The sequence below is a fragment of the Streptosporangium sp. NPDC000396 genome (assembly GCF_042898655.1).
GTDB lineage: Bacteria > Actinomycetota > Actinomycetes > Streptosporangiales > Streptosporangiaceae > Streptosporangium.
Window position 1 is genome coordinate 1 of the sequence record NZ_JBIAZA010000025.1, and the last position, 112,842, is coordinate 112,842.

At 69.7% G+C, this 112,842-nt stretch carries 106 protein-coding genes and 1 pseudogene (1 of these 107 only partly in view); 62 read left to right on the forward strand and 45 right to left on the reverse strand.

What is annotated here, in order from left to right; genetic code table 11:
- The first annotated feature begins 253 nt into the window (after positions 1–253).
- Positions 254–1,102 (forward strand): MBL fold metallo-hydrolase, encoded by an 849-nt coding sequence (locus ACFY2X_RS33140; RefSeq protein ID WP_389946321.1) that lies wholly within the window; start codon positions 254–256, stop codon positions 1,100–1,102.
- Between the two features lie 142 nt (positions 1,103–1,244).
- Here ACFY2X_RS33140 and ACFY2X_RS33145 read toward each other — a convergent pair whose 3' ends face one another.
- On the reverse strand, positions 1,245–3,092 hold the full coding sequence (locus ACFY2X_RS33145; RefSeq protein WP_389946324.1) for an ABC transporter ATP-binding protein: 1,848 nt from the start codon (positions 3,090–3,092) through the stop codon (positions 1,245–1,247).
- Entirely contained in the window at positions 3,089–4,936 is a 1,848-nt protein-coding gene (locus ACFY2X_RS33150; protein WP_389946327.1) for an ABC transporter ATP-binding protein, read from the reverse strand. Before ACFY2X_RS33150 ends, ACFY2X_RS33145 begins: the two co-directional genes overlap by 4 nt.
- A 686-nt stretch (positions 4,937–5,622) precedes the next feature.
- On the opposite strand from ACFY2X_RS33150, the gene ACFY2X_RS33155 reads away from it, so the two are divergent.
- Together ACFY2X_RS33155 and ACFY2X_RS33160 are read left to right on the forward strand one after the other, a co-directional pair.
- Positions 5,623–8,163, forward strand: a complete 2,541-nt coding sequence (locus tag ACFY2X_RS33155; protein ID WP_389946330.1) for a DUF4118 domain-containing protein — start codon at positions 5,623–5,625, stop codon at positions 8,161–8,163.
- Entirely contained in the window at positions 8,160–8,306 is a 147-nt protein-coding gene (locus ACFY2X_RS33160) for a hypothetical protein (RefSeq protein ID WP_389946333.1), read from the forward strand. Before ACFY2X_RS33155 ends, ACFY2X_RS33160 begins: the two co-directional genes overlap by 4 nt.
- On the opposite strand, the gene ACFY2X_RS33165 is transcribed toward ACFY2X_RS33160, so the two are convergent.
- From ACFY2X_RS33165 to hypF, 4 genes are all read right to left on the reverse strand, one after another.
- Positions 8,287–8,928, reverse strand: coding sequence for a 4'-phosphopantetheinyl transferase (locus ACFY2X_RS33165; RefSeq protein WP_389946335.1), 642 nt, complete (start codon positions 8,926–8,928; stop codon positions 8,287–8,289). The two genes, ACFY2X_RS33160 and ACFY2X_RS33165, sit on opposite strands and share 20 nt — an antisense overlap.
- Positions 8,925–9,752 (reverse strand): metallophosphoesterase family protein, encoded by an 828-nt coding sequence (locus ACFY2X_RS33170; protein ID WP_389946338.1) that lies wholly within the window; start codon positions 9,750–9,752, stop codon positions 8,925–8,927. The genes ACFY2X_RS33165 and ACFY2X_RS33170 overlap by 4 nt, the downstream gene beginning before the upstream one ends.
- Positions 9,749–10,489 (reverse strand): thioesterase II family protein, encoded by a 741-nt coding sequence (locus ACFY2X_RS33175; RefSeq protein ID WP_389946341.1) that lies wholly within the window; start codon positions 10,487–10,489, stop codon positions 9,749–9,751. Before ACFY2X_RS33175 ends, ACFY2X_RS33170 begins: the two co-directional genes overlap by 4 nt.
- 159 nt (positions 10,490–10,648) lie before the next feature.
- Entirely contained in the window at positions 10,649–12,988 is a 2,340-nt protein-coding gene (gene hypF, locus ACFY2X_RS33180; protein ID WP_389946344.1) for a carbamoyltransferase HypF, read from the reverse strand.
- Positions 12,989–13,157: 169 nt separating this feature from the next.
- On the opposite strand from hypF, the gene ACFY2X_RS33185 reads away from it, so the two are divergent.
- From ACFY2X_RS33185 to ACFY2X_RS33260, 16 genes are all read left to right on the forward strand, one after another.
- A complete protein-coding gene (locus ACFY2X_RS33185; RefSeq protein WP_389946347.1) occupies positions 13,158–13,778 on the forward strand; it encodes an SIS domain-containing protein in 621 nt (206 codons plus the stop codon).
- Entirely contained in the window at positions 13,775–14,008 is a 234-nt protein-coding gene (locus ACFY2X_RS33190) for a HypC/HybG/HupF family hydrogenase formation chaperone (protein WP_389946350.1), read from the forward strand. The genes ACFY2X_RS33185 and ACFY2X_RS33190 overlap by 4 nt, the downstream gene beginning before the upstream one ends.
- Entirely contained in the window at positions 14,001–14,690 is a 690-nt protein-coding gene (locus tag ACFY2X_RS33195) for an SIS domain-containing protein (protein WP_389946353.1), read from the forward strand. Before ACFY2X_RS33190 ends, ACFY2X_RS33195 begins: the two co-directional genes overlap by 8 nt.
- A gap of 105 nt (positions 14,691–14,795) precedes the next feature.
- Positions 14,796–15,869, forward strand: a complete 1,074-nt coding sequence (locus tag ACFY2X_RS33200) for a hydrogenase expression protein HypE (protein ID WP_389946356.1) — start codon at positions 14,796–14,798, stop codon at positions 15,867–15,869.
- Positions 15,870–15,972: 103 nt separating this feature from the next.
- Entirely contained in the window at positions 15,973–17,778 is a 1,806-nt protein-coding gene (locus tag ACFY2X_RS33205; protein ID WP_389946359.1) for a nickel-dependent hydrogenase large subunit, read from the forward strand.
- 15 nt (positions 17,779–17,793) lie between these two features.
- Positions 17,794–18,354, forward strand: coding sequence for a NifU family protein (locus ACFY2X_RS33210; RefSeq protein WP_389946362.1), 561 nt, complete (start codon positions 17,794–17,796; stop codon positions 18,352–18,354).
- The gene (locus ACFY2X_RS33215) at positions 18,351–19,022 is read left to right on the forward strand and encodes a DUF5947 family protein (protein WP_389946365.1); all 672 of its coding nucleotides are present in this window, start codon (positions 18,351–18,353) and stop codon (positions 19,020–19,022) included. The genes ACFY2X_RS33210 and ACFY2X_RS33215 overlap by 4 nt, the downstream gene beginning before the upstream one ends.
- Entirely contained in the window at positions 19,012–19,647 is a 636-nt protein-coding gene (locus ACFY2X_RS33220) for a DUF6084 family protein (protein WP_389946368.1), read from the forward strand. The genes ACFY2X_RS33215 and ACFY2X_RS33220 overlap by 11 nt, the downstream gene beginning before the upstream one ends.
- Entirely contained in the window at positions 19,644–20,999 is a 1,356-nt protein-coding gene (locus ACFY2X_RS33225) for a hypothetical protein (RefSeq protein WP_389946371.1), read from the forward strand. The genes ACFY2X_RS33220 and ACFY2X_RS33225 overlap by 4 nt, the downstream gene beginning before the upstream one ends.
- Positions 20,996–21,499: a hydrogenase maturation protease gene (locus ACFY2X_RS33230; RefSeq protein WP_389946374.1), complete on the forward strand. Its 504-nt coding sequence runs from the start codon at positions 20,996–20,998 to the stop codon at positions 21,497–21,499. The genes ACFY2X_RS33225 and ACFY2X_RS33230 overlap by 4 nt, the downstream gene beginning before the upstream one ends.
- Positions 21,493–21,597, forward strand: a complete 105-nt coding sequence (locus ACFY2X_RS33235; protein ID WP_389946377.1) for a DUF6893 family small protein — start codon at positions 21,493–21,495, stop codon at positions 21,595–21,597. The genes ACFY2X_RS33230 and ACFY2X_RS33235 overlap by 7 nt, the downstream gene beginning before the upstream one ends.
- An 80-nt stretch (positions 21,598–21,677) precedes the next feature.
- On the forward strand, positions 21,678–22,061 hold the full coding sequence (locus tag ACFY2X_RS33240; protein ID WP_389946379.1) for a hydrogenase maturation nickel metallochaperone HypA: 384 nt from the start codon (positions 21,678–21,680) through the stop codon (positions 22,059–22,061).
- Positions 22,045–22,296 (forward strand): HypC/HybG/HupF family hydrogenase formation chaperone, encoded by a 252-nt coding sequence (locus tag ACFY2X_RS33245; RefSeq protein ID WP_389946382.1) that lies wholly within the window; start codon positions 22,045–22,047, stop codon positions 22,294–22,296. The genes ACFY2X_RS33240 and ACFY2X_RS33245 overlap by 17 nt, the downstream gene beginning before the upstream one ends.
- A 6-nt stretch (positions 22,297–22,302) precedes the next feature.
- Positions 22,303–23,430, forward strand: coding sequence for a hydrogenase formation protein HypD (gene hypD / locus ACFY2X_RS33250; RefSeq protein WP_389946385.1), 1,128 nt, complete (start codon positions 22,303–22,305; stop codon positions 23,428–23,430).
- Complete coding sequence (gene hypE, locus ACFY2X_RS33255; protein ID WP_389946388.1) at positions 23,427–24,641, forward strand: hydrogenase expression/formation protein HypE; 1,215 nt, start codon at positions 23,427–23,429, stop codon at positions 24,639–24,641. Before hypD ends, hypE begins: the two co-directional genes overlap by 4 nt.
- A 29-nt stretch (positions 24,642–24,670) precedes the next feature.
- On the forward strand, positions 24,671–25,042 hold the full coding sequence (locus tag ACFY2X_RS33260) for a hypothetical protein (RefSeq protein ID WP_389946391.1): 372 nt from the start codon (positions 24,671–24,673) through the stop codon (positions 25,040–25,042).
- A gap of 166 nt (positions 25,043–25,208) precedes the next feature.
- Here the strand turns inward: ACFY2X_RS33260 and ACFY2X_RS33265 are convergent, their stop codons facing one another.
- On the reverse strand, positions 25,209–25,775 hold the full coding sequence (locus tag ACFY2X_RS33265; RefSeq protein WP_389946394.1) for a nucleoside deaminase: 567 nt from the start codon (positions 25,773–25,775) through the stop codon (positions 25,209–25,211).
- A gap of 121 nt (positions 25,776–25,896) precedes the next feature.
- Here ACFY2X_RS33265 and ACFY2X_RS33270 point away from each other — a divergent pair, with 121 nt between their 5' ends.
- Entirely contained in the window at positions 25,897–26,865 is a 969-nt protein-coding gene (locus ACFY2X_RS33270; RefSeq protein ID WP_389946397.1) for an antibiotic biosynthesis monooxygenase, read from the forward strand.
- 100 nt (positions 26,866–26,965) lie between these two features.
- A complete protein-coding gene (locus tag ACFY2X_RS33275) occupies positions 26,966–28,345 on the forward strand; it encodes an FAD-binding oxidoreductase (RefSeq protein ID WP_389946400.1) in 1,380 nt (459 codons plus the stop codon).
- 4 nt (positions 28,346–28,349) lie between these two features.
- On the opposite strand, the gene ACFY2X_RS33280 is transcribed toward ACFY2X_RS33275, so the two are convergent.
- Together ACFY2X_RS33280 and ACFY2X_RS33285 are read right to left on the reverse strand one after the other, a co-directional pair.
- Positions 28,350–28,871 (reverse strand): shikimate kinase, encoded by a 522-nt coding sequence (locus tag ACFY2X_RS33280; RefSeq protein ID WP_389946403.1) that lies wholly within the window; start codon positions 28,869–28,871, stop codon positions 28,350–28,352.
- Positions 28,872–29,063: 192 nt separating this feature from the next.
- Positions 29,064–29,915: a MerR family transcriptional regulator gene (locus ACFY2X_RS33285; RefSeq protein WP_389946406.1), complete on the reverse strand. Its 852-nt coding sequence runs from the start codon at positions 29,913–29,915 to the stop codon at positions 29,064–29,066.
- 195 nt (positions 29,916–30,110) lie between these two features.
- On the opposite strand from ACFY2X_RS33285, the gene ACFY2X_RS33290 reads away from it, so the two are divergent.
- A complete protein-coding gene (locus ACFY2X_RS33290; protein WP_389946409.1) occupies positions 30,111–31,070 on the forward strand; it encodes a S41 family peptidase in 960 nt (319 codons plus the stop codon).
- A 63-nt stretch (positions 31,071–31,133) separates the two neighbouring features.
- Here ACFY2X_RS33290 and ACFY2X_RS33295 read toward each other — a convergent pair whose 3' ends face one another.
- The 3 genes from ACFY2X_RS33295 to ACFY2X_RS33305 form a co-directional block, all read right to left on the reverse strand.
- On the reverse strand, positions 31,134–33,872 hold the full coding sequence (locus ACFY2X_RS33295) for a molybdopterin-dependent oxidoreductase (RefSeq protein WP_389946649.1): 2,739 nt from the start codon (positions 33,870–33,872) through the stop codon (positions 31,134–31,136).
- Between the two features lie 5 nt (positions 33,873–33,877).
- Positions 33,878–34,708, reverse strand: a complete 831-nt coding sequence (locus ACFY2X_RS33300; RefSeq protein WP_389946412.1) for an FAD binding domain-containing protein — start codon at positions 34,706–34,708, stop codon at positions 33,878–33,880.
- Positions 34,709–35,517: 809 nt separating this feature from the next.
- Positions 35,518–35,709, reverse strand: a complete 192-nt coding sequence (locus tag ACFY2X_RS33305) for a DUF5302 domain-containing protein (protein WP_389946415.1) — start codon at positions 35,707–35,709, stop codon at positions 35,518–35,520.
- Positions 35,710–35,867: 158 nt separating this feature from the next.
- Between ACFY2X_RS33305 and ACFY2X_RS33310 the strand changes: the two genes are divergently transcribed.
- On the forward strand, positions 35,868–36,998 hold the full coding sequence (locus ACFY2X_RS33310; protein ID WP_389946418.1) for an ROK family transcriptional regulator: 1,131 nt from the start codon (positions 35,868–35,870) through the stop codon (positions 36,996–36,998).
- Between the two features lie 106 nt (positions 36,999–37,104).
- On the opposite strand, the gene ACFY2X_RS33315 is transcribed toward ACFY2X_RS33310, so the two are convergent.
- Positions 37,105–38,277, reverse strand: a complete 1,173-nt coding sequence (locus tag ACFY2X_RS33315; protein WP_389946421.1) for a Gfo/Idh/MocA family protein — start codon at positions 38,275–38,277, stop codon at positions 37,105–37,107.
- A gap of 114 nt (positions 38,278–38,391) precedes the next feature.
- Between ACFY2X_RS33315 and ACFY2X_RS33320 the strand changes: the two genes are divergently transcribed.
- From ACFY2X_RS33320 to ACFY2X_RS33330, 3 genes are read left to right on the forward strand one after another with little or no spacing between them, the layout of a single operon-like run.
- The gene (locus tag ACFY2X_RS33320) at positions 38,392–39,654 is read left to right on the forward strand and encodes an ABC transporter substrate-binding protein (protein WP_389946424.1); all 1,263 of its coding nucleotides are present in this window, start codon (positions 38,392–38,394) and stop codon (positions 39,652–39,654) included.
- On the forward strand, positions 39,651–40,589 hold the full coding sequence (locus tag ACFY2X_RS33325) for a carbohydrate ABC transporter permease (RefSeq protein ID WP_389946427.1): 939 nt from the start codon (positions 39,651–39,653) through the stop codon (positions 40,587–40,589). Before ACFY2X_RS33320 ends, ACFY2X_RS33325 begins: the two co-directional genes overlap by 4 nt.
- Positions 40,582–41,394, forward strand: a complete 813-nt coding sequence (locus ACFY2X_RS33330) for a carbohydrate ABC transporter permease (protein ID WP_389946430.1) — start codon at positions 40,582–40,584, stop codon at positions 41,392–41,394. The genes ACFY2X_RS33325 and ACFY2X_RS33330 overlap by 8 nt, the downstream gene beginning before the upstream one ends.
- Before the next feature lie 17 nt (positions 41,395–41,411).
- On the opposite strand, the gene ACFY2X_RS33335 is transcribed toward ACFY2X_RS33330, so the two are convergent.
- Positions 41,412–41,594, reverse strand: a complete 183-nt coding sequence (locus ACFY2X_RS33335) for a hypothetical protein (protein ID WP_389946433.1) — start codon at positions 41,592–41,594, stop codon at positions 41,412–41,414.
- Positions 41,595–41,699: 105 nt separating this feature from the next.
- Between ACFY2X_RS33335 and ACFY2X_RS33340 the strand changes: the two genes are divergently transcribed.
- On the forward strand, positions 41,700–42,146 hold the full coding sequence (locus ACFY2X_RS33340; protein WP_389946436.1) for a MarR family winged helix-turn-helix transcriptional regulator: 447 nt from the start codon (positions 41,700–41,702) through the stop codon (positions 42,144–42,146).
- Positions 42,147–42,171: 25 nt separating this feature from the next.
- A complete protein-coding gene (locus ACFY2X_RS33345; RefSeq protein WP_389946439.1) occupies positions 42,172–42,399 on the forward strand; it encodes an HGxxPAAW family protein in 228 nt (75 codons plus the stop codon).
- Between the two features lie 12 nt (positions 42,400–42,411).
- Here the strand turns inward: ACFY2X_RS33345 and ACFY2X_RS33350 are convergent, their stop codons facing one another.
- Both ACFY2X_RS33350 and ACFY2X_RS33355 read right to left on the reverse strand, forming a co-directional pair.
- Positions 42,412–43,083, reverse strand: a complete 672-nt coding sequence (locus ACFY2X_RS33350; protein WP_389946442.1) for a response regulator — start codon at positions 43,081–43,083, stop codon at positions 42,412–42,414.
- Positions 43,080–44,669: an ATP-binding protein gene (locus tag ACFY2X_RS33355; protein ID WP_389946445.1), complete on the reverse strand. Its 1,590-nt coding sequence runs from the start codon at positions 44,667–44,669 to the stop codon at positions 43,080–43,082. Before ACFY2X_RS33355 ends, ACFY2X_RS33350 begins: the two co-directional genes overlap by 4 nt.
- Positions 44,670–44,756: 87 nt before the next feature.
- Between ACFY2X_RS33355 and ACFY2X_RS33360 the strand changes: the two genes are divergently transcribed.
- Positions 44,757–46,103 (forward strand): cation:dicarboxylate symporter family transporter, encoded by a 1,347-nt coding sequence (locus tag ACFY2X_RS33360; RefSeq protein WP_389946448.1) that lies wholly within the window; start codon positions 44,757–44,759, stop codon positions 46,101–46,103.
- Positions 46,104–46,208: 105 nt separating this feature from the next.
- On the opposite strand, the gene ACFY2X_RS33365 is transcribed toward ACFY2X_RS33360, so the two are convergent.
- Together ACFY2X_RS33365 and ACFY2X_RS33370 are read right to left on the reverse strand one after the other, a co-directional pair.
- Complete coding sequence (locus ACFY2X_RS33365; RefSeq protein ID WP_389946451.1) at positions 46,209–47,942, reverse strand: PQQ-binding-like beta-propeller repeat protein; 1,734 nt, start codon at positions 47,940–47,942, stop codon at positions 46,209–46,211.
- 3 nt (positions 47,943–47,945) lie between these two features.
- Entirely contained in the window at positions 47,946–48,827 is an 882-nt protein-coding gene (locus ACFY2X_RS33370; RefSeq protein WP_389946454.1) for a hypothetical protein, read from the reverse strand.
- A 309-nt stretch (positions 48,828–49,136) separates the two neighbouring features.
- Here ACFY2X_RS33370 and ACFY2X_RS33375 point away from each other — a divergent pair, with 309 nt between their 5' ends.
- On the forward strand, positions 49,137–49,505 hold the full coding sequence (locus ACFY2X_RS33375) for a DUF2203 domain-containing protein (RefSeq protein ID WP_389946457.1): 369 nt from the start codon (positions 49,137–49,139) through the stop codon (positions 49,503–49,505).
- 87 nt (positions 49,506–49,592) lie between these two features.
- Here ACFY2X_RS33375 and tnpA read toward each other — a convergent pair.
- A pseudogene (gene tnpA / locus ACFY2X_RS33380) lies at positions 49,593–50,020 on the reverse strand (IS200/IS605 family transposase).
- Between the two features lie 22 nt (positions 50,021–50,042).
- On the opposite strand from tnpA, the gene ACFY2X_RS33385 reads away from it, so the two are divergent.
- Positions 50,043–51,239 carry an RNA-guided endonuclease InsQ/TnpB family protein gene (locus ACFY2X_RS33385; protein WP_389946459.1) on the forward strand — a complete coding sequence of 399 codons (1,197 nt, stop codon included), beginning with the start codon at positions 50,043–50,045 and terminating at the stop codon, positions 51,237–51,239.
- 49 nt (positions 51,240–51,288) lie between these two features.
- On the opposite strand, the gene ACFY2X_RS33390 is transcribed toward ACFY2X_RS33385, so the two are convergent.
- Positions 51,289–51,699 carry an organic hydroperoxide resistance protein gene (locus ACFY2X_RS33390; RefSeq protein ID WP_389946461.1) on the reverse strand — a complete coding sequence of 137 codons (411 nt, stop codon included), beginning with the start codon at positions 51,697–51,699 and terminating at the stop codon, positions 51,289–51,291.
- An 85-nt stretch (positions 51,700–51,784) separates the two neighbouring features.
- Here ACFY2X_RS33390 and ACFY2X_RS33395 point away from each other — a divergent pair, with 85 nt between their 5' ends.
- Complete coding sequence (locus ACFY2X_RS33395; RefSeq protein WP_389946650.1) at positions 51,785–52,210, forward strand: MarR family winged helix-turn-helix transcriptional regulator; 426 nt, start codon at positions 51,785–51,787, stop codon at positions 52,208–52,210.
- Entirely contained in the window at positions 52,207–52,578 is a 372-nt protein-coding gene (locus ACFY2X_RS33400) for an MmcQ/YjbR family DNA-binding protein (RefSeq protein ID WP_389946464.1), read from the forward strand. Before ACFY2X_RS33395 ends, ACFY2X_RS33400 begins: the two co-directional genes overlap by 4 nt.
- On the opposite strand, the gene ACFY2X_RS33405 is transcribed toward ACFY2X_RS33400, so the two are convergent.
- Both ACFY2X_RS33405 and ACFY2X_RS33410 read right to left on the reverse strand, forming a co-directional pair.
- Positions 52,562–53,488, reverse strand: a complete 927-nt coding sequence (locus ACFY2X_RS33405) for a hypothetical protein (protein ID WP_389946652.1) — start codon at positions 53,486–53,488, stop codon at positions 52,562–52,564. The two genes, ACFY2X_RS33400 and ACFY2X_RS33405, sit on opposite strands and share 17 nt — an antisense overlap.
- Before the next feature lie 132 nt (positions 53,489–53,620).
- A complete protein-coding gene (locus ACFY2X_RS33410; RefSeq protein ID WP_389946467.1) occupies positions 53,621–54,178 on the reverse strand; it encodes a carboxymuconolactone decarboxylase family protein in 558 nt (185 codons plus the stop codon).
- A gap of 208 nt (positions 54,179–54,386) precedes the next feature.
- On the opposite strand from ACFY2X_RS33410, the gene ACFY2X_RS33415 reads away from it, so the two are divergent.
- Positions 54,387–55,547, forward strand: a complete 1,161-nt coding sequence (locus ACFY2X_RS33415; protein WP_389946469.1) for a saccharopine dehydrogenase family protein — start codon at positions 54,387–54,389, stop codon at positions 55,545–55,547.
- Positions 55,548–55,757: 210 nt separating this feature from the next.
- On the forward strand, positions 55,758–56,561 hold the full coding sequence (locus ACFY2X_RS33420) for an SAM-dependent methyltransferase (RefSeq protein ID WP_389946472.1): 804 nt from the start codon (positions 55,758–55,760) through the stop codon (positions 56,559–56,561).
- Positions 56,562–56,665: 104 nt separating this feature from the next.
- On the opposite strand, the gene ACFY2X_RS33425 is transcribed toward ACFY2X_RS33420, so the two are convergent.
- The 4 genes from ACFY2X_RS33425 to ACFY2X_RS33440 form a co-directional block, all read right to left on the reverse strand.
- Positions 56,666–58,132, reverse strand: a complete 1,467-nt coding sequence (locus ACFY2X_RS33425; protein ID WP_389946475.1) for an MFS transporter — start codon at positions 58,130–58,132, stop codon at positions 56,666–56,668.
- Positions 58,133–58,540: 408 nt separating this feature from the next.
- A complete protein-coding gene (locus ACFY2X_RS33430) occupies positions 58,541–59,089 on the reverse strand; it encodes a hypothetical protein (protein ID WP_389946478.1) in 549 nt (182 codons plus the stop codon).
- Positions 59,090–59,100: 11 nt separating this feature from the next.
- The gene (locus tag ACFY2X_RS33435) at positions 59,101–60,084 is read right to left on the reverse strand and encodes an ankyrin repeat domain-containing protein (protein WP_389946481.1); all 984 of its coding nucleotides are present in this window, start codon (positions 60,082–60,084) and stop codon (positions 59,101–59,103) included.
- Between the two features lie 33 nt (positions 60,085–60,117).
- Entirely contained in the window at positions 60,118–60,789 is a 672-nt protein-coding gene (locus ACFY2X_RS33440) for an endonuclease V (protein WP_389946484.1), read from the reverse strand.
- A gap of 26 nt (positions 60,790–60,815) precedes the next feature.
- On the opposite strand from ACFY2X_RS33440, the gene ACFY2X_RS33445 reads away from it, so the two are divergent.
- From ACFY2X_RS33445 to ACFY2X_RS33455, 3 genes are all read left to right on the forward strand, one after another.
- Positions 60,816–61,544 (forward strand): MOSC domain-containing protein, encoded by a 729-nt coding sequence (locus tag ACFY2X_RS33445; RefSeq protein ID WP_389946487.1) that lies wholly within the window; start codon positions 60,816–60,818, stop codon positions 61,542–61,544.
- Positions 61,545–61,618: 74 nt separating this feature from the next.
- Positions 61,619–61,912 (forward strand): MTH1187 family thiamine-binding protein, encoded by a 294-nt coding sequence (locus ACFY2X_RS33450; RefSeq protein WP_389946654.1) that lies wholly within the window; start codon positions 61,619–61,621, stop codon positions 61,910–61,912.
- Between the two features lie 209 nt (positions 61,913–62,121).
- Positions 62,122–63,222, forward strand: coding sequence for an MBL fold metallo-hydrolase (locus tag ACFY2X_RS33455; RefSeq protein WP_389946490.1), 1,101 nt, complete (start codon positions 62,122–62,124; stop codon positions 63,220–63,222).
- A 17-nt stretch (positions 63,223–63,239) separates the two neighbouring features.
- Here the strand turns inward: ACFY2X_RS33455 and ACFY2X_RS33460 are convergent, their stop codons facing one another.
- Together ACFY2X_RS33460 and ACFY2X_RS33465 are read right to left on the reverse strand one after the other, a co-directional pair.
- On the reverse strand, positions 63,240–64,016 hold the full coding sequence (locus ACFY2X_RS33460; RefSeq protein WP_389946493.1) for a DNA polymerase beta superfamily protein: 777 nt from the start codon (positions 64,014–64,016) through the stop codon (positions 63,240–63,242).
- Positions 64,013–64,663 (reverse strand): DNA polymerase beta superfamily protein, encoded by a 651-nt coding sequence (locus tag ACFY2X_RS33465; RefSeq protein WP_389946496.1) that lies wholly within the window; start codon positions 64,661–64,663, stop codon positions 64,013–64,015. Before ACFY2X_RS33465 ends, ACFY2X_RS33460 begins: the two co-directional genes overlap by 4 nt.
- A 335-nt stretch (positions 64,664–64,998) precedes the next feature.
- On the opposite strand from ACFY2X_RS33465, the gene ACFY2X_RS33470 reads away from it, so the two are divergent.
- From ACFY2X_RS33470 to ACFY2X_RS33485, 4 genes are all read left to right on the forward strand, one after another.
- Positions 64,999–66,711 carry a glycosyltransferase family 2 protein gene (locus tag ACFY2X_RS33470; RefSeq protein WP_389946500.1) on the forward strand — a complete coding sequence of 571 codons (1,713 nt, stop codon included), beginning with the start codon at positions 64,999–65,001 and terminating at the stop codon, positions 66,709–66,711.
- Positions 66,708–68,723 (forward strand): galactose oxidase-like domain-containing protein, encoded by a 2,016-nt coding sequence (locus ACFY2X_RS33475; protein WP_389946503.1) that lies wholly within the window; start codon positions 66,708–66,710, stop codon positions 68,721–68,723. The genes ACFY2X_RS33470 and ACFY2X_RS33475 overlap by 4 nt, the downstream gene beginning before the upstream one ends.
- On the forward strand, positions 68,720–69,691 hold the full coding sequence (locus ACFY2X_RS33480; RefSeq protein WP_389946506.1) for a glycoside hydrolase family 6 protein: 972 nt from the start codon (positions 68,720–68,722) through the stop codon (positions 69,689–69,691). The genes ACFY2X_RS33475 and ACFY2X_RS33480 overlap by 4 nt, the downstream gene beginning before the upstream one ends.
- A gap of 127 nt (positions 69,692–69,818) precedes the next feature.
- Entirely contained in the window at positions 69,819–71,774 is a 1,956-nt protein-coding gene (locus ACFY2X_RS33485) for a Xaa-Pro dipeptidyl-peptidase (RefSeq protein WP_389946509.1), read from the forward strand.
- Positions 71,775–71,919: 145 nt separating this feature from the next.
- Here the strand turns inward: ACFY2X_RS33485 and ACFY2X_RS33490 are convergent, their stop codons facing one another.
- The gene (locus tag ACFY2X_RS33490) at positions 71,920–73,194 is read right to left on the reverse strand and encodes a serine hydrolase domain-containing protein (RefSeq protein WP_389946512.1); all 1,275 of its coding nucleotides are present in this window, start codon (positions 73,192–73,194) and stop codon (positions 71,920–71,922) included.
- Between the two features lie 225 nt (positions 73,195–73,419).
- Between ACFY2X_RS33490 and ACFY2X_RS33495 the strand changes: the two genes are divergently transcribed.
- Positions 73,420–73,593: a hypothetical protein gene (locus tag ACFY2X_RS33495; RefSeq protein ID WP_389946515.1), complete on the forward strand. Its 174-nt coding sequence runs from the start codon at positions 73,420–73,422 to the stop codon at positions 73,591–73,593.
- Positions 73,594–73,754: 161 nt separating this feature from the next.
- Positions 73,755–74,156, forward strand: a complete 402-nt coding sequence (locus ACFY2X_RS33500) for a hypothetical protein (RefSeq protein ID WP_389946518.1) — start codon at positions 73,755–73,757, stop codon at positions 74,154–74,156.
- Between the two features lie 244 nt (positions 74,157–74,400).
- On the opposite strand, the gene ACFY2X_RS33505 is transcribed toward ACFY2X_RS33500, so the two are convergent.
- Positions 74,401–74,817: a DUF2795 domain-containing protein gene (locus ACFY2X_RS33505; protein WP_389946521.1), complete on the reverse strand. Its 417-nt coding sequence runs from the start codon at positions 74,815–74,817 to the stop codon at positions 74,401–74,403.
- 334 nt (positions 74,818–75,151) lie between these two features.
- Here ACFY2X_RS33505 and ACFY2X_RS33510 point away from each other — a divergent pair, with 334 nt between their 5' ends.
- Positions 75,152–76,525, forward strand: a complete 1,374-nt coding sequence (locus ACFY2X_RS33510) for an NADP-dependent succinic semialdehyde dehydrogenase (protein ID WP_389946523.1) — start codon at positions 75,152–75,154, stop codon at positions 76,523–76,525.
- Between the two features lie 117 nt (positions 76,526–76,642).
- Here the strand turns inward: ACFY2X_RS33510 and glyA are convergent, their stop codons facing one another.
- Complete coding sequence (gene glyA, locus ACFY2X_RS33515; RefSeq protein WP_389946526.1) at positions 76,643–77,950, reverse strand: serine hydroxymethyltransferase; 1,308 nt, start codon at positions 77,948–77,950, stop codon at positions 76,643–76,645.
- Between the two features lie 103 nt (positions 77,951–78,053).
- Here glyA and ACFY2X_RS33520 point away from each other — a divergent pair, with 103 nt between their 5' ends.
- From ACFY2X_RS33520 to ACFY2X_RS33530, 3 genes are read left to right on the forward strand one after another with little or no spacing between them, the layout of a single operon-like run.
- Positions 78,054–79,103, forward strand: coding sequence for a PucR family transcriptional regulator (locus tag ACFY2X_RS33520; RefSeq protein WP_389946529.1), 1,050 nt, complete (start codon positions 78,054–78,056; stop codon positions 79,101–79,103).
- 28 nt (positions 79,104–79,131) lie between these two features.
- Entirely contained in the window at positions 79,132–79,290 is a 159-nt protein-coding gene (locus ACFY2X_RS33525) for a hypothetical protein (RefSeq protein WP_389946532.1), read from the forward strand.
- Between the two features lie 3 nt (positions 79,291–79,293).
- Positions 79,294–80,739: a wax ester/triacylglycerol synthase family O-acyltransferase gene (locus ACFY2X_RS33530; protein WP_389946535.1), complete on the forward strand. Its 1,446-nt coding sequence runs from the start codon at positions 79,294–79,296 to the stop codon at positions 80,737–80,739.
- On the opposite strand, the gene ACFY2X_RS33535 is transcribed toward ACFY2X_RS33530, so the two are convergent.
- Both ACFY2X_RS33535 and ACFY2X_RS33540 read right to left on the reverse strand, forming a co-directional pair.
- On the reverse strand, positions 80,626–81,153 hold the full coding sequence (locus ACFY2X_RS33535; RefSeq protein WP_389946538.1) for an ATP-binding protein: 528 nt from the start codon (positions 81,151–81,153) through the stop codon (positions 80,626–80,628). The two genes, ACFY2X_RS33530 and ACFY2X_RS33535, sit on opposite strands and share 114 nt — an antisense overlap.
- Before the next feature lie 220 nt (positions 81,154–81,373).
- A complete protein-coding gene (locus ACFY2X_RS33540) occupies positions 81,374–82,750 on the reverse strand; it encodes a M1 family metallopeptidase (protein WP_389946541.1) in 1,377 nt (458 codons plus the stop codon).
- Between the two features lie 177 nt (positions 82,751–82,927).
- Here ACFY2X_RS33540 and ACFY2X_RS33545 point away from each other — a divergent pair, with 177 nt between their 5' ends.
- Positions 82,928–83,110 carry a hypothetical protein gene (locus tag ACFY2X_RS33545; protein ID WP_389946544.1) on the forward strand — a complete coding sequence of 61 codons (183 nt, stop codon included), beginning with the start codon at positions 82,928–82,930 and terminating at the stop codon, positions 83,108–83,110.
- Between the two features lie 97 nt (positions 83,111–83,207).
- On the opposite strand, the gene ACFY2X_RS33550 is transcribed toward ACFY2X_RS33545, so the two are convergent.
- The 3 genes from ACFY2X_RS33550 to ACFY2X_RS33560 form a co-directional block, all read right to left on the reverse strand.
- The gene (locus ACFY2X_RS33550; RefSeq protein ID WP_389946547.1) at positions 83,208–83,753 is read right to left on the reverse strand and encodes a type 1 glutamine amidotransferase domain-containing protein; all 546 of its coding nucleotides are present in this window, start codon (positions 83,751–83,753) and stop codon (positions 83,208–83,210) included.
- 77 nt (positions 83,754–83,830) lie between these two features.
- Complete coding sequence (locus tag ACFY2X_RS33555) at positions 83,831–84,097, reverse strand: DUF4031 domain-containing protein (protein WP_389946550.1); 267 nt, start codon at positions 84,095–84,097, stop codon at positions 83,831–83,833.
- Entirely contained in the window at positions 84,094–84,645 is a 552-nt protein-coding gene (locus ACFY2X_RS33560; protein ID WP_389946552.1) for a TetR/AcrR family transcriptional regulator, read from the reverse strand. The genes ACFY2X_RS33555 and ACFY2X_RS33560 overlap by 4 nt, the downstream gene beginning before the upstream one ends.
- Positions 84,646–84,763: 118 nt before the next feature.
- Here ACFY2X_RS33560 and ACFY2X_RS33565 point away from each other — a divergent pair, with 118 nt between their 5' ends.
- Together ACFY2X_RS33565 and ACFY2X_RS33570 are read left to right on the forward strand one after the other, a co-directional pair.
- Complete coding sequence (locus ACFY2X_RS33565) at positions 84,764–86,347, forward strand: MDR family MFS transporter (RefSeq protein ID WP_389946556.1); 1,584 nt, start codon at positions 84,764–84,766, stop codon at positions 86,345–86,347.
- 51 nt (positions 86,348–86,398) lie between these two features.
- A complete protein-coding gene (locus ACFY2X_RS33570) occupies positions 86,399–87,352 on the forward strand; it encodes a GNAT family N-acetyltransferase (RefSeq protein WP_389946559.1) in 954 nt (317 codons plus the stop codon).
- 165 nt (positions 87,353–87,517) lie between these two features.
- Here the strand turns inward: ACFY2X_RS33570 and ACFY2X_RS33575 are convergent, their stop codons facing one another.
- The gene (locus tag ACFY2X_RS33575; RefSeq protein WP_389946562.1) at positions 87,518–88,879 is read right to left on the reverse strand and encodes an MFS transporter; all 1,362 of its coding nucleotides are present in this window, start codon (positions 88,877–88,879) and stop codon (positions 87,518–87,520) included.
- A gap of 102 nt (positions 88,880–88,981) precedes the next feature.
- On the opposite strand from ACFY2X_RS33575, the gene ACFY2X_RS33580 reads away from it, so the two are divergent.
- Positions 88,982–89,848 (forward strand): helix-turn-helix transcriptional regulator, encoded by an 867-nt coding sequence (locus ACFY2X_RS33580; protein WP_389946564.1) that lies wholly within the window; start codon positions 88,982–88,984, stop codon positions 89,846–89,848.
- Positions 89,849–90,414: 566 nt separating this feature from the next.
- Here ACFY2X_RS33580 and ACFY2X_RS33585 read toward each other — a convergent pair.
- Entirely contained in the window at positions 90,415–90,900 is a 486-nt protein-coding gene (locus tag ACFY2X_RS33585; protein ID WP_389946567.1) for a hypothetical protein, read from the reverse strand.
- Between the two features lie 22 nt (positions 90,901–90,922).
- On the opposite strand from ACFY2X_RS33585, the gene ACFY2X_RS33590 reads away from it, so the two are divergent.
- Positions 90,923–91,525 carry a TetR/AcrR family transcriptional regulator gene (locus tag ACFY2X_RS33590; protein WP_389946570.1) on the forward strand — a complete coding sequence of 201 codons (603 nt, stop codon included), beginning with the start codon at positions 90,923–90,925 and terminating at the stop codon, positions 91,523–91,525.
- 69 nt (positions 91,526–91,594) lie between these two features.
- On the opposite strand, the gene ACFY2X_RS33595 is transcribed toward ACFY2X_RS33590, so the two are convergent.
- Positions 91,595–92,551, reverse strand: a complete 957-nt coding sequence (locus ACFY2X_RS33595) for a DMT family transporter (protein ID WP_389946571.1) — start codon at positions 92,549–92,551, stop codon at positions 91,595–91,597.
- Between the two features lie 149 nt (positions 92,552–92,700).
- Between ACFY2X_RS33595 and ACFY2X_RS33600 the strand changes: the two genes are divergently transcribed.
- Complete coding sequence (locus tag ACFY2X_RS33600; RefSeq protein ID WP_389946573.1) at positions 92,701–93,549, forward strand: AraC family transcriptional regulator; 849 nt, start codon at positions 92,701–92,703, stop codon at positions 93,547–93,549.
- A 161-nt stretch (positions 93,550–93,710) separates the two neighbouring features.
- Here ACFY2X_RS33600 and ACFY2X_RS33605 read toward each other — a convergent pair whose 3' ends face one another.
- From ACFY2X_RS33605 to ACFY2X_RS33615, 3 genes are all read right to left on the reverse strand, one after another.
- Positions 93,711–94,697 carry a serine hydrolase domain-containing protein gene (locus ACFY2X_RS33605; RefSeq protein WP_389946575.1) on the reverse strand — a complete coding sequence of 329 codons (987 nt, stop codon included), beginning with the start codon at positions 94,695–94,697 and terminating at the stop codon, positions 93,711–93,713.
- A 439-nt stretch (positions 94,698–95,136) separates the two neighbouring features.
- Positions 95,137–96,027 carry an alpha/beta fold hydrolase gene (locus ACFY2X_RS33610; protein ID WP_389946577.1) on the reverse strand — a complete coding sequence of 297 codons (891 nt, stop codon included), beginning with the start codon at positions 96,025–96,027 and terminating at the stop codon, positions 95,137–95,139.
- 67 nt (positions 96,028–96,094) lie between these two features.
- Complete coding sequence (locus ACFY2X_RS33615; protein ID WP_389946579.1) at positions 96,095–96,706, reverse strand: GNAT family N-acetyltransferase; 612 nt, start codon at positions 96,704–96,706, stop codon at positions 96,095–96,097.
- 137 nt (positions 96,707–96,843) lie between these two features.
- Here ACFY2X_RS33615 and ACFY2X_RS33620 point away from each other — a divergent pair, with 137 nt between their 5' ends.
- From ACFY2X_RS33620 to narI, 8 genes are all read left to right on the forward strand, one after another.
- Positions 96,844–97,809 (forward strand): GntR family transcriptional regulator, encoded by a 966-nt coding sequence (locus ACFY2X_RS33620; protein ID WP_389946581.1) that lies wholly within the window; start codon positions 96,844–96,846, stop codon positions 97,807–97,809.
- A gap of 665 nt (positions 97,810–98,474) precedes the next feature.
- Positions 98,475–99,722, forward strand: coding sequence for an MFS transporter (locus tag ACFY2X_RS33625; protein ID WP_389946583.1), 1,248 nt, complete (start codon positions 98,475–98,477; stop codon positions 99,720–99,722).
- A gap of 116 nt (positions 99,723–99,838) precedes the next feature.
- Positions 99,839–99,979, forward strand: coding sequence for a hypothetical protein (locus ACFY2X_RS33630; RefSeq protein WP_389946585.1), 141 nt, complete (start codon positions 99,839–99,841; stop codon positions 99,977–99,979).
- Positions 99,976–100,413 (forward strand): hypothetical protein, encoded by a 438-nt coding sequence (locus ACFY2X_RS33635; RefSeq protein ID WP_389946587.1) that lies wholly within the window; start codon positions 99,976–99,978, stop codon positions 100,411–100,413. The genes ACFY2X_RS33630 and ACFY2X_RS33635 overlap by 4 nt, the downstream gene beginning before the upstream one ends.
- A gap of 246 nt (positions 100,414–100,659) precedes the next feature.
- The gene (locus tag ACFY2X_RS33640) at positions 100,660–104,316 is read left to right on the forward strand and encodes a nitrate reductase subunit alpha (RefSeq protein ID WP_389946589.1); all 3,657 of its coding nucleotides are present in this window, start codon (positions 100,660–100,662) and stop codon (positions 104,314–104,316) included.
- Complete coding sequence (narH, locus tag ACFY2X_RS33645; RefSeq protein ID WP_389946591.1) at positions 104,316–105,974, forward strand: nitrate reductase subunit beta; 1,659 nt, start codon at positions 104,316–104,318, stop codon at positions 105,972–105,974. Before ACFY2X_RS33640 ends, narH begins: the two co-directional genes overlap by 1 nt.
- Before the next feature lie 139 nt (positions 105,975–106,113).
- Entirely contained in the window at positions 106,114–106,740 is a 627-nt protein-coding gene (gene narJ, locus ACFY2X_RS33650) for a nitrate reductase molybdenum cofactor assembly chaperone (RefSeq protein ID WP_389946593.1), read from the forward strand.
- Positions 106,737–107,468: a respiratory nitrate reductase subunit gamma gene (narI, locus tag ACFY2X_RS33655; RefSeq protein WP_389946595.1), complete on the forward strand. Its 732-nt coding sequence runs from the start codon at positions 106,737–106,739 to the stop codon at positions 107,466–107,468. Before narJ ends, narI begins: the two co-directional genes overlap by 4 nt.
- A gap of 45 nt (positions 107,469–107,513) precedes the next feature.
- Here the strand turns inward: narI and manA are convergent, their stop codons facing one another.
- The 3 genes in view from manA to ACFY2X_RS33670 are tightly spaced (at most 22 nt apart) and all read right to left on the reverse strand, a layout consistent with a single transcriptional unit that may run on beyond the window.
- A complete protein-coding gene (gene manA, locus ACFY2X_RS33660; RefSeq protein ID WP_389946597.1) occupies positions 107,514–108,761 on the reverse strand; it encodes a mannose-6-phosphate isomerase, class I in 1,248 nt (415 codons plus the stop codon).
- 22 nt (positions 108,762–108,783) lie between these two features.
- Positions 108,784–109,626 (reverse strand): hypothetical protein, encoded by an 843-nt coding sequence (locus tag ACFY2X_RS33665; RefSeq protein WP_389946599.1) that lies wholly within the window; start codon positions 109,624–109,626, stop codon positions 108,784–108,786.
- A protein-coding gene (locus ACFY2X_RS33670; protein WP_389946601.1) for an NEW3 domain-containing protein crosses the window boundary here: on the reverse strand, positions 109,623–112,842 show its 3' portion. 1,037 nt of this gene lie beyond the right edge of the window; only the last 3,220 of its 4,257 coding nucleotides appear in the window; the start codon falls outside the window, past its right edge; its stop codon occupies positions 109,623–109,625. The genes ACFY2X_RS33665 and ACFY2X_RS33670 overlap by 4 nt, the downstream gene beginning before the upstream one ends.

The window sequence follows — 112,842 nt, forward strand, 5'->3', positions numbered from 1 at the left end:
CAGCCAGACCCGACCGGGCCGGTGACCGACCGGCCGTCTACCCGGACCGGCCACCCGAACCAGCCACTCGGACCGGCCACCCGGACCGGACGCCGACCCTCATGGGAGCCGTCCGGCCGGGTGGACCGGGTAAAGCGGTCACCACAACGACCGGTCCGGCGGGAGCCGATCTCGCGCGCATGAAACGCTGTAGTCGAGTGAGCGTCCGGAGGCGGCCGGGGGCCAGACGGGATGCCGCACCAGGTGGAGGCCCATGATGGTCGATTTCGGCGACTACGGCGTGTTCTTTGTCGGCAACGCCACCACGCTGATCCGTTATAACGGGTTCGCGGTGCTCACCGATCCCAACTTCCTCCATCGTGGACAGCACGCCTACCTCGGGTACGGCCTGACCACCCGGCGCCGCACCGAGCCGGCGATCGGTGTCGACGAGCTCCCGACCCTCGACGTCGTGGTGCTGTCGCACATGCACGGAGACCACTGGGACCGTACGGCCCGCCGGGGCCTGGACAGGGCCGTGCCGATCGTGACGACGCGCCACGCGGCGCGCCGGCTGAGGCGCCAGGGCTTCGGCAGGGCCATGGGGCTGAGCACGTGGCAGGACCGGTTGTTCCACCGCGACGGCCGTACCCTGCGGATCACGTCCCTGCCCGCCCGCCACGCCCCAGGGGCGGCTCAGGTGCTGCTGCCCCCGGTGATGGGCAGCATGCTGGAGTTCGGCCATCAGGACGGCCGGGTCGACCTGCGCCTGTACATAAGCGGCGACACCCTGATGGATGGCTGCCTGGCCCCGATCCCGGAGCGTTTCCCCGACATCGACGTCGGCATCGTCCATCTGGGCGGCACCATGATCCTCGGCCTGATGATGGTGACCATGGACGGCAGGCAGGGCGCCGAATGGCTGGCCTTCACCGGTCCTCGGTATGCCATACCGGTGCACTACGACGACTACGAGGCCTTCACCTCGCCGCTGGCGGACTTCCGCGGCGAGGTCGAGCGCCGCGGCCTGTCCGACCGCGTGCGCTACATCGAACGGGGCGAGAGCTGCCCCCTGCCCATACGGTCCGCGGTGAAGGAAACACCGGCACCGCAACGCCCCTAACCCATGAGAGCTTCCGTTCTGGTGGCCGTCGCAACACCCCACCTCAGGGGATGCGACGCACTTCGAGATCCGGGCGGGACCTTCCCGCGGCCGCCGGTGCGGATTCGCCCGCGCGTCCGGTCCGCCCGGAACTCCTGATCCTCTACTCGCGCACGCCCGGGTGGTCCGAGATGCTGTCCAGCCATGCCCGATGCAGGCCGGCGAAGCGGCCCGCCTGCGCGATGAGCCGATCCGGCGGGCCGTCCTCGACGACCCTGCCGCTGTCCATCACGAGCACCCGGTCGGCGATCTCGATGGTCGACAGCCGATGAGCGATGATCAGAGCGGTCCGGTCCGCGAGGATCGTCCGCATCGCCCGCTGCACCAGCCGCTCGCCGGGGACGTCAAGGCTGGAGGTCGCCTCGTCGAGGATCAACACCGCCGGATCGGCCAGGAAGGCTCGTGCGAACGCCACGAGCTGCCGCTGCCCCGCCGACAGCCGGCCACCGTGCTTGCCGACCTGGGTGTCGTACCCTTCGGGGAGTGCCGAGATGAAGCCGTGGGCGCCGATGGACCGGGAGGCCTCGACGATCTCGGCCATGGTCGCGCCGGGCCGGCCGAATCTGATGTTGTCGGCGACCGAGCCGGTGAACAGGAAGTTCTCCTGCGTCACCATGACCACCGCGGCACGCAGCGCGTCCTCACCGAGATCGCGCAGGTCGACCCCGTCCAGCAGCACGCGACCGGCCACGGGGTCGTAGAACCTGGACACCAGCTTCGCCAGCGTGGTCTTCCCGGCCCCGGTGGTGCCGACCAGCGCCACGCTCTGTCCCGCCGGGATCGTCAGATCCATCCGGGACAGCACCGGGGTGCCGTCCAGGTAGGAGAACTCCACCTCTTCGAACCGCACCTGCCCGCGGGGGTGCTCCAGCCGTACGGGATCGCGAGGCTCGGCCACCGCCGGCCTCTCCTCCAGCACGCCGGAGAGCTTCTCCAGTGCGGCTCCCGCGGACTGGAAGGTGTTATAAAATTGGCTGATCTCCTGCATGGGCTCGTAGAACTGGCGCAGGTAGAGCAGGAACGCGGCGAGCACGCCCACCGTGACGTCGCCGTCTATGGCCAGCCAGCCGCCGTAGAGCAGGACGAGGGCGATCGTGACGTTCCCGATCAGCTTGATGCCCGGCATGAAGACCGCGACCAGGCGCATGCCCCGTACGTTCGCGGCCCGGTAGTCGTCGTTGAGCCGGGAGAAGATCTCCTGGTTGCGAGGCTCCCTGCGGAACGCCTGGACCGCCCGTATGCCGGTCATCGACTCCACGAAATGGACGATCACCAGTGCCACGGTCTCTCGGGTCCTGCGGTAGGTCAGGCTCGACTGCCGCCGGAACCAGCGGGTGAAAAGCAGCAGGACCGGTATCGGCAGCAGAGCCACCAGGCCGAGGTGGACGTCCATGACGAGGAGCAGGACCGCGGTGCCGGTCAGCGTCAGCACCGCCGTGACGAGGCCGTCGAATCCCGACTCCAGCATCTCGGAGATGGCCTCGATGTCGGAGGTGAGGCGGGCGACGACCCGGCCCGAGGTGTAGCCGTCGTGGAACGACAGCGACAACCTCTGGAAGTGGGTGAAGACCCGCCGCCGCAGTTCCAGCAGGATGCTCTGACCGATCCGGCCCGCCATCCTGAGGAAGACCTGCCGGGTCGCCGCCTGGACGGCCGCCGCCACCAGCACCGCCCCGACGATCGTCACCAGTGTGGCCGACCCCTCACCGGCGACCATCGGAGGGATGCCGGTGTCGATGCCCACCTTGATCAGATAAGGGATGGCGAGGGAGGCGGCGTTGCAGATCACGATGATCGCGACGAGCAGGAAGATCTCCTTGCGGTACGGCCGCAGCAACTCGCCGAGCAGTCGCCTGGACCGGGTGCGGAGCAGGAACGACACCTGCTCCGAAAGCTCGTCCTGATCTTCGGCGGCGACGCCGCGCCAGTCTTGCGTCGTGGTCTGGCTCATCGCAGTGCCCCCTCGCTCCCCAGATCGGAGCCGCCCAGATCCGTGCTGTCAAGATCAGTGCTGTCAAGATCGGAGTCGTCAAGGCCGGCGCTGTCAAGATCGATGCCGTCGGGGCCGAGGCCTTCGAGACCGGTGCCTTCGAGGTCGGTGCCGTCGAGGTCGGCGGAGAGCAGCGCGCGATACTCCGGCACGGTCGCCATCAGCTCCTGATGACGGCCGACGTGCGCGATCGTGCCGTCGACCAGCAGGGCGACCTTGTCGGCGAGCAGGACGGTGGAGGCCCGGTGCGCCACGACGATCCCCGTGGCGTCCCGCAACACGTGCCGGAGAGCCTCCTCCACCAGGGCCTCGGTCTCGACGTCCAGGGCTGAGAGGGTGTCGTCCAGCACGAGGATCTTCGGCCTGCTGAGAACCGCGCGTGCCAGGGCCAGGCGCTGGCGCTGACCGCCGGACAGGGACATCCCCTGCTCGCCGATCCTGGTCTCGAGCCCCCATGGCAGCTGATGGACGAACCCGGCCTGAGCGACCTGGATCGCGGCCTCGATCTCCTCCTCGGTGGCGTCGTGCCGCCCGAGCGTGAGGTTCTCCCTGACGCTCATCGAGAACAGGGTCGGATCCTCGAAGGCCGTGGCGACCATCGAGCGGAGCGCCGGCAACGACAGGTCGCGCACGTCGTGCCCGTCGATCGTGATCCGGCCCGCGCTGACGTCGTACAGCCGGGGGACGAGGGCCGTCAGCGTGGTCTTGCCCGAACCCGTGGCGCCCACGACCGCGACCGTCTCTCCCGGCCGCACCTCCAGCCAGACATCGTGGAGCACCGGTTCGGCGGCGCCGGGGAAGCGGAACCCGACGCCCTCGAATCGCAGGTGCCCGCGCGGCCGCTCGATCACGGCGGTGCCCCCGGTGATCTCCGGCTCGGTGTCGAGCACCTCCATCACCCGGTCCGCGGCGGTCATCGCCTCCTGGCCGGTCACGAGGATGAAGCCGAGGGCCGAGATGGGCCACACCAGCTGCAGCATCAGCGTGGTGAAGGCCACCAGCGTGCCCAGTGTCAGGGAGCCCGAGCCGACCGCGAGCGCGCCGAGCAGCAGGACGACGGCGAGGGTGATGTTCGGGATCACCTCAAGGAAGGTGAAGAACCTGGCTGACAGCCGTACCTTCTCCATCGAGGTCCGGTAGACCTTGAGGGCCCCTTCGTCGAAGTTGTCGAAGACGTGCCGGGCGCGGCCGAAGGCCTTGATCGTGCGGATGCCGACCGCGGACTCCTCGATCACGGTGGCGAGGTCGCCCTGCTCGTCCTGGACCTGGCGGGAGACGGCGATGTAGCCCCGCTCGAAGCGCAGCGAGGTGATCATGATCGGCACCACCGACAGGGCGACCAGCAGGCCGAGCGGCCAGTACATCCGCAGCAGCAACGCGGTCACCGTCACGATCTGGACGGTCGTCAGAACGAGGAAGAACATGCCGAAGCCGAGGAACCTCCGGATCGCCGAGAGGTCGGTCGTCGCCCGGGACAACAACTGGCCGGACTGCCAGGCGCCGTGGAATCCCATCGGCAGTCGCTGCAGGTGCCCGTAGAGATCGTCGCGGATCGTGGCTTCCATGCCGAGGACGGCGTCACCCCAGAACCATCGGCGCAGGAAGGTGAGCAGTGCCTCGATCACGCCCAGCGCCAGGGCGAGCAGCGCGAGGGGAAGGATGGCCGCGGCGTCGCCTCGGGCGACGGGGCCGTCGATGATCTCCTTGCTGATCAACGGGATGACGATGCCGATCGCGATCCCGCCGAAGGCGGGTATCCAGATCAGGATCAGGCGTGTGACATAGGGGCGCAGGTAGGACCTCATTCGCCACAGCGAATTCATCCTGCCGGCGCGGGGCGGGTGTGGAATCGAGGACTGACGGGTGTCGGCATCTCGCCCGGAGGCGGTGGTATCAGGGGGCATCAGCAGGCAGCACACTCCTCACTGGATTTAGTCGATTTATTTTACTATCGGTGCGGGACACGATAAGAATAAAGCTCTCGTCAACCGGTTTTCCGTGCCGCGAGCCCCGTGGGCGCTGGATTGTCGCCTTCTGGTCGGTGTGGGGTGACGTTCGGGTCTTCGTGTCCTGTATGGGCTGACAACTGCTTGGCAGTGGCCCTCTTGAGACTCCTGTCGCCATTTCCCCATTTGTGTATGTAGTTTATCAAAAAAACAAAAAGAAAGACACTTGTTTTGTCGATTTGATGAAATGAAAAAGCGAGCCGGCCGATCGCGTTGAATTCGGGTGAGCGGTCCCGGCGGAGGGCGTCGCCTGATACGGGCGTTTCGGAATGAGGCCCGGAGTCGTCGGAGCCGGGCGGCGCCGCATGCCGGGCCGGGCAGGCCCCGTCTCCCTCCGGCGCGTGTGCTCCGAGCGGGTCGGGCACCCCTTATGCCCGCCTCGGCGGCTCGCTCCCTCCCCGGACAGGAGATGATCGGAGTTGAGAGGGGCCGAGCGCGACGAGCGGAACGGCCCGCGGAGCAGGATGGAAAGTGGTGAGCGGCCGATGGGCGGGGGACGCGGGCAACTGCGCGTCTACCTGGGCGCGGCTCCCGGCGTCGGCAAGACCTTCGCGATGCTCGAAGAGGGGCACCGGAGGCTGTCGCGGGGCACCGACGTGGTCGTGGGCTTCGTCGAGACTCATGGCCGTGCCCGCACCGCCGCGCTGCTGGAGGGTCTGGAGACCGTCCCACGCAAGACCATGCCCTACCGCGGGACGAGCTTCACGGAACTCGACGTGGACGCGGTCATCGCGCGCAAGCCGAAGGTGGCGCTGATCGACGAGCTGGCGCACACCAACGTGCCCGGTTCGCGCAATCCCAAGCGGTGGCAGGACATCGAGGAGATCCTCGACGCCGGGATCGACGTCATCTCCACCGTCAACATCCAGCACCTGGAGTCACTCAACGACGTCGTCCAGCAGATCACCGGGGTGCCGCAGCGCGAGACCGTGCCCGACGAGGTGGTACGGCGCGCGGACGCGGTGCAGCTGGTGGACATGCCGCCGGACGGGTTGCGCCGCCGGATGGCCCACGGCAACATCTACGCCCCGGAAAAGATCGACGCGGCCCTGTCGAACTACTTCCGTGTGGGCAACCTGACGGCCCTGCGGGAGCTGGCCCTGCTCTGGCTCGCGGAGAAGGTCGACGAGCAGCTCGACCAGTACCGCGCCGACCACGGCATCGAGGGCACCTGGGAGGCGCGCGAGCGCGTGGTGGTGGCGCTGACGGGCGGCCCCGAGGGAGACACGCTGATACGGCGGGCGGCCAGGATCGCGGCCAGGACCAAGGGCGCCGACCTGCTGGCGGTGCACGTGACCCGTTCCGACGGCCTGGCCGAGGCCGACCCGGCCAACCTGGCGCGCCAGCGAACGCTGGTGGAGAGCCTGGGCGGCACCTACCACCAGGTGGTGGGAGAGAACGTGCCGCGCGCGCTGCTCGACTTCGCCGGCGGGGTGAACGCCACCCAGCTGGTGCTGGGCGCGTCCCGGCGCGGCCGGCTCGCGCAGCTGTTCTCCCCGGGCGTCGGCGTGACCACCACCGCGCTGTCCGGGTCGATCGACGTCCACATGATCACCCATGCCGAGGTCAGCAAGGGCACGCGGCGCGTCCGGCCGGGGGCCGCGCTCACCCGCACGAGACGGCTCGCGGGGTGGGCGATGGCGCTGCTCGGCCTCCCCGTGCTCACCGCCGTGCTGGTCCCGTTCAGGAACGGCCTGGCACTGCCCGGCGGGATCCTGCTGTTCCTCCTCATGGTCGTCGGCGTCGCGCTGGTGGGCGGCATGTGGCCCGCGGTCACCGCGGCCGTGCTCGGCTTCCTTCTGCTCAACTACTTCTTCACCCCGCCGGTCGAGCGGTTCACGATCTCCGACCCGCAGAACCTGCTCGCGCTGAGCGTCTACGTGCTGGTGGCCGTCCTGGTGAGCGCCGTCGTGGACCTGGCGGCACGGCGCACGAGGGAGGCGGCTCGCGCCGGCGCCGACGCCGAGGTGCTGTCCACGCTGGCCGGGCACGTGCTGCGCGGGGAGCACGCGTTGCCCTCGCTGCTGGCCAGGCTGCGGGAGACCTTCGGCCTGACCTCGGTCACGCTGCTGGAGCGGATCGGTGAACCCGCGCCGGACGACCAGTCGGATCCCGGGGCGTGGCGGATCGTCGCCATCGCCGGTGGTCCCCCCTGCACCTGTCCGGGAGCCGCCGACACCGACGTGGTGATCGACGGCGATCTGGTGCTCGCCGCACGCGGGCGGCTGCTCGACGCGGCGGACCGCCGGGTTCTGGAGGCGTTCGCCGCGGAGGCGGCCGTGGCCCTGCGGCAGGATCGGCTGGAGGAGGAGGCCGAGCAGGCCAGGCCGCTGGCCGAGGCCGACAAGATGCGTACGGCGTTGCTCGCCGCGGTGAGCCATGACCTGCGCACCCCGCTCGCCTCGGCCAGGCTCGCCGTCGACAGCCTGCGCAGCACCGATATCGAGTGGAGCGCGGAGGACAGGGAGGAGCTGCTGGCCACGGCGGCCGAGTCGCTGACCAAACTCGACCGGCTGGTCGCCAACCTGCTCGACATGAGCCGCCTGCAGGCCGGCGTGCTCGGCCTCACCCCGCAGCCGGTCGCGCTCGAAGAGATCATCCCGCGCTCGATCGACGAGCTCGGCCCGCTCCGGGACCGCATCGAGGGCGACATATCGCCGGACCTGCCCGAGGTCCTCGCCGACCCGGCGCTGACCGAGCGGATTCTGGTCAACGTGATGTCCAACGCCGTGCGCTACAGCCCGGCCGGGGAGAAGGTCCTCATCACCGCGAGCTGGTACGGCGACCATGTCGAGACCCGCGTCATCGACCGCGGCCCGGGTATTCCACGCGAGGCGTACGACCGCGTCTTCTTGCCGTTCCAGCGGCTGGGCGATCGTGACAACCACTCGGGCGTCGGACTGGGCCTCGCGCTCTCCCGGGGGCTCGCGGAGGCGATGGGAGGCACACTGCTGCCGGAGGAGACGCCAGGGGGAGGCCTCACCATGACTCTCACACTGCCCATCTCCTCAAGAGTGCGGACATGACGAGCGTCCTTGTCGTCGACGACGAACCCCAGATCCTGCGTGCCCTGCGCATCAACCTGGTCGCCCGGAACTTCGAGGTGGCGGCGGCCGTCGCGGACTCCGCGCCGTGCGCGGTGAGCAGGGCTATCTGTCCGGGAGCGTGATGGCGGTCACCACCAGGCCGTCGGCGACGAGCCAGCGTCCGGCGAATCCGGTCAGCCGCTGCCCCGCGACGTGAGGACCGGGGACGAGGAGGCGGGCGGTGAAGGTCCCGGAAGGGTCGAGGGTGATGAGGGCCTCCTCGAAGTCGAGCCAGCGGCGGGCCAGGGGGAACCACGCCTTGTAGACGCTTTCCTTGGCGCTGAACAGCAGCCGGTCCCAGTGGATCCGCCCGCCGAGTCTCGCCAGTGCGGCCTGCTCCTGGTCGAGGGCGATGGCCGACAGGATGCCTTCGGGGAGCGGTTCGTGAGGCTCGGCGTCGATGCCGACGGTGAGGGCCTTCAGGGAGACGGCGGCGGCCCGGTATCCGGCGCAGTGGGTGATGGCACCCGTCACCCCGTCGGGCCATACGGGGGCGCCGCGCTCGCCGGGCAGGATCGGCACCGGCGGCAGCCCGAGCCGGGCCAGAGCCTGGCGGGCGCAGTGGCGGGCGGTGGTGAACTCGTTTCTCCGCTTGTCCACCGCCTGGGCGACGACGATCTCCTCTTCCGGCAGCAGCACGGCATCGGGTGGGTCGTAGAACGCCTCCACGCTCGCGACCCAGGAGGGAAGGATCTTCTCGATCATGGCGCGGGAAGGATCTGACGAGGACGGCCCGGCGGCGTGGGGCGGGACCGCCACTCGCGGGGATAGCCCACGGAGACCTCCTCGAAGCGCACGCCGTCGTGCCAGGTCGTCCGGGGAATGTGCAGGTGGCCGTAGACGACCGCGCGGGCGTCGAAACGCACGTGCCAGTCGGCGGTCCGCTCGGTGCCGCACCAGATCGCGAACTCCGGGTGGCGGAGAACCAGGGTCGGCTCGCGGACCAGCGGATAGTGGTTGACGAGCACGGTGGGGATGTCCCGGGGACGGGCCGCCAGCCGGAGTTCGGTCTCGGCGATCCTGGCCCGGCACCAGGCGGCGCGGGAGGGGTGGGGGTCGGGATGGAGGAACATCTCGTCGGTGCAGACCACCCCCTTCTCGTAGGCCAGGGCGAGGGCCTCCTCCTCCGTCGCGACGCCGGGCACGCGGAAGGTGTAGTCGTACAGCACGAACAACGGGGCGACGGTGACCGGCCCGCCCGGCCCGTCCCACACCGGGTAGGGATCCTCGGGGGTGACCACTCCGAGGTCGCCGCAGATCTTCACCAGATGCCGATAGCGTTCTTCGCCGCGGAGCTGGACCGGGTCGCTGGGGTGGGTCCACAGCTCGTGGTTGCCCGGCGCCCACACCACCTTCTCGAAGCGCTCGCTGAGCAGGCGCAACGCCCACTCGACGTCGGCGACCTTCTCGGAGACGTCTCCGGCGACCAGCAGCCAGTCGGAGCCGGAGACGGGCCGCAGCTCCTCGACGATCCGCCGGTTCTCCCGGTATCCGATGTGCAGGTCACTGATGGCCAGCAGCGACGTCATGCGTGAACCTTCCTCAGCGCTTCGAGTATCGCCTGGGCCACGGCCGCCTGGTCGTCGCCGACGAAGAAGTGGCCACCCGGGAAGACACGGAGCTCGAAGCCCGCCCTGGTGTGCTCACTCCACGCCCGTGCCTCCTCAAGGCTCGTCATCGGGTCGGCGTCGCCGGTGAACGCGACGATCGGGCAGTCGAGTGGCGGGCCGCCGGTATACCGGTAGGTCTCGATCGCCCGGTAGTCGCTGCGCACCACCGGGAGCACCAGCTCCCGGAGATCTTTGTCCTCCAGCACCGCGGCATCCGTCCCGCTCAGTTCGTCGAGCACGGTTACCAGCTCGTCGTCGCCGAGCAGGTGCCTGGTCTCATGGCGGTTCGAGGAGGGCGCGCGCCGTCCCGACGCGAACAGCACGATCGGCGCCCCGGAGGTGAGGCGCCTGGCGACCTCGAAGGCCACGGTGGCTCCCATGCTGTGCCCGAAGAACGCCCGTGGCCGATCGCCCGGCCGCCCCAGCACGTCCGCGATCTGGTCGGCGAGGAGGTGGATGTCGGTGACCGGCGGCTCGTTGTAGCGGTCCTGCCTGCCGGGGTACTGCACGGCGAGCATCTCCGCCGACGGTGACAGGGCCCCGGACAGCGGACGATAGTAACTCGCGGACCCTCCCGCGTGAGGGAAGCAGACCACCTGGACGTCGCTCCGTGGCGACGGGTGGAAGCAGCGGATCCAGAGGTCGGCTGCCGTCAAGGTCTTTCTCCTTCGATCGGGGCGCAAGGGAATGTTGCCGTGCTGTCCACGGGCTGAAGATAACCGGAAGATCACCGGGAGCGGAAGCCCGCAGACGTCGCGGGTCCGCGCGAAACGCATGGCGCGTGGACGCCCCGTCCTTCAGGGGACGGCGGAACCTCAGGGGGCGTTGGTCCGGAAGGAGGAGAGGAGGTCGCGTGCGGCGGCCACGGCGGCCTGGCCGAGACTGATGCCGCCGTCGTTGGGCGGAACGCGGTGGTGGGTCAGGACCCGGAAGCCGTGACGCTGAAGCGCCTGGACGAGGCCGTCGGTCAGCAGCCGGTTCTGGAAGACGCCACCGGACAGGGCGACCGTGCCGATGCCGGTGTCCGCGCGCAGCCGTACGCAGCTCGCGGCGGTGACGGCGGCGAGCCCGTTGTGGAAGCGGGCGGCGATGGTCGCCGGATCGGTCCGGCCGCGCAGGTCGTCGACGACGGCTCTGACGAGGTCACCGGTCTGGATCAGCAGCAGTCCGGCCTCGTCGAGGAAACCGGCCGAGTAGGCGGATCTCTCGGCGGGATCGGCCCGCTGCTCCAGCGCGATCGCGGCCTGCCCCTCGTAGTTGACGGTGTCATGGAGCCCGATGAGCGCCGCGACGGCGTCGAACAGCCGGCCGGCGCTGGAGGTGAGGGGGGAGTTCACCCCGGACCTGGCCACGGCCACCACGTCGTCCCAGAGCCGGTGCTGACGGGACCTCACCGGCAGATCGTCCGGGGGCGCCCCGTCGTAGGCGGCGTCCAGGTGCGCGGCGGCCATCCGCCAGGGCTGCCTGATCGCCGCCGTGCCGCCGGGCAGCGGCACCGGAGCCAGGCAACCGGCGCGGGTGAACCCGTTGAGGTCGGCCACGAGCAACTCGCCGCCCCAGAAGGTGCCGTCGGTGCCGTAACCGAGGCCGTCGAAGGCCACTCCGATGACGGGCCCGGCCTCGTCGTTGTCGGCCAGACAGGAGGCGATGTGCGCGTGGTGGTGCTGGACCCCGACCAGATCCACCCCGTCGGTCTCTCGGGCGTACTTGGTGGACAGGTACTCAGGATGGAGATCGTGCGCGACGACCTGCGGCGTGATGTCGAACAGGCGCCGGAAATGGTCGATCCCCTCGGTGAAGGAGCGCAGCGTCTCGTAGTTCTCAAGATCGCCGATGTGGTGGGAGACGAAGGCGTGGTGCCCCTTCGCCAGGCAGAAGGTGCTCTTCAGCTCCGCACCGCACGCGAGTACGGCTCGCCGTACGGGACGGGAGAGCCGCAGGGGCTCGGGGGCGTATCCCCGCGATCTCCGCAGGGGGAGCTCGCGCCCTCCCATCGGGATGATCACCGAGTCGTCGGTGCGGATGTGGATCGGACGGTCATGGGTGAGGAAACAGTCCGCGATATCGGAAAGCCGGGCGAACGCATCGTGATCCTGGTAGGCGATGGGCTCATCGGAACGGTTCCCGCTGGTGAGCACGTACGGCCGGGCGAACTGCCTGGAGAGCAGATGATGCACGGGCGTGTACGGCAGCATGATGCCCAGGCGCCGGTCGCCCGGGGCCACGGCCTCGGCTATCGGGGCGCCGGGGCGGCGGGGCAGCAGCACGATCGGCCGGCGGGGGGAGGTGAGCAGCCGCTCGGCGTCGCGGCCCAGCTCGCAGAGCGCTCGCGCGGCGTCGAGATCGGCGACCATGACGGCGAACGGCTTGTCCTCGCGGTGCTTGCGTGATCGCAGAGTCCGTGCGGCGTCCTCGTCGCCCGCGTCGACCGCCAGGTGGTAGCCCCCGAGGCCTTTGACGGCCAGAACGCCGCCCGATCCCAGCAGTTCGGCCGCGAGCCCGATCGGATCGCCGCCGGCACGACTGCCGGCACCGCCGCAGGCGTCGCCGTGGGCGCCGAGCAGTCGCAGGGCCGGGCCGCAGGCCGGGCAGGAGATCGGCTGGGCGTGGAACCTCCGGTCCTGCGGATCGAGATATTCCTCCGCGCATCTCTCGCACATGGCGAACGCGGCCATCGTCGTGGCCGGTCGGTCATAGGGAACGTCCCGGACGACGGTGAACCTCGGCCCGCAGTTGGTGCAGTTGATGAAGGCGTGGCGGTATCGCCGGTCGGCCGGGTCGAACAGCTCGGCCAGGCAGTCGGCGCACGTCGCGACATCGGGGGAGATCAGCGTCACCCGCTCGCTTCCCGCACGGCTGCCGGCGATGTGGAACCCCTGATCGCCGCGCGCCGGTATCGCGCTGGCGGTGATCCGGTGGATCACCGCCAGCGGTGGCGCGTGATCCCGCAGGTCCTCCTGGAAACGCGCGACGCCCTCGGCGGTGCCTTCGGCTTCGATGAACACGCCCTGGCCGTCGTTGCCCACCCATCCCGACAGGGCCAGTCGCCGGGCCAGGGAATGGACGTGAGGACGGAAACCCACCCCCTGCACGATCCCTTCGACTCGGATCCTGATCCGGGTCCGGGTCTCAGCCCGCGTAGGTCCGGTGCTCATGAGGTCATCTTCGCCGCGCCTTACGGGCTGCCGGTCGCGAGCACGCATGATCTGGAAGAGAAGGTTACGTCAATGATCATACCTTTACTCCGGTTTGTGGCGGCGAAGGTGTAGATTCCACGAACACTCACCGTAACCTAATGACTACCGTAAATAACGGAGCGTCCACATGCCAGTCACATCGCCCATGCAACTAGCCGTCAGCGAGGCCCTCACCAGACGAGATTCCGCTGGCCGTGCTCTCGCGGGGGACTCCGCGCGGATCGCGCGGGCGTGCCAGGCCATGGCCGCCCGGTTCCACCGGGGCGGAAAGCTGATCGTCTTCGGTAACGGCGGCTGCGGCACGGACGCGGCGCACATAGCGGTCGAATTCATGCACCCGGTCATCGTGGGCAAAAGGGCGTTGCCCGCGGTGGCGCTGAGCAACGACGCGGCGACGGTCAGCGGGGTGGGCAACCGCGAAGGACTCGCCGAGACCTTCGCCCACCAGCTTCGCCAATGGGCGGATCCACCGGACATGGCGCTCGGGATTTCCCGCGACGGCGGGTGCGTCAATGTCCTGCACGGTCTGGAGACGGCCAAGAACCTGGGCCTGTTCACCCTCGCCCTGGTCGGCGGCGACGGAGGTGCCGTCGCGCGGAACCAGGCGGCCGACCATGTCCTGATCGCCGCCTCGGACGACCCCGCCGTGGTGAAGGAGATCCACGTCACCGCCTACCACATCCTGTGGGAGCTGGTGCACGTGTTCATCGACCAGCCCGGCCTGCTTGGCAAGGAGACAATCGGATGACCGAGCCCACGGGCTGTAACGCCGACACATGCGTCACCTGTTCCGACGAGGCCGTGCCGGTGACCGTGATCCGGCTGGTTTACCGGGACCTGGCCCTCGTCGACGCCGACGGCGTCACCGAAGAGGTGAGCGTGGCACTGGTCGACGCGGAGGCGGGCGACACCGTCCTGGTGCACGCCAAGGAGGCCCTCGCCGTGATCACAAAGAAGAACGGCGACAGGCATGGTTGACGAACCGCGGCCCGGGGACATGAGCGAGCTGTATCCCTTCCTCTACGAGGGCCAGGCCGACCTCGACTCGGTCCTGAAGGAGGCCTGCCGGTCCACCGAGGAAAAAGCCGCCGAGATCGTACGGCTGCGCCGGCAGGTGGCCGAGGCGTCGGCGGACGCGCTCGCGGAGTGCGCCGAGGAGATGGCCATCCGGTTCGCCTCCGGTGGCCGGCTGTTCGCCTTCGGCAACGGGGGCAGCTCCACCGACGCGCAGGAGGTGGCCACCACCTTCCTGCATCCGGCCTACGGCCTGTCCCTGCCCGCGCTCTCCTTGACCAGCGACGTCGCCGTGGTGACCGCGCTCTCCAACGACGTGGGCTTCGAGGTCGTCTTCGCCCGCCAGCTCGCGGCGCTGGGACGGCGTGGCGACATGGCCATCGGCCTGTCCACGAGCGGAGGATCCGCCAACGTCATCCAGGCGTTCGAGGAGGCGGCGCGCCGGGGCATGCTCACCATCGGCCTGGCCGGAGACCAGGGAGGACGGCTGGCCGAGCTCGACCTGCTCGACTACCTGTTCGTCATCCCGTCGTCGTCGGTGCACCGGATCCAGGAAGCCCAGACGACGCTCTACCACGTGCTGTGGGAACTCACCCAGCACGCGCTCGGAGCGATCCCCTCCTCACAGCCCCATCACGCCGGATGACCGGCCGTCGCTTTCGCAGGAGAAGGGACACGTTATGACGCGCACCACGCGGGAGGCCCTCTACACCGATCACGATCCGTCGACGTCGAGGACCGGGGAGGCGGCATGAAAACTCCGGCAGGGCCGGCCGGTGGCGCGCCGGAAGCGCGGGAGGAGCCGGTCGTTCACATTCTGTGGATCAACGCGGGGCTGAGCTGTGACGGGGACTCGGTCGCGCTGACCGCGGCGACACAGCCGAGTATCGAGGAGATCGTGCTGGGCGCGCTGCCCGGGCTGCCGCGGGTGGCGGTGCACTGGCCGCTGATCGATTTCGAGTCGGGGCCGATGCAGGGCGCGGATGTGTTCATCGAGTGGTTCTTCAAGGCCGATCGGGGGGAGCTGGACCCGTTCGTGCTGGTGGTGGAGGGGTCGATCCCGAACGAGGCGATCAAGCAGGAGGGGTATTGGTGCGGATTCGGCAATGACCCGGCCACCGGGCAGCCGATGACGACCAGTGAGTGGCTGGATCGGCTGGCGCCGAAGGCAACTGCGGTGATCGCGGCGGGGACGTGCGCGACCTATGGCGGGATTCACGCGATGGCGGGCAATCCGACCGGGGCGATGGGGGTGGCCGATTACCTGGGGTGGGACTGGCGGTCGAAGGCGGGGCTGCCGATCGTGAACGTGCCGGGGTGTCCGATCCAGCCGGACAACCTGTCGGAGACGATCTTGTATGTGTTGTACCAGGTGGCCGGGCAGGCGCCGATGATTCCGCTGGATGAGGCGTTGCGGCCGACGTGGCTGTTCGGGCAGACGGTGCATGAGGGCTGCGACCGGGCGGGGTATTACGAGCAGGGGCAGTTCGCGACCGAGTACGGGTCGCCGACGTGTCTGGTGAAGATCGGCTGCTGGGGGCCGGTGGTGAAGTGCAACGTGCCCAAGCGGGGGTGGATCAACGGGGTCGGAGGGTGCCCGAACGTGGGCGGGATCTGTATCGCGTGCACGATGCCGGGGTTTCCGGACAAGTTCATGCCGTTCATGGACGAGCCGCCGGGGGCGCGGGTGTCGGCGACGGCCAGTGGCGCGTATGGGGCGCTGGTGCGGGCGTTGCGGGGGATCACGCTCAAGACGGTGGATCGGGAGCCGAAGTGGCGGGCGCGGGGCCGGGAGTTGCTGACCGGTTACCGGGCCCCCTGGTGACCTTCAGGAACATCGGCCGGGGGCACGGCGCAGGCACGGAAACGGCAGGGGCAAGGGCGGGCGGGACAGTGGCAGGGCAAGCGGGGGAAATGGTGAGGGTGCGATGACGAGCACGTCGCGGTCGGGGGCCGCTGGGGCCGCCGGCGGGGATCTGGTGGAGATGGCCTGGGATCCGATCACCCGGATCGTGGGCAGCCTGGGCATCTACTGCAAGATCGATTTCAAGGGTCGGCGGGTGGCGGAGTGTTACAGCACCTCGTCGATCTTCCGCGGGTACAGCATCTTCATGAAGGGCAAGGACCCGCGGGATGCGCATTTCATCACCAGCCGGATCTGCGGGATCTGCGGGGACAACCACGCCACCTGCTCGGTGTACACGCAGAACATGGCCTACGGGGTGCGGCCGCCCGCGCTGGGCGAGTGGATCATCAATCTGGGTGAGGCCGCCGAGTACATGTTCGACCACAACATCTACCAGGAGAACCTGGTCGGGGTGGACTACTGCGAGAAGATGGTGCGCGCCACCAACCCGGGGGTGTGGGAGCAGGCCACCCGCACCGCGGCGCCGCACGCCGACGCGCACGGGTACGCCACGATCGGCGACATCATGCGCTCGCTGAACCCGCTGGAGGGCGACTTCTACCGGGAGGCGCTGCAGATGTCCCGGCTGACCCGGGAGATGTTCTGCCTGATGGAGGGCCGGCATGTGCACCCGTCCACGCTGTATCCGGGCGGGGTGGGCACGGTGGCCACGGTGCAGCTGTTCACCGACTACCTGTCTCGGCTGATGCGGTATGTGGAGTTCCTCAAGCGGGTCGTGCCGATGCACGATGACCTGTTCGACTTCTTCTATGAGGCGCTGCCGGGCTATGAGCAGGTAGGCCGGCGCCGGGTGCTGCTGGGCTGCTGGGGCAGCTTCAACGACCCGGCGCACTGCGACTTCCGCTACGACACGATGAGCCAGTGGGGTCGGCAGATGTTCGTCTCCCCCGGAGTGGTGGTGGACGGCCGGCTGGTGACCGATGACCTGGTGGACATCAACCTGGGCATCCGGATCCTGCTGGGCAGCTCCTACTACGACGACTGGGTGACCGCCGGGGCCGAGCCGTTCGTCACCCATGATCCGCTGGGTAATCCGGTGGATGCGCGCCACCCGTGGAACCAGCACACCATTCCGCGGCCGCAGAAGCGGGACTTCGCCGGGAACTACAGCTGGGTGATGTCGCCGCGCTGGCACGACGGGCAGCAGCTGCTGGCGTTGGACACCGGGGGCGGGCCGATCGCCCGGCTGTGGTCGACGGCGCTGTCGGGGCGGGTGGACATCGGGTATGTCCGGGCCACCGGGCACAGCGTGCAGATCAATCTGCCCAAGACCGCCACGAAGCCGGAGACCACTCTGGAGTGGAAGATCCCCGAACGCGATGGGGAACTGCTGTCCAACGCGCTGGAGCGTAACCGGGCCCGGTCGTATTTCCAGGCCTACGCCGCGGCGTGCGCGGTGTATTTCGTCGAGCAGGCGCTGGGGGAGGTGCGGGCCGGGCGGACGCAGACCTGGGCGCCGTTCACCGTGCCGGAGGAGGCGATCGGGTGTGGGTTCACCGAGGCGGTGCGAGGGGTGTTGTCGCATCACATGGTGATCCGGGACGGGAAGATCGCGAATTATCACCCGTATCCGCCGACGCCGTGGAACGCCAGTGTGCGGGATGTGCATGGCACTCCGGGCCCGTATGAGGACGCGGTGCAGAACACGCCGATTTTCGAGGAGAACCCGCCGGAGGCGTTCAAGGGGATCGACATCATGCGCACGGTGCGGAGTTTCGATCCGTGTCTGCCGTGCGGGGTGCACATGTATCTGGGTGGCGGTAAGGAACTCCGCACGCTGCACACCCCCCACGCGTTCGGCGCTTGACGGGGGTGGAGTCAGATGGCAGGAACCACCGACGTTCAGGTGACCGGTGATCGGGTCGAGGCGCTGATCGATGAACTGGCCGGGCTCGGCGGCCCGGTGGCGCGGGGCGCGGCCGAGGAGCTGGTGCGCGTCCTGGTCGAGTTGTACGGCGCGGGCCTGGAGCGGGTCATGGAGATCGTCACCGAGGCCGAGGCGGCCGAGGTGCTGCACCGCATGGCCGCCGATGACCTGGTCGCGGCGCTGCTGGTGCTGCACGACCTGCACCCGCTGAGCACCGAGGAGCGGGTGCGCGCGGCGCTGGAGGACATCCGGCCCTATCTCGGCGCCCACGAAGGGGATGTGGAGCTGCTCGATGTGGACGAGGGCGGGGTCGCGCGGCTACGCCTGCGGGGCACCTGCCACGGATGCCCCTCCTCACAGCTCACCGTCACCGACGCCATCGAACGTGCCGTCGTCCAGGCCGCGCCCGAGGTGTCCCGGGTGGACGTGGAAGGCGTGACGGGCGATCAGACGTCGCTGTTGCAGATCCAGCACCGCCCGCCCGGCCCGTGTCCCGTGCCGGAGGGGGTCTCGTGACGGCTACCGGGCTACGCCGGTTCCGCGAGTCCCGGAAGGCGGGCATCGGGCTGCGCCGCTTTCGCGAACCGCGCAGGGCGGATGTGGAACGGTGCGGGATGTGCGCGGAGCCGATCGGCGAAGACCACGGCCACGTGGTCGACCTCGAAAGCCGGGCGCTTCTGTGCGCCTGCCGTGCCTGCCATCCGCTGTTCGCTCAGGATGAGACCGTTCGAGGGCGCTATCGGGCGGTTCCGAAGCGTCACCTGTACGATCCGTCGTTCCGGCTGAACGCGGCCGACTGGGACGAGCTGCAGATCCCGGTGCGCATGGCGTTCTTCTTCCGCAACTCCGCGCTCGGCCGTACGGTCGCCTTCTACCCGAGCCCCGGCGGGGCCACCCAGTCCGAGCTCCCGCTGGAGACCTGGGAGCGGGTCCTGGCGGCCAACCCGGCGCTGGCCGGCGCCCTGCCCGACGTCGAGGCGCTGCTCATCGACCGCCGCGGAGACGGGTGCGCCTGCCATCTCGTCCCGGTCGACGCCTGCTACCGGCTCGTCGGCCTGGTCCGGACGCACTGGAAGGGCTTCGACGGCGGCCAGGAGGCATGGCAGGCCATCGACGGCTTCTTCGCCGACCTGCGTGAGCGCGGGCATGCCGTACCGCTCCGAGAGGAGCATGATGGCCGGTGAGCTTGGCTTCGACTGTGTGGGCGCGCGGGCGGAGCCGCATGCGGCCTTCCCGACGATGGTCTTCCGGTTGCGCGTCACCGAACCGTCCCCGAACGGGGTGCACGCCATCGCGCTACGGTGCCAGATCCGGGTGGAACCGCATCTCAGGCGGTACGGCCCCGAAGAGGCGGACCTGCTCGGTGACCTGTTCGGCGACCCCTCCCGGTGGGGCGACACGCTGAAACCCCTGCAGTTCGCCAACGTCTCGATCATGGTTCCCGCCTTCGAGGGAAGCACCGAGGTCGACCTGCCCGTGCCGTGCAGCTACGACCTTGAGGTGGCCGCGGGCAAATACTTCGCCGCGCTCGACGACGGCGAGATCCCCCTGCTCATGCTCTTCAGCGGCACCGTGTTCGCCAGGACGGAGGGCGGCTTCGCGGTGGGGCAGGTGCCCTGGCACTGCGAAGCCCGCCACAGGTTGCCGGTGGCCGTGTGGCGGGAGCTGATGGACCGTTACTTCCCGCAGACCGGATGGCTTCGGCTGAGCCGGGACACGCTGCGGTCCCTGCACCGGTTCAAGTCCGGGCGCGCCCTGGCGACGTGGGACGAAGCCGTGGAACTACTCCTCAAGGAGGCGCTCGGATGACCGTGCCGATGGAGATCGCCCGGAGGGTGGCCGACGCGGTGCTGTACGAGGGTTACCTGCTCTACCCCTACCGGGCCTCGGCCGCCAAGAACCGGGTGCGCTGGCAGTTCGGAGTGCTCGTGCCGCCGGGGTTCGCCGCCACGGCCGAACCCTCCGCAAGCGTGACCGAATGCCTTCTCGAACGGGCCGACGCCGCCGTGGTGCACGTGTGCCTGCGCTTCCTGCACGTCAGGGCCAGAAGCGTCGAACGGGCCGAGGACGGCGGCTACCGGCAGGTCGAGGAGCTGACGAGCGGCGGGCGGAGCCACCTCACCTTCGACGAGGCGACCGAGCGCGAGGCGAAGGCCGTCCTTCCCATCGCCGCCCTGCTCGACGCCGCCCAGACGGTCGAGGTGCACATCCCCGGAGACCGGTCGGAGGAGCCGATCCTGGCGCCGACCGGTGAGCGGCAGGGGCGCGTCGTCTCCGAGCATCTGCCGTTGCGCGCGGTCATGAAGGTGGAGGCCGAGCGGACGGCGGGGCCGTACGGTCTCATCCGGCTGCGTGTCCAGGTGGAGAACGTCACCGGCTGGGACGAGCCGGACGCACCGCGCGAGCGGGCACTACGGCGATCGCTGATCTCGGCGCACCTGCTCATCGGAGTCACCGGAGGAGCCTTCGTCTCCCTCACCGATCCACCGGAGTGGGCGCGGCCGATCGCGGAGACCTGCCGGAACCAGCACACCTGGCCCGTCCTCGTCGGCGAGCCCGGCCACCGCGACGTGGTGCTGTCGTCACCGATCATCCTGTACGACTACCCGGACATCGCGCCGGAGAGCCCGGGTGACCTGTTCGACGCCACCGAGATCGACGAGATACTCCACCTGCGCACGCTCACCCTCACCGAGGAGGAGACGCGGCAGGCACGGGCGACCGACCCGCGGGCGGCCCAGCTCATCGACATGGTCGGCGACATGCCGCCCGAGATGATAGAGCGGCTCCACGGTGTGATCCGCTACATAGACGCGCCCGCGGGGGAGACCACCACGCCGTGGTGGGATCCGGGGGCCGATCCCGGGGTGTCACCGGAAACCGACAGCGTGATCATCTCCGGGGTGACGGTCGCGAAGGGCAGCCGGGTCCGGCTGGCTCCCGGAGGACGGCGCGCCGACGCCCACGACATGTTCCTGACCGGCAGGACCGCCCAGGTGGAGGCCGTGCTCCTCGACGTCGACGGGGTACGGCACCTGGCCGTCACCCTGGAGGACGACCCGGGGGCCGACCTGCACCGATCCCACGGGCGCTTCCTCTACTTCGCCCCGGACGAGGTCGAGCCGCTGGACGGATCCGGAGCAGAGGGGACTCTCGCATGAGGATCCTCGTCGCGGGGGTCGGGAACGTCTTTCTCGGCGACGACGGCTTCGGGGTCGCGGTGGCCAGGCGTCTGGCGGGAACGGACCTTCCGGGAGAGGTCGTGGTGACCGACTTCGGCATCCGTGGCGTCCACCTCGCCTACGAGCTGACCGGCGGTGGTTACGACCTGGCGATTCTCCTCGACGCCACGTCGCGTGGTGAGCCGCCCGGCACCCTCTACGTGCTGGAGCCGTCACCGGAGGAGTGCCCGGTGACCTTCCTCGACGCTCACGCCATGACGCCCGAGGCCGTGCTGTCACTGGCGGGCACGCTCGGCGGTGAAACCTGCCGGGTCCTGCTCGTCGGCTGCGAACCCGCCGACATGTCGCCCGGCATGGAGCTGAGCGTGCCGGTCGCCGACGCCGTCGGCAGGGCGGCGGACCTGGTCCTCGAACTGATCGAGGAACAAATCACGACGGTGCCTGCCACCGCGGGCCATGAGGAGGAACGAACATGCTGAGAAACCTGGTCGTCGGGGCCGTCCTGATAGGGGTCGCGGTGATGGTCTACCAGTCGATTCCCGACATCAAGCGTTACCTGAAGATCAGAAGAATGTGACGTCCCGGCGTTCCCGATCCCCCCGCGCGGGCCGCGGCGCGCGGTCCGAGGAAACCAAGTGAAACGAGGTGAAATCAGTCGTGCACGAGTTCGGAATCGCCGAGGCGATCCTCGCCGCCGTGGAACAGCGGGCGGACGGCCGGCGAGTACGGCGAGCGCGGGTTCATGCGGGCGCCCTGCTCCGCATCACGGAACCGGCGATAAACCACGCGTTCGCCACGGTCGCGGACGGGTCGGTGGCCGAGGGTGCCCAGGTGGACCTGGTCATCGTCCCCGTACGGCTCAGCTGCCGGTCCTGCGGCCGGACGGCCGAGTCCGCCGACCCCTTCGCCACCTGCCCCGAGTGCGGCGGCATCGATATCGACACCGAGGGCGGCGACGATCTCGTCCTCGAATCCATCCAGATGGCGGAGGCCGCTCATGTGCCTGGGGATCCCCGGCGAGATCGTGGAAATCCTTTCTGACCGTCCCGATCTGGCGATGGTCGATGTCAGCGGTGTCAAGCGCGCGATCAACATCGGCCTGCTGGAGGACGAGTCCGTCGTGCCCGGCGACTGGATCCTCATCCACGTCGGCTTCGCCCTGTCGAAGATCGACGAGGAGGAGGCCAGGGCCGCACTCGACTTCCTCGAAAGCATCGGTCAGGCGTATGAGGACGAGATCGAGGCCCTCCGGAAATCCATGATCGAGGAGGGGTGAGGCCCGGTGCGTTTCGTCGACGAGTATCGCGACGCCGAGAAGGCCCGGGTGCTGGCCGCGCAGATCGCCGCGTTGTGTGAGCCGGGGCGCGCGTACAAGTTCATGGAGGTGTGCGGCGGGCACACCCACACGATCTACAAGCACGGGCTGGAGGACTACCTGCCCGGGGCCGTCACGCTGGTGCACGGTCCGGGCTGCCCGGTCTGCGTGATCCCGATGGGGCGGGTCGACGACGCCATCCACATCGCCGAACAGCCGGATGTGATCATGACCTCGTTCGGCGACATGATGCGGGTGCCGGGCGGCAACGGGTCCTTCCTCGACGCCAAGGCGCGCGGGGCCGACATCCGCATGGTGTACTCCCCGCTGGACGCATTGAAGATCGCCCGGCAGAACCCCGGCAGGCGGGTGGTCTTCATGGCGATCGGGTTCGAGACCACGGCCCCGTCGACCGCGATGACGGTCCTGCGCGCCGCGGCCGAGGGGATCGAGAACTTCTCGATCTTCTGCAACCACGTGACGATCATTCCCGCGATCAAGGCGATCCTGGACTCCCCGGACCTGCGCCTGGACGGGTTCATCGGTCCCGGTCACGTCTCGACCGTGATCGGCTGCCGGCCGTACGGGTTCATCGCCCGCGACTACGGCAAACCCCTGGTGGTAGCCGGTTTCGAGCCGCTCGACGTGCTTCACACGGTCTACCGGATCCTCCTCCAGCTGGCCGAGGGCCGGGCGGAGGTCGAGAACCAGTACGCGCGTGTCGTGCCGTGGGACGGCAATCCCAAGGCGCTCGGCGTCATCAACGAGGTGATGGAGCTGCGGCCGTACTTCGAGTGGCGGGGGCTGGGGTTCATCTCGCAGTCGGCGCTCAGGATGGCGGAACGGTACGCCGCCTTCGACGCCGAGCGGATCTTCGAGATTCCCGGCAGCCGGGTGGCCGACCCGAAGGCCTGCCAGTGCGGCGAGGTGCTCAAGGGTGTGCTCAAGCCGTGGGAGTGCAAGGTGTTCGGCACCGCGTGCACGCCGGAGACCCCGATCGGCACCTGCATGGTCTCCTCCGAGGGTGCCTGCGCCGCGTACTACAACTTCGGCCGGTTCTCCCGGGAACGGGTCAGGGAGGCGACCCGCGGATGAACGTCGAGGAAGGCGCCGTCATCGAGGGGAAGACCGTGATACGTGAGACCGGTTACGTGAATCGTCCGCGTGTCGAAACCGGTGAGGAGGGGAACGGCCGTCCGGGCCCCGGATCCGGCGGCAAGGCCACGGAGCGAACCGCCGGCCCCAGCCGCGAGGAGCGGGTCCTGGAACGGATCGAGCGGATGCGCCGGCGCAAGGCCCACGTGCGGGAGGAGCACATCACCCTCGCGCACGGCGCCGGTGGCAAGGCCACCCACACCCTGATCGAGGCGGTGTTCCTGGAGTCCTTCCGCAACCCGCTGCTGGAGCCCATGGAGGACGGCGCGGTCACCGAGGGGCTCGCCTTCACCACCGACTCGTTCGTGGTGACGCCGCTGTTCTTCCCCGGCGGGGACATCGGCGACCTGGCCGTCAACGGCACCGTCAACGACCTGGCGATGTGCGGGGCGAGACCCAGATACCTGTCGGCGGGATTCATCCTTGAGGAGGGCTTCCCCGTCGCCGACCTGCGCCGTATCACCGCCTCGATGGCGGCGGCGGCGCGGGCGGCGGGCGTGTGGATCGTCACCGGAGACACCAAGGTCGTGGAGAGGGGAAAGGCCGACGGCTGCTACATCACCACATCCGGCGTCGGGACGCTGGAGCGGCCGATCCGGCTGAGCGCCGCCGCCGCCCAGCCCGGCGACGTGGTCATCGTGTCCGGCCCGATCGGGGAGCACGGCGTCACCGTCATGCTCGCCCGGGGAGAACTGGACATCGAAGCCGACATCGCCTCGGACACCGCGCCCCTCAACGACCTGACCGCCCGGCTGCTGGACGCCTGCGGCGACGGGCAGGTGCGGTGCCTCCGCGACGCCACCCGCGGCGGGGTGGCCACGATCGTCAACGAGATCGCGGAGGCCTCGAAAGTGGCGGTCGTGCTCGAAGAGGACGCGATCCCGGTATGCACCGCCGTACGCGGGGCATGTGAACTACTGGGGATCGACCCGCTCTACGTCGCCTGCGAGGGCCGGATGGTCGCGGTGGTGGCCCGGCAGTCCGCCGAGGCCGCGCTGGCCGCTCTGCGCTCTCATCCGCTCGGCTCCGCAGCCGCCGTCGTCGGGCGGATAAACGACGACCCGCCCGGGCTGGTCCTGCTGAAGACCGCCTTCGGCGGAACCCGCATCGTCGATCTGCTGGTCGGTGACCCCCTGCCGAGAATCTGCTGAAAACCCATAATCCAACGGGGGTGCTGGAGATGAACGAGCCACGCGAATCAGAAGACGCGGGCCGCGCGAGCGAAGAGGTGATCCAGGCCGGCAATCGAGCCTTCGAGTCCCCGCCGGAGGACAAGGAGCCCGGACGCGAGATATCCGAGGAGGAGCGCCAGGGAATCTCCTCCACCGACACCGAGCCCAAGGGGCCTTTCGGCGTGGGCGAAAGCTCGACCCGGCGTGCCGAGGAGGTCGCGACCCGGGAGGAGGAGGAAGGCCGCCAGACGGCCGGCGTCGACGAGAAGACCGGACGCCCTTACGGCACCTCCGCTCCCGAGAGCGCCACCGGCGTGGAGCCCCAGGAAACCGCCGAGGAGGAGAGCCCGTACATTCCGCCGGGGGACCAGGCCGGATAGGGTCCGCACATTCCGCCCGGGAGAGCAGAACGGACAGGAGAGTTCCCGGCCTCCGCCGGAGACCGGGAACGATCCACCACCCCGGTCCGCGCGCCCGTCGCGGCGGACGGCGCGTTCCTCGGCCGGGCCGGGTGCCGCCGCCGTCCGCCGAGGGAGGCGTGACCGCTCAGTACGGGTGCCGGTCGGACTTCGCCATCCAGAGCTCGTAGGCCTGGGCGCCGAGTTCGGGGAAAAGCTGTCCGACCCGGATCGAGCGCTGGTCGAGGGGTTTCTGGAAGTCCTCGTACTGGAAGACGTCGGAGAAGCCGATCTCCTTCGTCGCCTCCAGGTCGCAGGCGAAATAGACGGCGTCGAGCCGCGACCAGTAGATGGCGCTCATGCACATGGGGCACGGGGCACCGCTGGTGTAGAGCTCATATCCCATGAGCATCCGGGCCCGCTCGGGCAGGACGTCGGGGGAGCCCTCGGGGCGTGGCACGAGTTCGAGCGTCGACTCGTTCTGGTGATCCTCCGTTATGGCGGGGGCCTGGGGGTTCAAGATCTGGATGGCCTTGCGGATGGCCTGCACCTCACCGTGCGCGGTGGGATCGCCGGTGAGAAGGACGAGATTCTGCCCGCGGGCGATAATTTCCCCATTTTTGGTGATGACCGTGCCGAATGGGCCTCCCCAGCCGTTCTCCACGGATTCGGTGGCGAGTCTCACCGCTTCGGCCATCAGATCTTTCTGATTCATTTCTAAACCCTCGATATGTAAATTACGGTTGAATTTTTGGCTGAGAGCCGGAATGATCAACCAATTGTTCTCTGTGTCGCAGCGCTTCTTCCCGGAATGAGACTGCATTAGAGTTACCCAGGTGGAGCCCAGTGTAAGCGGCAGGAACAACGGTGGTGGCGCCACCGTGATGATCTCCTCAAAGGTTCGGCAAGGCCGCGAGGAGGATTACCGGCGCTGGCAGGAGAAAGTGAACGAGGCCGCCCGGAAATTCGAGGGATTCGAGCGTACGGAGGTTTACCCGCCCGACTCCGGCGAGCACAACACCTGGGTGGTCGTTTTTCGTTTCTCGACAATCGACCGGCTCACCGACTGGCTGAATTCCGAGGTGCGCGGGAAACTGCTCGAAGAAGGCCGGGCGCTGCTGGAGGAGCCCGCGGCGCAGGAGGTTCTCGCCAGACGGGCGCCGGCGGGAGAGGCCGTCACGGTCTTCATCTCGCACAAGGTGCGGCCAGGCCGCGAGGAGGATTACCGGCGCTGGCAGGACAGGGTCCGCAAGGCGCAGGAGAAGTTTCCCGGCTCCATGGGGTTCGAGAATTTCGAACCCGTGGCGGGCATCCAGGACAACTGGGTCGTCATGTTCCGCTTCGACACGCGTGAACATCTCGACCAATGGCTGGAGTCCGACACCCGGAAGAAGCTCCTGGAAGAGGGCCGTAACTGGTTCCACGACTATCACGTCCGAACGATCAAGTCGGCCTTCAGCGGCTGGTTCCCGTTCGGAGCCACCGAAGAAGACGGGGTTCCGCCCAACTGGAAGCAGGCCATGGCCGTGCTGCTGGCCCTCTATCCCACCGTGATGGTCCTGAGCCTGACCGTGGGCCCACGGCTCGCCGCGGCGGGCCTGCCCGGCTACATCGCCCTGTTCATCAGCAACGTGCTGAGCACCCTCGCCCTGACATGGCTGCTGATGCCCGTGGTGAACAAGGTCTTCGCGTCATGGCTGGCACCCGCCCGGAGAGCCTCCACCCGCACGAACGTGACAGGGGCCATGGTGATGGTGCTCTGCTTCGCGCTGTTCATCGCCGCTTTCGGCTTCATCACCACGTAGACGCCCGGCTGCGCGCGATCACGCGATCGGACGGCAGGGCACGGTCCGCTCCGTCCCGGCCCGCCTGGGCGGCGGCCCGCCCGAAGGAGAGGAGGCGCACATGTCCGAGAGGGAGCAGACCTGGGAGATCGAGGGACCGATCACCTGGCGGGGCGACGCCTCATACGAGAGCACCCGGGCGAGCATGCTGTGGAACGACGTGAAACCGGACCGCTTCCCGGACGTGATCGTCCGGGCCGCCTCGGAGCGGGATGTGCCCGGAGCCGTCAGGCTCGCCCGATCCCGCGGCCTCCGGATCGCCGTCCGATCGGGCGGGCACAGCTGGTGCGGCTCGCCGCTGCGTGACGGGGGCATGCTCATCGATCTCTCCCGGCTCCGGGGATGCACCGTCGAGCCCGCTTCCATGACGGCGAGCGTCCAGCCCGGTGTCACCGGCCGTGGCCTCGCGGCGGCGCTCGCCCGGCACGGCCTCGCCTTCCCGGTGGGCCACTGCGGGTCGGTCTCCCCGGGCGGATACCTCCTCAGCGGTGGTCTCGGCTGGAACTCCGGGGCGTGGGGGCCGGGGTGCCAGAGCGTCCAGGAGATCGAAGCCGTGACCGCCGGCGGCGAGGTGGTCCGATGCTCCGAACAGGAGAATCCCGACCTCTTCTGGGCGGCACGCGGAGCGGGGCCGGGGTTCTTCGCCGTGGTGACCCGGTTCCGCCTCGGGCTGCGTCCCCTCCCGGCGGGGATCGTCACGGCCGGTTACGTCTTCCCGCTGGCGGATGTGGCGGAGGTGACACACTGGGCCGCCGGGATCGCGGCGGAACTTCCCCCGTTCGTCGAGCTGAGCGCCGTACTCGGCACGGCGTCGTCGGTCACGGCGGAGGCGCCGCCGGGGACCAAGGTGATCATCGTCACCGCCGTCGCCTTCGCGAACTCGTGGGAGGAGGCGGGCGGATCTCTCCAGGCGTTCCACGCCTGCCCTCTGGCCGGGCGGGCGCTGTTCCGCGGGCCGAACCGGCCGGCGACCTTCGACACCCTGTTCGACGCCTCCCAGGCGCTCTGGCCCGAGCGGCACAGATACGCGGCCGACGACATGTGGTCGGCGAGCGACATCGGCGTGTTGCTGCCGGAACTCGCCGGCGACATCGCCGACGCCCCGTCCGGTAAGTCCCTCGTGCTCGCCGTCCTGTCACCCCTCGCACCCGAGGGGGTTCCACTGCCGGACATGGCCTTCTCGGTGCTCGGCACGGCCTACTTCGCCTGTTACGCGATATGGGAGGACCCGGCGCACGACGACGCCGACATCCGCTGGCTGCGGGAGACGATGAGAAAGGTGGAACCGCTCGGCACCGGGCACTACATCGCCGAAACGGACCTTCCAGCCGACCCCTCCCGGGCCCGGCGGTCGTTCGCGCCGGGCACGTGGGAACGCCTGCGGGCGCTGAGAGCGCGGTACGACCCCGAGGGACTCTTCCACTCCTACCTCGGTCCATGAGCCCCTAGACGCCCGACTCCCTCACATGGTCGAGTACGGCACGCGCCACCTCGTGTTTGGACATCGTGGGCCGCTGGAAGCGCAGGTCGGCCACCTCCGCGAAGAACGGCGCCCGGCGCTCGCGCAGTTCGGTCGCCAGCGCGAGCGGCTCCATGCCGAACCGCGGCCGGTGGGACCCGGCAAGGATCTGCTCGGCGAGGAACTCGGGCAGGGCGTCCAGCCACACGACCAGGGCCGGCTTGAGGGCGGCGCGGCACCGCGGGTCGTCGAGCACGCTGGCCGCCGCGGCGATGACCGGGGCAGGCCGTTCGGCGAGGGAGGCCAGCAGGTGGGCGGCCTCCCTGGCGTGCAGCTCGGCGGTGCCCTCGCCGGCGGCGATCTCGGCGGCCGTGGCACCGTAGCGCTCTTCGAGATACTCGTCGCTGTCGCGCACGGGCCTGCCGAGGGCTTCGCCGAGCAGCCGTGACACGCTGGTCTTCCCCGCGCCCATCAAGCCGACCACGACGATCGGGACGTCGTCCGTCATGTCTCCTGCCACCTCCTGATTGTCGTGGGATGAGGCCTACCTCCTGCCTGCCCCGGGAAGAGCCGCCCTAGATGCGTCGACCGCACACGTTCACCGGGTTTTCCGGGCGCCGGTACGGCGAGCGCATGAGCCCCGGCTCCGGCGATCGTCCACGAGCCGGGGTGATCATGAACGGGATGGCTTTCGAGCGCGTCACCAAAAACGCGGCTGGGCGGGGATGGTCTCCAGGTCGGTGAGCAACAGCTCGCGGTCCTCGTCCTGGGCGATGTCCTCGGCGGCGGCCAGGGCCTGCTCGGTCCAGGCTCGGGCTCGCTCCTTGTCCCCGGCCACAGCGCTGGCGCGGGCCAGGGCCTCGTAGGCATAGGCCAGCTCCCAGTCTCCGATGCCGTGAGCACGGCAGATCTCCAGGACTCGGCGGGCGTGGTGGAGGGCGGGTTCGGCGCGTCCCAGTACCGCGTACACCCGCGAGCACTGCCACTCGCCGCGGCTGAGGTTGGCCGGAGCACCCACCTGACCCCAGTGATGGCGGGAGGCATGCGCCATGTGCAGCATCCGGTCGTCCTCCTCGACCGTGCGGTTCTCCTTCTCCAGCAGCAGCCACACCCCGTTGAACAGGTCGGCTGCCAGCCGCCGCTCGTCGCCTGCCGTACCGACCGAGGCCTGTCGTACGTCCTGGTCCATCATGAGTGTCCTCACTCCGTCCTCGATGAGGTGGTCCAATCGGTGGACGTCGCCCCGCACCCGGTCCAGACGCGCCTGGAGCCGACGCCGGTGATCCACCAGGATCCGCCGGATCCCGGCTTCGTCGCCCGGCATCGCCAGGCACACGCGGACCTGCTCCAACGGCACGTCGACCGAGCGCAGAAGCCGTACCAGCCGCGCGTGGGCGACCTGCTCGGGACCGTAGTAGCGATATGCCGTCTCGGGGTCGACCAGAGCGGGCGTCAGCAGCCCGACACGGTCGTAGTGCCGTAGCGCCTTCGCGGTCAGACCGACACGACGTGCCAGCTCGCCGACTGTGATCAGCTCGGGTCCGTCCACCATGCGATGAATCTAGAACCTTGCCGCGCGGGAACCTCAAACGCGGAACCGGAAGCCGTCCAGAGAACCGCTGCGCGACACTCGGACCAGTGCGAGCCGGACATCCAACGACAGGTCGCCCCGCCCGGCAGGCCGGGGCGGCGGCGCTGCGCGAAAGCCGGTTGGCGCGCGGGGCCGAGGGCCATAGGGTCGGCACTCATGACGATTCGTGACTGGTCCGGGCAGATAGACGCGCTGTGCGCCCATGTGGTGAAAAACTACGTTTTCCCGGACGTCGGGGAACGGGTCGCCGAGGTGCTCAAGGCCCGGCTGGCTCAGGGCGAGTACGAGCCGATCACCACCGACGAGGCCTTCGCCCTCGCCGTCACGGCCGACCTGCAGTCGGTCAACGGCGACAAGCACCTGCGCCTTCAGCACACCGTGGACCCCATCCCCGAACAGGACGCCGGCCCGGTCTTCGATCCGGTCGCCTACCGGGCCGAGGTGGAACTCGACGGGTACGGCTTCGCCCGCGTCGAGCGGCTCGCCGGGAACGTCGGCCACCTCGCGATCACGGCGATGCACGACGCCGCCGTGGCGGGTCACGCGGCGATCGCGGCGATGAACCTGGTCGCCCACACCGACGCCCTGATCATCGACCTGCGCGGGAACGGCGGCGGCGACCCGTTCATGGTCGCCCTGCTGTGCAGCTACCTGTTCGACGAACCCACCCACCTCAACGACCTGTACTTCCGGCCGACCGACAGCACCGAGCAGTTCTGGACCCACGCCTACGTGCCGGGACCGAGTTTCGGCGGCGGCAAGCCGGTCTACGTGCTCACCTCGGGCAGTACGTTCTCCGCGGCGGAGGAGTTCACCTACAACCTGCAGTCCCGTGGCCGCGCCACCATCGTCGGCGAGCGCACCAAGGGTGGAGCCCACCCCGGCGACCGCTACCGCGTCGACACCCACCTGCGCGTCTTCGTCCCGATCGGCCGCGCGATCAACCCCGTCACCGGCTCCAACTGGGAGGGCACCGGTGTCGTCCCCGACGTCGACCTCCCCGCCGAGAGCGCCTTCGACCACGCCTACCGGCTTGCCCTGCGCCACGTCCTCACCCTCGGCGACACGGGCCCACGCCGCACGGTCGCCGAGGAGGCCAGGCAGGCCATGATGTGATCTCCCGGCTGCCGGATCACGCCGGGCATCCCGGGCCGATCTGCTCAAGATTCCCAGCGGCGTTCAGACATCCGGTTTCTTGGACAGGGCCGTGAGGGTCAGGCAGACGCGGTCGCGGGCCAGGGGCAGTGTGCTGAATCGGATTCCGGTGGCGTCCCGCACCGCGTTCGCCAGGGCGGGGGCCACCGGGAGGATCGGGCTCTCGCTCATCGACTTGGCGCCCAGGGGGCCGATCTCGTCGGCGGTCTCGGCGAAGCGCACCTCGGTGCGGGGCACGTCGCCGAAGGCCGGGATGTGGTAGTCGCGCAAGGTCGTCGTGGTGACGTGCCCGGTCTCGTCCACGATCATCGACTCGTACATCGCCGCCCCCAGGCCCTGGGCGACGCCGCCTTCGATCTGTCCCCGGCACTGCATCGGATTGACGACGTGGCCGGCGTCCGCCGCGTGGACGCTCTGCAGGATCCTGATCTCTCCGGTCCTGGGATTCACCGCGACCCGGAAGCCCTGGACGTTGAACGCCACCGAACGTGACGTGCCGTCGCACGTGCCGGTCGCGACCAGCTCCCGGCCGGCCGCCCGCGCCGCCGACCACACGTCGGCGAGCGCGACACGCGCCCCGCCGCAGCGCACGCCGTCGCTGTCGCCGTCGCAGGCGAGGTCGCAGGCGGAGAAGGCCACGCCGGCGTGCTCGGCGGCGGTGGTGACGATTCGCTCGCGCAGCGCCTGCGCCGCGCGCAGGACGGCCTTGCCCGCGATCATCGTCCCGGTCGAGCCGAACGCCCCGGTGTCATGGCCGACACGGTCGGTGTCGGCCTGCACGATGTGGATGCGGTCGACGGCCGTGCCGAGCACGGTGGCGGCGATCTGCCGGTGTACGGTCGTCGTGCCGTTGCCGAACTCGGCCGTGCCGACCGCCAGCTCGTAGGCGCCGTCGGCCAGCAATCTGATTCGCGCGTCGGCCCAGTGCCCGTACGGTGGGGTCGTGTCCAGCATCGCCAGCGCCATGCCCTGCCCCACCATCCAGTCGTCGCCGGGCGGCTGCACGCCGTTGCCGCGGCGCAGCTCGTCGCCGACGATGGCGAGGCACTGGTCCAGGCCGTAGCTGCCGATCCGGACGTCGTTCGGTTCGGTGCTGAACGACACCAGCGGGTCGCCGGGTCTGATGACGTTCCGTTCCCGGAAGGCGAGCGGGTCCATGCCGAGCCGGCGAGCGAGCTCGTCCATCGCCGCCTCGACGGCGAAGGTCGTCTGGCTGAGACCGTACCCGCGGAAGGCACCGGAAGGCGGCGTGTTGGTGTAGACCGCGTAACCGTCGACCCTCTTGTTCGGGCAGCGATAGACGGCGATCGACTCGTTGTGACCGTGGAACAGCACCTGGCCGGCGTGATTGCCGTACGCGCCGGTGTTCGACACGGTTCGCACCTGTATGGCCGTGAGCGTTCCGTCGCGGCGTGCGCCGACTTTGACATGCACGGTGGCGGGATGGCGGCTCGTCTCGCCGGTGAACTGCTCCCCGCGGGTGTATTCCAGCTGCACCGGCCGCCCCGTGCGCAGCGTGGCCAGCGCGACGACGTCCTCGGTGAGCATTTCCTGCTTGCCCCCGAAGCCACCGCCGACGCGACCGCAGAACACGCGCACCTTCTCCTCGGGCAGGTCGAAGACGTCGCACAGTGCCAGCCGGGTGAGGAAGGGGGTCTGGGTGCTCGTTCTCACGATGAGGCGGCCGGACTCGTCCAACCAGGCGATCGACGCGTGTGTCTCGAGGTGCACGTGCTGGACGCGCTGCGTGAAGTAGCTCTGCTCGTGCACCGCGTCGGCCTGGGCGAAGCCCTCCTCCACGTCGCCGACGCCGCCGTGCACCTCGGCGGCGATGTTCCGCCCGGCACGTGCGATGCGCTGTTCCGGACCCTTGTCGTGCAGTACGGGCGCACCGGGCGCCATCGCCTTCTCGGGCTCCAGCACGGCGGGAAGGATCTCGTAGCGGACGATCAGCCGGCGGCATCCCTCCTCCGCGGCGGCCACGGTGTCGGCCACGACCGCCGCGACCCGTTGACCGGCGAAGCGGACCACGTCGTCGAACACCAGGGTGTCGGCCGGATTGAGGCCGGGGTTCTCGTGCCGTGCCGTGGAGAAGAGCCGGCGCGGCGAATCCTCGTGGGTGAGCACGCACCGAACGCCGGGAACGGCGAGCGTGGCGCTCGTGTCGATCGACACGATCCGGGCGTGCGCGTGGGGCGAGCGCAGCAGCTTGAGGTGCAGCAGGCCGTCGACGGCCACGTCCAGGGTGTAGCGTGCCGCCCCGGTCACCACCTCGGGACCGGCCGGCGCGGGCAGATTCCGCCCGCACGCCTGCCCCGGTACGGCCTCCTCGACGTGCGTGACCCCATGAAGCGCATCCTCGATCGAGCGATAGCCGGTGCACCGGCACAGGTTTCCCTTCAGCGCGCGAGGGAGGTCCCGTAGTTGGTCCTGGTCGAGGCTGACCGCCGTCATGAGCATCCCGGCGGTGCAGAAACCGCACTGGAAGCCCTGCGCGGCGAGGAAATCGCGCTGCGCCGGATGCAGCTCTCCGTCGCGGGCGAGCCCTTCGACCGTCGTCACGCTGCGGTCGGCCGTACGAAACGCCGGGAACAGGCAGCTGTGCACCGGTCGGCCGTCGACGTGCACGGTGCACGCACCGCAGTCACCCGTGTCGCAGCCTCTCTTCACGCCGAGCCAGCCGAGATCCCGCAGGAATGTCCGCAGGCATTGCCCCGGACGCGGCTCCCCGATGAAGATCTCGCCGTTCACCTCGATCTTCATCGCGGTCACGCTCCGTTCCGTTCCGACAGCTCGCGCCTGATGTCCTTGGCGAACTCAACGGTCATGTGATGGCGCCACGCCGGCGCTCCGTGCACGTCGAGGTGGTAGAGATCCGGAGGGATCCGCCGTTCGAGGGCGGTGAGAAGCTCGGCCTGCCCGGGCAGGCCGGGGAACGGCAGCCGGACCGGCCGGACGGTCGAGGCGGTCACCGTCAGGACGAACGAACCGTCGTCGGGCGACAGCCTGCCGATGAGCAGGGCCGCGGATCTGCCGTACGGGGTCAGCGAGATCTGGCGGAAGGCCGTACGGCAGCGCAGCGCGGAGACCGGCAACGTGATCGAGCGCAGCAGCTCACCGGGTCGCAGCACGTTGCGCCGGACTCCGGTGACGAAGTCGGCGCACGTCACCTGCCGCTCGCCGCCCGCGAGTGTCCAGATCCTGCAGACACCGTCGAGGGACACGGCGAGAGAGATCATCGGGCCGGCGGGGAGCGACAGGCAGAGGTTGCCGCCGACGGTCGCCGCGTTCCAGACCTTGAACGAACCGAGCAGCGCCCGGCAACAGTCGCCGATCAGCGTCGCGGCCCGCCAGTCCGATGGCGTGGACACCTCGAACAGCTGTGCCAACGTGCAGGTCGCGGAGATCTCCATTCCCTGGTCGTCGAGCCGTAACGGCTGCCAGCCGTAGCTCGCCAGGTCGATGAGCCGGCGAAGCTCCGGTTGCGGTTCGGAGAACAGCCACGTGCCGCCGGCGAGCCAGGCGTCGCCCGGCTGCCACGTCATCGGCCTGGCGAGGGTTCGCGCCTCGACGACCGAGGTGACGGTGTTCAGATCCATCCCGGCCTCCTCCCTGGTGAGACCGTCGTGATTCTCGCCCGGTCCTCCGGGTGAGGGACCGCACGGTCACCGTCGGCGCCGATCGAACCAGTGGGGGTACGGGTGCGATATCAGTACGGGAGCCGATCGATGTCGTTCATCGAAACTCCCCGGGTGTGGAGGCCAGGGGCTTCGGCACTGGAGAGGATCGGAAAGGAAACGCGGGTTGTGCCGCACGGCGGTTTGTGCGATCCCGGCTGTCCGGGCGCGAACCAGGCCCCCGAACCTGTCGCCGGGCCGGCGGATGTGAATGCCGCGAAGGCGGCTTCAGCCGTGGGAGGAAGCCAACCGCGTCCCGCGGGCTTTGACCTGGCCGGGGGGCGGGCTTGCCGGATGAGGATTCCCTCGAGGGCGCGTCACCGAAGCGAGTGCCTTTCACCGGACCCTCCGGATCGAAGGCGGAGCGGACGATGTCGATCCGTGATCAGTGGATGACGCTCATGTGTTCTGCGGCATCTTCCGCTTTTCTTAAATCAATCTCTTGTATCTCGTCGACCTCCCTGCGACCTCAACTCTCGGCTCTGTCTTTACTAGGCTAACTTCTCAAATCTGCCCGTACCAGGGCAGGTAGCTGAGTTGCGTTCGGTCCTCTGCCGTGGCGCACAGGCCGGCCGGGCGTGCCGACGAAGATATCCGGGGCACCCTCTGCCAGGTTGAGCCCGCTGCCCGCTGCCCGCTGCCCGCCCGGTCGTCGGGCGACCGGGCGATGCCGCGAGCCGCCCGGCGACCGGCGGGGGAGTCATCGGCCTTCGGGCCGGGAAGAATATCGGTCAGCCGCTCTTGCGGCGGAAGGAGCGCTTGCCCCCGACCGGGCCGTGAGTGCCGTGGATCTTCGAGGAGTTCCTCCCTCCGCCACTGGCGTTCGCTTCCGTCTGGGCGAGCTTCTTGCGCTCCAGAGCCTCGCGGAACTTGCGCTTCAGCTCATCCTCGGAACTCTCAGGTTCCGGTGTGACATCAGACATACGAACCTCCTGATCTGGTCGGGCAGTTCAACTCCGGCCAACCGGGTCATCATCCTCTCACGTCCTAAAAGGAGATTCGGTTGGCGGTAATTACGTAAGAGCCTTACTTAAGTAAGATAGCTCTCCACGAGAGTTTCCGAGCGAGGTCGAGAGGTGCAATGAGACAGGAGAGCGGCGACGCGTCCCTGCTCCGCAAGCTGAACTCGGCGGCGATCCTGCGGATCCTGCGCGCTGGGGAGGTCGTGACCCTCACCGAGCTCGCCCGGGCGGCACGGGTGTCCCGGCCCACGGCCGAGGGGATCGTCGAGGAGTTGCTCGCCAAGGGATGGGCCGAAGAATGCGCCGAGGAGCCGGGCGACAGGCAGCGCGGCAGGCCTGCCCGGCGTTTCCGCTTCCACGGGGCGGCCGGTCACGTCATCGGCGTGGACGTCGGCGGATACAAGCTGCTCTCCATGACCTCCGACCTCAACGGGGAGATTCTCGCCACCCGCAGGGTCGCGGTCTCCCCGGAGATGTCCGCGGCCGAGCGGATCAAGGCCATCGTCGCCCTCGTCGAGGAGAGCGTCCTTGAGGAGGGGAAGCTGGCGGCGGTCGCGGTCGGCACCACCGGGGTCGTCGACGAGGCGGGGCGGGTGGTGAAGAGCGTGGCCATCCCCGAGTGGACCGGGATCGCGCTCCAGGCCGAGCTGGCGGACCGGATCCCCGTGCCGGTCGTCGTGGAGAACGACATGCGCCTGGCCGTGCTCGCCGAGCACTGGCGGGGTGCCGCCAGGGGATACCGGGACGTGGTCTACCTGTTCACCGGCAACCGGATCGGCCTGGGCCTGCTGATCGGCGGGCTCCTGCACCGGGGCGCCCACGCGGCCTCCGGGGAGATCGGCGACCAGTCCAGCGGATACCGTCTCGCCTTCCGCAACGTGATCGACTACGCCCTGTCGGCTGATCCCGGAGAACTGCGCTCTCCCGGGGAGTCGGCGGAGTTCGCCGTCGTGCGGGCACGCGAAGGAGACGAGGCGGCGGCGCGCGCGGTGGAGGCGTTCGCGTCCTGCCTGGCGGACGGGCTGGTCACCATCGTCAACCCGCTCGACCCCGAGCTCGTCGTGGTGGGCGGAGGCCTGTCCCAGGCCGGTTCGCTGCTCGTCGAGCCCATCCAGCGGCACCTGAACCGGGTCACCCTGTATCCGCCCCAGGTCGTGGCCTCCCGGCTCGGCAACGAGTCCGTGGCGCTGGGCGCGGTCCGGCTGGCCCTCGACCACCTCGACCGGACGCTGTTCGCCTCGATGTCCTGAGCGTGCCCGGACGCCGTTCACTGAAGAGGCTTGATGATCGCCCCCGGCCCGCCCACCCGCGAAGGAGGCGGGCACCCGTTTACCTAAGGAGATTTGATAATCGCTCTCAGGCCTGGCCGTCCGCGAAGTAGGCGGCCAGGTCGGGGGCGACGGGAGGCACCTGCCGGGGCGTCGAGCCGTCACGCAGGGATTCGGTGGCGCAGACCCCCGCCGCGACGCTGTCGCGTGCGGCCATGGGGGAGGTGTCGGTCAGGCCTCCCTCGGCGGCGAACCGGACGAACTCGTCGATCAACCCCTCGTCGGCGCCGCCGTGGCCGCTGGTCCCCGCCACGATGGGCACCTGGAGGTCGCCCTCGGGGTCGTAGCCGCGCCGCCCGCTGTTCCAGACCCGGACCACGGCGCCCTCCCCGTGGTCGCCGAAGTTCTCCAGGCGGCCGGCCGTACCGATGACGGTGTAGTTGCGCCAGTAGTCGGGGGTGAAGTGGCACTGCTCGTAGCTGGCGTGGACACCGTTCTCCAGGCGCATGTGCATCATCGAAAGGTCTTCGACGTCCACCACCGGGTTCAGTCCGCGCTGGGCGAGCGGCGGCCAGTTGGTCGCCGGGCTGAACCAGTCGGCCGGGAGCTCCTCGGAACGGTCGGTGACCTGCCCGTAGACCGTCAGCCCTCCCATGCCGGTGACCAGGGCGCTCCTGGACCCCGCCAGCCAGTGGATCACGTCGATGTCGTGGGCGCCCTTCTGGAGCAGCAACCCGGTGGTGTTGCGCCGGTCGGCATGCCAGTCCTTGAAGTAGTAGTCGCCGCCGTGCCCGACGAAATGGCGGCACCATATGGCCCTGACCTCGCCGATCGCGCCCTCCATGATCAGCCGCCGCATGGTGCGGACGACCGGCATGTGGCGCATGTTGTGGCCCACGTACAGCCGGGCGCGGTGGTCGCGGGCGGTGCGCAGGATCAGGTCGCAGTCCTCGACGGTGGTCGCGAGGGGTTTTTCCACCAGGGTCGCCTTGCCGGCCTTCAACGCGGCGACGGCCAGTTCCACGTGCGTGTGGTCGGGAGTGAGGATCATCACCGCGTCCACGTCGTCGGCCAGCAGGTCGGAGAAGTCCGCCGTGCCGCGCAGGCCGGAACCGATCTCGTCGCGGGCGCGCTCCCGGGCGCCGGGGTCGGGGTCGCACAGGGCCACCACCCGGCTGCCGTTCCCCGGCCGGTGCGCCTCGCGAGCCAGTGACCTCCTCAGGCCGTATCCCGCCACACCGATGCGGAGGTCGTTCCTCACAGTCGCTCCTGTTCCCCTGTCCTGCTCACTCTTGCCCCATTTACCCTAGTTATTTTCATAAATGAGCGCTACTCTCCGTTCTCACCCGTGCAGGTTCGACAGGTAAGGGATGAGATGACCAGGAAGATATGGGCGCTCCTCTGCGCCAGTGCGCTCGTGACCGGTGTCGCGGGATGCTCCTCTTCCGGGAGCGGCGACTCCGGGGACAAGGTCACGCTCAGCTATGGCATCTGGGACAAGAACCAGAAGCCCGCGATGGAGAAGATCGCTCAGGAGTTCGGCAAGGCTCACCCCGGCATCACCGTCAAGGTCGAGCTGACCCCGGGTTCCAAGGACTACTGGACCAAGCTCCAGACCTCGGCCGCCGGCGGCAGCGCCCCCGACGTGTTCTGGATGAACGGTCCGCGGGTCGGCCTGTGGGCCTCCCAGGGCGCTCTGCTGCCCCTGTCGGACCGCATCGCCAAGGACCGTTTCGACACCTCGAAGTTCCCCGGCTCCCTCAACAACCTGTACACCCTCGGCGGCAAACAGTACGGCGTTCCCAAGGACTTCGACACCATCGGCCTCTGGTACAACAAGGACCTGTTCGACAAGGCCGGGGTGAAGCACCCCGACGCCTCCTGGACCTGGGACGACGTCCGCGAGGCGGCCAAAAAGCTGACGAACGCGGGCAAGGGCGTGTACGGCATCGCGGCCCCGGCCTGGTCCCAGGAGCTCTACTACAACACGATCTACCAGGCCGGCGGATACGTGATCTCCCCGGACGGCAAGAAGTCCGGCTTCGACGACCCGGCCAGCATCGAGGGCCTGCGTTTCTGGGTGGACATCATCAACAAGGACAAGTCCTCCCCGACCATCCAGCAGCTTGAGGACACCGACCCGATCCAGATGTTCCAGAACGGCAAGGTCGCGATGTTCTACGACGGCTCCTACGACGCCATCGCCTACAACCAGACCCAGGGCCTCAACGCCGACGTCGCACCCCTGCCCGCCGGTCCCGAGGGCAAGAAGGCTGTGATCATCCACGGTCTCGCCAACGTGGTCTACGCCAAGTCCAAGCACCCCGAGGAGGCCTGGCAGTTCGTCAAGTTCCTCGGTGGCGAGCAGGCCAACAGGATCCAGGCCGAGACCGGGACCGTCATCCCCGCCTACAACGGCCTCCAGGACACGTGGGTGAAGTCCATGCCCAAGCTCAAGCTGCAGTCCTACATCGACCAGGTGCCCGACGCGGTGCCGTACCCGAGGTCGATGAACACCGCCGCCTGGGCCACCAAGGAGACCGAGCTCATCGCCCAGGCCTTCGCCGGGACCAAGGACCTCGACGCGACGGCCAAGGAACTGGCCGCGTTCATGAACGACGCGCTGGCCAAGGAATGAGCGTCATCGAGAGGGCGGCCGTCACGGAAGCGGCCGCCCGCCCCGTGATCCGCAGGCGGCTGCGCGACCGCGAATGGTTCTGGGGCTACCTGATGATCGCGCCGCTCACCCTCGGGCTCGGCGTGTTCTACCTGTGGCCGGTCCTGCAGTCGGTCTACTACAGCTTCACCGAGTGGACCCTGTTCGGCGACAGCGCCTGGGCGGGCCTGGACAACTACGCGAAGCTCATGCACGACCCCGAAGTCGGCAAGGCGCTGTGGAACACCTTCCTGGTCGCGGTGTTCGGCCTGCTGGTCATCCCGATCTCGATCGTGGTGGCCGCGCTGCTCAACACCCGGGGCCTGCGGCTGGTGTCGCTCTACCGCACGCTGTACTTCCTGCCGGTGGTCACCATGCCCGCCGCGGTGGCGCTGATCTGGCGCTGGCTCTACAACGGCCAGTACGGCCTGATCAACTACCTGCTCTCGCTGGTGGGCGTCACCGGGAAGTCCTGGATCTCCGACCCCTCCACCGCGCTCTACGCGGTGATCGTCGTCTTCGTCTGGATGTTCCTCGGCTACTTCACGGTGATCTTCATGGCCGGTCTGCAGGGCATCCCGGGCCACCTCTACGAGGCGGCCTCCATCGACGGCGCCGGGCGGTTCCGGCAGTTCTTCCGGATCACCCTCCCGCTGCTCACCCCGACCGTGTTCTTCTCCAGCGTGCTGATGGTCATGAACGGCCTGCAGATGTTCGACCTGCTCTATCTGATGTTCGGTAAGAACAGCCCGGCCTGGGCGGACAACAAGACGATCGTGCTGCTCTTCTACAACAAGGCCTTCGAGGAGGGGGCCAAGGGGTACGGCGCGGCGATCGCGGTCGGGCTCATGGTGATCACCCTCGTGATCACGGCGATCCAGTTCCGCCTGCAGAAGAGGTGGGTGCATTATGCGTAGCGGTCGGCTCTGGCCGGTGCATCTCGTGCTGGCCGTCGGCGCCGTGGCGATGGTGGTCCCCTTCTTCTGGGAGGTGCTCACCTCCCTGAAGACCTTCACCGAGTCGACGCGGGTCCCGCCGACGTGGATCCCGTCCTTCGAGTGGTCGAACTTCACCCGGGTGCTGGACAGCACACCCTTCGGCCTGCAGTTCGGCAACACCGTGGTGATGACCGTCGTGCGGACCCTGGCGCAGCTGCTGTTCTGCTCACTGGCGGCCTATGCCTTCGCCCGGCTGCGTTTCCCCGGCAGGAACGTCATCTTCGTGCTCCTGCTGTCGGTGCTGATGGTTCCCGACCAGCTGTTCCTGATCCCGCAGTACCAGATCATCAAGGGCCTGGACCTGCTGAACACCCTGCCCGGTCTCTTCCTGCCGGGCATGTTCAGCGCGTTCGGCACCTTCATGCTGCGGCAGTTCTTCATGAGCCTGCCCGGCGAGATCGAGGAGGCGGCCAGGCTGGACGGCGCCAACCCGTTGCGGATCTTCTGGAGCGTGATGCTGCCGCTGGCCAGGCCGGGACTGATCGCCTTCGGGGTGCTGACCGTGCTGTGGTCGTGGAAGGACCTGATGTGGCCGCTGGTGGTCAACACCGACCCGGAGAAGATGACGCTCTCGGCGGGTCTGGCCGCGCTCCACGGCGAGCACGTCACCGAATATCCGGTGCTCATGGCGGGATCCCTGATGGCGACCCTGCCGATCATCGTGGTCTTCGTCGTGCTGCAGAAGCAGCTGATCCAGGGAATCGCCTTCACCGGATCCAAGTGACGGCGCCTCGGTGCACGTCAGTGCACACCAAGGGCCATCAGCAGCAGCAGGCCGGCGATGTGGCCGACGACCACGAACACGACGACGAAGATGAAGATGAACTTCGCCGGCCCGTGCTCGAAGTGCTTGCCCTCCTTGAGGGAGGGGCGCTGGGCCTGGCGCTCGGCGATCCGCTCCTCGATCGGCTTGCTGTGGAACATCGGACTCCTTCTTGGTGGCGCGTTGGCCGATCGTCGGGGTGGTAACAACTTTGGGCAACAATAGTTTGTGCACCAACTATCGTACTATGTCGGTTGGAGGTGCGCGTGAGCGATATGACCGATGCGTTGAGCCTGGAACGACAGGTGTGCTTTGCCCTGGCGGTCGCCTCACGCAGCGTCATCGGAATCTACCGGCCGTTGTTGCAGCCGCTGGGGCTGACCCACCCGCAGTACCTGGTGATGCTCGCGCTCTGGGAGCACGCACCGCTGTCGGTCAAGGAGCTGAGCAAGCTACTGCAACTCGACCCCGGTACGCTGTCCCCACTGCTCAAGCGTCTTGAGGCGATCGGTTACATCCGGCGGCAGAGAGACAGCCAGGACGAGCGCGTCCTGGCCGTCACGCTCACCACGGAGGGCCGGGAGCTGCGAAGCGAAGCTGAGAGTGTTCCGTCGTCCGTCGTCAAGCGTCTGGGCATCGACCTGGAGGAGCTGCAGGAGCTCCATCGGTCGTTGACCAGGGTGATCGCCGCGGCGAACGACACGCATCGCTGATCCACAGAGAGGACAGGAAAGGCTCATGGCTGGAAGCCACGGAGGAAGCCCCAAGTCTTGGCTTGCGGTGATCGTTATTCTGATCGGGTTCACCATCGGTGGTGTGGCCCTGTGCCTGGGTCCCAACTGGACGCTGGTCTGGGTGGGAGCCGGAGTCATCGCAGTCGGTGGCGTGCTCGCCCTGGTGGTCGACATCTTCTCCGACGTGATCATTGACGCGCCCCGCGTGCCGATGGACCAGAGCGGCAGCTGATCACGCCGGGACTCAGGTGATCCGGTAGAGCAGCTCGGGGCGTCCCACCCCGCCGTACTGCGGAACCCGGCACGCGACGCCGCTGCCGGTCAGATGTTCCAGGTAGCGGCGGGCGGTCACCCGGGAGATGCCGATCGCCTTGCCGACGGCCTGCGCCGACACGCCGTCGGGGGCTTTACGCAGCTCCGCCAGCACGGCGTCAAGCGTGACGGGGGTCATGCCCTTCGGTAGCGGGTTGCCCGCCGGACCGCGCAGGGCGGCCAGCGCGCGGTCCACCTCGCCCTGGCCGCTGGCCTCGCCCGAGCTCTCGATCGACGACCGGAACCGCGCGTAGTGCGTGAGCTTCTCAAGCAGCGAGGCGAACGTGAACGGCTTGAGCAGATACTGCGCCACGCCGACGGAGACCGCGGACCTGACCATCGACAGATCGCGCGCCGAGGTGACCGCGATGACATCGGACAGGATGCCCGCCGCCCGCAGCGCCCGGCACACCTCCAGCCCGTGCATGTCGGGCAGATAGAGATCGAGCAGGATCAGGTCCACCGGCTGGCGCCGCAGGAAGCGCAGCGCCTCCGCGCCGGTCCTGGCGACCCCCGCCACCCGGAAACCGGGCACGCGCTCCACGTAGAGGCGGTTGGCCTCGGCGGTGATCTCCTCGTCCTCGACGACCAGCACCGAGATCATGAAACGCCCCCTTCACACAGCGGCAGCCGTACGGTGAACACCGCTCCCGGCCCGTTACCGACGTCGATCGTGCCGCCCAGGCGGCGGACCGCCTGGCCGACCATGGCCAGCCCGAGGCCGCGGCCGTCACCCTTGGTGGTCCATCCGCGCCGGAAGGCCTCCTCGGCCGTGGCCGTGTCCAGGCCGGGGCCGCTGTCGGCGACTCTGATCAGGAAGGTCGCCTCGTCGGCGCTCAGGCGGACGTCCACCCGTGCGGGCGGGACGCCCGACACGGCCGCGTCCATCGCGTTGTCGATCAGGTTGCCGAGGATCGTCACCAGGTCCCGCTCGTCCAGGCCGGTGGCGCCGAGCTCGGTGTCCGGGCTGATCGCCAGCTCCACGCCGCGCTCCCCGGCCTCGGCGGTCTTGCCCAGCAGCAGCGCCGCCAGCACCGGCTCGCGCACCGCGCCCACCACCCGGTCGGTGAGCTGCTGCGCGGCCCTGAGCTCCGCAGTGGCGAAGGCCACCGCCTGCTCGGTACGGCCCAGCTCGACGAGGGTGATGACCGTGTGCAGCCGGTTGGCCGACTCGTGCGCGGCGGCACGCAGGGAGTCGGCGAAGCCGCGCTCGGCGTTGAGCTGCCCGGTCAGGGACTGAAGCTCGGTGTGGTCGCGCAGGGTGACCACGATCCCGAGCGAGCGGGACCCGGACCGGACCGGGGCGGAGTTCACCACCAGCGTCCGTTCCCCGGTCAGGTGGATCTCGTCGGTCCGCTCCTCTCCGGCCGCCAGCAGTTCGGTGAGGGAAGGGGGCAGGTTCAGCTCGGTGACGTGCCGCCCGTCCGCCTCGCCGTACAGGCCGAGAAGCTCCCTGGCGCCGTCGTTGCACAGCGTCAGCCGGCCCGCGCTGTCGACCAGCAGCAGTCCTTCCCGTACGGCGTGCAGGATCGCGTCGTGGTACTCGTACATCCGGCTGAGCTCGGCGGGGCCCATTCCGTGGGTCTGGCGGCGCAGCCGGGCCCCGACCAGATAGGTGCCCGCGCCGCCGATGGACAGGCCGAGCAGGCCGATGAGGGCGACGCCGGCGACCTGGCCGCGGAGCTGGGCGCCGATCTTGTCGATCGTGATGCCCGCGCTGACCAGGGCCCTGACCCTGCCGCCGGAGTCACGCACCGGGGCGACGGCGCGGACGGAGGGGCCGAGGGTGCCGGTGTAGGTCTCGGTGAAGGTCCGGCCCTCCAGCGCCGGTGCGATGGTGCCGAGGAAGCGGCCCCCGATCTGAGCCGGGTTGGGGTGCGTGTACCGGATCCCCTCGACGCTCATGATCGTGACGAAGTCGACCCCCGTCTCCCTCCGGACCCGCTCCGCGTACGGCTGGAGCGTGGCGGAGTCGCCGACGGCGGCGAGGACCGAGGGGGAGTCCGCCACGCTCACGGTCACCGCCCTGGCCACCCTGGTGGCCTCCTGGGTGAGCAACTCGCGGGACTGGAAGAAGGCCAGCAACGCGGCACCCGCCACGGTGATCCCGACCACGATGATCTGCAGGGCCAGCATCTGCTGGGCGAGGCTCCGGCGGCGCATCCACCCGGATGGCTTTTTCGCGTGCACGACCAAAATGTACGCAATGGTGACTTGGATCACAGCGCGGGCTCATAGTCGCTCAACTGGAGTTTCCGCCGAGGCCGGGGAGGCCGCGTGTCTGTTTCCCGAGATCGAACCCACTATCTGTACATAGCCGTCATCGTCGCGGTGGTCGCCGGGATCGTGGTCGGGCTCGTGGCTCCCGATCTCGGCAAGGAGCTGAAGTCGCTGGGCACGGCCTTCGTCGCGCTGATCAAGATGATGATCAGCCCGATCATCTTCTGCACCATCGTGCTCGGCGTCGGATCGGTCACCAAGGCCGCCAGGGTCGGCCGGGTCGGCGGTCTGGCACTCGGCTACTTCCTCGTCATGTCGACCGTCGCCCTGGCCATCGGCCTGGCCGTGGGCAACCTGATCGACCCCGGCCAGGGGCTCCAGCTCACCGACCAGCTCCGCCAGGCCGCCGCGGCCGAGGCGGCCAAGGGAGGCGAGAGCGACACGGTGACCTTCCTGCTGGGGATCGTCCCGACCACTCTGGTGTCGGCGTTCACCGAGGGCCAGGTGCTGCAGACCCTGCTGGTCGCCCTGCTCGCCGGATTCGCCCTGCAGTCCATGGGAGAGCGGGCCACGCCCGTCATGAACGGCATCGGGCACATCCAGCGGCTCGTCTTCCGCGTCCTCGCCATGATCATGTGGGCCGCCCCGGTCGGTGCCTTCGGCGCGATCGCCGCGGTCGTGGGAGCCACCGGTGTGGACGCGCTCAAGAGCCTCGGCCTCATCATGCTCGCCTTCTACACGACCTGCCTGCTGTTCGTCCTGGGCGTGCTCGGGCCGTTGCTCTGGCTGGTCGCCCGGGTCAACCTGCTCTCCCTGCTGCGCTATCTCGGCAGGGAGTTCCTGCTCATCCTGTCCACATCCTCCTCGGAATCGGCCCTGCCGCGGCTGATCGCCAAGATGGAGCACCTCGGCGTGAGCCGCCCCGTCGTCGGCATCACCGTGCCGACCGGCTACTCCTTCAACCTCGACGGCACCGCCATCTACCTGACGATGGCCACCCTGTTCGTCGCGAGCGCCACCGGTGCCCCGCTCTCCTTCGGGGAGCAGATCTCTCTGCTGGTCTTCATGATCATCGCCTCCAAGGGTGCCGCCGGAGTCACCGGCGCGGGCCTGGCGACCCTGGCCGGCGGCCTCCAGTCGCACCGTCCCGACCTGGTCGACGGCGTCGGCCTGATCGTCGGCATCGACCGCTTCATGTCCGAGGCGCGGGCGCTGACCAACTTCGCGGGCAACGCGGTCGCCACCGTCCTGGTCGGCACCTGGACCGGCGAGTTCGACAGGGAACGCGCGGCCGAGGTGCTGTCCGGCCGGGCGCCGTTCGACGAGATCACCCTCCTGGACGAGGACACTCCGGCCTCGCCCCCGCCCGCCGATCGGCCCGACCCGGCCATGTCGCCCGCCTAGCTCCTCCTGGACGGCCGGTACGGACCCTCCGCCGAAGCGCCCCGCCGGGACCGGGGCGCCGGGCCGTACCGGCCGGAGGATCGTGGGGCGCCGAGCGCCGGGGCGTCACCCGTGCGCCCGGCGAAGGTTACGCGTCACGGAGCCGGCGACCTTCGGGACGGCCGGCGGGTCGTTGAAAACGGTCAGGTGAACGATGACGTTTCCCACGAGGATCAGGGCGGAGTCGAGAGGGGGAGCCAGCCCGCGGCCTTCGATCTGCCACACGTCCGCCGCCCGCCGCTCGACGGGCCGCGCGTTCGCCGACCGGCTCGCCAGCTCTGTGGCCAGCAAGGACCGCGCGATCGCCGGAGAGGGGGCCACCCAGGCGACGGTGACCGACACGGCGTCGCCGTCGTCGGTGGGCGGGACGAGGTCACAGGCGGAGGGGCGGGGGAGGGGAGTTCCGGCGATCCGCCGGTATCGGGGATGGGCGGTGTAGCCCGCGCCGAGGACCTGGAGATCCTCCACGCCGAGCAGGCCGCACGCGTCGGGCCACGCGGACGGGCTGACGCCTCCGAGCGCGGGCGACCCCGTGCCCGCCGTGCGCGACAGCCGGTAGGCCGTGACCCCGTCGCCGCCGGGCTCGAGATGCCGGACGAGCACCAGGTCGGCGCCGGCGCCGATCAGGGTGGTGGAGGAGTCGCTCGTCGGGAGCGGACGTTCGGCGAAGACGCCGTTTCCGATGTCCATGACCATGAGGACGGCCGGACGCAGCCGGTGCCGCGACTCGTCGTCGTCGGTTTTCGCCACGATCAGGCGCGAGCCGTCGTCCCTCGTGATGCCGTACGGCTCGAGCGGCGGGCGCTCGCGCCGCCACAGGACCTCGCCGTCGCGGTCGACGGCGACGGCCGTCGCCTCCGAGGGGTCGATGTCCGAACCGGTCGTGTACGCGATCCCTTTCTCCGTGACGCCGAGATGGTAGGCCGAGCCCCGGCGGACCGGGCCGATCCGCCGCCCCGCCGGGGAGTAGATCGCGTGGAACAGGCCCGTCGAGGCCAGCACCGTCCCGTCCGTGCCCACCTCCATGCCCACCTCCACGCCTGTCTCCCCATCGGGCTGCCCTGGCTCCTCCTCCCCGGTCGCCCGCTCCCCGGGCACCGGAAGTTCGTGATGCCACCGGGTCAGTCCGGTCGCCAGATCGAACGCCCACAGGCTCGTGACCCCGTGCTCGCACCGCCTCAGCAGCACCAGGGCGGCGGGACCTGTTTTGACGATCCCGTCACAGGTGTCGCGGGGTCCTCCGGGAAGGCGGTTTCTCCACGCGACGCCTCCGTCGCGGAGGCGCACCCCCATCGCCGTGGCCGCCTCGCGGCTCACCAGCGCGATCCCGCGCGCCGCGGCGTGGATCTCCAGGTCGGCGGGGGAGGAGCCGGTCTCCTTCGCGAACACGGCCGAGGCGTCGATGTCCCACAGTTCCCCGCCCGAGCCGGTGTCGTAGGCGCTGAGGTGCTGGGTGGTCACCCCGCGCCGCTCCCGGCTGCGCTGCGTGATCGCCAGGTTCCCGGACAGCCAGGCTGCTTCCAGCCGGCGCCCGGCGGGTCCCGGCAGCACGGTGCGGATCCGTCCGCTCCTCAGCTCGCGCAGGGTGATGTCCCCGGAACGCCTCTCCGCGGAGAGGACGAGATCGTCGGTCACGACGTACGGCAGGGGTGGGCCGTCCTCGTTCTCGGGTGCGTTCGTGTGGATCTTCCACACCGGCAGGAATGAACCGAGACGCGAGAGTGAGGTGGCCGCGAGATCGGCGGGGAGAACCCCCAGAGGAAGCAGGATGACGATGACCGCGAGGATGCGCCGCGTCACATCTCAGCACCCCCTGGATTTGGGGAAGTGGCCGCACAGTGTTTTTCTGCCCGCCTTATGCCAGGAAGAGCCATTCTCGATGTATATGGACTTGTAGGAGCGGTGGTCCGGCGCCGCACCCGTGACGCGGAACACGCCGTCGTCGCCGCCGCCGATGACCTGTTTCTCCTGTCGCCCGCCGGTGACCAGGGTGACTTCCAGATCGAATTCGACGGCCGACCGGTGGGACAGGAAGGAGATGTTCAACGTCTCGCGCTCCCCCCGCTTTAGATCTATCTGTTTTAATTGAAAGTAGGACTTTTTCCCTTTTTCATTCTTCTTTGCGGATTTTATGGAAATGTCGGGTTTGTCGAAGTCGGCGCCCAGGGAGATGACGCCCGCCTCGCCGGCCCCGTCCGGAGCGAAGTAGGCACCGGTGAGGACGGGCATGCTCCGTTTCACGCGGGGCCGGATGTCGACGATCCGCAGGTCGCTGCGCCCGCCTTCGACCGCGAGCAGCACCTCCAGACGTTCGACCGCCCCGCCGTCGTGGCGGTGCAGGAGCGTCGTGAACTCCTCCTCCGACGGGTCGGTGAGAAGCACGCCGCGGTCCGCGGGGGTCGTGGGGGCGGTGCGAAACGCGATGGGGCCCGGTCCGGGAGCGTATTCGCGGATGAGGAGCACCCGCAGTGGCGGCCGTCCGAGCAGCTCGTCAAGGAAGTCCTGGCCGCCGCCCTGGGTCCAGGAGATGAGGACGGCCGCGGCGACCGCGCTCAGCACGCCGCCCAGCCACGTCAGCGGGCTCCGGGCGAACCGGCTTATGCCGGACGGTTGATCCTCCTCGGCCCGGGTGGCCGCCTGATCCTCGCGGCCGTCTTCGGGCGGAGCTTGCCGAGCTTCCGACATGAGATCGCCGTCCGGGATCGTTTGGCGGCTGAATGACGGGTATCAGATTTACGGAAAAACGCTGTTCTGGCAAGCGGATTCCCATGACAACACTTCGGTGCGCCCGGAGTCCGAGGTGGGCACTTAAAATGGCCTATTTGCCCAAAAGTATGCCTATCTGGAGGTCGGATGAGTGGATTTATGGAGAAATTGGGGCTTTCGGTGAGCCAGTGAAGATCGGCGCCGAGGCGGAGAGGGAGACCGAGGCGGGCACGGGTCGTCGCGGGGCACCGGTAGGCCGCGCCGTCGTCGAGGCGCTAACGTTCGAATGTGGACAGGATCTTCACCGTCGAGGAGGCGCGGGCACTGATGCCCGCCCTGCTGGAGCGGGCCGGTGAGTTCGTGAGCATGCGGGGCGATCTCGCGGAGCTCGCCCAGGACCTCCGCGAGCGAGGGGCGTCGAGGCTCGGCGGGCTGCCGGAGGCGAAGGCGTTCGAGGCGCGGCTGGAGGAGATTCTCGGCTGGTTCGGGGCTCACGGCGTCGAGGTCAAGGGCATCGCGCCCCTGCTGCTGGACTTCCCCTCGGAGCTGGACGGGGTGCCCGTCCGGCTGTGCTGGCTCGAAGGGGACCGCGATCTGGGCTGGTATCACCGGGAGGATCTCGGGTTCGCCGGTCGCCGTCCCCTTCGCCGAGCGTGAGCGCTACCAGAATGCGGGCCAGTGCTCCGGCCTTCAAACCCGGGGGTGAAGGCCCGCGTGGGAAGACCCCCGGGGCCTGAGCGCGCCCTAATCCGGGCGGTTTTGCCGCTCGATGTACCGGCGTAGGACGCCGATCGGGGCGCCGCCCACCGACCCGGCGAAGCAGGAGCCCGACCACAGCTTGTTCGCCCGGTAACAGTGGCGGGCCAACTCGGGAAACTCCCGGCGCATCCGGCGTGAGGAAACGCCCTTCAGAGAGTTGACGAGGAGTTGACGAGTTTGGACAGGGCGATCTTGGGTGGGAAGTTCGCCAGCGGGTGGACGTGATCGCTCTCGCCGTCGAACTCGCGCGACTCGGTCTCGAAGTCGGCGCGCACATCCCGCGTGATCTCCCCCACCCGGTTTAGGTGGGTGCCGGTGACCACCTCGTGCCGGAACTTGGTTATGAAGACCAAATGCGCATGTAGGGCAAAAACACAGTGTCTACCGGTTCTGATGTCTTCATGCTCGGCCATAAGCCAACGATATGATCAGCGGGTGCGGCTTCGTTACAACTACCGGGTGTATCCCGACGCCGACCAGCGTGCCGCGCTGGCGCGGGCGTTCGGGTGCGCGCGGGTGGTGTTCAACGACGGGCTGCGCGCACGGGCCGAAGCCCATGCGGCCGGGCTGCCGTACCTCTGTGACGGGGACCTGTCCAAGCTGGTCATCACCGAGGCGAAGAAAACCCCGGAACGGTCCTGGCTGGGTGAGGTGTCGGCGGTCGTGCTTCAGCAGGCGCTCGCCGACCTGAACACCGCCTACCGCAACTTCTTCGCCTCCCTGTCGAGCAAGCGGAAGGGGTCGAAAGCCGCCCCGCCGCGTTTCCGGTCGAAGAGGGACAACCGGCAGGCGATCCGCTTCACCAAGAACGCCCGGTTCGCTCTCACGCCGGGCGGGAGACTGCGCCTGCCGAAGATCGGGGACGTGGCGGTCCGCTGGTCGCGGGACCTGCCCGCCGAACCCTCCTCGGTCACGGTGGTCAAGGACGCGGCCGGGCGATACTTCGCCTCGTTCGTGGTCGAGGCCGCCGGACATCCCCTTCCGCCGGTGGAGAGCGAGACCGGCATCGACCTCGGGTTGGGCCATTTCGCGGTCCTGTCGAACGGCCGGAAGATCGACTCGCCGCGTTTCCTGCGGCGGGCGGAGAAGAAGCTCAAGCGGCTCCAGCGGGCGCTCGCCCGCAAGGCGAAGGGGTCGAACAACCGGGTCAAGGCCCGCGCCGCCGTGGCCCGTCAGCATGCCAAGGTCGCCGACGCGCGCCGCGAGTTCCACCACCGGGAATCCACAAAGATCATCCGTGATAACCAAACGGTGGTCGTGGAAGACCTGGCAGTGAACGGGCTGGCGCGCACCCGGCTGGCCAAGAGCGTGCACGACGCGGGCTGGTCGTCCTTCGTCGGGATGCTGGAGTACAAGGCCGCCCTGTACGGTCGGACCTTCCACCGGATCGACCGGTGGTTTCCCTCCTCCAGGTTGTGCTCCGCCTGCGGCGCGCTCGCCGGGTCGATGCCGCTGAACGTCCGGTTGTGGGAGTGCTCGTGTGGCGCGGTCCACGACCGGGACGTGAACGCCGCGATCAACATCCTCGCCGCCGGACGGGCGGAGAGGTTAAACGCCTCCGGAGGGCAGGTAAGACCACCGCGTGCGGTGGCACGGCCTGGTGAACGAGGAAGCCCTCGAGGTGCCGCATGAACCCATGCGGCACGGGCGAGACCCCCGGGCCTTCAACCCGAGGAGCGCGTCAATCGATCACCAGCTTGACCGGGACGTTGCCCCGGGTGGCGTTGGAGTAGGGGCAGACCTGGTGGGTGGCCTCGACCAGGGCGGTGCCGGTCTCGCCCTGCAGCTCGTCGGGGAGTTCGACGCGCAGGGTCACGGCGAGCCCGAAGGCCTCGCCGTCGGGCACGAGGCTCACCTCGGCGGTCACCGAGGCCTCGGAGACGTCGATCTTCTTCCGCCTGCCGACCAGCTGCAACGCGCTGGCGAAGCAGGCGGCGTAGCCCGCCGCGAACAGCTGCTCGGGGTTGGTGCCCTCGCCGGAGCCGCCGAGATCCTTCGGCGGCGCGAGCGTCACATCGAGGCGGCCGTCCGAGGACACCGCCCTTCCCTCGCGGCCGGAGGCGGTGGCGATGGCCGTGTAGCGCGTGTTCATGGGTTCTCCTCATTGAGTTGCGAGCAACTAGATTGTGCACAATCAAATTGTCGACAGTCAAATTGATATACTGTGTGCCGTGAAGCTGCTGCTGAGGAACCAGGTCTGCTTCGACGTGCACGCCGCGTCGCGGGCGCTGGACGGTGTCTATCGCAAGGAACTGCGCGATCTCGGCCTGACCTATCCGCAGTATCTGGCGATGATGGTGCTCTGGGAGCGTCAGCCGGTGACGGTCAAGGAGCTCGGCGAGGCCCTGCGGCTCGACTCGGGCACCCTGTCGCCGCTGCTCAAGAGGCTGGAGTCGGCAGGGCTGGTGCGCCGGGAGCGCAGCGCCGCCGACGAGCGTTCCGTGCTGGTACGGCTCACCCCCGCGGGGGCCGAGTTGCGGGAGCGGGCCCTGGAGGTCCCCGGCAGGATCCTTGAGGCCACCGGCCTCGACCTCGACGAGCTCGCCGGCCTGCAGGGCACCCTGCGCCGCCTCACCGCCGCCCTCGACGAGGCGTCTCGATGATCACAGGTGACGACGTCCGCCGCGTGGCCATGGCGCTGCCCCGGACCGAGGAGAAGATCGTCAGAGACCGGGTGACGTTCCGCGTGGGCAGGATCGTCTACATCGCGATCTCTCAGGACGAGACCTCGATGGGATTCGCCTTCCCGAAGGAGGAGCGGGCCGCGCTGGTCGCGGCCGAGCCCGCGAAGTTCCACATGCCCCGCCCTTCCGACGAGCGGTACAACTGGGTCCGGGTCTGGCTGGCCGCGATCGACGAGGCCGAGATGACCGAGCTGGTCCACGACGCCTGGCGGATGGCCGTGCCGAAGCGGGTCGCCGCCGCGCACTTCGGTGAGTCCGTGGCTCCGCGGGTCACGAGGTCGCGCTGAGATAGAGCTGCCTGGCCAGCGTGGTCGTCCGGGAGGTGGAGCGCTGCCAGCTCGTCCCGGCGGGGTGCGCGGTCAGCAAGACCATGATCCAGCGTTCCTTCGGGCCGACGAGCCCGGTGGTGTGCAGCACCGGCCGTCCCAGGTCGGGGACCGGCCCGGCGCTTGAGGGGGAGGCGACCCCGGCGGGGGCGCCCACGGCGGACGGGGTGGCGGCCCGGACCGCCCGGGTGCTTCCGGTGGCGGGCGAGCCGCCCGCCGGCGGGCTCCCGCCGGTGCGGGTGCAGGGGACCGGGGGCGTGGAGCCGTACCCGGACCAGCCCTGCTTGACCGCCCACGGGCCGGGGACCCCGCGCGGGATGCCGAAGAACTGGTCGAAGCCGTCGGAGCCGCACTGCCCGGCCTGGCGCAGGTGACCGAGGATGAGGCCGCTGACCCTGGGGTCGGCGCGCTCCAGCAGGTAGCGGTAGGCCCGGGTGACGTCCATCGCGCTGAGTGAGGTGTAACCCCAGAAGCCGGGCTTGTCGGCCGGAGGGGGCGCGGTGTCGGTCAGGCCGAGCTTGCGAGCCGTCCGCTGGACGATCCGCCCCCGGCCTCCGCGATTCCAGAACGCGGTCGCCGCTCCATCGTCGCTGACCCGCAGCATGACCTTGAGCAGTTCCCCGTCCTTGCGGGGCACGGTCGGGTGCGACTCCAGGTAGTCGATCGCGATCAGGATCTTCACCACCGACGCCGACCGGAACCTGCGGTGCGCGTCGTGGTGGAGCGCGACCTTTCCGGTCTGCCGGTCGAACAGCACATAACCGGCGGCCGTCCCGGCCGGAACGCGCGGCTGGCGCGGAGAGGCCGCGGCCGCCGCCGAGGTGGACGCGAGGACGAGAACGGCTGCCGCCGGGACGGCGAGGAATCGCATCACCTGCCAATAACTACCAGACTCGGGGTGGAGGAGACGGAAGAGAAGGAAACGCGCTACCCGCTCCCTTCCCCTCCGCCGCTCTCTTCCGCTGCGAAACGGAGGAGAAGGGAAGCCGTTCCGCTCGCGACCTCAGCCGGCGGGCCGGGCCGGAACCAGGCTCAGGTAGCCGTCGGCCACGACGCGGTCGGCGATCGCCGAGTAGGCGCCGGGTTCCTCCGGGGTGAACGCGGCCAGGCCGTCGACGTAGCGGTTGTACATGCAGAGCGCGGCGGCGATGAGCACGGTGTCGTGGATCTCCGCGTCGGTGGCGCCGGCCGCCCGGGCGAACTTGACGTGCTCGGGGGTGACGTCGAGGCCGCCGCGCTGGACGGCCCCGGCGATGTCCAGCAGGGTCTTCATCTTCTCGGAGACGGGGGAGTTGTCGGGATCGTCGGCGACCTGGCGGACCAGATCCATGCCGCCGGGGAGCTGGGCGGCGGCGAAGGCCGCGTGAGAGCGGGTGCAGAAGCCGCAGTCGTTCAGCGACGACACGTAGGCGGCGATCAGCTCGCGCTCCCCTCGGGAGAGTGAATTCTCCCCGCGGAGCAGTATCTCGGTGAGCTCGGACAGGAGATGTCCGGTCGCCGGCCGATAGTGGATCAGCCCGGCGATTCCCGGGACGCCGGCGGGCAGGTCGATGTGCGGCATGGGCCCTCCTGTCGTCTGGCTCACACTTAGAGCTACACGCAGCGTGAGCGACCCCGCCCACCTGGTCAATCCCTTTCCATGACCGGCCAGGGCACGGAGGGCTTTCAGGTTTGGGCGTCATCGGTGCCCGCTCCCGCACCGAGGTGATCAGAACCACATTCGGTTCGTACGGCTTGCATATGGCCCTTCCGGGGAGGAGTCTCAGCCCATGCCTGACGATCGCCCGTACGACATCGTGCTCTTTGGCGCGACCGGGTTCACCGGGGCGCTCACCGCGGACTATCTCGCGCGCAACGCCGGTCCGGACTGCCGCTGGGCCCTGGCCGGCCGGAACCGGGCCAAACTCGAAGCGGTAAGGGAGCGGATCGGCCGTCCCGAGCTGCCCCTGCTCCACGCCGACGCGACGGACCCGGCCTCGCTGGCGCGGATCGCCGGGCAGGCCCGGGTCGTCGCCACCACGGTGGGCCCCTATGTCTCCTACGGCGAGCCGCTCGTGGCGGCCTGCGCCGCCGCGGGCACCCACTACGCCGACATCACCGGTGAGCCGGAGTTCGTCGACCGCATGTTCGCCCAGCACCACGAACGGGCGAGGCAGACCGGGGCGAAGATCGTGCACGCCTGCGGGTTCGACTCCGTTCCGCACGACCTCGGCGCCTACTTCACCGTCAAGCGGCTCCCCGAAGGAGTGCCGCTGGAGGTGAGCGGGTTCGTCCGCGCGAACGGCAGGCCCTCGGGCGGCACCGCGCACTCCGCCCTCATGGCGTTCTCCCGCGCCCGGCAGACCGCCCAGGCCGCGCTCGCCCGGCGCGAGCTCGAAGGACGCCCGGCCGGACGCAGGGCACGCGGCACCGCCGGATCGTTCCGTTACGTGGGAGGCTGGGCACTTCCGCTTCCCTCGATCGACCCGCAGATCGTCGCGCGCTCGGCCCGCGCGCTGGAGCGCTACGGGCCGGACTTCACCTACCGCCACCACATCGCGGTCAGGCGGCTGCCCGAGGCGGTCGGCCTCGTCGCGGGCGTGGGCGCGCTCGCCGCGCTCGCCCAGATCCCCCCGATCCGCTCCTGGATGCTCGGCCGGATCTCACCGGGTGACGGGCCCAGCCCCGAGCGGCGGGCCAGAAGCTGGTTCAAGGTCACCTTCCTCGGAAAGGGCGGCGGTGAGCGTGTCGTCACCGAGGTCGCGGGCGGCGACCCCGGCTATGACGAGACCGCCAAGATGCTCGCCGAGTCGGCGCTCTGCCTCGCCTTCGACGACCTTCCCGAGGTCTCCGGCCAGGTCACCACGGCCGTGGCCATGGGTGACGCGCTGATCGAGCGCCTCAGCCGGGCGGCCATCACCTTCACCGTGGTGAGCGACTCGCGGAAATAGGCGGCCGGATCACCGGGCGCGGCGGGCTTTGCCCACGCCTGCCTGCCCAGCCTCCGAGGTGCACGCGTTCGCCTGCTCTGTGGGGCCCACCAGCGCCGGATCCAGGATCCGCCGTCCGTTCATAGTGATCATAGTGAGAAGACGTATTTCGCGGGTTCTCCACCCAATATGATCATCTGAATCGCCCTGGTATAGCGAGAAAGGACCCCTGTGGTCGACAAGCGGAGCGAGTGGAACGCCGGCATCGACACGACCAGGCCCAGCATCGCCAGGGCCTACGACGTCGTCCTCAACGGCAAGGACAACTTCGAGGTCGACCGCGCCTTCGTCGCCGAGATCGTGAAGGTCGTCCCCGAGATCTACGACGTGGCGGCCTACAACCGGCAGATCCTCGGCCGGGGGGTGCGCTTCCTGTCCGGTCAGGGAATCACCCAGTTCGTCGACCTCGGTTCGGGGCTGCCGACTGTGGAGAACACCCACCAGGTCGCGCAGCGCGCGAACCCGGACTCGCGGGTCGTCTACGTCGACAACGACCCGATGGTGCTGGTCCACGGCCGGGCGCTACTGGCGGAGAACGACCGCACGGCGGTCATCACCTCCGACCTGCGTGACACGACGGCCATCCTCACCGACCCGGCCTTCAAGAACCTCATCGACCTCGGCCGTCCGGTGGGCGTTCTGCTGGTCGGCATCCTGCACCATCTGCACGACGACGAAGACCCCCGGGGGATCGTCGAAGCCTACATGGCGGCGGTCCCGCCGGGCAGTTACCTGTTCATCACCCACTTCTGCGCCTCCACCCAGGAATCGCGCGATGCCGAGCGGAAGTTCCTCGCGCTGCTCGGCACCGGCAGATTCCGGACGCAGGAGGAGATCACCGCCTTCTTCGACGGGTTCGAACTCCTCGAACCGGGCATCGTCCCCCTGCCCCTGTGGCGACCCGACGAACCGGTCTCCGAGAAGCTCACGGTGGGCCAGCAGCTCATGTACGGCGGGATCGCCTACAAGAGCTAGAGCACGATTCGTGACTCCTCCGCTTCCTGAAGGGATTCGCGGCCTGCTTGAGGAGACGTGAGAACGTCCGGCGGGCACGCCCCATGCTTGCCCGCCGTACCGGCTCATCCGGCCATCGCCCGGTCGGTGCGGCGGGCGGCTGCCACGTCGGTGAGGGCCACGGCCAGAGCGGCGAGCACGAAGGCGATGGTGACCAGGAGCGCGTGCCGGAACGCCATGGCGTGGTCACCGTGCGAGGAGGCGACCTCGGTGAAGAACACCGAGCCGACCACCGCGATACCGACGGCGGTGCCGATCCGCTGTCCCGTCTGCAGCACCCCGCCCGCGGTGCCGGCCTGGGCGACCGGCACCTCGGACAGGGTCAGCGTCTGGTTCGGCGAGATCACCAGGCCGCTGCCGAGGCCGGCGACGAGCAGCGGCACCGCGATCGCCGCGGCCACGTGCCGGCCGGGGACCAGGTTCACGGTGAGCTCGGTGGTGGCCAGCCCGGCCACGACCAGCACCAGCCCCAGCGCCACCAGCGGGCGGCCGAACCGGGTGACGATCCGGCCTCCCACCACGGAGGCCGCGGCCGACCCCGCCGCGAACGGAGTGGTCGCCAGCCCCGCCTCCAGGGGCGAGTAGTGCAGCCCGTTCTGCAGGAACAGGGTGAGAACGAAGAAGATCGCGGTGAAACCGGCGAAGTAGAGCGTCGCGAGCAGGGCGCCGAGGGCGTATGAACGCCTGCCGAACAGGGACAGGTCGACGACCGGCTCGCGGCGCCGGCCGTACCAGCGCTCCCAGCCCACGAAGCCGGCGATCACGACGGGGCCGGCGAGCAGCATCAGCCACCTCCCCAGGCCCTGCCACTGCCGCCCCTCGACGAGCGGCAGCAGCACCAGCATGACGCCGGTGGCCAGCAGCAGCACGCCCACGGGGTCCATGCTCTCCCGCGATCGCCTCCCTCCGGCCCGGCGTGGGATGTAGCGATACGCCAGGGCGATGGCCAGGATGCCGAGCGGCACGTTGACGTAGAAGACGAAACGCCACCCGTCCTGCTCGCCGCCGAGACGGATGAGCAGCCCGCCGAGCAACGGGCCGATCGCGGTCGAGATGCCGATGCTGGCGCCCAGCAGCCCGAACGCCCGGCCTCGCTCGGCACCCCGGAAAAGCTGCTGGATCAGACCGCTGACCTGCGGATTGATCACCCCGCCCGCCACTCCCTGGACGAGCCGCGCGACGACCAGCCAGGTCGAAGTCTGGGCGACTCCGGCGGCCGCGCTGGCCAGGGTGAAAAGGGCGACGCCGGAGACGAACGCGTTACGGCGGCCGTGCATGTCGCCGAACCGCCCGGCGGGCACCAGCACCAGCCCGAACGCGAGCGCGTACCCGGACACCACCCACTGCAGGTCGCTCTGCGGGGAGTCCAGTCCGGCACGGATGGAGGGCAGCGCCACGTTGACGATGCTGATGTCAAGGAGCGTCATGAAACCGGAGATCAGGCAGACGAGCAGAGCCTTCCAGCGCCGCGGGTCCGTCCCGTCCTGTTTCTGGGTGGTTGACGTCTGGCCCGGCCGAGCCTCGCCGCTCATCCGATCGGGCGCCGGCGCGGTGCGCCAGCGCGCGCACGCCGTCCCGCCGGGTCGGCCGGGGCGGATGGAACCGGCGCGGCTCCGGCGGCGGCGCCCGCGCTCCCGCGCGCACGGCTTCGTCGCGTGCCGTGCGAGTTTCCGGGCAACGTGAGCAATCGGCTGGGGAGCATGGCGACCGCCTTGTCCTTGACGTCCCGCGAAGACCTTCCGCGGTTCAGCAGCACACGCCTGACTTTTCGGGATATCCCAATCTTACGAGGGTCCGGCGGATGATCGGCGGTCGCGAGGGCGGAGCCCGAGCCGCGGGGCTGCCCGGAGACGCACCCGGCACGCCGGTCACCGCCTTCGTGGTGACGACCGGTCACCGATGAGGCCCGGGTCTCCCGGAACGGCCTTGCCCGCGGAACCTCACCGCGGAGTGTGCTGCCAGTAGGGGTCGCGGTAGAGCACGATGGTGGGCCCGCGGAGCAGTTCGTCCGGGGCGGAGACCAGAACGAGCTCGCCGGTGGCCTCAAGGCTGCGGAGAACGTCGCGGACACGGGGGCCGACGGGCAGGCGGCCGACCGGGAGGCCGAGGGTGTCGCGAACCGTGTCGGCCACCTGGGAGAGCCGGAACGGCTGGGTGAACGGGGCGATCACCTGGCGGACGAGGTCAACGGTGATCATGGTCTCGGCTTCGGCGCAGGCGAGCTCCCAGACGAGCTGCACGTTGCGCCTGCCGGTCCCGGCACAGGACGTGCATTCCTGGGAGAAGCCCGGCACGACCTCCTCGGTGGTGGCGCCCAGGCACGCGGTGCACCGGTCGATCTCGGCCGCGTGCAGCTCCGCGGCCGTCCGATCCTCCAGGTGTGTGCCGCACAGGCACAGGTAGGTCCGGAACCCACCGTTGATCAGGGCGATATCGTCGGCGTCGTCGGGGATCTCCTCCCACAACGCGGTGATCATGTGCTTTTCCATGGTTTGCGACTCTACCCACCTTGGCCGTCGCGTCGCGGATCGATCGGGACCAACCTCATCGGGCTGCTCCACAGCCATTCCTCGGTGACGTAGGTGGCCGTCAGCAACGTCATCAGGGCCAGGGTGCGCTCCACGGAGGTGGAGGGGTGCGCGCCGCAGTCGCCGAACCGGCACATCCACAGCTCGAAGAGGCTGTCGTCGCTGAGCTGATCGTGAACCGAGGGCCGGGCGACGCTGACGCCGTCGCGCCAGATGTCGACCGAGGAGCCGGCGAACGGGAACGCGCCCGCCAGGACTCCGCCTCCGGTCGTGACCTGCCGGGCGACATGATCGTGGACGGGCAGGGCGCCCCCCGTCTGGAGGAGGGCGACTCCGCCTCCGGGAGGGCTGGCGACCCGCAGGACCTCGGTGGGGGAGTCCTGTTCCGCCTGCCATAACGCCCCGGCCCGTACCGGCGGGCAGAGCTCCGGCACGGCCCCGAGACGGCGGACGACCTCGTCCTCGGTCACGCCGCCGACGAAGGCGACGCAGAAGTCCTCGTTGTAGTCCTCGTAGGAGAACATCATCTCGTCGACGGTGTCCTGGAACTCGCGGAGCCGCGGGCTGATGCGCGGGGCCCCCGGGAGGTGGGCGAACAGGTCCGCGAGGTCGGTGAAGAGCGCCTGGAGGCCGGGGGAGCGCCCGGCGATGCACGGTCGCCAGGGGTCGGCGCCCGCGGCCAGCAGCAGCCGGACGGCGTCGTCCTGGCCGTACCGCACGGCCTCCCAGAGCGGGGTGGCCCCGTCGTCGTCGACCGCGTCCACCTTCGCCCCGGAGGCCAGCAGCAGTTCGATCACCCGGACCGCGCCTTCCTGGGCGGCCTGATGCAGAGGCGTCGAACGCAACCAGGAAAGCCGTTGGCCGGGGTCGAACCCGCCCGCCAGCCGTTCTCTGATCTCCGTCAGGTTCGTGTCGCGCCAGGCGCCGATGGTATCGACCCACTCGTCGTCGCTCACAGTTATCCCATCTTTTGTGCTGACAGGATCAAATCAGTCGAAGGTGACATTTTCGACAAGCGTTTTTCGCGACAGCCGATCGGAGACGCGGGTGGTCTCCGGAAGGCGGTAGTTCGGCGTCAGGGCGAGCACGTTGCTGCAGGCCGTGTCGAGGTCGACGCGGTGGCCGACGGAGACGAAGACCGGTTTGACCCCGTTCCTGGTGCGAAGCACGCGGCCGACGACGTCACCGTCCAGGGTCAGGTCGGTCCAGGAGCCTCGCTCGGGGGCCGGGTCGGGGTAGGAGCCGACGAAGGGGGTCTTGCCGACGCCGATCGTGGGCAGGCCGGTCAGCACGCCCAGGTGGCAGGCGAGGCCGAAGCGGCGGGGGTGGGCCAGGCCGTACCCGTCGCAGACGATCAGGTCGGGGGTGACGGTCAGGCGGTCCAGCGCCTGAAGGAGGGTGGGCAGCTCCCGGAAGGCCAGCAGGCCGGGGACGTAGTCGAAGGCCACCCGGCCGCTCACGGCCACCTGCTCGACGACCTCCAGCGTGGTCCCGTCCAGTACGGCCACCGCCGCCGCCAGCCGTTCCCCGTCGTAGGCCACGTCCACTCCCGCGACCCTGGCGGGCCGCAGGGGCCCCGGGCCCGTCAGGTCGAGCAGCGGGCGGAGTTCGTCCTGGATCGCCTCGGCTTCCGCGATGGTGCGGGGGATTCGTGCCTTCATATACGTATGATCGCTATTTTTAGTGCATGACAAGACATCGGGGAATTGTGCGGCAACTCCTGAGATGGCCGGTGAAGTCGCTGCGGGGTGAGGAACTCCTGGAGGCCCGCTTCGACGAGCGGGGGATGGCGGGGGACCGCGCCTACTCGCTGATCGACGAGAGGGACAACCACGCGGGCAAGAGGCTGACCGTGCGGCAGCGCGCCGAGATGCTCCACTGGAGCAGCGCCTACAGGGGCGATGACGGGACGCCGACGCTGACGGCCCCGGACGGGACCGTCTGGGAGTGGCGCGATCCCGGCCTGGTGGACGCGCTGGCGAAGTCGCTGGGAACACCGCTGAGCCTGCGCGCGGCCGACGGGCAACAGGACCGGGGACCGACCGTTCTGGTCACCTTCGAGGCCTCCCTGGCGGCGCTGGAGGCCGAACTCGGCGCGTCGGTCGATCTGCGCAGGTTCAGGCCCAACCTCCACCTCGAACTCGACGCGCCCGCGTTCGCCGAGGAGAGCTGGGGGCCCGGCACCACGATCACCGTGGGCGAGGTGGAGTTCTCGGTGGCCGGGAAGAACGCGGGACCCTGCATCCGGTGCGCCGTGCCCAGCTGGGACCCGGACGGGCGCGAGCGCTGGCCCGAACTGCAGAAGTGGCTGATCCAGGAACACGAGAACAAGTTCGGTGTGATCATGCGGGCGACCAGGCCCGGCGCCGTCCGGCGGGGAGACCGGGCGGACGTCGGCTGGGTGGAGGGCTCTTGACCGCCGGTTGGAGGGCTCCTGGCCGAGGGAGAATCCACTGCCGAGCAGATCTGACGGAAGGATGAGACATGTCGGTGCTCGTAGCGTTCAGCGTGACTCCGATCGGAGCCGGGGAGGACGTCGGCGAACTCGTCGCCGAGGCCGTGCGGGTGGTCCGCGCGTCGGGACTGCCGAATCGGACCGACGCCATGTTCACCACGGTCGAGGGGGAGACCTGGGAGGAGGTCATGGGCGTGGTGAAGGACGCGGTAGCGGCGGTCGAGGCGCGGTGCGGTCGGGTCAGCCTCGTGCTGAAGGCCGACATCCGGGCCGGGCAGGAGGGCCGCATGGACGCCAAGGTGGCCACCATCGAGCGGCATCTGGGGTAGGGATGGCGAGGAACGCCCAGAATGCCTGAGGCGTCGGGACCCGCGAGCGGGAACACCGGTGACCGCGGCATCCGGGGTGGGAACGGGGGGGACCCCCGGGTGACATCCGGGACGCCCGAGGCGCGGCGGGAACACCGGTGGCCCTTGATCAGTTGCGTGTATGGGTTGGACTTTCGGGAGAGTGGTGCCGGATGGCGGGAAAAGGATCGGTGGGACGCCTCGTCGCGGGCGGGCTGGCGCTGGCCGCGGTCGGCTGGGCGGTGCGGGAGATCCCCGCCGAGCTGGGCGGCCGGGCCTCGGGGGAGCGGCTTGCGCGGATGACGCGCTCGCCGCGTTTTCGTGACGGTGTCTTCCACAACCCCGTGCCCGGCTCCTACACCCCACCGGTGGGCAGCCTTCCGGAGCTGCTCCAAGAGCTGATCTTCAACCGTGACGGCCGCAGACCGGCCGGGCCGGTCCCGCTGGTGACCTCCCCGTCGACCCCGCCGTCCGAGACCGGGCTGAGCGTCGTCTGGTACGGCCACGCCACCACCCTGGTGGAGATCGAGGGGCGGCGCGTCCTGTTCGACCCCGTGTGGAGCGAGCGCGTGTCGCCCTCGCGGCTGGTCGGCCCGCGGCGGCTGCACCCGCTGCCGGTCGCGCTGGCGGACCTCCCGGCGCTCGACGCGATCGTGATCTCCCACGACCACTACGACCACCTCGACCGGGCGACGGTACGAACGCTCACATCCGTCCAGAACGCCCCTTTCCTGGTTCCGCTGGGCATCGGCGCCCACCTGGAGCGCTGGGGCGTGCCCCCCTCGCGGATCGTCGAGCTCGACTGGGAGGAGGAGGCGAACGTCGCGGGGCTGCGGTTCGTCGCCACCGCCGCCCGGCACTTCTCCGGGCGCGCCCTCACCCGCAACACCACGCTCTGGGGCTCGTGGGTGGTCGCCGGGCAGTCCAAGCGGGTCTTCTACGCGGGAGACTCCGGCTACTTCGACGGTTACTCCGGCATCGGCGCCGCGCACGGCCCGTTCGACCTCACGCTGATGCCGATCGGCGCCTACAGCCCCGCCTGGCCCGACGTCCACATGGATCCCGAGGAGGCGGTCAACGCCCACCTCGATCTGGGCGGCAGGCTGTTGCTCCCCGTGCACTGGGCGACCTTCACCCTGGCCCTCCACCCGTGGGCCGAGCCCGTCGACCGGCTGTGGCGCGAGTCCAAGGCCCGCGACGTCCGGCTCGCGATCCCGCGTCCGGGCGATCGCGTCGACGTCGGCGACGTGCCGCTGGTGGACCCCTGGTGGGAGCTCTTCAAGGGCGCGTGAGGAGCTCCCGGCGGGTGTCAGGACGGCGCGACCCGGACCGCGAGGCGGGTGCGGACGACGAGGTCGTGCAGGACGTCGGCCGAGGCGGGGGCGTCGGGGAGACGGGAGGCGCCCTTGGCCTCCTCCAGCTCCGCGGTCAGGCGGGCGACGTCGTGCGCCAGCCGTACCGGGTCGGAGAGGCCGGTGGGCGGCGGGGCGTGCTCGGCGGAGCGCTTGGCGGCCATCAGGTCGGGGAGGTACGGCGGGGCACCGGCGGTCAGGGCGGTGAGCCGGCCGAGGTCGGCGACCAGGGTGCCGGTGCGCATCAGGTGGATGCCGGTGAGCAGCACCCGGAAGGTGTAGAGCAGGGGCTTGAGCTCGCCGGAGCGCTCGAACAGGCGCCACTGGGAGCGGGCGAAGCCCAGGTAGTGGTTGGCGTGGTGGCGGGTGAGGCAGCCGGGCGCGGCGGCGATCATCTCCTGGTGGATCGGCGAGGTGGCCACCACCAGCGGGGAGAGCAGCTGCTCCAGCACGTAGCCGTTGCGGCGCAGCAGCAGGCCGCAGAACTTGGCCAGGTCGTGGGTGACCAGGTCCACCTCGACGCCGTTCCGCTCCCAGGAACGGGTGATGGTCTCCTGGCCGGTGCGCAGGCCGACGACCTCCTCCAGGGGCAGGATGTGCGCGCCACGCAGGTCGACGTCGGAGTCCACCGAGGGGAAGCCGTACAGATGCGCGCCGCTGACCGTCACGAAGGCCGGGGAGTGCGGCTGCTCGGCGGGGACCTCGGCCAGCCAGGGGGGCAGGGTGGCGGTCAAAGGGCTGCCTTTCTCGTGTTCACCAGGTAGTTCTCGACGCGCTGCCGGTCCGGTTCGCCGGGCAGCGCGCTCGTGCCGTCGAAGCTCGCGACCAGTTCCTCGCGCCATCGCCGGACCTCGGTCCAGGGGACCTCGCCTCGCCGTACGGCGAGCAGCCGGTCGCGGTGGGCGTCCATCCGGACCAGCGGTTCGCCGTGACGGATCAGGTGCAGGCCGCTGAGCAGCAACCGGATCATGTGCATGGCCTGCTTCCACCGGGGACGCCCGGGGTCCAGCCGGCGGAACTGGGCGTCGGCGTATCCGACGAAGGTCTGGTGGGCGCGCTCGGACAGGAAGGCGTCCCGGATCGCGATCAGTTCCTCACCGGCCGGGGTGGCGTGCTCGACGATCGGCGACCACAGGCACTCCAGGACCGTCGGGTTGGCCTGGAGCGCGAGGGCGCAGAATCGCTCGACCTCCCAGGAGAACTGTTCGGGCAGCGGCCCCTCGACGTGCGTGGGCGGCTTGGCCAGCCGCCAGAACAGCGGGGTCGGCGCCACGTAGACGCCGCGCCGGTCCACGTCGGAGTCCTCGGTGTCCAGCCCGTAGGCCCGCGAGCCGACCACGACCGACAGCACCAGGCGATCCGGGACGAACTGTGCTTCCATCCGCCCTACCTTGCCAGCCCGGCGCCCGTCCCGGACACGGGTTTTCCCCGCCCTGGGGGTCCTTCGCGAAGACGGCGAGGGCGGCGTGCGCCCCCATCCGGGGTTTCCGAGAGGTCGCAGGATCCGCCGGTTACCGGTGAGGGCGGTGGTGTTGTGGTGTGTTCTTTCGTCTGTCGAGATAGGTGAGATTTGAGGCACCTGTCGGGAATATGATGTGTGCCTGTTTGGCGATCTTGGCTGGGCTCGACTGTGTCTTTGCGCGGGGCGGCCGATGCCGACTCGTTTGGGGGGATAGTGCTGGTCTTCGTCGTGCGTTCAGTGGGGCTGTCCAACCGGTGAAACCGTCGGCCGACCTTGAGAGCATCGTCCTCTACGACTACGAGCGGTTCAGCCAGCTCGCCGGACCCGTCACCGAGCCGGAGCCGGGCCGGCCGTACCGGGTCCAGTACCGGTCCATGCTGGCCAGCGAGCCGCACCGGGTGCGGGCGGTGCTGCTGATGATCTCCGCGCTCGTCGTGGAGTTCACCATGATGGGCTGGCTGCTCCTGCCCGAGCACTGGACGGTGCGTCCCGACCCCTACGGCACGCTCCCGTGGTACCTGCCGGTCGCCGACAAGATCATGCTCGTGGCGATCGCCCTGATCGAGATGTTCCGCCTGGTCAACGTGGTCTCCAACGTGCACGCCATGCTGGCCGCCAGGGACCCGGTCCCGGTCCCGCCCGAGCCCGGCAGCCGGGTGGCCTTCATCACCACCTGCGTGCCCGGCAAAGAACCGCTGGAGATGGTCCGGGCGACCCTGTCGGCCGCCCTGGAGATCCGCCATGACGGCGTGCTCGACGTGTGGCTGCTGGACGAGGGCGACGATCCCGAGATCCGCGAGCTGTGCGACTGGCTGGGCGCGCACCACTTCACCCGCAAGGGCGTGCCCGAATGGAACCGGCCCAAGGGCCCCTTCCGGGCGAAGACCAAACACGGCAACTACAACAGCTGGCTGGCCGCGCACGGCGACGACTACGACTTCTTCGTCTCCGTCGACACCGACCACGTGCCGCTGCCCGAGTTCTGCGAGCGCATGCTCGGATACTTCCGCGACCCCCGGGTGGCCTTCGTGGTCGGCCCCCAGGTCTACGGCAACTACACCGCCGAGGTCACCAAGGCCGCCGAGAGCCAGCAGTTCCTGTTCCACTCCCTGATCCAGCGCGCCGGGAACCGGTACGGGGCGCCGATGTTCGTCGGCACCAACAACGCCGTGCGGATTCGGGCGATCAAGCAGGTCGGCGGCCTGTACGACTCGATCACCGAGGACATGGCCACCGGCATCGAGATCCATCGCTCCCGGGACCCGGAGACCGGGCAGCGCTGGATGTCGGTCTACACCCCGGACGTGCTCGCCGTGGGGGAGGGGCCGTCGTCGTGGACCGACTTCTTCAGCCAGCAGCTGCGCTGGAGCCGGGGCACCTACGAGACGCTGCTCAAGCAGTTCTGGCGGGCGGCGTTCCGCCTGTCTCCCGGGCGGCTGTTCAACTACACCCTGATGGTGACCTTCTACCCGATGTCCGCCCTCAACTGGCTGCTGGCCGGGCTGAGCGCGACCCTCTTCATGGCGGTGGGCGGCTCCGGCGTGACCGTGCCCATGGACGTGTGGCTGATGCTGTACGGCGACGCCGCGCTGCTGCAGGTCATGCTCTACACCTGGAACCGGCGGCACAACGTCAGCCCGCACGAGCCGGAGGGCTCCTCGGGGGTGGCCGGGATGGTCATGTCGGCCCTGTCGGCCCCCATCTACGTGGCGTCGCTGGCCGGGGCCGTGCTGCGGCTGCCGAGCAGGTTCGTGGTCACCCCCAAGGGTGATTCGGCCAGCCCCGACCGGCTCGCCACCTTCCGCATCCATCTGTGGTGGGCCGTCGTCTTCGGCGGAGGACTGCTGCTCACCCTGTTCTGGACCGGTCATGTGCACCTGGTCATGACCCTCTGGGCGATCCTCGCCCTCGTGATCTGCCTGGGCCCTCTGGTGACCTGGGCATGGACCAGCAGAGGTGACCGTTGAGCCGCCTGCGGAAGAATTTGATCGTCGCCGGGGTGGTGACCGCGATCGTCGGGGTCAACCTGCCCGCGGTCGCCGGGTTCGCCGCGAAGAAGTGGCACGACTACCAGATCAACCGGGACGACTACAAGGCGCGCTACGGCCACTGGAGCTTCCTGGACGTCCCCGACGAGTTCAAGGTCAACGCCATCCACGCGGCGCTGCTGCGAACCGGCAAGGTGCTCATCGTGGCGGGCTCCGGCAACAACGCCGCCAACTTCGCGAAAGGCACCTTCAAGACCCTGCTCTGGGATCCGGCCAAGCCGGGGCAGCCCGGCGAGTTCAAGCTGGTCGACACGCCCGTCGACTTCTTCTGCGCCGGTCACGTGCAGCTGCCCGACGGCAACCTCCTCATCGCCGGTGGCACGCTCCGCTTCGAGGTGCTCAAAAGCAAGGTCAAGCGGGCCGGTGGGGCCTTGGTGGTGAAGAACGAGAGCCCGCACATCAGGCGGGACCTGCACCCCGGCACCCTCCTCGCAGCCCCTAACGGGCAGCTCTACCGCACCACCGCGCACGTCACGGTGCTTCCCGCCAAGAAGGTCGAGACCGGTGTGCGGGGCAAGGCCGTGGTCACCCCCAGCGAGACCAAGGTCTTCGCCGAATCCGTGGTGGAGGGCGCGCAAGGCCTGTTCACCTCGCCCGGCGGCTTCGTCAAATACGAGATCCAAGGGCTGGTCGGCCGGGAGAAGCGGAACCTGTACGCCATGGGCGGGAGCATGACGCTCGACAAGCAGGACTTCCAGGGCATCAAGGACGCCTACGAGTTCGACCCCGTCGCCGAGCGTTACGTCAAGGTCCAGGACATGTCCGAGGGACGCTGGTACCCGACGATGACCGCCCTGCCCGACGGCAGGGTCATGGCGGTCTCAGGCCTGGACACCGTGGGACAGGTCACCAGGGACAACGAGATCTACAACCCTCGGACCAAGACCTGGCAGCCCGGGCCGAAGCGCTTCTTCCCCACGTATCCGGCGCTGTTCCTGCTGGACAACGACACCCTCTTCTTCTCCGGGATGAACGCCGGGTACGGTCCGGGCCAGCTCGCACTGCGTCCCCCCGGCATCTGGGACTACCGCCACGACACCGATCACCTGGTGAAGACCAAGGGCGCCGTCAGCGGCGTGGCGCCGGACGAGATGGAGGCCTTCACGCCGGTCACCGGGCTGCCCGAGCCGGAGCTCAACGAGACCGGCGCCTCGGTGCTGCTGCCTCCCGCGCAGGACCAGCGGGTCATGGTGATGGGCGGCGGCCCGGTCGGGGAGCGCCAGCCGGGTCAGAAGAACGCCACCGATCGGACCGCCATCATCGATCTCAAGCAGAACGAGCCCCGCTACGTCCGCGGCCCGAACCTCTCCGATCCCGTGCGCTACCCGTCGGCGGTGCTGCTGCCCGACGACACCGTGTTCTCCTTCAACGGGTCCGGTGACTACCGCGGCCGGGGCGCCAGCGACGTCCTCCGGGCGGAGGTCTACCGCCCGGGAAGCAACAGCTTCCACGAGGCCGCGGCGCCCGCGGTGGGCCGCAACTACCACGCCGAGGGCCTGTTGCTGCCGGACGGCCGCGTCCTCAGCATGGGATCCGATCCGCTCTTCGCCGACGAGGCGGGATCGATCCCCGGCTCGTTCGACCAGCGGGTCGAGATCTACACCCCGCCCTACCTGCACAACGGCGAGAAGGCACCGGTGTTCACCGACGGACGGCAGGTGGTTCGCCTGGGACGCCGGGCCGGGTTCAAGACTCCCGACGCCGGACGTATCAAGGAGGTCCGGCTGATGCGGCCGAGCGCGGTCACCCACGTCACGGACGTGGAGCAGCGCTCCGTCAAGCTGGACTTCACCCGGGTGCCGACCGGAATCATCGTGACGATCCCATCCAACCCAGCTCTTGTACCGCCCGGCTGGTACATGATGTTCGGAGTGACCGCGAAGGGCACCCCGTCCCACGCCCGCTGGGTCCAGGTTCAAGGAGATCGATGAACAGGTACGGCCGGGCCGCCGCCGCGCTGGCGTTCGCCCTCCTGTCGGCGGCCTGCGCGGAGGATCCCGGCCCGGTGAGCCTCGCGCAGACGCGGTTCTACGTGGACCCCGACGGCGCCGCGGCCGGGGAGGTCCGCAGGCTGGAGGGAGAGGGGAAGGCCGAGGAGGCGGCGCTGATCCGGAAGATCTCCGACCGGCCGAACGCGATCTGGATCGGCGACGAGGACCCGCAGGGCAGGGTCGACGACATCACCGCGAAGGCGCAGGAGAAGGGCCAGGTGCCGGTCCTGGTGGCCTATCACATCCCCGATCGCGACTGCGGCAGGTTCTCGGCGGGCGGCGCCGCGAGCGCCGACGAGTATCGCGACTGGATCGGCCGCTTCGCCGAAGGCATCGGCGACCGGCCCGCCTGGGTCGTCGTCGAGCCCGACGCGCTGGCCCACATCCTGGACAGCTGCACCCAGGGGGGCAGGGCCGCCGAGCGTCTCGACCTCCTCCGAGGAGCGGTGCGGACGCTGAAGGAGCGGCCCAACACCCGGGTCTACCTCGACGCCGGAAACGCCGGGTGGATCACCGACGCCGGCAGCTGGATCGAGCCGATGCGGCAGGCAGGGGTGACCGAGGCGGACGGCTTCGCCTTCAACGTCAGCAACTTCTTCAGCACCGAGGAGAGCACCGCCGCGGCCCGGCGCCTGTCGGACGGGCTCGGCGGCGTGCACTACGTGATCGACACCTCGCGCAACGGCAACGGCCCGCTGCGCGAAGGGGAGGGCGACGACTCGTGGTGCAACCCGAAGGGCCGGGCACTCGGCGTGGAGCCGACGACCAGGACCGGCCATGAGCGGGTGGACGCCTACCTGTGGGTCAAACGCCCCGGGGAGTCCGACGGCGACTGCCACAGGGGAGAGCCCCGGCCGGGTGACTGGTTTCACGCCTACGCCCTGGAGCTCGCCCGCAACGCGGGCTAGGCGAGACCTACGGGGGCGGTCCCGGGCCGATCGAATTCGTTACCTCCTGGATCTTGCATGTCAAGATTGCTTCGAAGGAGATTGACGGAGTCGTCAGATTTCCATCGATCCCCCGGAGCCCCCCTCGATGCACAGATGGAAGACAGTCCTCATCGCCCTGGCGGTGGCCGTACCCTCCGGCGCCCTGCCTGCCGCGGCCGCGCAACCCGTGACCGCTCCGATCGAGAACGACGAGACCCAGCCGGTCTACTCCCGCGCCGACGCCCTGACCCAGACCGTGTTCGTCGAGGTCGCCGGTGTCGACAGCGACCGCGACGGCCTGCCTGACCGGGTCGCCGTCGACATCATGCGGCCCAAGGAGACCGCCACGGGGCTGAAGGTGCCCGTCATCATGGAGGCCAGCCCCTACTACGCGGGCGGCAACGACGTGCCCAACCACGTCGTGGACCTCGACGGCTCCGACCCGGCGGGCATGGAATACCGGCGCAACAAGTTCAACGACCTGCGCGATGAGATGTTCGGCCTCGACGAGAGCTCGGTCAGGGCCCGCGCGGCCGCGACGATCTTCCGCGGCTACTACGACAACTACTTCGTCCCGCGCGGTTACGCGATCGCGCTGGTGGAGAACCTCGGCTCCGGCCGCGCGACCGGCTGCCCGACGACCGGCCTGGACAACGAGACCGCCGGTCCCAAGGCGGCGATCGACTGGCTCAACGGCAGGGCCCGCGGGTTCGACGAGTCCGGAAACGAGATCAAGGCCGACTGGTCCACCGGGAACGTCGGCATGATCGGCGTCTCCTACAACGGCACCCTGCCCAACGCCGTCGCCGCGACCGGCGTCAAGGGGCTCAAGACGATCGTGCCGATCGCCGCCATCTCCTCCTGGTACGACTACTACCGGGCCAACGGCGGCGTGCTCGCCCCCGGCGGCTACCAGGGCGAGGACGCCGACGTGCTCGCCCGCTACGTCCTGACCCGCCAGAACGCCGAGCAGGCCTGCGGTGCGCTCATGGACCAGATCGAGCGAGATCAGGACCGCGTCACCGGTGACTACTCCGCCTTCTGGGACCAGCGCAACTACCTCAACGACGTGCGCAAGGTCCGTGCCAGCGTGTTCCTGGTGCACGGTCTCAACGACTGGAACGTCAAGACCAAGCAGGCCGTCCAGTGGTGGAACGCCCTCGCCCGCCAGGGCGTGCCGCGCAAGATCTGGCTGCACCAGGGCGCGCACTTCAACCCCTTCTCCTACGCCCGCCGCAACGCCGAGTGGCTGCGCCAGCTTCACCACTGGTTCGACTTCTACCTGTACGGCCTGCGCAACGGAATCATGGACGAGCCGCAGGCGGACGTGGAGTCGGGCCCGGGCCAGTGGGCCCAGCACGCCTCGTGGCCGCTGCCCGGCACCCGTGACGTACGGCTGAGCCTGGCCGCCGGGACGGGCGGGCAGAACGGCACGCTGAGCCGGGAACGCTCACACGGCCACGCCACGGAGTCCTTCGTCGATCAGAGCACCCGTACCGCCGAGCAGCTCGCCGAGAACGTCACGGCCACCGACCCCAACCGGCTGGCCTACCTGTCGCCGGTCCTGGCCAAGGACGCCCGGCTCTCCGGCACCCCGGACGTCTCGATCAGGGCGGCGTTCTCCGGCGGGCGCTCGCCGTACCTGACGGCCCTGCTGGTCGACTACGGCACCGACACCCGCGCCTACGGCCAGGTCGTCTACGGCGACACCCCTGTCTGCTACGGCCAGGGCGTGCCGGGTGACACCGGCTGCGCCCGTCTCGCCGAGCACGTCACGGTGACCGCCCCCTACAAGATCATCACCAGGGGCTGGCTCGACGTCCGCAACCGTCACTCCGCCTCCCGGACCGACCTGCTCCGCGAGGGCCGGTTCTACGACTTCGACTTCGATCTCCAGCCCAGCGACTACGTCGTCAAGGCCGGTCACCGGATCGGCGTCGTGCTCATCTCCACCGACCACGACTTCACCCTCCGCCTGCCCGCCGGGACCAACGTGTCGGTCGAGCCCGGTGGCAGCTCCGTCAGGCTGCCCCTCGTCGGAGGCCGCTCCGCCCTGGACTAGGAGCCTGGCCGTGGACCCGCTTCCCGCCGCGTGGCGGGAAGCGGGTGTGAGAACCCGGCTCCGGGAGTCGGAGCGGCGGGGCCGGGGTGGCGTCGTGGGCGGTCACGGCGCCACTCGGCATCGCCTGCCGTGCCCCGAGGGCGCGTCAGAAGTACTTGGAGGTGAGGTCGGTCGTCGGCCACGAGGTCACCGCGCCCGCCGCCTGGCCGAGGAGCGGGTCGATCGAGTCGAAGTCGGGCGACCCCTCCTCCTCGCGGCGGTTGAACACGGCGCAGTAGGAGACGCCGTTGCTCAGCCGGGCGAGGAAGCTGAACGTGCCGGGCATCGACCCGTTGTGCCAGGTGTTGATGCCGCTGCCCGCCGTCCGGACCCACCAGCCGCCGCCGTACCAGGACCCGTTCTCGTTGACGCCGATCTCCGGCTTGGCGAACATCTTGGCGATCGAGGTCGAGTTGAGGACGGGGCCGGCGGCGTCGAAGACCATGGCGAACTTCACCAGGTCGACCGCCGAGGCCAGCCAGCCGCCGTTGGCGTCCTGGTTGGGCATGTTGAAGCCGCCGTAGGGGTAGGGCACGACGGTGCCGGAGCCGTCCAGCACGGTCTTGTTGGTGTACTTCGAGGTGTAGTTCACCTCGCCCGTCGAGGACTCCGAGCGAAGGCTGCGGCCGAGCCGCATCCGGGTGACGCCGACGGGCGCCAGGAGCCTCTGCTTGACGTAGGACTCGTAGGTCATGCCGGAGACCTTCTCGATGATCCGGCCGAGCAGCATGTAGCCGTAGTTGCTGTAGGCCATCTTGGTGCCGGGGTCGAAGTCGAGGGGGCGCCCGGTGGCGTAGCGGATGATGTCGGCGTGGCCGATCGGCAGCGGCGTGTCGAGGGCGGCGGAGATCGTGTGGTCCAGCCAGAGCTGGTCCTTGGAGACGCCTCGGTCCCAGCCGCCGAGGTGCTGCATGAGGCGCAGCACGGTCACCTGGGCGAGCCGGGGGTCGGCCTCGGCCGAGAGTCCGAGAAGAGTGGTGACCGGGGCGGTCAGGCTGAGCTTGCCGTCCTGGACCAGACGCATGATCGCGGTCGCCGTGATGTGCTTGCTCAGACTCGCGACGCGGAACAGCGAGGTGGGCCCCACAGGTGCGAAGAACCGCCGGTCCGGGCTGATGTAGCGCGAGTACGTGCCGTACCCGCGGGCCAGCAGGATCTTTCCCTTCCGGGCGACCGCGAGCTGCGCGCAGCCGATCTGGCGCTCGGTGATGTACTTCTTCATCGTGTTGTCGAAGCTCACCAGCTCCGGGGGGACGACCCCGGAGGTGAGCAGTTCGGCGGACGCCCGCGCGGGAGCCGCGCCCAGGGCGAGCGCGGGGACGACCCCGGCGCTCGCCTGCAGGAGACGGCGGCGGGTAAGACCGGTCGTGCTGTTTGTCACTGCTATCCCTCAAGTCACATGCGTATCAGAAAGATCCGTATTTTACGGACATTCCGTCCACGTGTTTCTTGATTGCGTGGAATTCACCCGCACGCCGGGCCCCGGCCACCCTCGGATCGGGCCCGTCACGGCGAGGCGCACGTCCCTTGAGGGAGAACCCTGACTTGTCCCTGACATCCGTTCGCGGACCTGCCGCCGGGCCTGACCGGGGCATACCGTGGACGCATGGGACGAATTCTGCTGATCGTGGCGGCCGTGGTGCTCGCCTTCTTCCTGCTCGGCTCGCTCATGGGCGTTCTCTTCGGCCTGATCAAGTGGGCTCTGATCATCGGCCTGGTCGCCGTGGTGGTCATGTTCGCGGCGAAGCTGTTCCGCTCCTCCGGCAGGGTGCGAGACTGACCCTCCGCCTACGGGTTCCGGCCTGCCCGCCCGGCCGCCGCGCGGCGTCACGAGGACGGGACGGCCCGTCCTCCGGTGATCACGAGGGAAAACTCGCAGCGCCGCCGGGCCGGGAGCGACCCGGTGACCGGCCGCCGGCGGCGCTCCACTACGGTGCGGCCATGCCCAACCAGCGCACCGGCCCCGGAGGAGAGGCCCCCGACAGCCGTCTGGCCTCCGTCCTCCGCTTCGCCACCGAACTCGTCGCCTGGGTCGCGACGCCCTGGGCCCTCTGGTCCGTCTCCGTTCCCGTGGCCCTGCTGTCGGTCGTGATCCTCATCGGCCTGCCGACCGTGTTCACCACCCCCGGTGACAAGGCCCACGGGATGGTCCCCGTGCCGGGCCCGGTGACCGTCGCCCTGGTCCTCATGCAGCTCGCCGCCGCCGTGATCTCCTCCTGGGCGGCCTGGTACACCGCGATCGCGCTCGCGGTGAGCGTGCTTGCGGTGGCCTGCGTCGTCGCCGAGATCCCGCGCTGGCGCTGGCTGGCCCATGCGAAAGGCCCCGTTCGGGGCCGATTCTGACCCGGCGCGAAGGCCTGCCTGGGTCTGCTCGGGTCTGCCCGCGAGTCGGTCACGAGATCTGCCCGCGAGTCGGTCACGAGATCTGCCCGCGAGTCCGGCGCGAAGGCCTGCCCGGAGTCTCCGGCGGAGGTGAGGAGCCGTCAGGACCCGGGCAGGCCCGGCCGGGCCCCGCGGCGGCGAACTCGTCGCCGTGTCACGGGGCGCGGTCTGCGGTGGCGGTGGGCGCCACCGGATGTGAGAGGCCCTACCAGCGGCGGCGCTCCGCCCCGAGCCCGAGGGCCCTCGCCACCTCGCCGACGTTGTGGAACTCTCCGTCGGGCAGGTCGCGCAGGCTCTCGACGAGCTCGTCGGGAGCCAGCCTCGTCTCGGCGTGCTCCATCAGATCGTCGCGATCCGCCGGCCACTGGGCGTCACTCAGCCACTTGGCGAGGGCGCTGCGGCGTTCGACGTCGACGGGGGTGATTCCCTCGGGGGTGCCGGGCTCGTGTCCGGGCGGATGCCTCCTGGGGGACAGCTCCTCCGCGGGGTCCCGTATACCCTCGGGGTCCGCCCATTCCTCGGCGTGGGTGGAGCCGCCGCTCCGCACGACACCCTGGGTCTCGTGCTTCTGGTACTCATCGACGCGCGGGCCGTGCTTGGCGCTGCCGCGTTCGGCACTCATGGCCTTACCTCCGGAGTAGGGAAATCACTGACAGCCGTACCCATTTCGGCATTCCCAAACATCTGTCACTGTCTTTCCTGATTTCCCCTATAGAAGCCACTATCTGTACGTCTATCCGTTTTCCATCCTTGCGCCCGTTTTTTGCGGAGCGGAGCGGATACTGATGGGAAGGGGGACAGGACGTGATCTCCCTGTTCGCGCCGCGTGCGGACGGCGCCGCGGCAGGGCGGCACGTCCGTGCCGACACCTGCCGCGCCGCCGGTCCGTCCCCGTCCGACGGCTCTCAAATCCGACTGTTCCGTCGCCCGAGGCGACGGCCGTCGAGGAGGTACCGATGGCGATCGCGACGATCAACCCGGCCACGGGTGAGACTCTGAAGACCTTCGAACCGCTGAGTGAGCATGATCTGAACCAGAGGCTCGCACTCGCCGCCGCCGAATTCGAGACCTACCGGACCACTGACTTCAAGCAGCGGGCGGCCTGGATGCAGAGCGCCGCCGCCCTGCTCGACGCCGAGCAGGAGGAGGTGGCCCGGCTGGTCACCACCGAGATGGGCAAGCCGCTGGCCGCCTCCCGGAGCGAAGCGGCCAAGTGCGCGCGGGCGATGCGGTACTACGCCGACCACGCTGAGGAGTTCCTGGCCGACGAGCCCGCGGACGCGCCCGCCGTCGGTGCGCGGCGGGCGTACGCGCGCTACCAGCCGCTCGGGCCGGTGCTCGCGGTGATGCCGTGGAACTTCCCCCTCTGGCAGGTGATCAGATTCGCCGCGCCGGCGCTGATGGCCGGCAACGTGGGGCTGCTCAAGCACGCGTCGAACGTTCCCCAGACCGCCCTCTACCTGGACGAGCTGTTCGCCCGGGCGGGTTTCCCCCGGGGCTGCTTCCAGACCCTGCTGATCGGATCCGGCCAGGTCGAGGCGGTGCTGCGGGACCGCCGGGTGGTGGCGGCCACCCTGACCGGTTCCGAGCCGGCCGGCCGATCGGTCGCGTCGATCGCGGGGAGCGAGGTCAAGAAGACCGTTCTGGAGCTGGGCGGGTCGGACGCCTACATCGTGATGCCGTCCGCCGATCTCGACGACGCCGTCACCACCGGGGTCACCGCCCGGGTGCAGAACAACGGCCAGTCCTGCATCGCGGCCAAGCGGTTCATCGTGCACTCCGACGTGTACCAGGACTTCGCCGTCCGGTTCGTGGCGCTGATGGAGGCGCTGCGGGTGGGAGACCCGATGGACGAGTCGACCGACGTGGGGCCGCTCGCCACCCGGCAGGGGCGCGACGACGTGGAGAAGATGGTGGCCGACGCCGCGGGACGCGGCGCGCGGGTGCTGTGCGGGGGAGCGTGCCCGGATCGGCCCGGCTGGTTCTACGAGCCGACCGTGATCACTGACATCACCCCGGAGATGAGGATCTTCAAGGAGGAGGTCTTCGGCCCGGTGGCCTCGCTGTACCGGGTCGGTGACATCGACGAGGCGCTCGCGCTGGCCAACGTCACCGACTTCGGGCTCGGCTCCAACGCCTGGACCACCGACGAGACCGAACAGGAGCGCTTCGCCAACGAGTTGGAGGCCGGCTCGGTCTTCGTCAACGGCATGGTCACCTCGTATCCGCAGCTGCCGTTCGGCGGTGTCAAGCACTCCGGATACGGCAGGGAGCTGTCGGCGCACGGCATCCGCGAGTTCTGCAACCTCAAGACCGTCTGGGTCGGATAGAGGCCGCGCCGCCGTACCGCGTCATCGGCGATGCGCGCAGATCCCGGCCGGAAAGGTGTTACGGACCGGCCCGCCAGGGGGGCGAGCCCCCAGGGGGTCAAGCGGGCCGGTCCGGGCTCATGATATGGACCGCCGCAGGGCGACCGTGTCCTGGAGGACCTTGACCGGGTCCTGGCCGTCGATCAGCAGGCGGCGCATCAGCGCCGCGACCTCGCGCATGCTCTCCGGGCCGAAGCCGCGGCGAGTCACCTCCTGGGTGCCGATCCGCAGGCCGCGCATGGGCTCGCCCGGGGCCTGGTCGGGCAGGCCGATGCCGCTGAGGTAGACGCCGCCCTCGGCCAGCAGCCGGGCCGCCTCGTCTCCGCCGCCGAACGCGGCGGCGTCGACCGCCACGTGGTGGGAGACGGTCCAGCCCAGGTGGGCGGCCGCCACGGTGAAGCCCTCGCCGTCCAGCGCCGCGGCCAGCGCCTTGGCGTTGGCGATGCAGCGGTCGGCGTAGACGGGACCCCCGGCGGCGTGTTCGGCGGCGGCCACGGCCAGCGGGGCCAGCCGGGAGGCGTCGTAGTTCGCGAGGAGACCCGGGTAGGCGGCCGCGGACACCTGGCGTGCGAGATCCTCGTCGCGGGTCACGATGGCCGCGCCGGGCGGGCCGCCGAAGGACTTGTAGGTGGACATGGTCACCAGGTGCGCGCCCTCGTCCAGCGGACGCTGGAACCGGCCGCCCGCGATCAGCCCCGCCACGTGCGAGGCGTCGTAGATCAGGATCGCGCCCACCTCGTCGCACGCCGCGCGGACCCGCGCGACGTCGTGGGGGAACAGCATCAGGCTCGCCCCGACCACCACCAGCGCCGGCCGCCGCTCGCGCAGGAACGGCGCCAGCGCGTCGTAGTCGATGGCGAACCGCTCGGCATCGTAGGGCAGATCGACCACGCGCAGGCCCCGGACCCCGGCCGCGCCCTGGGCGTGGTGGCTGGCATGGCCGCCGGCGGCCTCCGGCAGCACCGCGATCGTGTCGCCCGGCCGGGCGAACGCGGTGTAACAGGCGAGGTTCGCCATCGTCGCGCTCTGCAGCCTGACCTCGGCGAACTCGCCGCCCATCAGCGCCGCGACCTGGAGCGGGGCGAGCACCTCCAGCACGTCCAGCTCGTCCAGGCCGGTCTGGAACTTCTCTCCCGGCCAGCCCATGGACGGGCGGCTGCCCAGCGAGACGTCGTGGGCCGCGCGGGCCTGCTCGCTCATCGTGTTGGTGCCCGCGTAAAGTACGACGCCGTCCTCGTCGAGCCGGCCCCGATGCTCGGCGAGCACCGCGTCGACCAGCCGGGTGACCTCGGGCAGGCCGAGCCCGCTCAGCTCGGACTCCAGCTCCGCCAGGCGCCGCTGCGCCCGGGGCGGTGCCCAGGGGGCGACTCGGCTGGACTCTTCCACGGTGGTTCCTTTCGGGAGGAGATGGATGCGACGGTACGGCTCACGCCGGAAACATTCATCGTTCCGCCAGTGGAGATTCTTCCTACATCTGTAGAATTTGCCGATGATCGCGGATGAGGTTCAGACTCTCCTCGACTCCTTGGCCGTGGCCGTCGGGAGAGGCGTGGCCGTGGACGACCCCGAGGGCCGGGTCATCGCGCACAGCGCCCATCACGGTGAGGTCGACCAGGTCCGGGCCCAGGCCATCCTGTCCCGATCGGTCCCGGCCGAGGTCGAGGCCTGGCAGGAGTCCCACGGGGTGGCCACGGCCCGAGAGCCGGTCAGGATTCCCGCCAATCCCGCACTGGGCATGGCGGCCAGGCTCTGCGTGCCGCTGCTCCACCGGGACAGGCGCGTCGGCTCTCTCTGGGTCATCGAGGGCGACGGCCCGCTGAGCCCCCAGGAACTGGTGAGAACCGCGCGGGACGCGACGCTCGTGGCGGCTCTCCTCGACGACGGAGGCAGCTCCCACACCCTTCGCCGTCTTCTCCGCGAGGAGATCACCGTACGGCGGGCGGCCGCCGTGCTCGGCGAGGGGCCGCTGCGCGTCCTGGCCCTGCGGGGCGGCTCGGGGAACCTGCGTGAGGCGATCGACGAGGAACTCGCCCGGCTGCGCCGCCCTCCGGCCTTCGCGATCGTCGACCGGCATGCCGTACTGCTGCTGAACGGGGGCGAGGACGCGCGGGCGCTGGGAGAGCTGCTGGCTGCCAGGACCCGGGGCGGGGCGGGGGTCAGCGCGGTCCATCCCGGGCTGGAGTCGGCCGGGCAGGCGCACAGGGAGGCGGTCGCCGCGGCCAGAGCGGCGGCGGCCGAACCGGCGCTCGGTCCGGTCGCCTGCTGGCCGGAGCTGGGCGTCTACCGGCTGCTCGCCGAGCCCACGGCCATCCCCTTCGGTGCGCTGCGTGAGCATCCGACGCTCCTCGCCACACTGGAGGCCTACCTGGACGCCGGGGGGGACGCGCAAGACACCGCCCGCCTGCTCCACCTGCACCGCACCAGCCTCTACTACCGCCTGACCAGGATCGAGGAGCTCACCGGGCGGAGCCTGAAGGATGGAGCCCACAGGTTAGAACTCCACCTCGCGGTGAAGCTCACCCGCTGGAACGCGGTATAGGTGCGGATAATCCGGGCAAAGCTTTGCGGTGTGGCAGCCGATCAGTGAGATCATCACCATCGTGGTCGTTTTCGGGCTCATCTGGCTGGCGGCTCTCGTCGTCTCCATGGTGCTTCTCGTCGCACTGGCGGCGCTGGCCGTGGCGACCGGCCGGGAGAAGAATGGGGCCAGGACTTCCGGGAGGTAGACGGTGCGCCAGCTCAGCGCGGTGGACGCGCAGTTCCTCAACATCGAGACCTCGACGAACGTCGCCAACATCGCCGGGCTGGCCATCCTGTCCGGCGAGCTGACCCGGGGAGACCTCCTCTCCCTGCTGGCCAGGCGGCTCCACCTGGCGGCCCCGTTCCGGCGGAGGCTCGCCTTCGTGCCGTTGGGCCTGGACCGTCCGTACTGGACCGAGGAATCCAGGATCGACCTCGACTACCACGTGCGTGAGATCGCGCTGCCCGCGCCGGGCAGCGACAGACAGCTCGGTGACCAGGTCGCGCGGCTGCACGCCCGCCGCCTGGACCGGCACCGTCCGCTCTGGGAGATGTATCTGATCCACGGCCTCGCCGGCGGCCGGACGGCCCTCTACATGAAGGTCCACCACGCCGCGATCGACGGCGTCACCGGTGCCAACGTCCTGGCCGCCCTCCTGGACATCTCTCCCGAACCCGCCGAGATCGCGATGGCGCCCGGGAGCGAGCCCGAGGAGCGCGTCGACACGCAAGAGATGATCATCAGGGGCGCGGCCAACATCGCCCTCAACCCGGCGCACACGGTGAAGTTCCTGGTCAACGCGATACCCCACCTGGATGAGATCCCCATACTCTCCCAGCTGCCCGGAGCGGGCCTGGTCTCCCGGGTCACCCGGGATCTGGTCAACCGCCTGTACGGCGACGCCGACGGCGCCCAGACGCCCGCGCTGCCCCGCCTGGCCGTCCCCCGCACGCCTTTCAGCGGCCGGATCAGCGGCCACCGCCGGTTCGCCTTTACCGCGCTGCCGCTGGAGGAGGTCAAACAGGTCAAGAACGCCTTCGGCGTCACGGTGAACGACGTGGTGATGACCCTGTGCGCGGCGGCGTTGCGGCAGTGGCTGCTCAAACATGACGCGCTGCCGGACCAGCCGCTCGTCGCGGGAGTGCCGTTCTCGCTGCGAACCCCCGGCGACCAGAGCGAGGGCAACCAGGTCACCATCATGATCACCACATTGGCCACGCAGATCGCCGATCCGGTGGAACGGCTGCGGGCCGTACGGGACGCGATGGCCCTGATCAAGGACCGCGCGTCGCTGGCCCCGGCCAGCTGGCTCCAGGAGGTCAGCGACATGATGCCCTCCGCCCTGACCGGCCTGGCCGCACGTGCCGCCTTCAACATGCTGGCCGAGACCGCGGGGCCGATCAACGTGGTCATCTCCAACGTCCCCGGCCCGCAGATCCCGCTCTACGTGAGCGGAGCCCGATTGCTCTCCTATCACCCCGTCTCGGTGATCACCGATGTCAGCGGTGGTCTCAACATCACCGTCTTCTCATACGACGGCTCACTTGACGTTGGCGTGATCGCCTGCCGGGAAATGGTTCCCGATGTGTGGATCATCACCGATCATCTCCGCGACGCCCTGTCCGAACTCAAGCTCCTCGCTGAGCAGGAGTGACCGGCCCGGGGCGTCCTCGACGAAGCGCAGGGCCTTCTCCAGGCAGACGATCGAGCCCTGCTCGGGCCGGTTGACGAAACGGATGTCGTCGGCGAGGGCCTTCATGATGAGCAGTCCGCGCCCGTGCTCGGAAGTGGGGGAGGGGGCACGCGCCACCGAGAAGTCGAAGCCGTCCCCCGCGTCCACAACCTTGATCACACAACGGTCGCGGAAAAGCTCGGCACTCACCATGTAGTCATCACTCGGGGTGGCGTGCTGGATCACGTTGGAGCACGCCTCCGAGAGCATGAGCTGGATGTCATCCCGGATCTGAGGCTCCACCCCCAGGGTGCAGAGCGACGAGTCCAGAAGCTGCCTGATGACCGGAACGCTTGCGGCGTCACGCGGCAGGCGCAACGCGATCGTGGCCTCCACAGTTCCTCCTTCAGCCGGTCCACCCCTAGTGCCTTGCCCTGCCTGATCCGTCCTAACCGGGCGGAGCCACCGCCTCCGCGCGCCGAGCCTCGCCCCGGCGGTGTCAACCACCGGCCGCCTCGCCGTACCCGGCCGCCGGGTCGTGCAGCGCGTTGATCAATCGATGAATCAGGCTACGGCCTGCGCCCGGAACCGGAGCGCAGGCCGTAGCAAGAAAGGATCAGAGGGTGGGCTTGCCGGGTTTGAAGAGCCAGGCGTCGAAAAGGGCATCGAGCTGCTTGCCGGAGAGACGCTCGGCGAGGGCGATGAAGGCGGAGGTGTCGGCGTTGCCGTGCCTGTGCTCGCTCGCCCACGTCCTCAGGATCGAGAAGAACGTGGTGTCGCCGACCGCGCCGCGCAGAGCGTGCAGGGTCATGGCGCCGCGGTCGTAGACGGGGTCATGGAAGAGACTCGCCGGGCCGCCGGGGTCGGCGGTCGGCGTCTGCCAGAACTCGTCGTCCTCGGGGGTGGCATAGGCCTGGTCGAAGGATGCCTGGACGGTACGAGTGCCGATCTTCTCCTGCCACAACCACTCCCCATAGGTGGCGAAGCCCTCGTTGAGCCAGATGTCCTTCCAGAGGGTCGGGGTGACGGAGTTGCCGAACCACTGGTGGGCGAGCTCGTGCGCGAGCAGCCGCTCGCTCGGCACCACGGGGTAGATCGGTCTGGTCTGCGTTTCCAGGGCGTAGCCCACGTTCGGCTCGTGATCGACGATCGCGCCCGTGGCGGAGAACGGATAGGGGCCGAAGAGCGAACTGAAGTAGTCGATCACAGGTCCGTGCCGGTCGGCCAGGTTCTTCGCGCTGTCGGCCAGCTTGGGATCGACGGCGACGATGTTGCGCAGGCCGCTGCCTGTCCTGGTGTCGGTCAGCTGGAACTTCCCGACGGTGACGGTCGTGAGGTAACTCGCCATCGGCTCGCGTGCGTCCCACACGAACGTCGTACGCCCGCCGCTGGAGCTTCGCGAGATGAGGTCGCCGTTGGCGACCGCGACGCGGTCGTCGGGCACGGTCACCGTGAACCGATAAGTGGCTTTGTCGATCATGTGGTGGTTGCCCGGATACCAGGTCATGGCGCCTTGAGGTTCGTTCGCGTTGAAGACGCCGTCGCTGGTCCTGATCCAGCCGTCGCGCGATCCGTCGGGGTCGAGCACGTGGGTGGGCTTGCCGCCGTACCTGATGAGGACTGTGAAATCGCGGCCGGACGCGATGGCGGCGGCCGGGGTGACGACGAGGTCGTCGCCGTCCCGGGTGAATGAGGCGTCCGCCCCGTCGACGGTCACCGCGTGCACGGTGAGGTCATCGACGAGGTCGAGGTTGAAGCGGCTCAGCGCCTGCGTGCTGCGGGCGCTGATCGTCGCCGTCCCGGCCAGGCTGTTGGAGCTCGGGTTGTAGTCCAGCGCGAGTTCGTAGTGGCCGGCGTCGTAGCCGCCGTTGCCCTGCTGGGGGAAGTAGGGGTCACCGGCACCGGGCGCGCCGGGCGTGCTGCCGAGCGCGGATGCAGGGGAGACCGGGAGCGCGAGGGCCGCTGCGGTCGCGAGCGCGAGGAGCTGCTTCATGACCGAATTTTGGGGGTGCTGGATCTCCTGTTAATGACATCTTGCGAACAGATTGTGCATGGTCGAAAAACGGCAGCTCACGAAGGCCCGGCGTCGCGGCCGGACCCGGCAACTCGCTGTCATCCGGTGTGGCCAGCTCGACGAACTCCGCTCGTCACGGGAGCGGGAGTTCAGGATGTGCTCGATGCGGCCTGCGGCGTCCCACCGGATGCGAGCACGCTCTACGCGGTAGCCGTACGAAGGGAAGGCGAGGGGCCAACCAGGCAGTGGACGGCGGCATTCCTCCACTCCTGGGACCCGGTCCCCCTGCGCGTGGGCCGCGAGCAGAACTGGCACGTGTTCCTGCCGCCGGAATCCTGACGCCCGGGCCCGGTGTTCTTCCAGCGGGTCGCCGGCCAGGCGATGACCCCTCCCGCACTCCGGTCACACAGCACCGAACAAGGTCTTCAGCGGTCTTCTAGGCGGAGAACGCGTCCAGGGCCGCCTGGCAGAAGGCCTTGAGGTCGTCGGGTCTGCGGCTGGTGATCAGGGTGTTCGGGCCCGAGGTGCAGATCACGACCTCGCGGTCCTCCCAGTCCGCCCCGGCGTTGCGCAGGTCGGTTCTGAGGCTGGGCCACGAGGTGACCGTCCGGCCGCGCACCGCGTCGGCCTCGATCAGGGTCCAGGGCGCGTGGCAGATGGCCGCGACGGGCTTGCCCGAGTCGAAGAAGTCCTTCACGAACCGGACGACGCTGGGCACGGTCCGCAGCATGTCGGGGTTGGCGACGCCGCCGGGCAGCACCAGCCCGTCGAAGTCGTCCGCCAGCACCTCGTCGATCGTCTCGTTCACCGGGAACCGGTCGGCCTTGTCGAGGTGGTTGAACGCCTGGACCTCGCCCGGCTGGGTGGAGATCAGCCTGGGCGTGCCCCGCGCCTGCATGACGGCGTCCCACGGCTCGGTGAGCTCGACCTGCTCGACCCCCTCCGGAGCGACGAGGAACGCGATCGTCTTGTCGTTGAGCATGATTCCCCCTGGAGGTAAGACTCTCTTCCAGAGGGCGCCCTGCCCGGTGTGCCGGCACCTATGCGTGAGGTGCCGACTCAGCGGCGGACCTTGCGTTTGCGCAGGCCGGAGGCGATGAGACGGGTGACGAGCTCACGCGATGACACCGCCTCCGCGCCCAGCGCGACCGCCCGCCCGTAGACGGTCTCGGGGACGTCGTAGTGGTCACGGTCGAAGGCGCGCGGAGGCACGCCCAGCAGGGCGGCGAAGGTGTGCAACTCCTCGATCGAGCTGTCGCTCACCAGATGTGACCAGAGCAGGCTGCGGGGACCCGGCCAGTTCGGCGGGTCGATGAGCACGCTCACCGCTGGACGAGCTCGAGCGCGACCTCCAGGGCGGCGGCCCTGCGCTCGTCGTCGGGGAGCGTGTCGTCCCTGAGCATGAACCAGGACGCGTGCAGGGCGAACAGGGCCATCGAGTTCTTCAGCCGGATCGCCGTCGGATCGTCCGGCTCGACGAGGAAGGTGATCAGCTCGAACATCCGGTCTCGGGTCTTCTCCATCACCGGGTGGTCCTTCAGCGCGGCCTGGTTGCGCTCGAAGAACCGCATGACCTCGTGGTGGCGGCCTCGGTACAGGTCTTCGGAGTAGCGACGGACCAGCTCGCGGCGGGTCTCGTCGGTACGGGGCCGGGTCCTGGCCCAGTCGATCAGTTCCTCGACCGTGTGCAGCCGAGCCTCCACCAGGCTGGTGATGATCTCGTCCTTGCTCTTGAAGTGGTAGTAGAGGGCGGCCTTGGTCACGCCGAGAGCCTCCGCTATCTCGCGGAGGGAGGTCGTCTCGTAGCCCTGCTCACTGAAGAGCTTCAGAGCGATCTCCTGAATGCGGGTCCGGGTATCGGCGTTTTCCCTCATGGTTCCCTTTGCGGCGAAATCTACTTGACGGCCGGTAAGTAGGAGGCCTACATTCCCAGCATATCCGACACTAGCCGGTCGGCAAGTAAGTAAGATCCTTTATTGAGGGGGCAAGGAAGTGACGGAGACCGCAGCCGCATCGGGGCGGCGGCGTGAGGTCATGGTGGTGTTGCCGGGCTTGATGCTCGCGATGATCCTGGCCATGCTCGACAACATGGTCGTCGGTACGGCGATGCCCCGTATCGTCGGCGAGCTCGGTGGACTGACCCACCTTTCCTGGGTGGTGACGGCCTACGTGCTGGGCACCACCGTGTCGACCCCCATCTGGGGGAAGATCGGCGACCTGTACGGCAGGAAGAACATCTTCCTCGCCTCCATCGTGATCTTCATGATCGGCTCGGCGCTCTGCGGCATGGCCGGGTCGGAGATGCTGGGCGGCCCCTCCAGCGGCATGACCCAGCTCATCGCCTTCCGCGCGCTCCAGGGGCTCGGCGCCGGAGGCCTGATGGTCAACGCGATGGCGATCATCGGTGACCTCGTCCCGCCCCGCGAGCGGGGTCAGTACCAGGGCATGATGGCCGGCGTGATGTCGCTGGCGATGATCGCCGGCCCGCTCGTCGGCGGGTTCATCACCGACCACCTCGACTGGCGCTGGGCCTTCTACGTGAACCTGCCCATCGGGTTCATCGCCCTGGCGGTGCTGGCGGTCAAGCTGCAGCTGCCCAAGTACCGCACCGAGCACCGCATCGACTGGCTCGGCGCGATCCTGCTCTCCATCGGCATCACCGCCCTGGTCCTCATCACGACCTGGGGCGGCAACGACTACGAGTGGAGCTCGCCGCAGATCATCGGCCTGGGCGCGCTCGCCGTGGTCACGCTGGCGCTGTTCGTCCCGGTGGAGCGCCGCGCCGCCGAGCCGATCATGCCGCTCGACCTGTTCCGCAACCGTAACTTCACGCTGATCTCGCTGGTCGGCTTCCTGCTCGGCTTCGCGATGTTCGGCGCCATCAACTTCCTGCCGCTGTTCCAGCAGACGGTCCAGGGAGCCTCGGCCACCAACTCCGGCCTGCTGCTGCTGCCGATGATGGGCTCGGCCATGGTGATCTCGCTCTTCGTCGGCCGGGCCATCACCAAGACCGGCAAGTACAAGGTCTACCCGGTCCTCGGTGGCGTGATCATGGCTGTCGCCATGTGGCTGCTGTCCCTCATGGACGTCGACACCCCCTCGTGGCAGACCGGCGTGTTCATCGCGGTGCTCGGCCTCGGCATGGGCTTCCTGATGCAGACCACCATGCTGATCGCGCAGAACAGCGTGGAGCAGAAGGACCTGGGCGTCGCCAGCAGCTCCTCCACCTTCTTCCGCTCCATCGGCGGATCGTTCGGTGTCTCGCTGTTCGGTGCGGTCTTCAACAACCAGCTCACCTCCAGCCTTACGGAAAAGCTGGGCCCCGCCGGTGAGAAGCTGGCCTCCAGCGGCGGCCAGTTCAACCCCGCCGCCCTGCACAAGCTGCCCGCGAACGTGCGGACCGGCTTCCTGGAGTCGCTGGCCTCGTCCATCTCCAACGTGTTCTGGTGGGCGATCCTGTTCGCCGTCCTGGTGCCGCTGCTGGCCGCCTTCATCAAGGAGATCCCGCTGCGCGGCGCCGCCCCCGAGCAGGCGGGCGAGGCCAAGACCCCGGTTCCGGCCCCGGCCCTCGACTGAGACCAAGCCGGGACCCAGCGAGATTCAAGTCACGCTGAGGAGACTGGCTCCATGAAAACAATCCCCACCGCCGCCGGGTATGTCACCCGGCGGCCCCTGGCCGAAGACGCCGGCGATATTCATGAGCTGATCTCCCTGTGCGACACGCAGGTGATCGGCAAGGCGGACATGACCCTGGACGACGTCGTCGACCAGCTGAACGAACCCGCCTTCGACAAGGAGACCGACGGCTGGGTCGTCCACGACGGGTCACGGCGCCTGGTCGCCTGGGCCTGGGCCTGCCGCAAAGGCACCAGCGACAACGTGGACATCGACGTGGTCGTGCACCCCGGAGCGTCGGGGCTCACCGGCCCGCTCTGGGACACCGTGACCGAGCGGGCCGGGCAGATCGCCGCCGAGCTCGGCCACGACAGGGCCGTGATGGACATCGGCCTGTACCGGGAGGACAGCGGCAAGCGCGCCATCGCCTCGGCACGCGGGTTCAGCCCGGCGACCAGCTTCATCCGGCTCCGCGCCGACCACGGCACGCCGGTCCCCGAGCCCGATCTCCCGCCGGGGCTGTCGGTCGACCACGGCGTCACCGAGGAGGTGCGCCGCCAGGGACACGCCGTCCAGCAGGCCGGTTTCGCCGAGCACTTCGGCTTCACCCCGAAGGACTACGAGGAGTGGTACCGGGACCTGGACGCCTCGGCCAGCACCGACTGGTCGCAGCTGACGGTCGCCCGGGTCGACGGCGAACCGGCGGCGATGCTGCTGGGCACCAACGCCTTCGCCGGGGAGGAAAACTGCGGCTACGTGCGCCAGCTGGCCGTGCTCCCGGGCTTCCGGGGCCGGGGTCTCGGCCGGTTCATGCTGCGCAGGGCCTTCGCCGCCGACGCCCGGCGCGGCCGGGTCGGCACCTACCTTCACGTGGACGCCAACAACAGCACACCCGCGCTGGACCTGTACCTGTCGGTGGGCATGCGCCAGGTGCTGGCCATCGACGTCTGGCGGCGGACGGTCTGACCGTCGCGGGCACGGCTCCGCCCGCCGTGTCCGTGAGCGGGTACGGCTCCGCCCGCCGTGTCCGTGACAGCGTGCGGAGCCGTGGCGGTGCGCCCCGCCCGTGGCGGTGTGTCCTGCCCGTGGCGGTGCGCCCCGCCCGTGACGGCGGGCCGTTTCCGCGGGGGCTCATCGCCGCAGCAGCGGCAGCGCGCACGCCCCGGTGGCCAGCGCCGTGACCGCCAGGGCCACACCGGTGCTCGTGGCCGAACCCCCGCTCAGATACAGCGTGCCGAACGTGGCCACACCCACGACCTGGCCGAGCTGGGCCATCATGACGAACAGCCCGCTGGCGTCGGGCGCGTCCTCGGGGGCCACGTGGGTGAGCGCGATCGCGAGCACCGGGCTGAACGCCCCGCCGAGGCCGAACCCGGTCACGGCCAGGGCCACGGTGAGAAGCGGCTGGCCGTGACCGCCGCCGCTCAGCGCCAGCGACAGGCCCAGGTAACCCAGTGCGGCCACCCCGAAGGAGGCGACGATCATCCGGCGCTGCAGGCGCTCGGGGACCCGCCGCCAGTTGAGGCTGGCCACGGCGAAGGCCACCGCGCCGGGAACGAACGTCAGGCCCGCCCGCAGGGGGCTGTCGCCCAGGGGACCCTGAAGATGCAGGGCGAGACTGAACAGGAATCCTCCGTAGGTCGCCATCACCCCGAAGATGGCCAGCGCGGAAGTGACCACCCCGGGCGCCCGGAGCACCCGCGCGGGCACCAGCGGGGCGGCCGCTCTCCGCTCGACCAGCGCGAAGATCCCCGTGAACGCCACGCTCGCGGCCATCGCGGCCCATCCCCACAGCGGCCAGTCCTGCTCGTGACCCAGCACCAGCGGCACCACCAGAAGGCTGAGCGCCAGGGAGAGCGTGACCAGACCGGGCAGGTCCAGGGCGCGGTGGCGCAGGGGACCTCCGCCGGGCAGCAGCCTCGCGCTCACGACGAGCAGGCCGAGCCCGATCGGCACGTTGACCAGGAAGACCGGCCGCCACGTCGTTCCCAGCAGGTCGGCGGAGACCAGCACTCCGCCCAGCACCTGGCCGACCACGGCGGCCCCAGAGATCACCGTGGCGTAGAGGCTGAGCGCGCGGGCACGCGCGACCCCCTCGAAGTTCGTCTGGATCATGCTCAGCACCTGCGGCACCATCAGGGCCGCTCCCGCGCCCTGAAGCAGCCGGAAGGCGATGAGCTGCTCGGCGGAGGCGGCCAGCCCGCAGGCGAGGGAGGCGGCGGTGAACCCCGCCAGGCCGTACAGGAACAGGCGGCGCCCGCCGTACCGGCCGCCCAGCCGGGCACCGGTGATCAGCAACATGGCGTAGGCGATGGTGTAGCCGGAGGTGATCATCTGAAGCGCCGAGCCGGACGTGCCGAGGTCGGAGCGGATCATGGGGGAGGCGACGTTGACGATGGAGACGTCCAAGATGGCCATGAACTGCCCGGTCAGGATCACCGTCAGCAGCCAGGGAGTGCGAAGGGCCGGAGCCCGGGTGGATATCGCGGTCATGGGGACGACGATGGGCCCGCGCGGATACCGGTAACGAGAGCCTGCCGATCCTGGTACTGACAGCACCTGGCAGGCGGGCCGCCCATCGGCCAGCATGGGGCGATGACCATGACCCAGCCGCGTGCCCGCCGGGCCGAGCTTGCGTCTTTTCTGCGCAGCCGCCGTGACCGCATCACCCCGGACGCGGTGGGTCTGCCCCCGGGCCTGCGCCGCCGTACCCCCGGCCTGCGGCGTGAGGAGGTCGCCATGCTCGCCGGAGTCGGCGTCACCTGGTACACCTGGCTGGAGCAGGGGCGGCCGATCAACGTCAGCGTCCAGGTGCTCGACGCGATCTCCCGGACCCTCGAGCTGGACGAGGCCGAGCGCGAGCACCTCTACCGGCTCGCCGACGTGCCGACCGTGCCCCAGCCCGACGTCTGCGGGCAGCTGGAACCGGAGACCCAGCTCATCCTCGACCATCTCGACCCGCTGCCGGCCGCGGTCTACAACGGTCGCTACGACCTGCTGGCCTGGAACGGCACCTACAGCGCGCTGTTCCCGGGCCTGACGTCGGAGCCTCCCGCCACCCGCAACGCGCTGTGGCAGATCTTCGCCGTGGGCCAGTGCTGCAGCCCGGTGGTCAACCGCGCGGAGGAACTGCCGCAGATGGTGGCCACCCTGCGAGCGGGGTTCGGACGGCACCTCGGAGAGCCCGCCTGGACCGACTTCGTCCGGCGGCTGTCGGCCGTCAGCCCGGAGTTCGCGAGCATGTGGGCCACCCACGACGTGGCTCGGCCCGGAAGCCGGATGAAGATCTTCCAGCACTCCGCGGCCGGGCAGGTGCGCACGATCTCCACGAGCATGGCGCTGGCGTCGCCGCCCGAGACACGGCTGGTGATCTACACGCCGCTGGACGACGAGAGCCGCGAGCGCATCTCCTGGATCAGGGCGCACCCCGGGAGCCCGCCGGTGGCCCCCCACGCCCACTAACGTGTTATTCAGCCCTGGGCTTCGCTCACCCAGCGAGCCTGCCGTCCGGCTTTCAACGCGGTGGAGATCATCTCTGCTGCCAGGGTGGGCTTGAAGGCCATTTGTACTTCATGGTGCGAGCCTTACAGGCGGACTGAATTCGACGTAGGCACCATTTCCTCAAGTGAGATCGCACATATCGCCGTCGCTGCTACAGGCCCGTTCGTGCACGTTGGCCGACGAAGCGCTCGTGGCCGCCACTGACGCCCCTGCGGGCATCATTGCCATGGCGATCAAGGATGCGCACAGGATGCTCACACGGGTGGCTGGCCTGGCCGTTGCCGACTTCATGACCCCCCTTTCTCCTGCATTGCAGCTCTACTGGATGTTCGTGGTCACTCGTCCTGCGCGCACTATTCCTGTACGCGGCGAACAGAGATGGCAACACGCCGCCGTGAAACTTCGCAATGAACTTAATGCATTGATTGGGACTGGTTTCAGAGAAATGTCACCCGCCGCGCCCGCCAACCGGCATAAGAGTCCAGCAACCCGACTCCACCTAACACGGGGAACATCATCCCGGGTGATCAGTTCCCGGGCGGGTTGGTCCCTCTGCTCTCCAGTCGCTGCTTGGCCCCGTGAACCTCTTTGTGCACGTCGGCAGGCAGTCGGCGACGCAGGATCGGCTCCAGCAGCCAGCGCAGCAACGGCGCGAACTCGATCGAGATCATGCGCGTCACCTTCGAGACCCCGTCCGCAGTGGCCTTCGCTTCGAAGGAGGCGCTGAAGCGGGACAGTCGGTGGTTCAAGCGGTTGCGGGGCAGGGGCGCGTACTGGACGTCGACGCGCAGGCCAGGAGTCAGGCGCATTTGGGAGACCAGCTTGGGCGCTGGACCCAGGACACCAGGCAGAACGGGGCGAAACTTGAACTCCACGAGGTTGTCGATGCGGCGTACCCAGTCGATCGGGCCGATCTTGTCATCGATCTCCGCGTAGCGGCCGACGTCCATGACGAACTCCAGATACTCCTCCGGCGTGCAGCGAATGGTCTCTTCCACGATCACTTGAACCATAGAAAGAGAGTACTCTCTCACTATGGCGAGAACCAATCCCGGCGTGACTCGAAAGCGCATTCTCGACGAGGCCATCCGGCTGTTCGCACTCCGTGGCTACGACGCGACCTCCGTGGCCGACATCCAGCAGGCATGCGGGCTCGCCGGCGGCTCAGGAGCGCTCTACAAGCACTTCCCTTCCAAGCAGGCACTGCTCGAGACGGCCGTGCGGCGCAACCTGGGCACGATGGCGCTCAGGAGGCAGGAGGTGGTGGAGCAGGTTCCGGACGACCCACGCGAGGCGCTGCGCATGATGGCGCGAGCCGTGTGGGACGTGATCGACGGCGACAGGGACCTGGTGCGCATCATGCTGCGCGAGTTCACCGCGTTCCCGGAGATCTTCGAGCCGATGTGGCAGGGCGTGCTGGCCACCCTCTACCGCGAGTGCGCCACCTGGATCGAGGCCCAGCGGGCGCTGGGCGTGGTAGAGGCGGCCGATCCGGAGGCCACGGCCGCCGTGCTCATCTCGTCCCTGACTTACTTCCCGCTGCTGGACCTCCTCATCGGTCACACGCCGGGTAATCTGGGGCGGGAGACGTTCCTGGCCGCGTGGACCGAACACGCGGCCCGCACGCTCGCCCTTTGACCTCGCCCGAGGTCGCCGTGAGCGAGATGAGCGCGGCGGCTGTGAGAAGCGGCTCGGGCTCCGGCAATCTCAGGACGTGATAGCGCGATGCCGCTTCGGGATCCTGCCTTGGGTGACAGCGAGGACGGCTCCGACGGAGAGTACGGCCGCTCCCACCGCCTGCACGGCGTCAAAGGACTCGTCCAGGAGCAGGGCGGAGCATGTGGTCCCGACGACGGGTACGAGGAACATCATGATGGACGCCGACGCGGGGCCTGCGGCCTGAAGGCCTCGATAGTAGAGCAGGTTCGCCACCGCGGTCGGGCCGAGCGCCACGAAGACGACGTTCAGCCAGACATAAGCGGGCACGTCGTGCCAGGCGACCTCGACGGCCGCTGGCGCGCTGTAGACCACCAGCAGCACGGCCCCGCTCACCATGGCGTACGTCGTCGCCCGAAGCGGCTCGATACCGGCAAGAACACGGCGGCCCAGCAGCGTGAACCCGGCCCAGCAGCCGGCACTGAGCAGGAACAGCAGATCGCCCGCGAGCCGGGCCTGGCCTCCGCCCGCCGCTCCGCCCGAGCCCAGGAAGAAGATCACGGCCCCGGCCGCCCCGCACGCCAACCCCGCCACCCGCGCCGCCGACGCCTTCTCCTGCCGCGTGACCAGCAGAAAGGCCGTGGTCAGCACGGGACTCATGACCGGGACGATGGTGCTCCCGTCGATCGCCGGCGCGAGCGACAGTCCCCAGAAGAACAGTAGGTTGTACACGAAGACGCCGAGCACACCCGCGCCGGCCGCCCTCGCCCAGTCCCGCGGCGACGACCGCCGGCGGTCACCGCCCTCACCGTCCCGCCGGGACAACCGCAGGGCGACCAGCAGCGCCAGAGCACCACCGCCGAAACGCAACACCGCGACCACGGAGTGGGGCAGGTGATCGACGATCACCTTGGAACTGCTGAAGCCACTTCCCCACAACAGCATCGTCGTGGCTAGCAGCAGGTACGGCCGGGTACCGACTGGACTGCCCGTTATCGTGTTCGCCATGGGAGCACCTCCGCAACGCGTCCTTCCGCGCCCGTGGACCATGGAGGCGGGCGCGACAACCAGCGAACATGCTGCGCTCACACCGACCGGCCGGTCTTGTACGCTCGTGCGCCGCACTCATGTTCGCGGGCGAACGAGGTGATGACGAGATGACCGGCAGGAGCCGGACAGCCCGGGAGTGGGCGACGTACTGGCGCTCGGCCGAGATGCCGCTGGAGGCCATGTACGCGAGCTTCCTGCGCCACCGCTACCACCGCCACAGCCACGAGACCTACTCCTTCGGCGTCACCGAGCACGGCGCGCAGACCTTCACGTGCCGCGGCGCCGGGCACACGAGCGCGGCCGGGATGGTCATGGCGTTCAACCCGGACGAGGTGCACGACGGGCACGCGGCCCACGAACAGGGATTCACGTACCGGATCGTGCACATCGGCGAAAAGCTGATCACCGACGTCATCGCCGACGTGACGCAAGGTCCCGCCGGATTGCCACTGTTCGCCGCCCCGGTCCTCGACTCTCCCGTCCTCGCGGCGCGGCTGCGCAGGCTGCACACCGCGCTGTCACACGGCGTCGGCCCGCTCGAGCGCGACGAGCTCCTCTGCGCCGCCGTCGCCGCCCTCGCGCGCCTGGCCGCGCGTACGCCTGCGCGACCCCGCGCCATTCCTCGTACGCCGGCGGTCGCGCATCTTGCCGCGAAGGCGCGCGAACTGATCCACGACCGCTACGCCGACCCGATCAGCGCCGACGACCTCGCGGTCTGGACCAGTTCCAGCCGGTACGCCGTCTACCGGGCCTTCCGCACGACCTACGGGCTGGCACCCAGCGAATATCAGCGCCAGCTGCGCCTGCGTGCCGCACGCCGCCTGCTCGCCCGGGGACACCCCGCGGCCCGGGTCGCTGGCGAGGCCGGTTTCACCGACCAGGCCCACCTCACCCGCTGGTTCACCCGCTCGTACGGCGTCACGCCCACCCAATACCGGCTGGCGAAAGCCGACTGACAGTTCGACGGTGCTGGCGACCCGGACTCTGATCAGGCAACAGGCCTCACTGGCGACCCGCTCCAGAGCATCGTTGACCGCCGCCTTCACGCCGGGCTCGGAGCGCCCGCTCACCGTGCACTCCATATCGACTGCAGCGCCACAGGTTTGGGTGATGAAGATCAGCTGTTGAGTACCGCGTGGGTGTGTTCGGTCAGCAGCGAGAGTCCGCAACGATCGACTGATGCCGAGGTGGCGGACAAGATGACGGCGCCGGTCCCGGTGTCGCGGTCGAGGCCGGCCCAGGACCGAAAGCCGCCGGTACCGCCGTTGTGCCAGGCGATCTGACGCCCTTTGACTACGATGGTGATCCAGCCCGCGCCGATGCGTGCTCCCTTGCCGAAGGGGGCGACCGGATCGAGGGCGGTGATCCCGGGTGCGGAGCCGTCGAGCAGCGCCGCTACCAGGCGAGCCACGTCCTGGATGGAGGCTCGGATGCCACCTGCAGGCCCTATCGCTTCCCCGGTCCACGGTTGCCGGGGTCTACCTCGCCGACTCCTGCCGATGAGCGCGTTCGGCCCGAGCTGATCGGCTGCCGCGGGCAGGTAGAAGTGGTCGAGTGCCAGTGGGCCGACGATGCGCTGATGAACAAGTTGCGCGTAAGACCTTCCGGCCGCGCTGGCGAGTGCATGGCCGAGCAGCTCGAACCCGAAGTTGGAATAGCGTGCTCGTGGCCTGCCCACCCGCACCTTCCGCGCTTGGGTGAGAAGTTGCTGGAGGTTCTCACCGTAAGGGTTGGTGCCGTGCCACCAGAGGGCGAAGTTGCGCCGCAGTGGACGCGCCGACCTGGGCAGTCCGGGCAGCCCCGACCGATGCTGACTGAGCGAGGCCAACGTCACTTGTGCGGCCGGGACATCGCCGAGCGGCAGCAGTTCGCCCAGGGTCGAGTCACGCCGGATCTCCCCGCGTTCCAGCGCATCGGCATACAGCAACCCAGTGACCGCCTTCGAGATCGACCCGAGCTCGAAGTCCGCATCCAGGTCAGTGCCACGACTGGCCACTGTCACGCCACCAGGGGCGATCAGGGCGGCGGCCGCCACAGAGTGCCGGGAGCCCAGCAGTTCCTCGATTCTCGTGGCGAGCCCACCGTCGCCGTGCACCGCCGTCACGATCGACCGCCAAACACTCGACGACCCGCGCGAATCCGGGCCATGGCACCCAAGCCCACCAACGGGTCCTTGTCCGCCGTAGCGACCACGAGGCCGGCCAGCCCTTCAACGTCCATTGGTAGTCAGGGGCGCGGTGCTCTTGCGAGCCCGCTTCCCCATCCCCTTTCAATCCGTACGTGCGGTTTTCCCGCATGCCGCTTACCGATGATCTTCTTGACATGGTGACGCCGCCTTGTAGTTGTCCACCTGCCGGAACTTGATGGCGGCGTTCCCGGTGCGGAAGAAGTTGCGAACCTCTGATTTCGGGATCTCCACACGCCGAACCGGCGCAGGACGATACCGGCCCAGGCGAAGGTCATCTTGGAGCTCACCGGGCATCCGGCCAACCCGTAATCCTCCACTACTAGAACACGACCTGCCTGGGCCATGCCGTGCCGGGTCAGCGGCTGGCGAGCTCTGCGAAGATCTTCACCAGTTCAGGCCGGTCGAACGGGCCGACATGAGGTGCCGCGACGCTTCGGACGTCGGTCGGATTGTCCGGAGTGAGACGGTCGGCCTCTGTGATGAAACGGTCTTGCAGCGACGGCGGGATCAGCCGGTCCAGGGTGAGGCGCACGTACGTCCGGGGGATCCGGCCCCAGGTGTGTGCTTCGCCCCGGGCTTCAGCCAGGGGAATGCTGGCGGTCTCGTCCGGCTCCAGCATGTTGAGCAGCCGGTTCACCCCTTCGTTGGTGAAGTCTCCGGCAAGGGCCTCCTTGACGCCTTGGAACACCGCCGGGTCGGCCGAGCGCCAGTTGAGCCGGCTCACCCCGAGAATCGCCGGATCGGCGACCATCGCCGCGGTTACTTGGGGGAGCAGGCTTTCGCTGTTCTCCGGCGTTTCGAGATAGGCGGCCACGTTCGGCAGGTCCACGCAGCAGTACGCCGCCACGTAGACGACCCGTTCGAGCAGTTCGGGGATGGCGTTGCCGACTCTGCTCACGGTGACGCCGCCCTGGCTCATGCCGACCAGGATCACGGGCCCGTGGCGGCGGGCGCGGCGCACCACGTCCACAACGCGCTCGACATAGTCGTCGATGGTGATCTTCGCGAGCGGCGACGGTTCGGTCGCCAGCGCCTGGAGGTCCTGCGGGGCCTGGTACGAACGGGGGTAGAAGGCCTCGCGGCCGTGTCCCGGAAGGTCGACGGCCACGCATCGGTGCCCGCGCAGGGTGAGTTCGCTGGTCAGCCCCGAAGCCCAGGCGGAGGAGGAGTTGGTGCCGTGGATGAACACCAGGGTCGGCGGTCGCCGATCGGCGTCGCGGGCCTCGGCTTCATGGTTCGTTGTCACTGACGTTCGCTTTCCTTGTGTCTGTCGGACGGGTGGTGTGAGCTGATGTGTCGTGGTGTCTCGGCGGTCATCGGTGCGGTGGGCGCCACATCGGCCACAGGAGCGGGCTGTCCGCCACGCGAACCGGTTCGCCGAGATCCTCGAATCCGTGCCGCTGGTAAAGGGCACGGCTCCGGGGCGTACTCGCCTCCAGATACGCGGCGAGACCGTCGGCGTCCGCTCGCTCCAGCCGGTGCCGCAGCATCGCCGAGCCGAGTCCGGCGCCCTGCCGCCCGCTGATCACCCCCATGCAGGGGAGGTAGAGATGCGGTTCGCGGTCGGGGTGCCGCGGGGCCAGCGCGTGACCCAGGGCCAGCAACCGCGCACCGTTCTCACCGAAGACCGAGTCCGAGCCCGCCCTGGGCGCGTCCGGTCGCTCCTCATGGGGGGTCTGGCCTGCGGTCAGCGTCAGCCATACCGAGGCGCCCTCGCGACGGCCGGCCAGATACGCCTCGGCGGTGGGATGGGTGAGCAGAGGGCGGTAGAAGTGCGGCTGAAGGCGTCCTCTTTCGCCCACCTCGGGGAAGAGCCAGCAGAGGAGTGGGTCGTTCAGGAACGCCTCGGTCAGGACGTCCAACACCGCCTGCTGGTCTCCGTCCTCCGCCTGCCGCACGGATGCGTACGGTGTATCAAATGCCATGCGTACATCGTATGAGGACGGCTTCATAGCTAGAGCTATTTACCGATATTTAGGGGTATGAAGTGAACTAGTGCTGGAAGGATTGAACTAGTACACTCTCGACAGGTGGCGACCTCACCAAGAGATCGGGGGCTCCCATGCCGTCGTCAACCCGGCGACCGGAACCGCCATACCGGCAGATCGTCGCGGAGATCCGCGCCCGGATCCTGACCGGCGACCTGCGGCCCGGCGATCGGATGCCTTCCATCCGGCAGATCGCCCAGCGATGGGGCGTCGCGGTCGCGACCGCGACCAGAGTGATGGCCACTCTCCGTGACGAAGGACTGGTCGAAACGAAGGTCGGCGCCGGCACGGTGGTCAACGTTCCCGCAGGCCACAAGCGGTCAGCCAGCCTGACCACGCCACCGAGGCCGCGGCGGGGTCCCACCCCCAGGCAGGCGCTGAACCGGAAGCAGGCTCTCCGCACCGCCATCGCGATCGCTGACGCCGAGGGGCTCGACGCCGTGTCCATGCGGCGACTCGCGGCCGAGCTCGGAGTGGGTCCGATGTCGCTGTACCGGCACGTGGCCAACAAGGACGAACTGGTGACGCAGATGGCCGACCAGGTCTTCGGCGAACCGGAGCTCCCCATCCCGGGGCCGGAGGGGTGGCGGGCCAAGCTCGAACTGATCTCCCGCCGGCAATGGGAGCTGTGCCGGCGACACCACTGGCTGCCCAGGGCCGTCTCGTTCACGCGTCCGTTGCTGGTGCCCAACATGATGGCGCACACCGAATGGACCCTGCGCGCACTCGATGGGCTTGGGCTGCCCATGGCGACCCGGATTCGTGAGGCGCTCACGCTGCACGCGCTGGTTCACACCGTTGCGCTGTCCATGGCAGATGAGGTCGAAGCCGAGCAGGAGACCGGTGTGACGCTCGACCGGTGGTGGCTGGTACAGCGGAAGCGGGCCGACGAACTGCTCAGCAGCGGACGGTATCCGCTGCTGGCCACAGTTACCGGGGAAGCGGTGTCGGACGTGGACGGCTTGTTCGAGTACAGCCTCGCACGGCATCTCGACGGTTTCGCCGTCCTGGTGGGGGATCAAGCCCGACCACGGCCATGACGGCGCCGCGCCATCCGGCGGACAAGGCGTACGCCTCTCAGGCCAACAGGACCTTGAGCTTCGCTTTTAAGTGCGCCACGAGCGCAGAAGGTGAAGTTATTGTGCAGGTGACCTTGTTGGATGCGGTGCTGTGCAGGAGATGAAGGCCTGGCCCTTCGGCGTTGCCTTGCGGGGGAGACGTCAAACCGCCTCAAGCTGCGTTGGCTGAAGACCGTCGCCGACCTGGCCGAACTTGTCCGTATCCATGGCATCCGCAACTGGATCGAGCAGGGCTGCAAAGGTACCGAGGAGCCGGTGGTGGCCGTCCCCAGACCCGGGGTCTGGCCCGCTGGTCGAGCTGGGCGGTGGCGATGCGGGTGGCGTGGTCGATGTCGGCGGGGCAGGCGAAGGAGGTCCCGGCCAGGGTGTGGTGGCGGAAGATCCGCGGGACCGGTCGCTGAAGGAAAATATCCACGGCATCCCCGACGAGCGATCGCAAACGAATCACGGTCTTAGCGGCGCACGTAGCCACGCGCGTACTCCGGTGCTCGCCGGGCATGGCGAGTGAAGACCAAGCACAAAGCACTCAACGGGCAGGACTTTCGCCCCTACGAGGCATGCGGCTTTTTCGGTGGGATGCGAGGGAAGAGGGCAGGGCACGAACCGGCGCGACAAGGACGGATGAGATGAGCACCGATGCGACCAAGCGAACAGTCCCGCGCGGCTCTGCCCGCCGGCCGGCGCTGATGCTGGCATTGGCGACCGTGGGATTCGCGGTGAACTTCTGGGCGTGGGCGCTGCTCAGCCCGCTGGGCCCGCGGTTCAAGGAACTGCTGGGCCTGTCGGCTTCCCAGCAGGCGCTGCTGGTCGCGGTCCCGGTGATCGTCGGCTCGCTGGGCCGCGTCCCCGTCGGGGCGCTCACCGACCGGTTCGGAGGCCGGGTGATGTTCCCGCTGATCTCGGCGGCCACCATCGTCCCGGTGCTGTTCATCGGCGTGGCCGGGCAGGACTCGTTCGCGGGGCTGCTGGTGGGCGGGTTCTTCCTGGGCATCGGCGGGACGGTGTTCGCCGTGGGCGTGCCCTTCGTCAGCGCGTGGTTCCCGCCTGAGCGCCGCGGTCTGGCCGTCGGTGTCTTCGGCATGGGCATGGGCGGCACCGCGATCAGCGCCCTGACCACGGTCATGCTGGTCAGGACCGGTGGCTCGGCCACCCCGTTCCTGCTCACCGCGGTCGTGCTCGCCCTCTACGCCGTCGTGGCCTGGTTCGTGCTGCGGGACGCGCCGGGCCGTACGGCGCCGGCCCAGTCGATCATGACGCGCCTGGCCGCGGCCGTGCGCCTGCCGATCACCTGGCAGGCATGCCTGCTGTATGCGATAGCGTTCGGCGGCTACGTCGCCTTCTCCGTCTACCTGCCGGTCTACCTGCAGTCGGCCTACGGCCTGGAGCAGGCCGACGCGGCCAACCGGATGGCCGGGTTCGTGATCTTGGCGGTTGCGATGCGTCCCGTCGGCGGCTGGCTGTCGGACCGGATCGGGCCGGTTCCCATCCTGGTCGCCGTGTTCGCCGTAGTCGCGCTCTGCGCCGCGGTGCAGGCGTTCACCCCGCCGCTGATGATGTTGGGCACGGTCGCTTTCCTGACCATGGCCGCGGCGCTCGGCGCCGGCAGCGGGGCCACCTTCGCCCTGGTCGCGGCGGTGGCCCCGGCCGACAAGGTCGGGTCGGTCACGGGCCTGGTCGGCGCCGCCGGAGGGCTGGGCGGGTTCTTGCCGCCGCTGGTGATGGGCTTCGTCTATGGCCGGTTCGGCACCTATGGGCTGGGCCTGGCCCTGCTGTCCGGCGTGTCGGTGCTGATGCTGGTGCTGACGGTCACCGCGGTTCGTTCCACGGCCCGGCGCTCGGCCGCGCCGCCGGTGTCGTCGATGTTCTCACGTTGACGTCAGCGGGAGGCGGGAACGGCTGAGCGATTTCGGCGGCCCACCGCAGGCGCGCGGATCGCCGGGGTGGGTCTGCCTGCGGTGGCGCTCCGCTCTACGACTGAAAGGCGACCGAGGTGACGTCTGTCGAGGTACGCGTCGAGAAGGGCCCGCCCGGGCCGCCCGCCGAGCCCGGGCGCCGCCTCAACGCCGCCGCAGTGGCCGTGCTGTTCGGGGTGGCGGGCGCGCACGGCCTGTTCGAGGTCGGCGCACCGTGACCTGGTGGACGGTGGTGCGCTTCGCCCACGTGCTGTCGGCGGCGCTGTGGGTCGGCGGGCAGCTGACGGTGTCGCTGGTGGTGCTGCCGCTGGCTCGGCGCCTGCTGGACGACCAGCGGCGTGGCCAGGTGCTGACCGCGGTCGGCCGCCGCTTCGGACTGTTCACCGGTGCGGTTTTCCTGCCGGTGCAACTCGGTACGGGCGTGGCCCTCGCCTGGCGTAAGGGGATCACTTGGGCGTCCCTGGCCGAGCCCGGTTACGGGCGGATCCTGGCGGCCAAGCTGGTGCTGTTCTGCGCGGTCATGGCCGCGGCCGCTCTGCACGGGTGGGCCACCGGCACCGGGCGCGCCGCCTTCGCCCGGGCCATGGCGGTGACGTCGCTGGTGGGGTCGATCGGCGTCGTGCTGCTGGCGACCGCGTTACCCGCTACCTGAACCGCCCCTGGCCCGGTTACGGCAGGTTCGGGGTCTTTCAGGACCTGAAGGTGGGACTAAAGACCCTGACATGTCCCTATGACCGGCCGCGAGGATCGAAACATCTTGCCCGGCATCCGGCACCGCCCCGGATCGGCCGGTAGTGAACCGGTCGAACGGGCACCGGGTTTGCCACGCGGATATCCGGTCACAAAAGCGCCAATAGCGGTGTGTCCGGTTTGTTGCGCAAGATGAGGAGTCACGCCTATGGCGGGTATGGATGGGCCGGTCAGCGACGCCCTGCTGAAGCTGGGCCGGCACCTGCGGCCCGGCGCCGTCTCTGACGACCTGCGAACCCTGCACCAGATCGGCGGCCGTCAGGGCGACGTATTTTACCGCGACCGATGGAGCCACGACAAGGTGGTGCGCTCCACCCACGGGGTCAACTGCACCGGCTCGTGCTCCTGGAAGGTGTACGTCAAGGACGGCGTGATCACCTGGGAGGCGCAGCAGACCGACTATCCGAGCGTGGGCGGCGACCGGCCGGAGTACGAGCCACGCGGCTGCCCGCGCGGCGCCGCGTTCTCCTGGTACACCTACTCGCCCACCCGGGTGCGTTTCCCCTACGCCCGGGGTGTGCTCGTGGAGATGTACCGGGAGGCCAAGGCCAGACTGGGTGACCCGGTCGCGGCCTGGGCGGAGATCACCGCAGACCCGGACAAGCGCCGCCGCTACCAATCGGCCCGCGGCAAGGGCGGCCTGGTGCGCGTCACCTGGGACGAGGCCACCGAGATCATCGCCGCGGCGCACGTACACACCATCAAGGCCTACGGCCCCGACCGGGTGGCCGGTTTCTCGCCGATCCCGGCCATGTCGATGGCCTCGCACGCCGTGGGCGCCCGGTTCATCTCGCTGATCGGTGGGGCGATGCTGTCGTTCTACGACTGGTACGCCGACCTGCCGGTGGCCTCCCCGCAGGTATTCGGCGATCAGACCGACGTCCCGGAGTCGGCCGACTGGTGGGATGCGGCCTACCTGATGCTGTGGGGCTCGAACGTGCCGGTCACCCGCACACCCGACGCCCACTACATGGCCGAGGCCCGCTACCGGGGCCAGAAGGTCGTCGTGCTGGCCCCCGACTACAACGACGCCGCCAAGTTCGCCGACGAGTGGCTGTCCCCGCACCCGGGCACGGACGGTGCACTGGCCATGGCCATGGGACACGTGATTCTCAAGGAGTTCTTCGTCGACCGGCCGACGGAGTATTTCACCGACTACGTCAAGCGCTTCACCGACCTGCCGTTCCTGGTGCGGCTGCGTGAGCGAGAGGGCGGCGTATACGTGCCGGACAAGTTCCTCACCGCGGCCGATCTTGGTCAAGACGGGCAGGAGGCTGCGTTCGCCACGGTGCTGCTGGACGCGCGGACCGGCGAGCCGGCCGTGCCGAACGGCTCGCTCGGCTTCCGCTACTCCGAGCACGGCCAGGGCCGCTGGAACCTCGACCTCGGTGACGTGGACCCGCTGCTGACCGCCCTGGGAGAGGAGACGGCGCCGGTCGCGCTGCCCCGCTTCGACGGCCACGAGCACGGCGTGCTGGAGCGCGGCGTTCCGGTGCGGCGGGTCGGCGGCCACCTGGTCACCACGGTGTACGACCTGATGCTCGCCCAGTACGGCGTGGCCCGCGACGGGCTGCCCGGCCGGTGGCCGTCCGGCTACGACGACGCGGCCGAGCCGTACACGCCCGCCTGGCAGGAGGGCATCACCTCCGTCCCGGCCGCCGCGGCGGCTCGCATCGCCCGGGAGTTCGCCCGCAACGCCGAGGAGTCCGGCGGCCGCTCCATGATCATCATGGGGGCGGGGACGAACCACTGGTTCCACTCCGACACGATCTACCGCTCGTTCCTGGCGCTGACCACGCTCACCGGCTGCCAGGGGGTCAACGGCGGCGGCTGGGCCCATTACGTCGGCCAGGAGAAGTGCCGGCCGATCACCGGCTGGGCGCAGCTCGCCTTCGGCCTGGACTGGGCGCGCCCGCCCCGGCAGATGATCGGCACCGCCTACTGGTACCTGCACACCGACCAATGGCGCTACGACACCTACTCCGCCGACGTCGTCTCCTCTCCACTCGGCGACGGCGCGTTCGCCGGCAAGACCACCGCGGACCTGCTGGCGGCTTCGGCGCGGCTGGGCTGGATGCCGTCGTACCCGACGTTCGACCGCAACCCGCTCGACCTGGCCGACGAGGCCGCCGCGGCGGGCGCGGAGGCGGGGCCGTACGTGGCCCGGCAGGTCACCGAAGGGCGGCTCGGGTTCGCCTGCGAGGATCCCGACGCGCCGGCGAACTGGCCGCGCGTGCTGACAGTGTGGCGGGCCAACCTGCTGGGCTCGTCGGCCAAGGGCAACGAGTACTTCCTGCGCCACCTGCTGGGCACCGACTCGGCCGTGCGCGCCGAGCAGGCCCCGTCCGGACAGCGGCCCGAGAACCTCGCCTGGCCGGGGGAGGCGCCCCGGGGCAAGCTCGACCTGCTGCTGTCGCTGGACTTCCGGATGACCTCCACCACGCTGTTCTCCGACATCGTGCTGCCCGCCGCCACCTGGTACGAGAAGCACGATCTGTCCTCCACCGACATGCATCCCTTCGTGCACGCCTTCACCCCGGCGATCGACCCGCCCTGGCAGACCCGCACCGACTTCGCCGCCTTCCACGCCATCGCCAAGGCCTTCAGCGCCCTGGCCCGGACCCATCTGGGCACACGCACGGACGTGGTGGCCGTGCCGCTGCTGCACGACACGCCCGACGAGCTGGCCACCCCGCACGGGCGGGTGCATGACTGGCGCGTGACAGGCCGGCCGCCCACACCGGGACGTGACTTCCCCAAGCTGGTCACGGTGGAGCGCGACTACGGGGCGGTCGCGGAGAAGATGGCCGCCCTCGGCCCGCTGCTGGAACGGCTCGGCGCCACGACCAAGGGGCTGACGTTCGACGTCTCCGGCGAGATCGACCGGCTGAGGCGGATGAACGGTACGGTCCGCGGCGGCGTCGCCGAGGGCCGCCCGTCCCTGGCTCGCGACATCGACATGTGCGAGGCCATCCTGGCCCTGTCGGGCACCACGAACGGGCGCCTGGCCGCCCAGGGATTCGCCACGCTGGGCCGGCGTACCGGGACGTCGTTCGACGGGCTGGCCGACGAGCACAAGCAGATCACCTTCGCCGACACCCAGGCCCGGCCCGTGCCCGTGATCACCTCGCCGGAATGGTCGGGCAGCGAGAGCGGCGGGCGGCGCTACTCGGCGTTCACCGTCAACGTCGAGCACCGCAAACCCTGGCACACCCTCACCGGCCGCCAGCACTTCTACCTCGACCACGACTGGATCCACGAGGCCGGCGAGGCGCTGCCGCTCTACCGGCCACCGCTCAACATGACCGCGATGTTCGGCGAGCCCGGCGTGGGAGAGTCCGGCGAGAACGGCGTCGCCGTGCGCTACCTCACCCCGCACTCCAAGTGGTCGATCCACTCCGAATACCAGGACAACCTGCTCATGCTCACCCTGTCCCGAGGCGGGCCGACCATCTGGATGAGTCCGGCCGACGCCGCCAAGGCGAAGATCGGCGACAACGACTGGGTGGAGGCGGTCAACCGCAACGGCGTCGTCGTGGCCCGCGCGGTCGTCTCGCACCGCATGCCCGAGGGCACCGTGTACATGTACCACGCTCAGGAACGCGTTGTGGACGTGCCCAAGAGCGAGACCTCCGGGCGGCGCGGCGGCATCCACAACTCGCTCACCCGGCTGCTGGTCAAACCCACCCATCTCATCGGCGGATACGCCCAGCTCAGCTTCGCCTTCAACTACCTCGGACCCACCGGCAACCAGCGCGACGAGGTCACCGTGATCCGCCGCCGTTCCCAGGAGGTCGACTACTGATGCGGATCATGGCGCAGCTGGCCATGGTGATGAACCTGGACAAGTGCATCGGCTGCCACACCTGCTCGGTCACCTGCAAGCAGGCCTGGACCAACCGGTCCGGCACCGAGTACGTCTGGTTCAACAACGTCGAAACCCGCCCCGGTCAGGGCTACCCCCGCACCTACCAGGACCAGGACCGGTGGAAGGGCGGCTGGGAGCTGAACCGGCGCGGCCGGCTTCGGCTCAAGGCGGGCGGGCGGCTGCGCAAGCTGCTTTCGATCTTCGCCAACCCGCTCATGCCGTCGATCCAGGACTACTACGAGCCCTGGACCTACGACTACGACCGGCTGTTTTCCGCCCCGGCCACCGAGGACACGCCCGTGGCCCGCCCCAAGTCGCTGATCACCGGCCAGAACACGAAGATCAGCTGGAGTGCGAACTGGGACGACAACCTGGCCGGCGGACCGGAGCTCGCCCCGGCCGACCCGGTCCTGAAAAAGGTGTCGGATCAGGTGAGGCTGGAGTTCGAGCGGGCCTTCATGTTCTACCTGCCGCGCATCTGCGAGCACTGCCTCAACCCCTCGTGCGTGGCCTCCTGCCCGTCCGGCGCGATGTACAAGCGTTCGGAGGACGGGATCGTCCTGGTCGACCAGGACCGCTGCCGAGGCTGGCGGATGTGCGTGACCGGCTGCCCGTACAAGAAGGTCTACTTCAACCACCGCACCGGCAAGGCCGAGAAGTGCACCTTCTGCTACCCACGGGTCGAGGTCGGCATTCCGACCGTGTGCTCGGAGACCTGCGTGGGCCGGCTGCGCTACATCGGCCTGATCCTGTACGACGTCGACCGGGTCGCCGAGGCCGCCTCCGTCCCGGATGAGAAAGATCTTTACGAGGCGCAGAAGAGCGTGCTGCTGGACCCGCACGACCCCGAGGTGATCGCCGCCGCCCGCGCCGCGGGAATCCCCGAGGACTGGCTGGAGGCGGCGCGGAACTCCCCGATCCACAAGCTGATCTTCGAGTACGGCGTGGCGCTCCCGCTGCACCCGGAGTACCGCACGATGCCGATGGTCTGGTACATCCCGCCCCTGTCGCCCGTGGTCGACGTGCTCGCCGGCGGCGGCCACGACGGCGAGGACGCCGGCAACCTCTTCGGCGCGATCGACGCCCTGCGCATCCCGATCGGTTACCTGGCCGAACTGTTCACCGCCGGCGACCCCGAGCCGGTGCGCGGCGTGCTGCGCCGCCTGGCCGCCATGCGCTCCTACATGCGGCGCCTCAACCTCGGCCAGGACCCCGACGAGTCGATCGCCGCCGCCGTGGGGATGAACGGCGGGCAGGTCGAAGGCATGCACCGGCTGCTCGCCCTCGCCCCGTACGCCGAGCGGTACGTCATCCCCAAGGCCCACGCCGAGCAGGGCGCGCAGCTGGAGGAGCTGGCCACCGGCTGCAGCCTCGACTACGAGGGCGGGCCCGGCATGGGCGGCCCGTTCGGCGAGGCCTCCGGCATGCCCGCTCCGGTCGCGGTGGAGAACTTCCACGCGCTGCGCGAGCGGCAGGCCGGCGACGACCTGGACGACGTCGGCGAGCTGCGCGGCCGCGTCAACCTCCTCAACTGGGACGGCAAAGGCACCCCCGACGGGCTGTTCCCGAAGAGAAACGGGGGAAAGCCAAGATGACCACCACCACCCGCCGGTCAGGGGCACAGAGCCGCCACACGGGCCCTGACGATCGTCGCAGCCGGATCGGCGCCCTCAACGGCAATGGTCACAACCGGCAAACCGATTCCTCCTCTGCCGGCGGAAGGAAGGGGCGATCATGATGGCTCTGGGCGAAGGCCGGCTGCGCACCGCCCACATGGTGGCGTCGGTGCTGCTCAGCTACCCCGACGACCGGTTGTACGGCGCACGGCGAGTGCTGGCCGAGGCGGTGGCCTCACTGCCCGCAGGGGAGGTCCGCGATCGCCTGACCGCCTTCCTCCACCACGTCGCCGTCACCGCCCAGGCCGACCTCGCAGCCCATTACGTGGCGACCTTCGACCTCAAGCGGCGCTGCTGCCCGTACCTGACGTACTACTCCTACGGCGACACCCGAAAGCGCGGCGGGGCGCTGCTGCGCTTCAAGCATGCCCTGCGCGCCGCGGGCTTCGAGCTCGCCGACGGCGAGCTGCCCGACCACGTGGCGGTGGTGTGCGAGCTGTCGGCCCGCGGCGCCGTGCGGGAGGCCCGGCGACTGCTGCAGGAGCACCGGCCGGGCCTGGAGCTGCTGCGCACGGCGCTGGAGGACGAGCGCTCGCCGTACGCCGACGTGGTGGCCGCGGTGGCGGCCACGCTGCCTCCGGCCGGCCGGCGAGAGAAGGAGGCAGCGCTGCGGCTGGCGGCCGAAGGACCGCCGGCCGAGGAAGTCGGACTGGAACCCTACGCGGTCATGGAGGCATCCCGGTGAACGCCCTCGACGTCCTGCTGTGGGTGGTGGCACCCTACGTGGCGCTGACGCTGTTCGTGCTCGGGCACATCTGGCGCTACCGCTACGACAAGTTCGGCTGGACCACCCGCTCGTCGCAGATGTACGAGTCGCGGCTGCTGCGCATCGGCAGCCCGCTGTTCCACTTCGGCATCCTGGTCGTCCTGCTCGGCCACATCGGCGGGCTGGTCATTCCCGAAAGCTGGACCGAGGCGGCGGGCGTCAGCGAGGAGGCCTACCACGTCACCGCCGTCGCGCTCGGCACCGTCGCGGGCATCGCCACCCTCGGCGGCCTGGCGATCCTCATCTACCGCCGCCGCACCGTCGGACCGGTGTTCACCGCCACCACCCGCAACGACAAGCTCATGTACGCGGTGCTGACCGTCACCATCGTGCTCGGCCTGGCGGCGACGGTCGTCGCGAACATCGTCGGCGGCGGCTACGACTATCGCACCACCATCTCGCCCTGGTTCCGGTCGATCTTCTTCTTCAGCCCGGACCCGGAGCTGATGGCCGGCGCGCCGATCCTGTTCCAGTTGCACGCGCTCAGCGCGCTGCTGCTGTTCGCCATCTGGCCGTTCACCCGGCTGGTGCACATGCTCACCGCGCCCGTCGGCTACCTGACCCGGCCCTATGTGGTCTACCGCAGCCGCGATGAGCAGCCGGCCGGTGCCCGCGCGCCCCGGCGCGGCTGGGAGCCGTCGCGCTGACAGCCGTCGGCCGGGGTCCCCGGGGGCGGCGCCGGCGGGCGAGGTTCATTCCGTGAAGGCGGTGGAGGCCTGGAACACCTCGCCGTAGCCCGAGACGGTCACGTCACGCACGCCCGCCGGGGCGAACGCCGCGGTCCCCGGCGTCAGGGAGATCGGTTCCGTGCCGTCCTCGATCACGACCGTGCCCGACATGCAGAGCAGGATGCGCGCGCTCGGCGCGGAAAGCTCGACGCGTGGAACCGCGCCGCCGACGACGGCGCGCGTCAGCGCGAACTCGCGCACCGGGGGCACCCACCTGACCACTCCCGGCGAGACCTGCGCCGGTGACACGACGGGGTCGTCCAGCGGCTCGAAGCGCAGCACCCGCAGCAACTCGCCGACGTCCACCCGCTTGGAGGTCAGCCCGCCCCGCAGCACGTTGTCGCTGGCCGCCATGATCTCGACGCCCACACCGCGCAGGTAGGCGTGCAGGTTGCCCGCGGGCATCCAGATCGCCTGGCCCGGCGCGAGCCGTACGTGGTTGAGCAGCAGAGAGACGGCCACCCCGGCGTCCGCGGGGTAGCGGTCGGCCAGCCCGGCGGCCGTCTCGTAGGCGGGATCGGCGCCGGCCAGTTTCGCGCAGGCGGCGGCCACGTCCCGGACGACAGGCCCGGGAAGCGTCAGGGTCAGGGCCGTCGCCTCGCGCAGTGCCCTGGCCTGGTCGGGATCCCGCAGGAGCCCGACGACGGGGGACAGGGCCGGGACGTCCAGCCGGGCGAGCAGGCCGGCCGCCGCCCGCGGGTCGCGGAACCCGCACAGCGCCTCGAACTCGCTGGTGGCGACGAGCAGCTCGGGCTTGTGATGCTCGTCGCGGTAGTTACGCTCGGCCGCGGGAAGCCCCGCCGCCTCCTCTGCCGCGTAGGCCGCGCGCGCGTGGTCCGCGTCCGGGTGCGCCTGCAGCGACAGCGGCTCGTCGGCGGCCAGCAGCTTCATCAGGTACGGCAGACGCGGACCGAACTCGGCCGCGACCGCCGAGCCCAGGACATGATCGGGATCGGCGGCGACGATGGCCTGGAGCGAGCGGCCGGCCACGCTCGACGGAGCGTCGGGATGGGCGCCGAGCCACAGCTCGGCCTCTGGCTGCGGACTCGGCACCGGGCGGCCCTGGACGGCGGCGAGCGCCGTCCGGGAGCCCCAGGCGTAGGGGCGCACGGTTCCGGAGAGCCGGTGGACGGTCATACCGGACCCATCGCCCGCGCCGGCCGGCAAGGTGGTGCCGGTCGGCCCGGTGTTGCTGGTGAGAGAGGTGGTCAAGGCGGTTCTCCGTGGGTTTCCTTCAGTGCCGGTGGTGGTTGTCGGGCTGGGCCGGGTCGCCGGGATGTTCGAGACCGGGGACCAGCCGCAGCCGGTGCGCCCGCGCGTGGTCCAGCCAGCGGACGAACGCGACGCGGCGGGCGGCGGCGAGGACGTGACCGCCCGGATCCACGGGGGCGGCGCCGGCGTCGAGCCGTTCCAGGAGCGTGACGGTCCAGGGGCCCGCGGTGACGGTCTGGCCGGGTACGGCCCTGCGCAGGGCCGATGCCAGGTCCGCGGGCAGCGTGTCGGGATGCCCGTCGAACTCGCCGTCCGGGGTGGACAGCCGCCACACCGGACCGGCGGGCGGCCTGGCGGTCGCCTCTCGGTAGGCGGTGACCGCCTCGGGGGCGGCGGTGACGCCCGCGGTGACCGCCTCGTACACGGCGCGGACGGCCGCGCTGCCTTCGAACGCGGCCGCGGTGATGGAGCCGAGCTCGACGGCGGCGCGCTGGTCGAGCCGGACCGGCGGGGCGTCGGCCACGCCGAGCCCCCGCTCGGCCGCCTCGGCCGCGCACAGCTCCTCCGTCAGCACGACCTGGGCGACCCAGCGGGTGAGCTGCCGGTCCTCGGCGCTTCCCGGGACGGGCAGGGCGGCCGACCGCGGCCCGCCGCGCAGGGCGGCGAGCCGACGGTCGAGATCGGTACGGGGCAGCGGGCGGCCGTCGAGCCAGCCGACGACCGGGCCGACCCCGGCGGCGGCCGGCTCGCCCGTCACCGGGGCGGGTCCGTGCCGATGAACCACCGGGGCATGCCCATGCCGGTGAACCATCGAGGCGGGTCCGTGCCGGTGGGCCGCCAGGGCGTGCTCGTGCCGGTGGGTCACGGGGACACCACCAGCTCGACGGTCGGCGCGTACTGGCAGCGGCCGAACCACATGACCTTGGCGAGCGCCCAGTACGCGCCGGGGTCGGCGTCCCGGGGCACGGACACCTCAAAGGTGATCGTCTCCGAGCCGCCCGCCGGGAGGGTGAACCCGCGGATCGGCTCGGCGATCGCGTCCCAGGTGCCCCAGGGGGACACGACCTGCAACTCGCCGCGGATCTCACCGCGCGTGCGGTTGGCCAGCGTGAGGCCGAGGCTCGCCCGGCCGCCCGGGGCGAGGCACAGCGACGAGGCGACCATGTCGACCGACAGGCCGGTGTCCCGCCCGGCCACCGCGGTGGTGCCCTGGGCCGCGGCCCAGTCTTCGGGGATCTCCCCGGGCACGGGCAGGACGGCGGGCAGGTCTCCGACGGCGACGGTGGCGACGTCCTCGACGGCGTGACCGGCGTGCTCGATGCGCGCGGCGACGAAGTACAGCCCGGGTTCCACATCGGCGGGCGGGGTGAGCGTCACCGGGAACCGCAGGTGCCCGCCGGGCGCGAGCCGGTACGGCCGGCGGCCGAGGCTCACCGCCCAGCCCTCGGGCCCGAGCACCGTCACGCTGCCCTCCACCGCGGCGTCGCCCAGCTGCGAGGCGAGCACCACCGACACCTCCACCGGCTCGCCGTCCGTGCGCAGCAGACCGGGTGAGACACCGACGCCGACCGGCAGGTAGCCCATCGGGGCGGGGCCGCGGTTGTGCAGCCAGTAGCGGGCGTGGACCGGCTGCGCGATCTCGGCCGCCGGGCCGAGCGGCGCGTCGCCGGGCCGGGCGGCCGGGTCACCGGCCGTGGCGGTGGCCTCGGATCCGGGGAGCGCGTCGCGGTTCCGGACGGCGGCCGGGGTGCCGATCACGGTGGCGACCTCGGATCCGGTGAGCTCGACGGCGCCGGTCAGTCGTTCGCCCCGCCGTTCGAGCAGGTCGGCCCGGTGGGCTTCGGTGATTCCCAGCGCCCCGGAGAGGGACACGGCGCGGCCGTACCCGGTGGATTCCATCAGGCGCAGAGTTACCCCGGCGGCGGGGTCCGATTCGGCGGCCGAGCCGTGCGCGATCGGGTTGCCGGCGGGCTTGAGCGTGCCGAGCAGCACCTCCCGGGCGGGCTCGACGCGCAGATAGGAGTGCGTCGGCGGCAGCGGCCCGGGGTGCGGGCCGGCCAGCCGGGCGTAGAGCGGGTGGTTGAACTCCTGGCCCTGTGCGGGCAGGGACAGCGCGCGCCAGTCGCCGTCGCCGGAGACCAGGGCGTAGCGGAACTCGTGGGTCCAGTGCTGGAGCTGGAACGACGCGCCGTCGGGCAGCGTCCGCTTGGGCGGGTCGATCCACACGCCCGACGGCCAGCCGGTGCAGGAGCGCATGAGCGACAGGTGCAGCGCCCCGGTCGGGTCGACGGCGAAGCCCGGCAGCCCGTAGGTGAGCAGCGCGAGGCTGTGGTCGGTGAGCAGCTCCGACGCCGGAACGGCGCCCGGGCAGACGGCGCTGACGCGCGCGTCGGCGAGGTCGTCGGCGAGCGCCGCGGGGTCGGTGACCACCAGCGCGGCCAGCAGACGCAGATCGCGCAGGTCGGCGTTGGGCTGCCAGACCTCGTGCAGCGGTTTCTCGGCGGGCACCCAGACGCGTCCATGCCGGGCCAGCGCGTCGGCGTACTCCGCGCCGACGCGCTCCAGCAGCTCCCTGGTGGCGTCGTTGGCGTCGGGGCCGCCGACCAGAATGCGGAAGTCCGGCAGGTTGGAGTCCACGTCGAGCCAGCCGTACCGGGACCAGCCGGCGCTGGCGGTGGTCGCGGTGACGCCGACCCGGGCCAGCGCGACGACCAGGTCGCGGACGTCGGCGGCCCGGTCCACATGCGGCACGACCACCTCGGCGACGCCGAGCGCGCGCTCTCCCAGCGGCCGCCCGTCCGCGCCGGTGAGCGAGACGCGGGCGGTGGAACCGAGCCCGAACCAGGTGTTGGCGGGATTGTCCAGGGTCCACGGGGCCTCGGCGACGTCGACGTCGGGCAGGGCGAACCCGCGTCCGACGACGGCCCCGGCCACCTCGCTCACCGGCAGCGCGCCCGGCAGGTCGGCGGGCAGGCGCAGACGGAGCAGGCGGTCGGCGCCGGCGTAGTCGACGACGCGGGTGACGCAGTCCACCCGGTCCACGCCGTCCCAGAGCGTGACGGTCTGCTCGTAGGCGATGCCGTCGACCGTGCCGGTGATCACCAGGCGCCGGCCGAGCGGGCAGGTTTCGGCGCGCACCCGCGCGGGGGCCTCGGAGGCCCCGACGACCGGGCCCTTGGGCACCAGGTGCCAGGGACCCTCGCCGAAGTCGGGGTGGGCGGGGTATTCCTCGTAGACGCGCAGCTCGTTGCCGACGCACCCGTCGCGGATCAGTTCGCGCCCGGCGGCCTTGTCGTAGACGCTGGACAGGCCGCCGCCGCGAGCCGGGTCGGCGGTGACGCGGTAGCGGGCGTTCTCGATCGTGTCGCCGTCGGCCGGCGCCCACGCGGGCGCGGCGGTGGACGGGCCGGGCAGCAGCCGCCAGGTGCGCCAGCCCATCGCGGGCACGTCCTCCGCCAGGAACCGCAGGGTGCCGCGGTCCACGACGCAGGGCACCTCGGCACCGGTGTCGTCGAGCACGCGCGCGCCGTCCGGGTCGCCGGGCAGCCGCACGGCCACCAGCGCCGACCGGTCGAACGACAGGGTGTTGGCGACGAGGATCGCGGTGCCCTCGCCGGTGGTGTCGACGCGGGTCACGAGCGCGCCGAGGGCGGTGTCGCGCACGTCGGCCGCCAGGTCGTGCGCCTCGCGCCAGCCGGACAGCAGGTCGATGTAGACCTGGTCGGACTCCGACCCGGTGATCGCGTCATGGTGGGCGCCGTAGGCGAGCTGCCGCCACACCTTGTCCAGGGCGGCGCCGGGGTAGGTGCCGAGCCCTTCGAGCGCGGCGAGGGTGGCGAGCTTCTCCGCGTCGACGGCGGCGACCTCCCCGGCCCGCTGGGCCTGCTTGGTGTCGATGTAGGAAACGTCTTTGCCGGTGTAGATCGGGTTCATGTCGCGGGACTGCGGGCTGGGGCGCCGGCCGGTGGCGGCGAGCTCGGCCCGCACCGCGCGGAGGAAGTCACGGGGCGTGCCGCAGACGAAGCGCGGCCAGACATACTTGGCGCTCCAGGAGCGGTGGATCTCGGTGACCCACTTGTTC

What these genes read in the sequence shown, in the direction of transcription:
- ACFY2X_RS33140 (WP_389946321.1), top strand. Translation starts at nt 254, where the DNA reads ATGATGGTCGATTTCGGCGACTACGGCGTGTTCTTTGTCGGCAACGCC.
- ACFY2X_RS33145 (WP_389946324.1), bottom strand. Translation starts at nt 3,092, where the DNA reads ATGAGCCAGACCACGACGCAAGACTGGCGCGGCGTCGCCGCCGAAGAT.
- ACFY2X_RS33150 (WP_389946327.1), bottom strand. Translation starts at nt 4,936, where the DNA reads ATGAGGTCCTACCTGCGCCCCTATGTCACACGCCTGATCCTGATCTGG.
- ACFY2X_RS33155 (WP_389946330.1), top strand. Translation starts at nt 5,623, where the DNA reads ATGGGCGGGGGACGCGGGCAACTGCGCGTCTACCTGGGCGCGGCTCCC.
- ACFY2X_RS33160 (WP_389946333.1), top strand. Translation starts at nt 8,160, where the DNA reads ATGACGAGCGTCCTTGTCGTCGACGACGAACCCCAGATCCTGCGTGCC.
- ACFY2X_RS33165 (WP_389946335.1), bottom strand. Translation starts at nt 8,928, where the DNA reads ATGATCGAGAAGATCCTTCCCTCCTGGGTCGCGAGCGTGGAGGCGTTC.
- ACFY2X_RS33170 (WP_389946338.1), bottom strand. Translation starts at nt 9,752, where the DNA reads ATGACGTCGCTGCTGGCCATCAGTGACCTGCACATCGGATACCGGGAG.
- hypF (WP_389946344.1), bottom strand. Translation starts at nt 12,988, where the DNA reads ATGAGCACCGGACCTACGCGGGCTGAGACCCGGACCCGGATCAGGATC.
- ACFY2X_RS33185 (WP_389946347.1), top strand. Translation starts at nt 13,158, where the DNA reads ATGCCAGTCACATCGCCCATGCAACTAGCCGTCAGCGAGGCCCTCACC.
- ACFY2X_RS33190 (WP_389946350.1), top strand. Translation starts at nt 13,775, where the DNA reads ATGACCGAGCCCACGGGCTGTAACGCCGACACATGCGTCACCTGTTCC.
- ACFY2X_RS33195 (WP_389946353.1), top strand. Translation starts at nt 14,001, where the DNA reads ATGGTTGACGAACCGCGGCCCGGGGACATGAGCGAGCTGTATCCCTTC.
- ACFY2X_RS33200 (WP_389946356.1), top strand. Translation starts at nt 14,796, where the DNA reads ATGAAAACTCCGGCAGGGCCGGCCGGTGGCGCGCCGGAAGCGCGGGAG.
- ACFY2X_RS33205 (WP_389946359.1), top strand. Translation starts at nt 15,973, where the DNA reads ATGACGAGCACGTCGCGGTCGGGGGCCGCTGGGGCCGCCGGCGGGGAT.
- ACFY2X_RS33210 (WP_389946362.1), top strand. Translation starts at nt 17,794, where the DNA reads ATGGCAGGAACCACCGACGTTCAGGTGACCGGTGATCGGGTCGAGGCG.
- ACFY2X_RS33220 (WP_389946368.1), top strand. Translation starts at nt 19,012, where the DNA reads ATGGCCGGTGAGCTTGGCTTCGACTGTGTGGGCGCGCGGGCGGAGCCG.
- ACFY2X_RS33225 (WP_389946371.1), top strand. Translation starts at nt 19,644, where the DNA reads ATGACCGTGCCGATGGAGATCGCCCGGAGGGTGGCCGACGCGGTGCTG.
- ACFY2X_RS33230 (WP_389946374.1), top strand. Translation starts at nt 20,996, where the DNA reads ATGAGGATCCTCGTCGCGGGGGTCGGGAACGTCTTTCTCGGCGACGAC.
- ACFY2X_RS33235 (WP_389946377.1), top strand. Translation starts at nt 21,493, where the DNA reads ATGCTGAGAAACCTGGTCGTCGGGGCCGTCCTGATAGGGGTCGCGGTG.
- hypE (WP_389946388.1), top strand. Translation starts at nt 23,427, where the DNA reads ATGAACGTCGAGGAAGGCGCCGTCATCGAGGGGAAGACCGTGATACGT.
- ACFY2X_RS33260 (WP_389946391.1), top strand. Translation starts at nt 24,671, where the DNA reads ATGAACGAGCCACGCGAATCAGAAGACGCGGGCCGCGCGAGCGAAGAG.
- ACFY2X_RS33265 (WP_389946394.1), bottom strand. Translation starts at nt 25,775, where the DNA reads ATGAATCAGAAAGATCTGATGGCCGAAGCGGTGAGACTCGCCACCGAA.
- ACFY2X_RS33275 (WP_389946400.1), top strand. Translation starts at nt 26,966, where the DNA reads ATGTCCGAGAGGGAGCAGACCTGGGAGATCGAGGGACCGATCACCTGG.
- ACFY2X_RS33280 (WP_389946403.1), bottom strand. Translation starts at nt 28,871, where the DNA reads ATGACGGACGACGTCCCGATCGTCGTGGTCGGCTTGATGGGCGCGGGG.
- ACFY2X_RS33285 (WP_389946406.1), bottom strand. Translation starts at nt 29,915, where the DNA reads ATGGTGGACGGACCCGAGCTGATCACAGTCGGCGAGCTGGCACGTCGT.
- ACFY2X_RS33290 (WP_389946409.1), top strand. Translation starts at nt 30,111, where the DNA reads ATGACGATTCGTGACTGGTCCGGGCAGATAGACGCGCTGTGCGCCCAT.
- ACFY2X_RS33295 (WP_389946649.1), bottom strand. Translation starts at nt 33,872, where the DNA reads ATGAAGATCGAGGTGAACGGCGAGATCTTCATCGGGGAGCCGCGTCCG.
- ACFY2X_RS33300 (WP_389946412.1), bottom strand. Translation starts at nt 34,708, where the DNA reads ATGGATCTGAACACCGTCACCTCGGTCGTCGAGGCGCGAACCCTCGCC.
- ACFY2X_RS33305 (WP_389946415.1), bottom strand. Translation starts at nt 35,709, where the DNA reads ATGTCTGATGTCACACCGGAACCTGAGAGTTCCGAGGATGAGCTGAAG.
- ACFY2X_RS33310 (WP_389946418.1), top strand. Translation starts at nt 35,868, where the DNA reads ATGAGACAGGAGAGCGGCGACGCGTCCCTGCTCCGCAAGCTGAACTCG.
- ACFY2X_RS33320 (WP_389946424.1), top strand. Translation starts at nt 38,392, where the DNA reads ATGACCAGGAAGATATGGGCGCTCCTCTGCGCCAGTGCGCTCGTGACC.
- ACFY2X_RS33325 (WP_389946427.1), top strand. Translation starts at nt 39,651, where the DNA reads ATGAGCGTCATCGAGAGGGCGGCCGTCACGGAAGCGGCCGCCCGCCCC.
- ACFY2X_RS33330 (WP_389946430.1), top strand. Translation starts at nt 40,582, where the DNA reads ATGCGTAGCGGTCGGCTCTGGCCGGTGCATCTCGTGCTGGCCGTCGGC.
- ACFY2X_RS33335 (WP_389946433.1), bottom strand. Translation starts at nt 41,594, where the DNA reads ATGTTCCACAGCAAGCCGATCGAGGAGCGGATCGCCGAGCGCCAGGCC.
- ACFY2X_RS33345 (WP_389946439.1), top strand. Translation starts at nt 42,172, where the DNA reads ATGGCTGGAAGCCACGGAGGAAGCCCCAAGTCTTGGCTTGCGGTGATC.
- ACFY2X_RS33350 (WP_389946442.1), bottom strand. Translation starts at nt 43,083, where the DNA reads ATGATCTCGGTGCTGGTCGTCGAGGACGAGGAGATCACCGCCGAGGCC.
- ACFY2X_RS33370 (WP_389946454.1), bottom strand. Translation starts at nt 48,827, where the DNA reads ATGTCGGAAGCTCGGCAAGCTCCGCCCGAAGACGGCCGCGAGGATCAG.
- ACFY2X_RS33390 (WP_389946461.1), bottom strand. Translation starts at nt 51,699, where the DNA reads ATGAACACGCGCTACACGGCCATCGCCACCGCCTCCGGCCGCGAGGGA.
- ACFY2X_RS33400 (WP_389946464.1), top strand. Translation starts at nt 52,207, where the DNA reads ATGATCACAGGTGACGACGTCCGCCGCGTGGCCATGGCGCTGCCCCGG.
- ACFY2X_RS33405 (WP_389946652.1), bottom strand. Translation starts at nt 53,488, where the DNA reads ATGCGATTCCTCGCCGTCCCGGCGGCAGCCGTTCTCGTCCTCGCGTCC.
- ACFY2X_RS33410 (WP_389946467.1), bottom strand. Translation starts at nt 54,178, where the DNA reads ATGCCGCACATCGACCTGCCCGCCGGCGTCCCGGGAATCGCCGGGCTG.
- ACFY2X_RS33415 (WP_389946469.1), top strand. Translation starts at nt 54,387, where the DNA reads ATGCCTGACGATCGCCCGTACGACATCGTGCTCTTTGGCGCGACCGGG.
- ACFY2X_RS33425 (WP_389946475.1), bottom strand. Translation starts at nt 58,132, where the DNA reads ATGAGCGGCGAGGCTCGGCCGGGCCAGACGTCAACCACCCAGAAACAG.
- ACFY2X_RS33430 (WP_389946478.1), bottom strand. Translation starts at nt 59,089, where the DNA reads ATGGAAAAGCACATGATCACCGCGTTGTGGGAGGAGATCCCCGACGAC.
- ACFY2X_RS33440 (WP_389946484.1), bottom strand. Translation starts at nt 60,789, where the DNA reads ATGAAGGCACGAATCCCCCGCACCATCGCGGAAGCCGAGGCGATCCAG.
- ACFY2X_RS33445 (WP_389946487.1), top strand. Translation starts at nt 60,816, where the DNA reads ATGACAAGACATCGGGGAATTGTGCGGCAACTCCTGAGATGGCCGGTG.
- ACFY2X_RS33465 (WP_389946496.1), bottom strand. Translation starts at nt 64,663, where the DNA reads ATGGAAGCACAGTTCGTCCCGGATCGCCTGGTGCTGTCGGTCGTGGTC.
- ACFY2X_RS33480 (WP_389946506.1), top strand. Translation starts at nt 68,720, where the DNA reads ATGAACAGGTACGGCCGGGCCGCCGCCGCGCTGGCGTTCGCCCTCCTG.
- ACFY2X_RS33485 (WP_389946509.1), top strand. Translation starts at nt 69,819, where the DNA reads ATGCACAGATGGAAGACAGTCCTCATCGCCCTGGCGGTGGCCGTACCC.
- ACFY2X_RS33495 (WP_389946515.1), top strand. Translation starts at nt 73,420, where the DNA reads ATGGGACGAATTCTGCTGATCGTGGCGGCCGTGGTGCTCGCCTTCTTC.
- ACFY2X_RS33500 (WP_389946518.1), top strand. Translation starts at nt 73,755, where the DNA reads ATGCCCAACCAGCGCACCGGCCCCGGAGGAGAGGCCCCCGACAGCCGT.
- ACFY2X_RS33505 (WP_389946521.1), bottom strand. Translation starts at nt 74,817, where the DNA reads ATGAGTGCCGAACGCGGCAGCGCCAAGCACGGCCCGCGCGTCGATGAG.
- ACFY2X_RS33510 (WP_389946523.1), top strand. Translation starts at nt 75,152, where the DNA reads ATGGCGATCGCGACGATCAACCCGGCCACGGGTGAGACTCTGAAGACC.
- ACFY2X_RS33520 (WP_389946529.1), top strand. Translation starts at nt 78,054, where the DNA reads ATGATCGCGGATGAGGTTCAGACTCTCCTCGACTCCTTGGCCGTGGCC.
- ACFY2X_RS33540 (WP_389946541.1), bottom strand. Translation starts at nt 82,750, where the DNA reads ATGAAGCAGCTCCTCGCGCTCGCGACCGCAGCGGCCCTCGCGCTCCCG.
- ACFY2X_RS33550 (WP_389946547.1), bottom strand. Translation starts at nt 83,753, where the DNA reads ATGCTCAACGACAAGACGATCGCGTTCCTCGTCGCTCCGGAGGGGGTC.
- ACFY2X_RS33560 (WP_389946552.1), bottom strand. Translation starts at nt 84,645, where the DNA reads ATGAGGGAAAACGCCGATACCCGGACCCGCATTCAGGAGATCGCTCTG.
- ACFY2X_RS33570 (WP_389946559.1), top strand. Translation starts at nt 86,399, where the DNA reads ATGAAAACAATCCCCACCGCCGCCGGGTATGTCACCCGGCGGCCCCTG.
- ACFY2X_RS33575 (WP_389946562.1), bottom strand. Translation starts at nt 88,879, where the DNA reads ATGACCGCGATATCCACCCGGGCTCCGGCCCTTCGCACTCCCTGGCTG.
- ACFY2X_RS33580 (WP_389946564.1), top strand. Translation starts at nt 88,982, where the DNA reads ATGACCATGACCCAGCCGCGTGCCCGCCGGGCCGAGCTTGCGTCTTTT.
- ACFY2X_RS33585 (WP_389946567.1), bottom strand. Translation starts at nt 90,900, where the DNA reads ATGGTTCAAGTGATCGTGGAAGAGACCATTCGCTGCACGCCGGAGGAG.
- ACFY2X_RS33590 (WP_389946570.1), top strand. Translation starts at nt 90,923, where the DNA reads ATGGCGAGAACCAATCCCGGCGTGACTCGAAAGCGCATTCTCGACGAG.
- ACFY2X_RS33595 (WP_389946571.1), bottom strand. Translation starts at nt 92,551, where the DNA reads ATGGCGAACACGATAACGGGCAGTCCAGTCGGTACCCGGCCGTACCTG.
- ACFY2X_RS33600 (WP_389946573.1), top strand. Translation starts at nt 92,701, where the DNA reads ATGACCGGCAGGAGCCGGACAGCCCGGGAGTGGGCGACGTACTGGCGC.
- ACFY2X_RS33615 (WP_389946579.1), bottom strand. Translation starts at nt 96,706, where the DNA reads ATGGCATTTGATACACCGTACGCATCCGTGCGGCAGGCGGAGGACGGA.
- ACFY2X_RS33620 (WP_389946581.1), top strand. Translation starts at nt 96,844, where the DNA reads ATGCCGTCGTCAACCCGGCGACCGGAACCGCCATACCGGCAGATCGTC.
- ACFY2X_RS33625 (WP_389946583.1), top strand. Translation starts at nt 98,475, where the DNA reads ATGAGCACCGATGCGACCAAGCGAACAGTCCCGCGCGGCTCTGCCCGC.
- ACFY2X_RS33640 (WP_389946589.1), top strand. Translation starts at nt 100,660, where the DNA reads ATGGCGGGTATGGATGGGCCGGTCAGCGACGCCCTGCTGAAGCTGGGC.
- narH (WP_389946591.1), top strand. Translation starts at nt 104,316, where the DNA reads ATGCGGATCATGGCGCAGCTGGCCATGGTGATGAACCTGGACAAGTGC.
- narJ (WP_389946593.1), top strand. Translation starts at nt 106,114, where the DNA reads ATGATGGCTCTGGGCGAAGGCCGGCTGCGCACCGCCCACATGGTGGCG.